The sequence below is a fragment of the Stenomitos frigidus ULC18 genome (assembly GCF_003003795.1).
In the GTDB taxonomy this organism is placed as follows: domain Bacteria; phylum Cyanobacteriota; class Cyanobacteriia; order Leptolyngbyales; family Leptolyngbyaceae; genus Stenomitos; species Stenomitos frigidus_A.
Genome location: NZ_PVWK01000097.1, coordinates 1 through 115,343, shown reverse-complemented (window position 1 = coordinate 115,343; position 115,343 = coordinate 1). Strand labels below are relative to the sequence as shown.

At 50.5% G+C, this 115,343-nt stretch carries 107 protein-coding genes, 1 tRNA gene and 1 pseudogene (1 of these 109 running past the window's edge); 45 read left to right on the top strand and 64 right to left on the bottom strand.

Translation table 11 applies throughout. From position 1 onward, the window contains the following. Positions 1–562: pseudogene (locus tag C7B82_RS17310) on the top strand (IS1/IS1595 family N-terminal zinc-binding domain-containing protein) (it extends 55 nt beyond the left edge of the window). A 751-nt stretch (positions 563–1,313) separates the two neighbouring features. Further along, complete coding sequence (locus C7B82_RS17305; RefSeq protein ID WP_106257523.1) at positions 1,314–5,807, top strand: PAS domain S-box protein; 4,494 nt, start codon at positions 1,314–1,316, stop codon at positions 5,805–5,807. A 111-nt stretch (positions 5,808–5,918) separates the two neighbouring features. Here the strand turns inward: C7B82_RS17305 and C7B82_RS17300 are convergent, their stop codons facing one another. Continuing rightward, positions 5,919–6,356: an ATP-binding protein gene (locus tag C7B82_RS17300; RefSeq protein ID WP_106257560.1), complete on the bottom strand. Its 438-nt coding sequence runs from the start codon at positions 6,354–6,356 to the stop codon at positions 5,919–5,921. A 265-nt stretch (positions 6,357–6,621) separates the two neighbouring features. On the opposite strand from C7B82_RS17300, the gene C7B82_RS17295 reads away from it, so the two are divergent. Further along, positions 6,622–7,776: a PP2C family protein-serine/threonine phosphatase gene (locus C7B82_RS17295; RefSeq protein WP_106257522.1), complete on the top strand. Its 1,155-nt coding sequence runs from the start codon at positions 6,622–6,624 to the stop codon at positions 7,774–7,776. Here the strand turns inward: C7B82_RS17295 and C7B82_RS17290 are convergent. Further along, positions 7,765–8,103 (bottom strand): STAS domain-containing protein, encoded by a 339-nt coding sequence (locus C7B82_RS17290; RefSeq protein WP_219904550.1) that lies wholly within the window; start codon positions 8,101–8,103, stop codon positions 7,765–7,767. The genes C7B82_RS17295 and C7B82_RS17290 overlap by 12 nt on opposite strands. A gap of 630 nt (positions 8,104–8,733) precedes the next feature. Between C7B82_RS17290 and mrdA the strand changes: the two genes are divergently transcribed. From mrdA to C7B82_RS17265, 4 genes are all read left to right on the top strand, one after another. Next, positions 8,734–10,503 carry a penicillin-binding protein 2 gene (gene mrdA / locus C7B82_RS17285; protein WP_106257520.1) on the top strand — a complete coding sequence of 590 codons (1,770 nt, stop codon included), beginning with the start codon at positions 8,734–8,736 and terminating at the stop codon, positions 10,501–10,503. 639 nt (positions 10,504–11,142) lie between these two features. Continuing rightward, the gene (locus C7B82_RS17275; RefSeq protein ID WP_106257518.1) at positions 11,143–11,379 is read left to right on the top strand and encodes a DUF2811 domain-containing protein; all 237 of its coding nucleotides are present in this window, start codon (positions 11,143–11,145) and stop codon (positions 11,377–11,379) included. 114 nt (positions 11,380–11,493) lie between these two features. Beyond that, complete coding sequence (locus C7B82_RS17270; protein ID WP_106257517.1) at positions 11,494–12,285, top strand: RecB family exonuclease; 792 nt, start codon at positions 11,494–11,496, stop codon at positions 12,283–12,285. A gap of 80 nt (positions 12,286–12,365) precedes the next feature. Then, positions 12,366–13,328, top strand: coding sequence for an aldo/keto reductase (locus C7B82_RS17265; protein ID WP_106257516.1), 963 nt, complete (start codon positions 12,366–12,368; stop codon positions 13,326–13,328). Positions 13,329–13,597: 269 nt separating this feature from the next. Here C7B82_RS17265 and C7B82_RS17260 read toward each other — a convergent pair. The 13 genes from C7B82_RS17260 to C7B82_RS17200 form a co-directional block, all read right to left on the bottom strand. After that, positions 13,598–13,682, bottom strand: a tRNA-Ser gene (locus tag C7B82_RS17260). 238 nt (positions 13,683–13,920) lie between these two features. Continuing rightward, positions 13,921–14,622, bottom strand: coding sequence for an ROK family protein (locus C7B82_RS17255; RefSeq protein WP_106257515.1), 702 nt, complete (start codon positions 14,620–14,622; stop codon positions 13,921–13,923). 100 nt (positions 14,623–14,722) lie between these two features. Then, a complete protein-coding gene (locus C7B82_RS17250) occupies positions 14,723–15,301 on the bottom strand; it encodes a coiled-coil domain-containing 22 family protein (RefSeq protein ID WP_106257514.1) in 579 nt (192 codons plus the stop codon). 259 nt (positions 15,302–15,560) lie between these two features. Next, complete coding sequence (locus C7B82_RS17245; protein WP_106257513.1) at positions 15,561–16,208, bottom strand: ParA family protein; 648 nt, start codon at positions 16,206–16,208, stop codon at positions 15,561–15,563. Between the two features lie 37 nt (positions 16,209–16,245). Continuing rightward, positions 16,246–17,709, bottom strand: coding sequence for a glycoside hydrolase family 13 protein (locus C7B82_RS17240; RefSeq protein ID WP_106257512.1), 1,464 nt, complete (start codon positions 17,707–17,709; stop codon positions 16,246–16,248). 74 nt (positions 17,710–17,783) lie between these two features. Then, complete coding sequence (locus tag C7B82_RS17235) at positions 17,784–18,026, bottom strand: excalibur calcium-binding domain-containing protein (RefSeq protein WP_219904549.1); 243 nt, start codon at positions 18,024–18,026, stop codon at positions 17,784–17,786. Between the two features lie 112 nt (positions 18,027–18,138). Continuing rightward, positions 18,139–19,017 carry a methyltransferase domain-containing protein gene (locus tag C7B82_RS17230; protein WP_106257510.1) on the bottom strand — a complete coding sequence of 293 codons (879 nt, stop codon included), beginning with the start codon at positions 19,015–19,017 and terminating at the stop codon, positions 18,139–18,141. Between the two features lie 141 nt (positions 19,018–19,158). Further along, a complete protein-coding gene (locus C7B82_RS35160; RefSeq protein WP_106257509.1) occupies positions 19,159–19,398 on the bottom strand; it encodes a YiiD C-terminal domain-containing protein in 240 nt (79 codons plus the stop codon). A 3-nt stretch (positions 19,399–19,401) separates the two neighbouring features. Next, positions 19,402–20,178: a TIGR03943 family putative permease subunit gene (locus C7B82_RS17220; protein ID WP_106257508.1), complete on the bottom strand. Its 777-nt coding sequence runs from the start codon at positions 20,176–20,178 to the stop codon at positions 19,402–19,404. Between the two features lie 82 nt (positions 20,179–20,260). Next, positions 20,261–21,322, bottom strand: coding sequence for a permease (locus tag C7B82_RS17215; RefSeq protein ID WP_106257507.1), 1,062 nt, complete (start codon positions 21,320–21,322; stop codon positions 20,261–20,263). 106 nt (positions 21,323–21,428) lie between these two features. Then, positions 21,429–22,133 carry a pentapeptide repeat-containing protein gene (locus C7B82_RS17210; protein WP_106257506.1) on the bottom strand — a complete coding sequence of 235 codons (705 nt, stop codon included), beginning with the start codon at positions 22,131–22,133 and terminating at the stop codon, positions 21,429–21,431. Between the two features lie 134 nt (positions 22,134–22,267). Next, positions 22,268–23,716 (bottom strand): DICT sensory domain-containing protein, encoded by a 1,449-nt coding sequence (locus tag C7B82_RS17205; protein WP_106257559.1) that lies wholly within the window; start codon positions 23,714–23,716, stop codon positions 22,268–22,270. Positions 23,717–23,846: 130 nt separating this feature from the next. Next, entirely contained in the window at positions 23,847–25,421 is a 1,575-nt protein-coding gene (locus C7B82_RS17200) for a photosystem II high light acclimation radical SAM protein (RefSeq protein ID WP_106257505.1), read from the bottom strand. Between the two features lie 594 nt (positions 25,422–26,015). Between C7B82_RS17200 and C7B82_RS17195 the strand changes: the two genes are divergently transcribed. After that, positions 26,016–26,375 carry a DUF1830 domain-containing protein gene (locus tag C7B82_RS17195; RefSeq protein WP_106257504.1) on the top strand — a complete coding sequence of 120 codons (360 nt, stop codon included), beginning with the start codon at positions 26,016–26,018 and terminating at the stop codon, positions 26,373–26,375. A 50-nt stretch (positions 26,376–26,425) separates the two neighbouring features. Here C7B82_RS17195 and C7B82_RS17190 read toward each other — a convergent pair whose 3' ends face one another. Next, positions 26,426–27,616, bottom strand: coding sequence for a glycosyltransferase (locus C7B82_RS17190; RefSeq protein WP_106257503.1), 1,191 nt, complete (start codon positions 27,614–27,616; stop codon positions 26,426–26,428). Positions 27,617–27,924: 308 nt separating this feature from the next. Beyond that, positions 27,925–28,683, bottom strand: a complete 759-nt coding sequence (locus C7B82_RS17180; RefSeq protein ID WP_106257501.1) for an ABC transporter ATP-binding protein — start codon at positions 28,681–28,683, stop codon at positions 27,925–27,927. Between the two features lie 1,126 nt (positions 28,684–29,809). Between C7B82_RS17180 and C7B82_RS17175 the strand changes: the two genes are divergently transcribed. Continuing rightward, positions 29,810–30,214, top strand: coding sequence for an AbrB family transcriptional regulator (locus C7B82_RS17175; RefSeq protein WP_106257500.1), 405 nt, complete (start codon positions 29,810–29,812; stop codon positions 30,212–30,214). 624 nt (positions 30,215–30,838) lie between these two features. Beyond that, positions 30,839–31,678 carry a CPBP family intramembrane glutamic endopeptidase gene (locus C7B82_RS17170; RefSeq protein ID WP_106257499.1) on the top strand — a complete coding sequence of 280 codons (840 nt, stop codon included), beginning with the start codon at positions 30,839–30,841 and terminating at the stop codon, positions 31,676–31,678. Positions 31,679–31,704: 26 nt separating this feature from the next. Here C7B82_RS17170 and C7B82_RS17165 read toward each other — a convergent pair whose 3' ends face one another. Continuing rightward, complete coding sequence (locus tag C7B82_RS17165; protein WP_106257498.1) at positions 31,705–32,427, bottom strand: DUF533 domain-containing protein; 723 nt, start codon at positions 32,425–32,427, stop codon at positions 31,705–31,707. 333 nt (positions 32,428–32,760) lie between these two features. Between C7B82_RS17165 and tatA the strand changes: the two genes are divergently transcribed. Continuing rightward, positions 32,761–32,940, top strand: a complete 180-nt coding sequence (gene tatA, locus C7B82_RS17160; protein WP_106257497.1) for a twin-arginine translocase TatA/TatE family subunit — start codon at positions 32,761–32,763, stop codon at positions 32,938–32,940. 119 nt (positions 32,941–33,059) lie between these two features. On the opposite strand, the gene dapB is transcribed toward tatA, so the two are convergent. Both dapB and C7B82_RS17150 read right to left on the bottom strand, forming a co-directional pair. Continuing rightward, positions 33,060–33,887, bottom strand: coding sequence for a 4-hydroxy-tetrahydrodipicolinate reductase (dapB, locus tag C7B82_RS17155; RefSeq protein WP_106257496.1), 828 nt, complete (start codon positions 33,885–33,887; stop codon positions 33,060–33,062). A gap of 207 nt (positions 33,888–34,094) precedes the next feature. Beyond that, a complete protein-coding gene (locus C7B82_RS17150; protein WP_219904548.1) occupies positions 34,095–34,745 on the bottom strand; it encodes a hypothetical protein in 651 nt (216 codons plus the stop codon). A 689-nt stretch (positions 34,746–35,434) separates the two neighbouring features. Between C7B82_RS17150 and C7B82_RS17145 the strand changes: the two genes are divergently transcribed. Then, positions 35,435–36,355, top strand: a complete 921-nt coding sequence (locus C7B82_RS17145) for a M23 family metallopeptidase (protein WP_106257495.1) — start codon at positions 35,435–35,437, stop codon at positions 36,353–36,355. Positions 36,356–36,412: 57 nt separating this feature from the next. On the opposite strand, the gene C7B82_RS17140 is transcribed toward C7B82_RS17145, so the two are convergent. From C7B82_RS17140 to C7B82_RS32445, 16 genes are all read right to left on the bottom strand, one after another. Next, positions 36,413–36,700 carry a response regulator gene (locus tag C7B82_RS17140; protein ID WP_106257494.1) on the bottom strand — a complete coding sequence of 96 codons (288 nt, stop codon included), beginning with the start codon at positions 36,698–36,700 and terminating at the stop codon, positions 36,413–36,415. Positions 36,701–36,934: 234 nt separating this feature from the next. After that, positions 36,935–38,047: an ATP-binding protein gene (locus tag C7B82_RS17135; protein WP_106257493.1), complete on the bottom strand. Its 1,113-nt coding sequence runs from the start codon at positions 38,045–38,047 to the stop codon at positions 36,935–36,937. Between the two features lie 72 nt (positions 38,048–38,119). Further along, entirely contained in the window at positions 38,120–39,913 is a 1,794-nt protein-coding gene (locus C7B82_RS17130) for a hybrid sensor histidine kinase/response regulator (RefSeq protein WP_245939961.1), read from the bottom strand. A 108-nt stretch (positions 39,914–40,021) separates the two neighbouring features. Beyond that, positions 40,022–43,288, bottom strand: coding sequence for a CHASE2 domain-containing protein (locus tag C7B82_RS17125; protein WP_106257491.1), 3,267 nt, complete (start codon positions 43,286–43,288; stop codon positions 40,022–40,024). Next, the gene (locus tag C7B82_RS17120) at positions 43,285–44,148 is read right to left on the bottom strand and encodes a FecR family protein (RefSeq protein ID WP_106257490.1); all 864 of its coding nucleotides are present in this window, start codon (positions 44,146–44,148) and stop codon (positions 43,285–43,287) included. Before C7B82_RS17120 ends, C7B82_RS17125 begins: the two co-directional genes overlap by 4 nt. Positions 44,149–44,160: 12 nt before the next feature. Further along, positions 44,161–48,429 carry a PAS domain S-box protein gene (locus C7B82_RS17115; RefSeq protein WP_106257489.1) on the bottom strand — a complete coding sequence of 1,423 codons (4,269 nt, stop codon included), beginning with the start codon at positions 48,427–48,429 and terminating at the stop codon, positions 44,161–44,163. A 9-nt stretch (positions 48,430–48,438) separates the two neighbouring features. Beyond that, positions 48,439–50,022: an ATP-binding response regulator gene (locus tag C7B82_RS17110; protein WP_106257488.1), complete on the bottom strand. Its 1,584-nt coding sequence runs from the start codon at positions 50,020–50,022 to the stop codon at positions 48,439–48,441. After that, positions 50,019–54,746 carry a response regulator gene (locus tag C7B82_RS17105; protein WP_106257487.1) on the bottom strand — a complete coding sequence of 1,576 codons (4,728 nt, stop codon included), beginning with the start codon at positions 54,744–54,746 and terminating at the stop codon, positions 50,019–50,021. Before C7B82_RS17105 ends, C7B82_RS17110 begins: the two co-directional genes overlap by 4 nt. Positions 54,747–54,859: 113 nt before the next feature. Next, positions 54,860–55,861, bottom strand: a complete 1,002-nt coding sequence (locus C7B82_RS17100) for a putative bifunctional diguanylate cyclase/phosphodiesterase (RefSeq protein ID WP_245939960.1) — start codon at positions 55,859–55,861, stop codon at positions 54,860–54,862. Between the two features lie 119 nt (positions 55,862–55,980). Beyond that, positions 55,981–56,292, bottom strand: coding sequence for a hypothetical protein (locus C7B82_RS17095; RefSeq protein WP_106257486.1), 312 nt, complete (start codon positions 56,290–56,292; stop codon positions 55,981–55,983). A 61-nt stretch (positions 56,293–56,353) separates the two neighbouring features. After that, on the bottom strand, positions 56,354–56,644 hold the full coding sequence (locus tag C7B82_RS17090; RefSeq protein WP_106257557.1) for a hypothetical protein: 291 nt from the start codon (positions 56,642–56,644) through the stop codon (positions 56,354–56,356). A gap of 289 nt (positions 56,645–56,933) precedes the next feature. Further along, on the bottom strand, positions 56,934–57,119 hold the full coding sequence (locus tag C7B82_RS17085) for a sensor histidine kinase (protein ID WP_219904547.1): 186 nt from the start codon (positions 57,117–57,119) through the stop codon (positions 56,934–56,936). Positions 57,120–57,313: 194 nt separating this feature from the next. Beyond that, complete coding sequence (locus C7B82_RS17080) at positions 57,314–57,688, bottom strand: response regulator (RefSeq protein ID WP_106257485.1); 375 nt, start codon at positions 57,686–57,688, stop codon at positions 57,314–57,316. Between the two features lie 467 nt (positions 57,689–58,155). Next, positions 58,156–59,712 carry a response regulator gene (locus C7B82_RS17075; RefSeq protein ID WP_106257484.1) on the bottom strand — a complete coding sequence of 519 codons (1,557 nt, stop codon included), beginning with the start codon at positions 59,710–59,712 and terminating at the stop codon, positions 58,156–58,158. Beyond that, positions 59,690–61,657 (bottom strand): GAF domain-containing sensor histidine kinase, encoded by a 1,968-nt coding sequence (locus tag C7B82_RS17070; protein WP_181357542.1) that lies wholly within the window; start codon positions 61,655–61,657, stop codon positions 59,690–59,692. The genes C7B82_RS17075 and C7B82_RS17070 overlap by 23 nt, the downstream gene beginning before the upstream one ends. Positions 61,658–61,824: 167 nt before the next feature. After that, a complete protein-coding gene (locus tag C7B82_RS32445) occupies positions 61,825–62,001 on the bottom strand; it encodes a hypothetical protein (RefSeq protein ID WP_181357541.1) in 177 nt (58 codons plus the stop codon). A gap of 501 nt (positions 62,002–62,502) precedes the next feature. On the opposite strand from C7B82_RS32445, the gene C7B82_RS17065 reads away from it, so the two are divergent. Beyond that, entirely contained in the window at positions 62,503–62,781 is a 279-nt protein-coding gene (locus C7B82_RS17065; RefSeq protein WP_106257483.1) for a hypothetical protein, read from the top strand. A gap of 116 nt (positions 62,782–62,897) precedes the next feature. Here the strand turns inward: C7B82_RS17065 and recD2 are convergent, their stop codons facing one another. Both recD2 and C7B82_RS17055 read right to left on the bottom strand, forming a co-directional pair. After that, positions 62,898–65,135, bottom strand: a complete 2,238-nt coding sequence (gene recD2, locus C7B82_RS17060) for an SF1B family DNA helicase RecD2 (protein WP_245939959.1) — start codon at positions 65,133–65,135, stop codon at positions 62,898–62,900. Positions 65,136–65,591: 456 nt separating this feature from the next. Then, positions 65,592–65,819 (bottom strand): hypothetical protein, encoded by a 228-nt coding sequence (locus C7B82_RS17055; protein ID WP_106257481.1) that lies wholly within the window; start codon positions 65,817–65,819, stop codon positions 65,592–65,594. 470 nt (positions 65,820–66,289) lie between these two features. Here C7B82_RS17055 and mgtA point away from each other — a divergent pair, with 470 nt between their 5' ends. Together mgtA and C7B82_RS17045 are read left to right on the top strand one after the other, a co-directional pair. After that, positions 66,290–68,809 (top strand): magnesium-translocating P-type ATPase, encoded by a 2,520-nt coding sequence (mgtA, locus tag C7B82_RS17050; RefSeq protein ID WP_106257480.1) that lies wholly within the window; start codon positions 66,290–66,292, stop codon positions 68,807–68,809. Positions 68,810–68,964: 155 nt separating this feature from the next. Further along, on the top strand, positions 68,965–70,359 hold the full coding sequence (locus C7B82_RS17045) for a glycosyltransferase family 2 protein (protein ID WP_245939958.1): 1,395 nt from the start codon (positions 68,965–68,967) through the stop codon (positions 70,357–70,359). A gap of 66 nt (positions 70,360–70,425) precedes the next feature. Here the strand turns inward: C7B82_RS17045 and C7B82_RS17040 are convergent, their stop codons facing one another. The 5 genes from C7B82_RS17040 to C7B82_RS17020 form a co-directional block, all read right to left on the bottom strand. Then, on the bottom strand, positions 70,426–71,031 hold the full coding sequence (locus tag C7B82_RS17040; RefSeq protein WP_106257479.1) for a class I SAM-dependent DNA methyltransferase: 606 nt from the start codon (positions 71,029–71,031) through the stop codon (positions 70,426–70,428). Beyond that, on the bottom strand, positions 71,028–71,771 hold the full coding sequence (locus C7B82_RS17035; protein WP_219904545.1) for a PIG-L deacetylase family protein: 744 nt from the start codon (positions 71,769–71,771) through the stop codon (positions 71,028–71,030). Before C7B82_RS17035 ends, C7B82_RS17040 begins: the two co-directional genes overlap by 4 nt. Beyond that, on the bottom strand, positions 71,764–72,915 hold the full coding sequence (locus tag C7B82_RS17030; RefSeq protein ID WP_245939957.1) for an acyl-CoA dehydrogenase family protein: 1,152 nt from the start codon (positions 72,913–72,915) through the stop codon (positions 71,764–71,766). The genes C7B82_RS17035 and C7B82_RS17030 overlap by 8 nt, the downstream gene beginning before the upstream one ends. 303 nt (positions 72,916–73,218) lie before the next feature. Further along, on the bottom strand, positions 73,219–74,181 hold the full coding sequence (locus tag C7B82_RS17025; RefSeq protein WP_106257476.1) for an aldo/keto reductase: 963 nt from the start codon (positions 74,179–74,181) through the stop codon (positions 73,219–73,221). Positions 74,182–74,232: 51 nt separating this feature from the next. Beyond that, positions 74,233–74,697: a YbhB/YbcL family Raf kinase inhibitor-like protein gene (locus tag C7B82_RS17020; protein WP_106257475.1), complete on the bottom strand. Its 465-nt coding sequence runs from the start codon at positions 74,695–74,697 to the stop codon at positions 74,233–74,235. A 458-nt stretch (positions 74,698–75,155) separates the two neighbouring features. Between C7B82_RS17020 and C7B82_RS17015 the strand changes: the two genes are divergently transcribed. Next, positions 75,156–76,643, top strand: coding sequence for an IctB family putative bicarbonate transporter (locus C7B82_RS17015; RefSeq protein WP_106257474.1), 1,488 nt, complete (start codon positions 75,156–75,158; stop codon positions 76,641–76,643). A gap of 194 nt (positions 76,644–76,837) precedes the next feature. Here C7B82_RS17015 and smpB read toward each other — a convergent pair whose 3' ends face one another. After that, on the bottom strand, positions 76,838–77,305 hold the full coding sequence (gene smpB, locus C7B82_RS17010) for an SsrA-binding protein SmpB (protein WP_106257473.1): 468 nt from the start codon (positions 77,303–77,305) through the stop codon (positions 76,838–76,840). Positions 77,306–77,701: 396 nt separating this feature from the next. Between smpB and C7B82_RS17005 the strand changes: the two genes are divergently transcribed. Further along, on the top strand, positions 77,702–78,550 hold the full coding sequence (locus C7B82_RS17005; RefSeq protein WP_106257472.1) for a M48 family metallopeptidase: 849 nt from the start codon (positions 77,702–77,704) through the stop codon (positions 78,548–78,550). A 178-nt stretch (positions 78,551–78,728) separates the two neighbouring features. On the opposite strand, the gene C7B82_RS33820 is transcribed toward C7B82_RS17005, so the two are convergent. After that, positions 78,729–78,899, bottom strand: coding sequence for a hypothetical protein (locus C7B82_RS33820; RefSeq protein ID WP_181357540.1), 171 nt, complete (start codon positions 78,897–78,899; stop codon positions 78,729–78,731). On the opposite strand from C7B82_RS33820, the gene C7B82_RS33815 reads away from it, so the two are divergent. The 6 genes from C7B82_RS33815 (at position 78,883) to C7B82_RS16975 (ending at position 84,015) form a co-directional block, all read left to right on the top strand. Further along, the gene (locus tag C7B82_RS33815) at positions 78,883–79,149 is read left to right on the top strand and encodes a response regulator transcription factor (protein ID WP_339375237.1); all 267 of its coding nucleotides are present in this window, start codon (positions 78,883–78,885) and stop codon (positions 79,147–79,149) included. The two genes, C7B82_RS33820 and C7B82_RS33815, sit on opposite strands and share 17 nt — an antisense overlap. Before the next feature lie 594 nt (positions 79,150–79,743). Further along, complete coding sequence (locus tag C7B82_RS16995; protein ID WP_106257471.1) at positions 79,744–80,649, top strand: AraC family transcriptional regulator; 906 nt, start codon at positions 79,744–79,746, stop codon at positions 80,647–80,649. A gap of 95 nt (positions 80,650–80,744) precedes the next feature. After that, a complete protein-coding gene (locus tag C7B82_RS16990; protein ID WP_106257470.1) occupies positions 80,745–81,467 on the top strand; it encodes a dienelactone hydrolase family protein in 723 nt (240 codons plus the stop codon). A gap of 220 nt (positions 81,468–81,687) precedes the next feature. Continuing rightward, positions 81,688–82,146, top strand: a complete 459-nt coding sequence (locus C7B82_RS16985) for a methyltransferase family protein (RefSeq protein WP_106257469.1) — start codon at positions 81,688–81,690, stop codon at positions 82,144–82,146. 9 nt (positions 82,147–82,155) lie between these two features. Further along, on the top strand, positions 82,156–82,620 hold the full coding sequence (locus tag C7B82_RS16980) for a MarR family winged helix-turn-helix transcriptional regulator (protein WP_106257468.1): 465 nt from the start codon (positions 82,156–82,158) through the stop codon (positions 82,618–82,620). Between the two features lie 51 nt (positions 82,621–82,671). Beyond that, positions 82,672–84,015 (top strand): SCP2 sterol-binding domain-containing protein, encoded by a 1,344-nt coding sequence (locus C7B82_RS16975; protein WP_106257553.1) that lies wholly within the window; start codon positions 82,672–82,674, stop codon positions 84,013–84,015. A gap of 34 nt (positions 84,016–84,049) precedes the next feature. Here C7B82_RS16975 and C7B82_RS16970 read toward each other — a convergent pair whose 3' ends face one another. The 8 genes from C7B82_RS16970 to gvpA form a co-directional block, all read right to left on the bottom strand. Further along, positions 84,050–84,355 carry a hypothetical protein gene (locus C7B82_RS16970; protein WP_106257467.1) on the bottom strand — a complete coding sequence of 102 codons (306 nt, stop codon included), beginning with the start codon at positions 84,353–84,355 and terminating at the stop codon, positions 84,050–84,052. 114 nt (positions 84,356–84,469) lie between these two features. After that, positions 84,470–84,730: a gas vesicle protein GvpG gene (locus tag C7B82_RS16965; protein WP_106257466.1), complete on the bottom strand. Its 261-nt coding sequence runs from the start codon at positions 84,728–84,730 to the stop codon at positions 84,470–84,472. A gap of 197 nt (positions 84,731–84,927) precedes the next feature. After that, positions 84,928–85,671 carry a gas vesicle protein GvpF gene (gene gvpF, locus C7B82_RS16960; RefSeq protein WP_106257465.1) on the bottom strand — a complete coding sequence of 248 codons (744 nt, stop codon included), beginning with the start codon at positions 85,669–85,671 and terminating at the stop codon, positions 84,928–84,930. Between the two features lie 118 nt (positions 85,672–85,789). Continuing rightward, positions 85,790–86,251 carry a gas vesicle protein K gene (locus tag C7B82_RS16955; protein ID WP_219904542.1) on the bottom strand — a complete coding sequence of 154 codons (462 nt, stop codon included), beginning with the start codon at positions 86,249–86,251 and terminating at the stop codon, positions 85,790–85,792. A 186-nt stretch (positions 86,252–86,437) separates the two neighbouring features. Continuing rightward, positions 86,438–86,812: a gas vesicle protein gene (locus C7B82_RS16950; RefSeq protein ID WP_106257464.1), complete on the bottom strand. Its 375-nt coding sequence runs from the start codon at positions 86,810–86,812 to the stop codon at positions 86,438–86,440. A gap of 3 nt (positions 86,813–86,815) precedes the next feature. Next, positions 86,816–88,288, bottom strand: coding sequence for a gas vesicle protein GvpN (gene gvpN / locus C7B82_RS16945; protein WP_106257463.1), 1,473 nt, complete (start codon positions 88,286–88,288; stop codon positions 86,816–86,818). Positions 88,289–88,424: 136 nt separating this feature from the next. After that, entirely contained in the window at positions 88,425–89,405 is a 981-nt protein-coding gene (locus C7B82_RS16940; RefSeq protein ID WP_106257462.1) for a hypothetical protein, read from the bottom strand. 164 nt (positions 89,406–89,569) lie between these two features. After that, positions 89,570–89,788 (bottom strand): gas vesicle structural protein GvpA, encoded by a 219-nt coding sequence (gene gvpA / locus C7B82_RS16935; protein ID WP_106257461.1) that lies wholly within the window; start codon positions 89,786–89,788, stop codon positions 89,570–89,572. 468 nt (positions 89,789–90,256) lie between these two features. On the opposite strand from gvpA, the gene C7B82_RS32435 reads away from it, so the two are divergent. Next, the gene (locus tag C7B82_RS32435; RefSeq protein WP_181357539.1) at positions 90,257–90,397 is read left to right on the top strand and encodes a hypothetical protein; all 141 of its coding nucleotides are present in this window, start codon (positions 90,257–90,259) and stop codon (positions 90,395–90,397) included. A 242-nt stretch (positions 90,398–90,639) separates the two neighbouring features. Continuing rightward, complete coding sequence (locus tag C7B82_RS16930) at positions 90,640–91,029, top strand: hypothetical protein (protein WP_106257460.1); 390 nt, start codon at positions 90,640–90,642, stop codon at positions 91,027–91,029. A gap of 208 nt (positions 91,030–91,237) precedes the next feature. On the opposite strand, the gene C7B82_RS16925 is transcribed toward C7B82_RS16930, so the two are convergent. From C7B82_RS16925 to C7B82_RS16915, 3 genes are all read right to left on the bottom strand, one after another. Further along, positions 91,238–91,717 carry an RNA recognition motif domain-containing protein gene (locus C7B82_RS16925; protein WP_106257459.1) on the bottom strand — a complete coding sequence of 160 codons (480 nt, stop codon included), beginning with the start codon at positions 91,715–91,717 and terminating at the stop codon, positions 91,238–91,240. Between the two features lie 638 nt (positions 91,718–92,355). Next, complete coding sequence (locus C7B82_RS16920; RefSeq protein WP_106257458.1) at positions 92,356–93,933, bottom strand: anthranilate synthase component I family protein; 1,578 nt, start codon at positions 93,931–93,933, stop codon at positions 92,356–92,358. Positions 93,934–94,041: 108 nt separating this feature from the next. Next, on the bottom strand, positions 94,042–94,353 hold the full coding sequence (locus C7B82_RS16915) for a DUF6464 family protein (protein ID WP_106257457.1): 312 nt from the start codon (positions 94,351–94,353) through the stop codon (positions 94,042–94,044). A 91-nt stretch (positions 94,354–94,444) separates the two neighbouring features. Between C7B82_RS16915 and C7B82_RS16910 the strand changes: the two genes are divergently transcribed. The 4 genes from C7B82_RS16910 (at position 94,445) to C7B82_RS16895 (ending at position 97,215) form a co-directional block, all read left to right on the top strand. After that, positions 94,445–95,047, top strand: a complete 603-nt coding sequence (locus tag C7B82_RS16910; RefSeq protein WP_181357538.1) for a MiaE family protein — start codon at positions 94,445–94,447, stop codon at positions 95,045–95,047. A gap of 211 nt (positions 95,048–95,258) precedes the next feature. Further along, positions 95,259–95,900: a GIY-YIG nuclease family protein gene (locus C7B82_RS16905; RefSeq protein ID WP_106257456.1), complete on the top strand. Its 642-nt coding sequence runs from the start codon at positions 95,259–95,261 to the stop codon at positions 95,898–95,900. 9 nt (positions 95,901–95,909) lie between these two features. Then, positions 95,910–96,404 (top strand): GNAT family N-acetyltransferase, encoded by a 495-nt coding sequence (locus C7B82_RS16900; RefSeq protein ID WP_106257455.1) that lies wholly within the window; start codon positions 95,910–95,912, stop codon positions 96,402–96,404. A 4-nt stretch (positions 96,405–96,408) separates the two neighbouring features. Further along, positions 96,409–97,215 (top strand): YdcF family protein, encoded by an 807-nt coding sequence (locus C7B82_RS16895; RefSeq protein WP_106257454.1) that lies wholly within the window; start codon positions 96,409–96,411, stop codon positions 97,213–97,215. A 181-nt stretch (positions 97,216–97,396) separates the two neighbouring features. Here C7B82_RS16895 and C7B82_RS16890 read toward each other — a convergent pair whose 3' ends face one another. Next, complete coding sequence (locus C7B82_RS16890; RefSeq protein ID WP_245939956.1) at positions 97,397–98,209, bottom strand: hypothetical protein; 813 nt, start codon at positions 98,207–98,209, stop codon at positions 97,397–97,399. Between the two features lie 375 nt (positions 98,210–98,584). Between C7B82_RS16890 and coaD the strand changes: the two genes are divergently transcribed. Further along, positions 98,585–99,157 (top strand): pantetheine-phosphate adenylyltransferase, encoded by a 573-nt coding sequence (gene coaD / locus C7B82_RS16885; protein WP_106257452.1) that lies wholly within the window; start codon positions 98,585–98,587, stop codon positions 99,155–99,157. A 59-nt stretch (positions 99,158–99,216) separates the two neighbouring features. After that, complete coding sequence (locus tag C7B82_RS16880) at positions 99,217–99,777, top strand: hypothetical protein (RefSeq protein ID WP_245939955.1); 561 nt, start codon at positions 99,217–99,219, stop codon at positions 99,775–99,777. Positions 99,778–99,922: 145 nt separating this feature from the next. Here the strand turns inward: C7B82_RS16880 and C7B82_RS16875 are convergent, their stop codons facing one another. Further along, positions 99,923–100,165: a hypothetical protein gene (locus C7B82_RS16875; protein WP_106257451.1), complete on the bottom strand. Its 243-nt coding sequence runs from the start codon at positions 100,163–100,165 to the stop codon at positions 99,923–99,925. Between the two features lie 189 nt (positions 100,166–100,354). Here C7B82_RS16875 and C7B82_RS16870 point away from each other — a divergent pair, with 189 nt between their 5' ends. The 3 genes from C7B82_RS16870 to C7B82_RS16860 are packed head-to-tail and all read left to right on the top strand — an operon-like array spanning position 100,355 to position 102,733. Beyond that, entirely contained in the window at positions 100,355–100,819 is a 465-nt protein-coding gene (locus tag C7B82_RS16870) for a protein tyrosine phosphatase family protein (protein WP_181357537.1), read from the top strand. A gap of 39 nt (positions 100,820–100,858) precedes the next feature. Then, positions 100,859–101,773: a branched-chain amino acid transaminase gene (locus tag C7B82_RS16865; protein ID WP_106257450.1), complete on the top strand. Its 915-nt coding sequence runs from the start codon at positions 100,859–100,861 to the stop codon at positions 101,771–101,773. A 21-nt stretch (positions 101,774–101,794) separates the two neighbouring features. Next, a complete protein-coding gene (locus tag C7B82_RS16860; RefSeq protein WP_245939954.1) occupies positions 101,795–102,733 on the top strand; it encodes a metal-dependent hydrolase in 939 nt (312 codons plus the stop codon). 249 nt (positions 102,734–102,982) lie between these two features. Here the strand turns inward: C7B82_RS16860 and pirA are convergent, their stop codons facing one another. Next, complete coding sequence (gene pirA / locus C7B82_RS32430; RefSeq protein WP_219904558.1) at positions 102,983–103,147, bottom strand: arginine synthesis PII-interacting regulator PirA; 165 nt, start codon at positions 103,145–103,147, stop codon at positions 102,983–102,985. Between the two features lie 434 nt (positions 103,148–103,581). Here pirA and C7B82_RS16855 point away from each other — a divergent pair, with 434 nt between their 5' ends. The 8 genes from C7B82_RS16855 to C7B82_RS16820 all read left to right on the top strand — a co-directional run bounded on the left by C7B82_RS16855 (position 103,582) and on the right by C7B82_RS16820 (position 110,396). Next, positions 103,582–103,896: a hypothetical protein gene (locus C7B82_RS16855; protein ID WP_106257449.1), complete on the top strand. Its 315-nt coding sequence runs from the start codon at positions 103,582–103,584 to the stop codon at positions 103,894–103,896. Between the two features lie 25 nt (positions 103,897–103,921). Next, positions 103,922–104,800 carry an SAM hydrolase/SAM-dependent halogenase family protein gene (locus C7B82_RS16850; protein WP_106257448.1) on the top strand — a complete coding sequence of 293 codons (879 nt, stop codon included), beginning with the start codon at positions 103,922–103,924 and terminating at the stop codon, positions 104,798–104,800. Positions 104,801–104,851: 51 nt separating this feature from the next. Beyond that, positions 104,852–105,511, top strand: a complete 660-nt coding sequence (locus C7B82_RS16845; RefSeq protein ID WP_106257447.1) for a DUF2301 domain-containing membrane protein — start codon at positions 104,852–104,854, stop codon at positions 105,509–105,511. A 74-nt stretch (positions 105,512–105,585) separates the two neighbouring features. After that, positions 105,586–106,656 carry a SpoIID/LytB domain-containing protein gene (locus C7B82_RS16840; RefSeq protein WP_106257446.1) on the top strand — a complete coding sequence of 357 codons (1,071 nt, stop codon included), beginning with the start codon at positions 105,586–105,588 and terminating at the stop codon, positions 106,654–106,656. A 261-nt stretch (positions 106,657–106,917) separates the two neighbouring features. Further along, positions 106,918–107,718: a winged helix-turn-helix domain-containing protein gene (locus tag C7B82_RS16835; RefSeq protein WP_106257445.1), complete on the top strand. Its 801-nt coding sequence runs from the start codon at positions 106,918–106,920 to the stop codon at positions 107,716–107,718. 103 nt (positions 107,719–107,821) lie between these two features. Further along, positions 107,822–109,216 carry a PAS domain-containing sensor histidine kinase gene (locus tag C7B82_RS16830; RefSeq protein ID WP_106257444.1) on the top strand — a complete coding sequence of 465 codons (1,395 nt, stop codon included), beginning with the start codon at positions 107,822–107,824 and terminating at the stop codon, positions 109,214–109,216. A gap of 105 nt (positions 109,217–109,321) precedes the next feature. Next, positions 109,322–109,606 carry a UPF0367 protein family gene (locus C7B82_RS16825; RefSeq protein WP_245939953.1) on the top strand — a complete coding sequence of 95 codons (285 nt, stop codon included), beginning with the start codon at positions 109,322–109,324 and terminating at the stop codon, positions 109,604–109,606. 94 nt (positions 109,607–109,700) lie between these two features. Continuing rightward, positions 109,701–110,396 (top strand): energy-coupling factor ABC transporter ATP-binding protein, encoded by a 696-nt coding sequence (locus C7B82_RS16820; protein WP_106257442.1) that lies wholly within the window; start codon positions 109,701–109,703, stop codon positions 110,394–110,396. 45 nt (positions 110,397–110,441) lie between these two features. Here the strand turns inward: C7B82_RS16820 and C7B82_RS16815 are convergent, their stop codons facing one another. After that, positions 110,442–111,248 carry an ion transporter gene (locus C7B82_RS16815; RefSeq protein WP_106257441.1) on the bottom strand — a complete coding sequence of 269 codons (807 nt, stop codon included), beginning with the start codon at positions 111,246–111,248 and terminating at the stop codon, positions 110,442–110,444. Positions 111,249–111,398: 150 nt separating this feature from the next. Further along, entirely contained in the window at positions 111,399–112,328 is a 930-nt protein-coding gene (locus C7B82_RS16810) for an alpha/beta fold hydrolase (protein ID WP_106257440.1), read from the bottom strand. Here C7B82_RS16810 and C7B82_RS32425 point away from each other — a divergent pair. From C7B82_RS32425 to C7B82_RS35155, 3 genes are all read left to right on the top strand, one after another. Beyond that, on the top strand, positions 112,313–112,489 hold the full coding sequence (locus C7B82_RS32425) for a hypothetical protein (protein ID WP_181357535.1): 177 nt from the start codon (positions 112,313–112,315) through the stop codon (positions 112,487–112,489). The genes C7B82_RS16810 and C7B82_RS32425 overlap by 16 nt on opposite strands. Beyond that, positions 112,486–112,611, top strand: a complete 126-nt coding sequence (locus C7B82_RS34320; protein WP_281258999.1) for a hypothetical protein — start codon at positions 112,486–112,488, stop codon at positions 112,609–112,611. Before C7B82_RS32425 ends, C7B82_RS34320 begins: the two co-directional genes overlap by 4 nt. A 433-nt stretch (positions 112,612–113,044) precedes the next feature. After that, positions 113,045–113,116 (top strand): hypothetical protein, encoded by a 72-nt coding sequence (locus C7B82_RS35155; RefSeq protein WP_339375248.1) that lies wholly within the window; start codon positions 113,045–113,047, stop codon positions 113,114–113,116. 284 nt (positions 113,117–113,400) lie between these two features. Here the strand turns inward: C7B82_RS35155 and C7B82_RS35150 are convergent, their stop codons facing one another. The 3 genes from C7B82_RS35150 to C7B82_RS16790 form a co-directional block, all read right to left on the bottom strand. Then, a complete protein-coding gene (locus C7B82_RS35150; protein WP_245939952.1) occupies positions 113,401–113,760 on the bottom strand; it encodes a hypothetical protein in 360 nt (119 codons plus the stop codon). A gap of 115 nt (positions 113,761–113,875) precedes the next feature. Then, a complete protein-coding gene (locus C7B82_RS16795; RefSeq protein ID WP_106257438.1) occupies positions 113,876–114,847 on the bottom strand; it encodes an Npun_F2552 family protein in 972 nt (323 codons plus the stop codon). A 212-nt stretch (positions 114,848–115,059) separates the two neighbouring features. Then, on the bottom strand, positions 115,060–115,343 hold a 284-nt coding region (locus C7B82_RS16790), incomplete at its 5' end, for a transposase (RefSeq protein ID WP_146141178.1).

Genomic DNA, 115,343 nt, shown 5'->3' with positions numbered 1-115,343 from the left:
ATGGCAGCCAGCGATATTTCTGTCCCCATTGCAAGCAAACGTTCAACAAACGGTTTGACACCTTGTACGACCACCGGTCTGTCACTCTAGAACAAATCCGGCAGGTGCTATAGGCACATAGTGAAGGTAGCTGTCAGCGAGGCATTAGCCGCGTGGACTTGCTCATAACACTGTTGTCAGCCTTGTGCGTACCGCCACTTAGCAGGCACCATTAGTGCATCATGCTCAAGTGCAAGTGGTGCAAACCGAAGATGTGAGCGTATGGCCATTTGTTTCAAAAAACAGCAGCGCTGTCTCCTTGGGGCGTTAGAGCATGGTGATTGTTGGACTGGGGTCAGCCTAGCCAGAAAGGCTTCACCATATTGGCAAAGACAAGACGCAACGCCTGGAGAGAACCAATGGCATTGTCAGGCAACAAACGGTGCGGTGGCACCGCAGACAGAATAAGGTTGGCAAACGATGGGAACAAACCAAAGCCACGACTCGATTAGTCGTCAGTGACTGCAATTGGATCTGGCGACAGAGTCGATTGCAAACAACAGCGGCTCAACGAGCAGGATGAACGTCAAAGCCTCGGACCTGGCATGATCTAATGACTGAGCCCACTATAATTTGATGCACAACCTACAAAAGATCAATGGCCTTAGTCGTGCTGATGATGACGCTCATCATTACCCTCTCGTCGATCAAGTTATTGTTACTGCCGTTTGACTGGCTGAATGCCTTCAGCTTGCCAGCCTGGATCTATTGGCTAGGAACGATAACCCTCTTGTCGTGGTGTCTGGGTGATTAACGGGTTCACCTTATCGTCTGCTGAAAGCATAATCTTGCTGATACGGCGTTCGCTCCACAGTCAATTTTTAAAGCATAGTTAAGTCTCACGATTGATTGGGGCAGACTCTTAACAGCCTCAGCCTGTTAGAGGCAAAGTTCTAGGTGTGGCCTATGAATTTATAAATAAGCAATAGCTGGGTTAGGACATGGTGCAGAGGTGAAATCCTTGGCTGGAGGCAGCTTCACCACATCCGCTTTGATCCAAATGTCCTAAGCTCGGTGGCAACAGCTATAGCTTTGTAAACAAAACTCATTCCTTTGATCGATACACAAAGCTGATCATGCCTGCCTATTGAATTCATACTGAGGTGACTTTTTACTGTTCTGACAAAATTGCTTCAAAGAGACAGACTGCAAGCATGATCGCTAAGTAAAATGGGTCAGAATCAAGGTGATGCATCAATCATTGGGCTGTATATTTCTCTTTAATCACGTTGATGCAGGTGCAACTGAGCGTTTCAGGCAACTTAAGGTAGAGCATGAAGGCAGCCCGACTGGATAAGGAAGCAAAAAGGTTAGAAACTTTATACCAGTATCAGATTCTGGATACAGCTCCCGAAGAAGCATTTGATGATCTGACTCAGTTAGCAGCTCAGATCTGTAGTACGCCCATGGCGATGATGACGCTCGTTGCTGATAACCGTCAATGGATTAAGTCCAGAGTCGGGTTAGTCATTGACGAAGTCGGTCTGCACGTTGGCTTTTGTCCTGTATGCGTTGAGCAACGGGAGATGCTGATCATTCCTGACACAGCAGCCGATGCCCAATTCGCTACAAATGTGGTGGTTACAAGTGAGCCGTATGTCCGTTTCTATATTGCAGCTCCTTTGATTACACCCAATGGATGTGCGATCGGCACCCTTTGTGTAATGGATCGCGTACCCCGCGAACCACAGCAGCAAGAAATCGAGGCACTCCGTCGGCTGAGTCGCCAGGTTGTCAGTCAGTTAGAGTGCCGCCTCAACCTTGGTGCCTTGCTCACTGCTATGGGTGAACGGCAGCAAGTAGAGGTTGCACTGCAACGAAGCGAAGAACGGTTTCGCAGTGCCTTTAACTTTGCCGCGATCGGTATGGCGTTGGTTGGGCTGGATGGTCGCTGTCTCCAAGTCAACCGCTCCATCTGTACAATTTTTGGCTACTCCGAAGCAGAACTGCTCACAAAAAGCTTTCAAGCGCTGACCCATCCCGATGATCTCGATGTTAACGTGGGCTATTTTCAGCAAGCGCTGGCAGGAGAGATTGAATCCTATCAACTGGAAAAGCGCTATCTCCACAAGCGAGGGCATACGGTATGGGCGTTACTGACTGCTTTTCTGCTGCGAGACGCAAACGGAAAGCCACTCCATTTTGTCTCTCAGCTCCAAGATATTACCCAGCGCAAGCTGACTGAGCAAGCACTGCAGCAGAGCGAAGCCCATTTCCGCGATTTAGTGCAAAGTCTTCAAGTTGGCGTTGCTTTACAGGGTGCAGAGGCTGAGATGCTACTGGTTAACCCAGCCGCCCTGACGATGCTGGGGTTGGAGGAAGCCCAAATGATGGGGATGTCATCGTTTGACGAGCGCTGGCATGTCATACATGAGGACGGCTCTCCTTTCTCTGGCGAAACCCATCCAGTACCCCAGGCGATCGCGACTCGCAAGCCTGTGCATAACGTTGTCATGGGTGTTTACCGTCCAAAACATGATGACCAGGTTTGGCTCTTAGTCAACGCAGACCCCCACTTCAACTCTGATGGCGATCTCCAGCATGTCCTTTGCACCTTTAGCGACATTAGTGATCGCAAGCAGGTTGAAGAAGCTCTCCGTAAAACCGAAAGCCGCCAACAAGCTCTGCTCAACGCCATTCCCGACTTGATGCTACGCGTTAACCACGAGGGTGTTTATCTAGATGCCAAAGCGGCAACGCATTTTGATGCCCTCCTCCCGTTCGATGAAATTGTCGGCAAGCGGGAGGGAGATGTGCTGCCACCGGACGTGGTTCAAAAGCGCCAGCATTGCCTCGCCGAAGCGCTCCGTACGGGTGAACTCCAATTTTGTGAATATCAGCTTGCGCTTGCTGATGGCATGCACTACGAAGAAGCTCGCATTGCGGTTAGTGGTGAAAATGAAGCCGTGATTATCGTTCGTGATGTCACTCAGCGCAAGCTGGTAGAGGAAGCGCTAGAAAGTCAAAATCACCGTGCCTACCTGCTGACAGCCATTACTCTCCGCATTCGCCAATCGCTCGATCTAGACGATATTTTAAGTACGACGGTTGCTGAAGTGCGTCAGTTTCTGCAAGCCGATCGCGTCCTGATCCATCGCTTTGAGCCCGACTGGGCTGGCACTGTGGTTGTGGAATCAGTCGATGCCAACTGGTCACCTGCCTTAGGGTCGGTCATTCGGGATACCTGTCTCGGTGAAGGCGATCGGCAAAGGTATCAGTGCGGTAGAACGCAGGCGATCGATAACATTGACCACGCAACTCTCACTGACTGCCATCGCGACCTGCTGACTCAATTTCAAGTCAAAGCGAACTTAGTCGTTCCCATTATTCAAGGGCGTAGTGCAACCGGGAAAGCACAGCTTTGGGGGCTGCTAGTGGCTCATCAATGTTCTGGTCCCAGACATTGGCGTGCTTTTGAAGTGGAATTCCTGACCCAACTGGCGGATCAGGTGGGTATTGCTCTCGCACAAGCGCATTTGCTGGCACGCGAAACCCAACAGCGCGAACAACTTGCACAGCACAACATTGCACTAGAGCAAGCCCGCTGCGAAGCAGAGCAGGCGTCTCAGATGAAAAGTATTTTTCTGGCAACCGTCAGCCACGAAATTCGTACACCCATGAATGGTGTACTGGGCATGACTGGGCTGTTAAAAGACACGCCTCTGAGCCCAGAGCAGCGGGAGTTTGTCGAAACCATTCAGATGAGTGGCGAAACCCTGCTGAACTTGATTAATCAAATCCTGGACTTCTCCAAGCTGGAAGCGGGCGAAATGGAGTTGGAGATGCTCTCTTTTGACCTGAATAGTTGCCTTGAGGAAGTGGCAGATCTTCTGGCACCCGTCGCCCAAGCCAAAAAGCTGGAGCTAGCTACACTGGTCTATCGCAATTTACCGACGCAGCTTCGAGGTGATGCGAATCGGTTGCGCCAAATTCTCACTAATTTGGTGAGTAATGCGATTAAGTTCACCAGCACGGGTGAAGTCGTTGTTCAAGCTTCGCTGATGGCCGAAACGGCTACGACAGCCACCATACTGTTCTCTGTTGCTGACACGGGCATCGGGATCCCTGCTGCTGGGTTAGAGCGTCTATTCAAGCCGTTTTCTCAAGTCGATCCGTCTACAACACGACGTTATGGTGGCACCGGTTTAGGGTTAGCCATTTCACGCCAATTGGTAGAGCTAATGGGCGGCAAAATTGGCGTTGAAAGTACAGTGGGGAAAGGCTCGCGGTTTTGGGTCATGCTGACCTTCGATCGCGCACCAGACCCGCCTGCGACACTAGCCCAAGCGACGATCGCGCTGCCCTTCAATCAACTCAGATTGCTGGTTGTGGATGACAATGCCACCAACCGTAAAATCGTACGCTATCAAGTGTCTACCTGGGGGATGCAGATCGATGAAGCGGCGGATGCTGAGGCTGCACTGCAACTGCTGCGAGAGCGTGCGAACGAGGGCATGCCATACGATCTAGCGATTTTGGATATGCAAATGCCGGTGATGGACGGCGAAATGTTGGGTCGTCAAATTAAGGCCGAGCCGCTGCTGGCAAAGACTAAGTTGATTATGATGACCTCCCTGAGTCACCGAGGCAGTGGTAGCCAGGTTTTAGGGTTGGGCTTTGCTGCTTATTTGGTGAAGCCAGTCAAGCAGTCTCGCTTAATGGACTGCATCATAAATACACTGATAAGTGATCCGTTGATCAGAGCGTCGCTTCCAGCCAGCCCTGCCACGGAACGATCGTCACTCTGTCTTAATGATCAGGCTCAGGAGTCGATCGCTGATAAGAATCTCACTGCGATCGCGCCTGTTAGTGATGTGACCTCGACGGCTTCGACACCAGCACCATCTACCCTCAAGCTTTTGCTGGTCGAGGATAACGCGGTCAATCAGCGTGTAACGTTAAGCCAGCTTAAATATCTGGGCTATATGGCCGATGTTGCCTGTAATGGCGAAGTGGCGCTAACAATGATGAGCCAAACCACTTACGACATTGTGCTCATGGATTGCCAAATGCCTGTACTAGATGGCTACAGCACAACCTGCGAAATCAGGCGTCTCGAAGGAGAACAAGCCTTGGATGGAAAACAGCCAACCATCATCATCGCGCTCACTGCCAATGCCATGAAAGAAGACCGCGAACGCTGTCTTGCTGTAGGAATGGATGATTACCTCAGCAAACCACTGCTGAAGGAGGTGTTAGCTGCCAAATTGACTGATTGGAGTCAGGTGCTGCTTGCACGTAGCCATATAGCGTCAGTCAACCAGGTTATGATGCCACCAGTTCTTGGCACCGCTACGCAAACTAGAGCGGTACAAGGACCCCTTCATGGTTCTACTAGGGTCGCCGCCAATGGGAGAGACAGCACTGAAGCAGATGGCACTGAGCCAAGTACCTTGTTGCAGTCAGCCCACGATGCAAACGTTCGATCGCTACAATTTTCATTCATTGATTGGGATCATCTCCATCAACTCTCAGACGGGAATGCAGCGTTCGAACTTGAGTTACTGCATGTGTTTGTTGCAGATGCCGACGATCACCTCACGGCGCTAGAAAGCGCGATCGCTCGGCGTCATTTTTGTGACCTTGAACATGCTGCTCATCATATTAAAGGCGCAAGCGCTAATGTTGGCTTAACTGCAATGTCTGCGATCGCCGATTACGTTGAACGGCAGGCACGTCAGCACGAACTTCAGGGCGCGGCCGAAAAACTCACTCAACTGCAACAAATACTGAATGAAGTACGCCTCTTTTTAGCAGCCACAAGCTGAATCCGTTTACCATGCAGCATGGGCTCATGCGACGATGCTGCATTGAGAGAGGAAGGTTGTAGGGACGTTTCACCTTTCTTGTCTGCCTCAGAAGACCCTCATAGCATTTATTCAGGTATTACTTGATCCTTTGTCGTAGTATTTGACAATCAGCAAACAATTTCGATGCTCCGTTCGTGTATAGCTCAAGCTATCAGCAAGTTTTCGCATTAGCTGTAAGCCGCGTCCGCCCTCAGCTTCCTGCGCGAATGTTAACGGTAGACGTTCAAGCGTGTGAGCTAAATTAAAGGGATCACCCCAGTCCCAAAGCCGTATTTCGATTTGTGTAGCAAACGTTATGACTTCAATATCAATCAAAAGTTCAACTGGGCGATCTTTATGTGCATGACGTACAGCATTGGTAAACGCCTCTGCCAAAATCAGTTGACATTGCAACCAGTCGCGATCGGAAAGCGGTGGTCCCTTAAACTGATCAAAACATGAAAGCACTTCAGCCAGCGCGTTTAGGTCTGTGTTGACCTGAAGAAAAGCTTTGTGGAGGGGTTGCAAGGGCAAATAATCCTCTAATTTAGCTGCTTGAATATAAGTGGATAGTCGCGACTAATTATAAAAAAGTGGTGCAACCTTTTGACTCCAAGCGGAAGGTTGCACCACTTTCATCCCGAACATCATCTCTAGTTTAATCATGCCCATCGACTGAGAGGCTATTACTCACCGACTGCATTACAGAATTATACGTCTGACGAACCCACTCTCATTTTTTGCCTCCTTGATCCTGGGCAAACTGATTCTTTAACCATTAACGCTGTCTTCTATGCACCAAGTTCTAGTAATTGATGATGATCGAACCATTCAGGTCGTTCTAAGGAAAGTGCTAAGCGATCAGGGCTATGAAGTGGCAGTTGCTAGTGACGGTTTAGAGGGCATCAATCAGGCGCAACAACTCCACCCAGCCCTCATCATTTGTGATTGGCTGATGCCGTTGATGGATGGTTTAGACGTCTGCCGTAGGATCAAAGCAGATCCAGAATTATCAAGCGCTTTCTTTATCTTGCTCACCTCTCGTGATGCGATCGAAGATCGCGTGTATGGGTTAGACAATGGTGCAGACGATATTCTAACGAAACCATTTGAACTGAACGAATTGAAGGCGCGAGTCCGTGCTGGACTCAGGTTGTATCACGCCAGCCAAGACTTAAAGGCTCAGAAACACCTACTAGAGTCAGAGTTTAAAGAGGCCGCAGAGTATGTACGATCGCTATTGCCAAAGCCACTCAGCGGTAGCGTCACGATTGATTCACGCTTTATACCCTCACAGCATCTTGGGGGCGATTGCTTTGACTATTACTGGCTTGATCCCGACTATCTAGCGATTTACTTATTAGACGTTTCTGGGCATGGTTTAGGCGCAGCCTTACCGTCGATCTCAGTTTTAAATATGCTGCGATCGCAGTCTATGGATGGGGTCAATTTCTATCAACCCAGCCATGTTTTAACGGCTCTTAATGAAGCCTTTCAAATGGATAGCCAGAACGATAAATACTTTACGATCTGGTACGGCGTTTACAATCAGGCAAAACGGCAACTTGTCTATTCCAGTGCAGGGCACCCACCGGCGATTCTGCTCAATCACACGACTAAGCAGGGTCTCCAATCTACTCAACTACGAACAACCGGTATGCCGATTGGCATGCTGCCTGATACACGCTTTGTTGATCAACGTTGCGACATCGATCCAACCAGTGTGCTGTATATTTTCAGTGACGGGGTCTATGAAGTTTTCCGAGAAAATAATGAAATTTGGGGCTTCGATGCTTTTATCGCCTTGCTAGTTGATGAACAAGCTACGATCGCTCAGTTCGGGCTAGACTATATTTTGAATTACGTCAAAACGTTAAACACAAAAGTGATTCTGGATGACGACTTGTCGCTGTTGCGCATTAGCTTTTGTGCCGATTCATCGGAGTAAGTGGTGTTCAGGATTTATTGCAATTTGGTGTTGATGAAAAGCTTCTTGATCACTGAAAATATGAAATACTTTTTCCATGCCTGTTAGCTCAAAGACCATTTTGGGCTGTTGCCCAACTGAACAGAAACACAATTTTCCGTCCTTTGTACGAATGGCCTTCAAAAGCACGACCAATTCACCGAGAGCAGAACTATCGATTAATGTCACCGCTTGCATGTCAATCAGCGCAATCTTGCTGCCTGCTTTGATGGCATTGTCAACTTCCAGATGGAGTTTCTTTGCTTGAATACGGTCTAGAATGCCTACAGGCTTAAAAATTTTAATCACAATAGTGATCCCTTTGCTAACAGTAATTCTTCGACGTTTCTAACTATAAAAGTATTTCAGCAAGGTGTAGATTTGACGATTAATACCTTCAGTTGATGGCTATCCTTGCTTCACGGCTGGCTGCCTAACAATGACTAATCATGGATACTTATTTAGCGATGAAGTAAATGATTTGGAGAACGGCTGTAGCCTGTGACATACAAAACAAAAGCGTATGATTGATATGTGTAGAGTGTTTGGGATGAACTCAAGCGACACGGTACGTTCTTGGCATAGCATCGGCTTTTGCAGCATTGTGGCTCTGTATTGCTAGGGTACCCCATGCTCTCTGCACTATCGTTCAGTTGCTGGGGCGTTCAGTTGCTGGGGCGTTCAGTTACTGGGGCTACTCAACAGCTAATCTCTACGCCAATTGAAAGCGATGTCAGACAAGAAGCTTGAATGATCGGTAAAACTCATACAAAATTCATACAAACATGGCGGGTATGTTGAGTCAGTAAGTGGATCTAGCTAGGGTATTCATCTAGATAGTTGCTTGCTACTACTGATGAAAGATGATTTAACTGCCTGTTTTTGCGATTGCCCTTAAGGTCATGATGAGTAGGCTTCTATCGTTGAGCATTGTTAGTGATGGCTAATGGTCTTTCTCTCAATTCAAAAAGCCGTCGTATCCATGTCGCTTTGACGCAGCGATCGCAGCGATCCGTTATTCTTCTGCTGGTACTGACGGGTTTGATTAGCGGTTGTCTTTTGCGGTTGATCCAGCTCCAGCTTGTACAGGGTTCCTATCATCGGCATCTTGTTGATAAGAATCGAATTTCGCTGGTGCCGACGCCTTCTGATCGGGGTAATATCCTCGATCGCAATGGTAAGCTGCTGGCGGCTAATCGACTAGCACGATCGGTGTACCTCTCACCGAGAGAAGAAACCAAAGCCCAGTGGGCAGAAAGTGCAGCCACATTAGGGCACATCCTCAACATGCCGCGCGAAGAGATTCTCGCTAAGCTAGAGCAAGTGGGCTATCGTGCCCCGACCCCCGTGCGTATCAGCCGTGATTTGTCCCTTTCTGCCTTTGTCGCCTTATCAGAAAAACACAATCAGTTTCCGGGTTTAGAAATTCGAGGCGAGTCAAACCGCTACTATCCGAACGGTGACCTGGCATCTCACATTCTGGGCTACATCCGTGAGGCGACAGCCGAGGATTTGAAGCAAAACCCCGACTACCCAATGGGTATGCTAGTGGGTCAGATGGGCATTGAGCGTCTTGCCAACGCAACGCTCCAGGGCGTTTGGGGTGGGCAACTGCTCGAAGTCAATGCTACTGGGCAAGTTGTGCGATCGCTTGGCACGAAGCCGTCTCAGTCTGGTGCGCCGATGCAGCTAACCCTTGATTTAGAGTTGCAGAAAACAGCTGAAAAAGCGCTGGCAAAACGACGCGGAGCCGTTGTCGTGCTGGATGTCAAAACGGGTGAAGTGCTGGCACTGGCAAGTGGACCAACCTTCGACCCCAACTTGTTTACACGTCGCATTTCGCCAGGAGACTGGAAACAGCTACAGAGCCGAAATCAACCGTTTTTGAACCGCGCCTTACAGGGCTATCCGCCTGGTAGCACCTTTAAGGTCGTGACGGCGGCAGCTGGGATCCAGTCAGGCAAGTTTTCTCCTGACTCAACGCTAGCCACCTTTGCAGCGCTCAACCTGGGTGGACACCTGTTTCACGAGCATGGCAGTGGCTATGGCGTCATTGGCTTCCGAGATGCCTTTGCGTACAGTAGCAATACCTTCTTTTATCAAGTTGGGCTTGCTGCAGGGCCAGAGCAGATTTCTAAGTGGGCACATCGGTTGGGCATTGGCACGACGGACAATATGGGTTTGGAAGGTGGCAGTCATGGGTCAGTGCCGACTCCAGCCGAAAAAGAAAAGCTCTATAAAGAACCCTGGTATGGCGGCGATACGGTGAGTATGTCGATCGGTCAAGGTCTGGTACAAGTGACGCCACTGGAAATGGCCGTTATGGTCTCTGCGATCGTGAATGGAGGCAAGCGCGTCAAACCCCATTTACTGCTCACACAAACTGGCATGCCGGAACGGCAACCCACTGCAACAGGCTTAGATCCGGGCACGATCGCGATTATCAAAGCCGGACTGATTGCAGTCGTACAACAGGGAACTGCCAGCCAGCTTAACGATGGCTCCATTCCACTCACGGGTGGCAAAACAGGTACAGCGGAAGTGCCAGGGCAACCTGACAATGCGTTGTTTGTCGGGTTTGGCCCTGCAAGCAACCCGCAGATTGCCGTCGCTGTAGTAGTGGAGAATGGCGGGTTTGGGGCTGTGTCCGCTGTGCCGATCGCTCGTGAGATTTACAAGACCTACTTTAAATCTCATCTAAAGCAGTGAGACGATCGCGAAAAGCATGCCGTTTCAAAAGCGCTAAAAATAATGAGAGCGTTCTCGTTATTCTTGGCGCTTTTGTGTTAGCTGCTGGTCAGACGACCCATAAAAAGCTGCTAACCGATGACTTTTACACTTTTTGCAATTCTTATCATTGCACCCATTTTTCCCCACAAAATCCACATCGTTTCCACAAGTGCGGGGCGTCTTCTCCACACGTAATCCACAAGTTCTCCACAGGATTACTTGAGTTTTCCACAGGCTCCACGCAACAATCGGGCTTTGCCGCCGCGATCGATTCACTGGGGACATTTGGGTACAGAGGTGGAAAAGCGGGTGAACTTCATAATGTTATGTAACAAAAAAGTGCCTCAAACTATGATTCTCTCGTGAACCTTTTGATTGGCTAAAGTTGGGCGTAACATTTCGCAGCATTGACAAGACAGTGAAAGCAACTGCACAATGTGACGACCTGCTTGAAAGCGCGCTGACCAGTTACTGGTAAAAACCCACTCTGTCTTCATTGCGGCGGTGGTGTTGTGTCCAGTCAGGTCTAGCTTTGCGCTGCTTTCTGCTGCCTTAGACGCATGCGCTCTCAGATGTCCACCATTCACCCTGTCCAGTAGAGGGAGAACTAAAATTTCTATGAATAGCACCATTAGCCTGTTAGTTGAAGTTCCTGAAGTTCTGCACGATTCGCTCAAGCATTATTTGGAAATACGCCCTGACTGGGATCAAGACCGAGTGTTTGCGGCTGCCCTGTCGTTGTTTTTACTGCAAAACCGTAGCGCCGATTCCGCTCCCGAAAAGCAGAATCATCGTCAAGCCTCGCGTATTTACCTGGATGCCTTGTTTAAGCGTCCGATCGGGCAAAACAACTGAGTGGTCAAGAGTCAGTCGCTAGTCGTTAGTTGTCAGTAAAGATGAACAACGGACTACGAACGACGGGCTAGACACAATTCATCTTCGTAATGCCTTTCATTCATAGCGAGCAGTATGGCTTACCAAATTTCAGCGACGAAGCTTCAGGCATATAACCGCTGCCCTTATGCCTACTACCTCCGCTATGAGCGAAGGCTAACGACGAATGAGTTTTTTGGCTCAGCCTCGTTGGGTATTGCGCTTCACCAGGCGCTTGCCCAATGCCATCGGGACTGGCATTACGAAGAGCCTCTACCAGATTTACATTGGGTGCATCACTGCTGGCGGCAGCATTCTACAGAATTAAGCGCCAGTCAGGTATCAGAAGGGTTTGAAATTTTAGAGAATTATTACTACCGCTTCATTGCCAGCAAAGTTGCTCTAACGCAGCCGCTGGCAGTGGAGGGTAGAATCCAAGGCTTCTTGCAGGTCGAAAACCTGGAGTTTTTGATTACTGGGCGGTACGATCGCCTTGACTTTATCTCAGATGGCTTAGAGCTTATTGACTACAAGTCCAGCCGCGAAGTGAAGCTGCCAGACGCAACCGAAATTGATGTACAGATTGGGCTGTATTACCTGGCCTTGGAGCAAACTTACCATCAGAGTTTGAAATACCTTAGCCTACTCTTTCTACGCACAGGTGAAAAAGTTCAGTTTGAGGCCACTGTTGAGCACAAGGAGAAGGTGGAAACGATGGTTAGCAATCTCGCAGTGCGATTGCGCTACGATCGCGGCTGGGAGCCACAGCCTGGACGGCAGTGCGATCGCTGCACGTTTGCTCGTTACTGCTCGGCTGTTAGCGCGAATCCGACACCGTTGCCAGAAAGCCGCTCTAAGTCGCAGCTTCAGCTAGCCTTAAACCTGTAAGTGCACTAAATCTGTAGGACGATGCACGTTAGGCATCGTCAGCGTTATCCTATTTTTGAATTATTAGGTTAGCAATCAGTATGGAAACGCGATCACTCGGTACATCAGGCATCCAGATTACGCCCATCATTACGGGCACCTGGCAGGCAGGGAAAAGCCAATGGGTTGGCGTTGAGGATGCTGACACCATCAAAGCGATTCGAGCTGCGTTTGATGCCGGGATCACAACTGTTGATACGGCTGAAGTTTACGGTAGTGGACACTCTGAACGGGTGGTTGCCGAAGCACTGGCGGATGTGCGCGACCAGGTTGTCTACGCAACGAAAGTCTTTTCCAACCACCTCAAATACGATCAGGTGCTTGCTGCCTGCGAAGCGTCCCTCAAAAACCTGAAGACCGATCGCATTGACTTGTACCAGATTCACTGGCCGTCTGGCTCCTTTAAGAGCGACATTGTGCCGATCGAAGAAACCATGCGAGCGCTCAACGATCTAAAGGCGCAAGGAAAAATCCGAGCGATCGGCGTTTCCAACTTTTCCCAGAAACAACTTGAAGCAGCAGCACAGTACGGACGCATTGATAGCCTGCAACCACCTTACTCCTTGTTCTGGCGGTATGTTGAACAGGATGCCGTGCCCTACTGCGTTGAGCACAAGATTTCCATCATTGCCTACTCGCCCCTTGCGCAAGGGCTACTAACAGGCAAATTTGGACCCGATCACACCTTTCCACCGGAAGATAATCGCGCGAAGAATAAGCTGTTTCAAGGCGAGAACTACAAACATGCTCAAACAGCGCTAGAAAAGCTACGCCCGATCGCCGATCGTTACCAAACCAGCCTCGGCAATTTGGCATTGGCATGGCTGGTTGCACAACCGCAGGCAAACGCGATCGTCGGCGTCCGTAACGCCGAACAAGCCGTTGAAAATGCCAAAGCAGGCGCAATCAAGCTCACCGAAGCTGATCGAGCAGAAATTGATCAGATTGGGCGCATCGTCACGGACTCGTTAGATGATAGTCCGTTGATGTGGAACTGGGGCTAGCGATAAGCATGCAGGTCGATCGCCAGCTGGGACAACGCCGGAAGGGAGGAATGCTTGACATGAGGGATACAAAGGACAATTTTCGCCTATTTTATCTGTCCTTTACGAAAAAGCACTACCGAAAATTAGAGTCATTAAACTGACCCCAAACCCTTGCTCTGCGGAGCGATTCTGTGGCTTTTGCACGGAGCTAAATAGTTTGACTGCTAAAACCTGTGCATAGCTTGATCGGGTCTCTTTGGATGAAAAACCGATCGTCTGACTAAAAACGGAGAGGGGGGGATTCGAACCCCCGATCGCTTTCGCGATGCTCGATTTCAAGTCGAGTGCATTCGACCACTCTGCCACCTCTCCGCGAGGTACATCGAGTACGTCGTCTATATTAGCTTGTCTGATGACTCAGTAGTTGATGTCGCTAGAGAAAAGGTCAGAAGGTAAGGAGAGGAGGGGAAGTAGAAGTAGTAGGGGAAGATGAGGAGATGAGGTTTGTACTCAAGCATCAGCAACCAGCAGGCAACACTCTGAACCTCAAAACTCTCCCCTTGCGCGCTATCTATTTCTGCTTCTTCACCCCCTCAGCCCTTCATCCTTCCTACTCCCGCCACAATGCGATGCCACCCAAGAGTCCGGCAATGTTAGGCACGCTCTTGACATTCTGAGGTAGCTGCAAGGTGATGAATTTGGCGTTGCCGCCGCCAAGGTAAAGCCTGTCGTAGTTAAACAAATGCTCTAAAGCTGCGATCGCTTTTGCAAGGCGTTCATTCCACTTTTTCTTGCCGATCGCTTCGAGAGCAGCATTGCCTAGCTGTTCTTCGTAGGTATTGCCTTTCCGAAACTCGTGATGACCTGGTTCCAGGTTGGGAACCAGCTTGCCGTCGAAAAACAGCGCACCACCAAAGCCTGTCCCCAACGTAATGACCAACTCCAAACCTTGGCCAGAAATGGCTCCGAGTCCTTGCATGTCTGCATCATTAATCACTTTCACAGGCTTATCAAGGTGTTGAGAAAGGGCGGTTGCTAGGTCGAAGTCGATCCATTCAGCATCCACATTCGCAGCTGTTTTGGTAATGCCTGCTTTAACGACACCCGGAAAACCAACCGAAACACGATCAAAGGTTTTGCCGTTAGCGAGAGCCACGATCGCGGCAAGCATCGGCTCTGGTTTTGCTGGTTGAGGTGTTTCGACTCGATCGCGTTCCGTGATGGGGTTACCTTTCTCATCCAACACCATCACTTTGATGCCGCTGCCACCAATATCAACGGCAAGCGTTTGAATCTGTCTCTGTTCTGTCATGACAGCTCTCAATACGTTTGAACCAAGCAATTCCTTGGTGTTTGCGTTGTTGCCGTAAAACCTATGATCATCCGTATCGAGACGATCGTCAGGTCAACGCTTAATCAAACCAACCCACATCCCGATTAAAGGTATTCAGCGGGTGCCCAGAGGCTTCAACCGACCCAGAAGTAGTAGGAAGCGGAGCTAACTTCAGTTCCTGCGGCGCGCGTGCGTCTGCCTTTTTAGCGGCACTCGTGTCTTTAGCAGCACTCGTGTCTACTGTCGCTTTTTGGGTCTGCAAGGCTTTCAGTTCTTGAGTGAGTTTAGCGTTGGCGTCTGTCAGGAGGCGCACGTCTTTGCGAGTCTGCTCCAGCTCGGTTTGCAATTGCTCGACCGTTGCTTTTTGAGCATCCAATGTTGACATAAGGTCTTCAATCTTCTGTTGCAAGGCTTCGTCCTGGTTTGATTCGGTAGTTGGTTCGGGAGTTGCGTTTGGTTCGGTAGTCGTTCGTTTGGTCGAACGGGCTTTTGCAGTTGTACTGGCTTTAGTGGGAGCCGATGACGCGATCATTGCTGGTTCAGCGGCTTCTGCATCAGTTTCGTCTACTGACTGTGCAGCCCCTTCTGCAGCCGTTGCATCCTCTGAGGGTTTGTTTGCTTCCTCACGTAATAAATCTGATAGTCGTCTCCGAGCCATGCGTCCTCCGTTCCCAATGCGTCGTACTAATACTTTAATCGATACCTGTTCCGGTAATGCTGTATATAGATTCCTGTTTAAGTATCTCTACAAACCTACTGCTATCTGCAAACGAAACAGCACGGTGATTTTTAAGCTTTTAGCTATCAGTTATCAGCCATCAGCTTTCAGCCTTTTGCCTTCTGTCTTTTGCTCGCTGCCTTGTGCTTCATCTACCTCCCCTGCTCTCTCAGCTCGTCTGCCTTCTGCCCGCTGCTTGCTACTGCTCCCAATCACGCTGAATTTCTTCGGCAACACGACGATAATCTGCTTCGGCTTCACGTGCGTTGTTACCGTTCCACAACCTAATTGGCAGACCCTCTAATGCTGCTCGCTCATGTGCTTTGTAGGCGCGGATAAAGGCACTACAGGCTGGAATACCTAGCTCTTTGAGCGTTGCCTGTGCGTCTAGTGCTTCATTGATGCTGCGAGGATCAACTCGCGTCAGCAATACCCGATGGGCAATGCCTTTGGGCGTAACAGTCACTCTGACCGTCTCAATGAGGGCGGTTAAGTCCATTGGTGCGGGTGGTGTGGGCAGAATCATGTAGTCTGCGACAGGGATGACGGCTGCCAATGCCTCTGAAGCCAGGGCAGGAGGCGTATCAACTACCACCAGATCATAGTCTCCCCCTTGGCGTAGTGCAGCAAGTTGGTCTGGCTGGGTTTCCTGCCTAAGGTCAAAGCCCATCGGTTGATTGCCATGCTCAAACCACCAGGTTGCAGATCCTTGCGGATCGGCATCAACCAGCAGCACACGGTAGGTATCTGCCATTGCAGCCGCTAAGTTGACTGCCGTTGTGGTTTTACCAACGCCTCCTTTGCCATTGAGAACCACGAGGATTTTTCTTGGTGATGACAACGGCATGGGCTAATGGCTCTCTAAAGGGGATGATGATGGCAAGCTAAAGCAGAATGCAACTGCTGCGTGGCGGTAACTCCAGGGTGAACCCGGTTGTTGCTTCGCCCGTATGGAGTGACAATTGCCCAGTGCCAAAGATGATTGTCTCAGGTAATCGCTCGAATGCTGCTGTTTCTAGCGTGAGGCTGGCTTTGCTAGGGGTGCTGCCAACATTCACGGCAACCGTAATCGCTTCTGCTCCTAGAGTACGTGCAAAAAGATAGACCGTGCCCTCTGCGAACAGTACACGATAATCACCTGTACGCAGGGCAGGATGGGCATGACGCAGCGTAATGAGCTTACGGTGATATGCCCAGATTTCGTAGTCCCAATCTGCTTCTAAGGGAAAACCTCGGCGCGAATCGGGGTCGATCGCACCCGGCAATCCCACTTCGTCGCCATAGTAAATGCTGGGTGCACCAGGAAAGGTGAGTAGTAGCAGGGTTGCCAGTTCAATGCTCGCCCGATCGCCCCCTGCAATGGTGATCAAGCGTGCCGTATCGTGGCTTGCCAACAGGTTTAATTGTGTGAGCTGAATCTCCCACGGATAGAGCTCCAGAAGTGCCTGCATCTTTTCACCGTATTCTCTGGCAAACAACGGCGGATAGGGCTGATAGTCACGACCTTGCACCTGCTCCATGTCGACACGATCGCCCGCAGCAAAGGCGATCGTGGGGCCTGCAAAGAGGTAGTTCATCACGCCATCAAATTGAGTGCCGTCGAGCCACTGGCGCGAGTCGCCCCACACTTCACCCACGATGTAAGCTTCAGGGTTAATGGCTTTGACGCGATCGCGAAACTCTTGCCAGAAACCAGGCGTTTGAATCTCAAAGGGCACGTCTAAGCGCCAGCCGTCAATGCCGAACTTAATCCAGTATTCGGCAATCTCCATTAAATACTCCCGCACCTCTGGATTGTCGTGGTTAAACACAGGCAGCGCCCGGTTGCCCACCCAGCCTTCGTAATTTGCCGGAAACTCGCCCGTATACGGTGCCAGTGGCCAGTCGTGGATCTTAAACCAGTTGACCCAGGGCGAATGGGGACCGTTTTCCAGAATGTCGTGAAAGAAGAACAGCCCCCGACTGGCATGGTTAAACACGCCATCCAGAACCACTTTCAAACCCCGTCTGTGCGCTTCCTCTAACAGATCTTTGAAGGCTGGATTGCCACCCAGCATGGGGTCAACCTGGTAGTAGTCATGCGTATGGTAGCGATGGTTGCTAGCAGACTGAAAGATCGGCGTGAAATAGATGGCTGTAATGCCCAAATCTTGCAAATAATCCAGCTTTTCCATCACGCCCCACAGGTCGCCGCCTTTGTAGCCCTGAAGCGTGGGCATGGCGTGCCAGTCTTCCCAAGCAGCATTTTGCAATAAGCGCTTACGGGACTGCTGACTACGGGCGAAGCGATCGGGGAAAATTTGATAGAAAACGGCGTGCTTGACCCAATCTGGTGTCTGAATGTCCATGCAACTCTCTTAGTGCTTCTTTGCTAAGGTAATCGCACTTGTTGATTTAGGGGTCTATCTCTAGTAGAAACGTTTTAACGTCTCGATTCGCAGCCGATACCGTCTTTGTCGCGATCGAAGTGATGAGGATCGGGAGGCAGAACGCGAAAATTTCTGAAAGCAATATCTTTGCAGTTGAGATCTGGCGGCGGAGACGGAAGGCAAACATCAGGATAGGCTGCATCACAGCCAGAGGACGCTGATCCTAACGGGATGGGTAGGGCACATTGGATGAACACGATCGCCAAACCCATCCCAAACGCAAGTAGCCATCGCATCATCAAGTTCCTTATGAGGGCACGTTTTAGAGTGCTCACATGGGTCTGGTGAATTGACAATGCGCTGGCGCAAGTTATCCTCTCTTCATCGATTGATGAAGCATCAGCGAAGTTATTGCCGCGTTGCTGACAGTAACCCAAACCGAACTAACCCACTTTGATAGCCGCGCTGCATGAGACCAAGCGACAGTGCTGCCTGGATAGTCGTCCAGCCGGATGTTAGCAGACCCACGATCGCCTCAAAATTGAAGGCCGAGTCAATCACAACATCCCAGAAAGGCGCAACGGCTGGAGACCAATCGGCAGTACGGATTTGCTGAAAGTTGAGGGTATGCGCGATCGACTCATATTCTGGCAACGACAGCACGTAGGGCAGACAATACACGCGATAGATGTCTGCTAGATGCTTTTGCTCGTCGGCTGTAAGGGGCTCACGATCGATGGGTCGATGACACCATGTCACCATCAAAAACGTGCCACCCGGTTTCAGCACCCGATAGCACTCCTGCATGAACTTCGCTTTGTCAGGCATGTGTTCGCCGCTTTCCAGCGACCAGATGAAGTCAAACGACTGATCGGCAAAGGGCATATTCAGCGCATCGGCAACCTGGAATTGAGCGATCGCGCCTGTCCCTGCATTTCCCGACATGCCTGCATTTCTGGCGCGATCGGTTGCTCGACCTGCCTGCACAGGGCTCAGCGTAATGCCTGTCACATTGGCATTAAATTTCTCCGCAAGATAAAGCGAACTGCCACCAATCCCACAGCCCACATCCAAGATTTGTTTTGGTAAACCCTGCTCTGGCCGATCGATCTGCGCCCATTGCAACAGTTCTTCAATCAGGTCAATTTGCGCCTGCCGCCGATCTTTTTGCTGACGACCATCAGCACCATAGTACCCATGATGCATGTGTTCGCCCCAGATCTGCTCCCACAGACCGGATGAGGCATCGTAAAACCGCTGAATTTGCTGGTTGAGCGTAGAAGTCATGGTGGCGAGAGTAGAGAGTGTGGCTAAGGGATTAGTAAAGCATGAAATAGAAGGCAGGAGGCAGAGGGTAGAAGGTGAGGGAGCCAGAAGTCAGAAGGACAATCACTGATGTCACCAACAACTATCCACTAACAACTGCCTTCATTCAAAACTCAAAACTCTCATCCTGAAGCTTTGCCCACAGGAGCGCCCAACCCGCCAAGATTCCAGGCTCGAAAGACTCCCACCAAAGATCGTCTCTCTGTGATTGATGTTGGGTGCGTACGGAGCCAAGACAGAAATCTGAACATCATCGATTGCCAGAACCGTCATCCCCATATGCTTTGTAATGGGAATATGCTCATGGGCGTATTGAGTGATCACGTTAGGTGCCACGCGCATCGCTTAATAGTCGTAGGGGTTTTTGGGTTCTGGGATGGGTTTTAGCGTTTTGGCGGCGATCGCCAACTGGCGCTTACCGGCCCGTTCTGCTGTCATCATCTGCCCCTCAATTTCGAGCCAGGTGTCTGGCTTATAGGCGTCGCGGCTCTGGGAGAGCTTAACAGGCAAGCTGACGGGATACACATCAGCCGCACAACAGGTAATGACAAAGCGAGAAAGCAACAGGTAATCATTAGGCAAGTCTTGGGGATAAACGACAAAGCCCTGCACTTTTGCCTTTTGCCCTGTATAGGCATCGGGCTCAGGATATACGGCCAGCGTTCGCACCCAATCCACCAGGGTTTTTTCGTCGCTATTGGTGGCAGCCCGAAAGGCTTGTGGTTTCACACGCGTCAAAGTGACGGTATCGTTTACACCTCGATCGATCGCCGTCTGGCTGGCAAAGGCACGGGGCGAAATCAGCAGGCCCAGAATCGCGGTACCCAGCAACAATACGGTACTCCAACCCGGCGGAAACAGCGTCAGATGTCGCTCTGTTACACCACCTCGTACTGATTGCTGTCTTTGCTTGTACAAGAGAGTCGCTTTAATACCACTGACCAAAAGTAGAACGACCCCTGCCACGATCGTCAGCCCCATATAGTTGGGGTGAATCAGCAGATTAAGCTTGCCAGTGAGCCAGTACTTGAGAAATAAGATGCCCCACGCCGCGATCGCCACGACATCCAGCCAGGGCAGAACGGTTTGGAACGAGGGGGAACGGGGGGAGCGGAGGGACATGGGGAGAATGAGGGGGGGGGGAGGGGGGCAAGCAGGGGAAGGTTTGAGTTTTGAGTGTTCAATTAACGCTGACCGCTGACCGCTAACTAATGTACAAATTCACAATCAGCGTAAACAAAAACGTCATCAATGCTGCCAGCGCGAACAGATAGAAAATGGCTCTGGCCTTGAAGATGGATAGCATTAAGCCGATGCCCTTCAAGTCGATCATGGGTCCGAAGACAAGGAATGCTAGCAGCGAACCGCTAGTAAACGTAGAGGCAAAGGACAGCGCGAAAAAAGAATCGACAGTTGAGCAGATAGAGACCACGGCTGCCAGGAGCATCATGGCAAGAATGGAGGTTACAGGACTCTGCCCCAGATTCAGAATGACATCACGAGGAACAAAGACCTGAACGATCGCCGCGATCGCACTACCCAGAACCAATACGCCACCGAGTTCTCGTAGCTCCTGTACTGTATTCTCCAGCAACAACATGAGCTTATGAGACAGGGGTTTTCCGGCTGTGTTTGCCCCCATCATTCTGGCTTGTAGCTCTGCTCCATCAATCTGCAACGGCTGTGGTGAGAATGCCTGCGACGACTGCCCCAGAAAGTATGTCCCGGCTTGCAATAAGGGTGACGTTGAGGTCTTAGACTGACCCCTCTCCCCTCTCCTCTCTCCTCTCTCTGCCTTTACAGGGATGGCTCGTACCACGGCAGGCTGCAACAGCGGACGTAAATCTGCCTGTGCGCTAAAGACCCAGCCAATGATTGTGGCGATCGCCAGCGAAAAGCCAACGCGCATAAACACAATTTCGGGCTGGTCACGGAACGCTGTCCAGGTAGCCCAGAAGACGATCGGGTTAATGGTGGGTGCGGCTAAAAGGAAGCCGATCGCCACGGGCGTCGGTGCGCCCTGCATCAGCAGTCGTCTGGCAACAGGCACATTGCCACATTCGCAAACGGGAAACAAAAACCCAACGCAGCTACCTGTCAGAGCGCCCAAAAAGGGGTTTTTAGGCATCCAGCGCACCAGTTTGCGTTCATCAATAAAAAACAGCAATAGCCCTGAAAACAATATCCCTAGCAGGAGGAAGGGCATGGCTTCCACCAGTAGGCTCAAAAAGAGTGTAAAGGCGCTGTTTAGTTGATTTAAGTTCATCCGTTATGCGCTTGCAGTTTTGCGATTGCAAGGTAATCGCAATCTTCAGGTCATTCTACAGGAACGACTATCCTATCGGTACGACCAAAAATCCCAGCACTGCGATTTATAACGTTGAGCGATGAGACGGCTCCGTTTCAGGCTGCTTTAGAGCAATTTGCAAATCGAGGCGATTGGTTGAGCGATCGAGTAACGTACCGACTAGACAGGCACCCGCTAAGTTCACTCCATCCAGATTAGCCTTCTCCAGCTCAGCACACAGCAGATTGGCTCCAGTCAGGTTGGCTCCAGCCAGATTAGCACCCTGGAGATCGGCCTCCTCAAGATTAGCCTCAGTCAACAAGGCTCCTTGCAAATCTGCCTGATTCAGGTTCGCACCGTGCAAATTAGCACCGCTGAGATTGGCACCACGTAAGTCTGCGCCGCGCAAGTCGACACCCTGTAAATTAACGCCCATCAGATTGGCGCCACTCAGAAATGCGCCCGAGAAGGTTGCCTTGCTGAGGCTTGCCCGCATGAGATTCGCACCCCGTAGATTACTGCCACGCAGATCCGCTTCGGTCAAATCTGCCTGCATCAAGTTCGCTCCCACCAGGCTCGCTCGCACATCAGCGGCAATCAGTTGGCAGCCAACCATGTTGGCACCATCCAACGACGCCCCCGTCAGTTTGGCTCGACTGAGATCGGTGCCAATCAAACGTGCGCCTGCTAGATTGACACCTTGAAGATTTTGCCCAGACAGATCTTCGTCTTCCAGATCAGCACCCAGAAGCTGTTTTACCTTACCAGAGCGAATTGCGTCGATGTTCATTGATAAAGGGATAGAGGGTGTAAGAGAGTTTTGAGTTTTGAGTTTTGAATTGTCAGTGATAAGAGAGTTTTGAGTTTTGAGTTCTCAGTGAGGCATTCGCTTCGATTATTCTTTGGCCTTTAGCTTTCTGTTCTCTATCTTTTGCTTTCCGCCTCACTGGCTGCCTTAAATAGATCATCAGCATAGTGGGAGTCGATCAGCCAGAGTCCAGCCGAGATTTTGGGCACGCTGATAGAGAGGTCTAAGCCTTGTTGAAAACCGCTGACCAGTAACGCTAATGTGTCGACCAACTTTGGGTCCCATCGATCGCCCTGCTGTTGTTGGCAGTCAACCAGCGCTTTGGCCATGCACTCGTCTGCGCCGGGTGGCGTGTGGGAAGCGGGCATTGCAGTGCGGAGTTCCACCAGGCGCTGCTGAAACTCTGCCGCCAGCCCCAAGATTCTCGACTCTAGCGGAATTTCGTCTCCAGCCAGCCCAGCAGGTTGTCCCGACCCATTCCAGCATTCTGTCAAATGTGTGATGATCGTGGCGATCGCCCGCAACCGGGGCATCGTCCGCAACACCTGTGCTCCCGGTACTAAGGGACAACTTGGAGCAGTGGTGAGAGCCTCGTCGTCAGCATAGCGCCCAAAACTACCGGGACTCAATACGGTTTCAGATCGTTGCAGTGGTGCGAGTCGATGCAGTAAACCTGCCAACTTGAGTCGATGCAACTGCCAAACAGGTAGATCCAGCAGTTGTCCGATCGCTTCTGCCAGCGACGCCACTTCAGCCGCCGCCGTGGAGTTGGTCGAATCGGCTTGATCCGTCAACTGCGCCATCCGAAGAAAGGCCTGCACTTCATTGGAAACCAGATTGTTGTCTAGAGGATCGCGATGGAGTCGTTCAGCATCGTGAGCGTGAATCTGTTCGCTGAGTTCAGTTTGCCCTTCTTGCAAATAGTCCACGACCCGCGCCACGATCGGACCAAGGTCATCCCGTTTCTCAGTCTGGGCAGCGACGATCGCCTCCATTTGCGCCGTTAGTTTGGCAGCAAGAGCCGAATCGTAGCGCTGAATATGAGCGATCGATAGTTCTATGGTCTCCTGCACCAGGTTGGCTTCAAACGTCCAGAAGCCGTAAAACTTACGCTCTAAATCTTGGGTCGGTTGCCCTTGCGCCCCATAATCTTCTGGCGAAAGCTCCTGACACAGCACCATTGCCGAATAGGTCGGGGCAAAAATCATCAAGTGCCATTCTTGCGAGACTGGATCACTCGGATCAAGGCTGACCAACTCGACGTTCGCTTTCTGGCTCGTCGGGTGTTCCGCAAACCCTCCATCAGGCGCTGCCATGATGACAATTTGCTGCGATCCTTCCGCCAGGTCAGCGTAGCGATCGGCTTCCTGCAGATACCATTTACCCCGCTGAAACGCAGTGACAACCAGCGGCTGGCTACTGCTAGTGAGGATGCAATCTTCCAGAGCGTGACACAACGCCACCAACGTGTTTTTGTAGTAAACGCCAAAATTGAGCGGTCGTTTGCCAGTGTAACCAGCTTGGTGGCTAATCCCTAGCTCTTGGAGAATAGAACCTTCTAACATTGCAGATGAGACGATTAAGAGAAACGACAGATGATCATCGACGGTAGGCAGTAGTTGGTTGCCTTCTTTTACGAACCATAGCAAGAATCAGTCAAACATCCTGAGCGCGATCGCACAGCATGACACCCGCTTAAGAAGCGGAAAGCGCAAGTGGCTTAGTGGCTGAGACGATCGGAGCCGTCAGCGCCGACTCCAAATCGGCTTTTCCTAGCCGTTGCTCCAAAATGGCCATCACTTCACGACCAAAATCGTTGGGATTTTGTTGCCACGCTTGAAGGCACACTTCACCAAACAGCGAGCCGAGTGGTTCCGGGTTCCAGAGCAGCTTTCGCACTGTCCAGGGAGTAATGTTCATCGGATCATAACCTGGCTTCAAAATTTTCTGGTCAAAGGCATAGGTTTCCAAGTGAGTGTGAGGCTGTAAGCCAATAAAGAAGATTGCTGGCTCCACTTTATCGGCACCAAAGATTTTTTCTAGCTCTCGGTGGTAAGCGATCGTTTGGCGAATTGTGTCGATACGCTCGTCAATCACATTAAAGGAGTAGTTGACGGAAACCACGTCGTTGAACCCAGCAGCTTTCAAATCACGGCAGTTTTCCAGCACTGTTCGCAGATTGTAGCCCATGCGCATTTTGCGCACCAGTTCCTGAGAACCGCTGGTGATGCCGATTTCAAAGTAGTTCATGCCCGTTTTCACCATCAGGTCACACAAGGCAGGCGTGAGATTGTCTGCCCGAATGTAGGCCGCCCAGTGAATGTCCTCCATGCCAGCGTTCAGAACTTTTTGCAAGAGTTCTGCAACATCGTCGATGTACTTACGTGCTGGAATCAACTGGGCATCGGTAAACCAGAAGTTACGCATGCCACGATCGTACAATTGGCGCATCTCTGCGACCACTTCATCAGCAGGGTTGATACGTACCTGCTTACCTTCAATAACGGTGTAAATGCAGTAGCAGCAGTTGTGTGGACACCCGCGCTTCGTTTGCACCCCAACATAGAAATCTTGTGCCTGCAAATAATAGTCAAACTCTGACCAGATTGTTTCGATGTAGCTGTAGTCGCAAGCTGTTTTCTCGATCGGCGTCGGTACCTCATGGATCATGCGATCGCGTGCTGTAGTTTCGCCCACGATATAGCAGCGCTCATCGAGAAAGTTTTTGCCATGCAGCAGCTTTTCCAGCAACGCCTCGCCTTCACCCACAGAGACGATCGTACCTTTGGGCAAGCTGCGGCCAAGCTGTTCATAGAAGACGCTGACCGCACCACCACCCACCACCGATCGTACGGCTGGGTTGTACTTTTGTGCACGTCTCATGCCACGCTTAATCAAACCCAGGTTGCGCCAGAGTTCACCGTAGTACCCTTGGGCGACACGAAGGAGCCCGATCGCGCCCCGCAGCTTCACCAGCGGATTCCGCGCGTAGTAGAACTCAAACGTATGCTGCAGTGGATTGCCACCGCGCCCGCCAACGGGTGCATAAATCTGGATGTCTCGCCAGGAAAAGACCAGCAGGTTTGGCCGAAACTCGTCTATACAAGCATCAAGCGCCGAAGCGTAGTCCAGTGGTGCAACAGTGCCCAGGTCGAAAATACGCTGCTCAGCTTCTGGAAACTGCTTGTGGACGTGGTCAGCTAAATAAACGACCCCGATCGGAAAAATCGGATTGCAAGGGAGACGAACGTAAAGGATCCGGTTAGCCATCACAAGGTATTTTCTGAAACATCAACCGTTAAATCGATCTTCTTTATTTAAGCAAACCCAGATTCAGGATGCGTTGCTATGCGGCGGGGCAAGGGGATTCACTGATGCATGCAGCACCGAATCACTAGCGACCATTAGCGCCATCCTGCTACCACACTGCGAGACCAAAGTGGATAGAGCAACACTCAATGCAACTCCTTGGGCAAGACTCATTGAGCGCGAAGTCTAAGTGGTCTAATTCTGAAAACTATTTTCATATAACTTTACGATACCACTGACTTTCTTTTGCTGCATCGGCATTTTCTCAGCAAAGTACCTAAAAATGAGAAAAACCTCTATTGACAAAGCTGACAAGTAAGCCGCACCGCTAGTCTCAACCGATCGAGAGACCTGACCAGAGTCTAGTTTGAAGCCGTTTATGAGGCGATTGACTGCATGTTATGAAGGCTCAAATACCTCTGCGATGCTTGAGCACTGCGCCTTTAGGTAGAAATTTCGATCAAAGAGGCGGTTGGTAATAGGGTTTACAGCCAACGGGATCGCGGAGTGCTACGTTCAAGTTATTCCTTATAGTTTCGGTGTGGGTCTTCCTCCATGGCTCAAATCTTCGATCCGCTGCCGTCGAGTAGCACCAACCCCATCCTGTGTTGCTATGTCAACGCTACAAGCCGTATTCAGGTTGCTCGCATTACCAACGTTTCTAACTGGTACTTTGAGCGGGTTGTGTTTCCAGGCCAGCGGTTGGTTTTTGAGGCGTTACCAGAAGCCCAGCTAGAAATTCACTGCGGCATGATGGCGAGTGCCATTTTGTCAGATACCATTCCGTGCGATCGCCTTTGCATTCAAGAAGAACTTAGTGCTCCCTTTGACTTGACAGAGGCGACAGAGCGATCAAATGAAGGGACTGATTCAGACAGCGGTAGAACCACAGCACCTGCTACTGCTGCCCCATGACGCTCAAAGAATCAATGAGGGCATCGATCCTTTGAGCGTCATTTAACTGCTCACTCTTTCCTCAGAAGCCTCATTTGCTGAAGGCTATGCCGCAGACTTGCCCCTTCCGGTGATCCTTGCTGTTCATACAGTGCGATCGCCTCTTGAAAAGATTCCAGGCTTTCTGCAACACTTCCTGCTTTTAATAAAGCAACGCCTAGATTTTGGTGCGCTTCGGCATAGGTTGGCTGGAGTTGAATGGCGCGGTTGTAGTGAGCGATCGCATCCTTCAACTGACCCATTGCCTTGAGCGTGAGCCCAAGATTGTAGTAGCCAACAGCAAAACTTGGGTCGATCATGACAGTCGTTTCATAGAGCGTTTTTGCTTTCATCAGTTCGCCCTGATCTTTGAGCAAATTACCCCAGTTGTTATAAGCACCTAGTTTAAGGTGCTGGTGAAGCGGCTGTTCGATCGCTTTTTGGTAGTGCAATGCTGCCTGTGCTGACGCTTGTAGCTGACCGTAGAGACTGCCCAAGTGATAGTGCAATTCATACAGTACGGGTGCCTCGATCGCAGTGTCCAGACCCCGTTGTAGGAGTGCTAAGCCTTGCATTGGATCACCTAGATCGGTGTAAAGGGCACCCAATTTGCTGCAAATGTAAGCATCATCGGGATGCGCCGTCAGGTAGCGTTCCATAATGGTGCGGGCACGATCGACCTTTTGGCGCTGGGCGATCGCGGTAGCCTGATAGCCCGTGTGCTGAATGGCAATGCCTGGTAAGGCCATCACCTGCCAGTGCGGTTCTTGTTCCAAGAGAGCAGTGATGCTGTCATCAATGAGCTCGTGATACGGACGGGTGAAAATGATTGCAGGATGCCTGCGAAACAGTCGCGAAAGCTGAGCCTTAGGATGGTTTGTCCCGAGTTCTTCTCGCAAAAGGGTAATCGCGATCGTCGCTTCTGGTTGCATGGCCTGCTGTAACGCTGGCACGCTTTCTGGTACCAGCACCTCATCAGCATCGAGCACTAAAATCCAGTCACCGTGAGCATACTTGAGCGACTCGTTACGGGCAGCCGCAAAGTCATCACACCACGTAAAGCGATGAACCGTTGCCCCACAGGCTCTGGCGACTGAAACGGTACGATCGCTGGAACCTGTATCAACAATAATGATTTCATCGACGACTCCCGACACGCTAGCCAAACAGCGGCGCAACGTGGCTTCTTCGTCTCGCACAATCATGCAAAGGCTTAATGTCATTGCCTGAGGGTATCCTGTTTCCGATGCCCTCATTCTCCTGTGAACGATCTATAGATGCAACGGCAGCACGCTTAGATTCAGTGACGCAAGGAGGGACGGCTTTTCAAACATCCTCTGAAACTGGACTGCTTGTGAGCTATCAGCTATCAGCTATCAGCTATCAGCTATCAGCTATCAGCTATCAGCTATCAGTGTTTTAGCAATGAGTGTTTTAGCGTCCGTTGCAAAATAACCGGACACGATTGGATCAACGCTCAACTTTTCTCTAATGGCTGACTGCTGACTGCTGACTGCTGACTTGGAGTTGCTCAACTCACCATCTGTTTCAACATCCCGTCCTCAAGCTGAATGACACTGTCAGCAAAATCCATGATGCGCGCATCGTGCGTCACCATCAGCACAGTGCGGTTCTGCTCCTTCGCTAACCGATGGAGGAGTTCAATCACCGCATGTCCATTTTGAGAATCCAGGGCTGCTGTGGGCTCGTCTGCCATAATCAGCTTGGGATCGCCCCCTAGCGCTCGCGCGATCGCCACACGCTGTTTTTGTCCACCCGACAAATCACGTGGTAATTGGTTCGCTTTCTCTGTCAGCCCAACCTGTGCCAGCAAAGAGCGCGCTTGCTTCGCCGCTACGTTTTTCCGTACCCCTTTAACAGTGAGAGCCACCTCAATATTTTCTAAAGCAGTCAACGCTGGAAAGAGGTTGAAGCCTTGAAAGATGAACCCGATGTTCTCCAGGCGGAATCGTGCTAGCTGCGATCGCGACATGCCTGTAATCTCCTGCCCCAGTAGACGAACGCTGCCTTCTGTGGGCGTTAGAATACCCGCCAAGATCGATAGCAACGTGGTTTTGCCCGAGCCAGATGGTCCCATCAAAAGCTGAATCTTGCCACTCTTGAGTTCCAGGTCAACACTCTTGAGTGCTTGATAGCGTTCTGACCTCGACTGAAAGTTCATGCCAACGCCTTTTGCGGCGATTGCTAGAGCCGTTTTAGGTAGAAGCGAAGCGGGAGCAGTGGTGATCGGCTCTGAATAGTCTGCTAGAGACAACTGATATGCAGTCATGAGGTGATGAACGTCATGTACGTAAAGTTAGACGCTGGCAACCGCTAAAAAGTTCAAAGCGGTGTCACACTTTTTATCTGAATGCAGACAATGAATGGTTACTGCTGCAAAACGTTATTACTTTGAGTGATGCTTTGCCGGGTTTCAATCTCATTCCTGCTTGAGTTCTTAACGCTAAGGCATCGAGAATGAGGCACCATTCAGAAAAAGTCTGTTGCAGTAAAGGGCTTCGTAGCGTAATGGCGGGAGCAACGTGTTTCCCGTCATGCTGATCGCTCCACATGGCAGAGCAAGTATCCTGAACGGCACTAAGTATCATCGAATGGAAAGATTAATGCCTAAGGTGATTTGCGAGAAAAAGGGTGCCGCTTGGTAGAGGACAGATTTTGCCAGCGTCTTTGCCTCCAGCCGATCGCTTTGGTATCAAACCTGCTCCTACGGGTCTTTTGTTTGCTACAAAGCTCCTAAAGTCCTACTTGTTTGCAGATTGCCTTTTCCTAGATGATTTTCTGGAGTGCGTTGTGGGGGTGATGAGAAAATGGTTACAAATGTTCTAGAATCCTTTGACCTTCGAGAACCCTCTACTTTGGATAAGCAACCTTGAGATATCCGCCTCGCTTCTTTGAGTGCTCCTCGTTCTCTGAGAAAAAAGATCACGACTGCATCAAAGATCTTCTGAGTGTCATAAGCTTGCTGAAGCATTTCATTCGCCAGGTTTTGAGTCGTGTTTGTATTTGGTTCGATGATCTGACACCCGATCAGTCTATGAACTTCCACAAAGGCGAGATGACAATTGCCAGGGAGTTAGGAACCAAAGGCCAGAATCTTAAACGGGTTTCATGCGTCATCAGCAATTCGTAGAGCATGGTATCGCTACAGTGCCAATGGGCGCGATCGCCAAATGTTGGCGCATAAGAATCAGAGCTGTTTGATTAACTGGGCTATTACCGAAATTCAGTTCAGACCGCCCTGCTTACACGAAAATCGGAAGAATAAAGCAAAAGATTAATAGTAAAACCGTAAAAAAAATATTGTTAGGTTTGATGGATTTAAGGCTATATTTTCTATAGTGCCAGGTTACTGGTTTAACCCTACTTCATCACCCTGGAGTTCTCAGGATAGAGAGATGACTGATACCGCAACGACTCCACTGACTGGAAAAGCATTACTTCAAAAAGTAAAAGAACTTTCACACTTGCCGCGCCGAGAAACAGCCAAGCGCTGCGGGTACTATACAGTAACGAAGAACAGCCAGACTCGCGTTAATTTGACCGACTTTTATGACGCTGTGCTGGGTGCTAGAGGCATTCCATTAAGTCCTGAAGGCTCTAAAGATGGTCGTGGTCGCGAACCAACGTATCGAGTGAGTGTTCACAAAAACGGTCAAATTGTCATTGGTGCTGCTTACACTCAAGCAATGGGCTTGAAACCCGGCGATGAGTTTGAGATTAAGCTTGGCTACAAACATATTCATCTGATTCAGTTAGATCCTGGCAAGGGCGAGAGTAACGGGTCTCATGCCGATGCTTAGGAATGAGAATTAAATAACATCGGTTTTTGTAGGATATGTAAAGCCTAGGGCATAGCTTCGCTAAAGGCGGTGGCCTTAGCTCATTAAGCCTTTGAGTCGGTGCGTTGCACTGTGGTTCTTCTCGTATGCCAGAACGGCTTTACATATCTTGCACAAACGTTCGGTTTTATTAAATCCATGATCCTTAGTTGCTTCTGACGATTTTCTAGGTAAAAATTGCCTCGCTTAGACGAGCGTCGTTAGATTTACTCTGAAACCTAACGATTTGATACTTTTTATGCAGCTCAAAGGCTCTTCTCGCACATGCGTTGGTGGCTAATAGCCCTGGACATTACTCGCGAACGGGCAATCGAGGTTTTTTGGGATTGCATTCTGTCATAAGCTTTCTATACCCGTTGGTATCCTGCTTCAACACTTTTTCTAACTCGGTACGGCGAGGAGCAATCTACCGCTATGACCTCTAGAGTTGGCTCCTCATTTAAGGCGTTCGATCAACGGTGTTGATGATGCACTCTTTGTGGTTTGATCACTATTTCATGCTGATCAAACTCGATCTAGATTTTCTCGAAGCTTCTAGGGTCTCTACGAGAGCTTGGTGATTGTGGCTCTTTGTGCCAGATTCTTATGACTATTTCAGAACGCTTAAATCTTTTAGTAGAGGCGATCTCACACAGCTCGGCGACAGTGAAGGTGCTTGCCTTCTTTTTAATGTGGCTGATCCTGTGGTTGCCCATTGCGATCCCCTTGGCGATCGTCCTTAAATGGCAGCCGCCGAAGCCGCTTGAGATCGGTCAAAAAATCCCTCTCGTTTTGTCGCTCTATGCGTTGGCACCTCTGGTTCTATGGGGCTTCACTCATATCGAAGAGAAGACGTTTGCGACGTATGGATTAACCCTAAACCGCTCAAGTTTAATCTCACTATTATTCGGGCTAGGGTTAGGTGTTTTAGGGGTTGGGCTATTATTTAGCCTCGAACGTTGGGTCGGGTGGATAACCTTGAATCAAGCCAACCAACGTCAGTTTTTTGGGGCTTTGCTCCCTACCTTAGCTATAGGGCTAGTGGTCAGCTTTATTGAAGAATTAGTCTTTCGTGGTTTTCTGCTCAACCAATTACAGCATGACTACTCCACCTGGGTTGCAGCGGCAAGCTCAAGCCTCATTTTTGCGCTACTGCACCTGGTTTGGGAAGGGACTGAAATTTCGCCTCAATTGCCCGGTCTTTGGCTGATGGGGATCGTCTTAGTAATCGCACGTTGGACAGATGGCGGCAGCCTTGGGCTCGCCTGTGGACTTCATGCTGGGTGGGTCTGGGGCATAGCCAGTTTGGATACTGCACAGCTCATCCAATACACCGATAGCGGACCCGAATGGATGACTGGGCTAAAAAAGCAGCCCCTTGCAGGTGGCATGGGGCTGCTTCTCATGGGTGTAACGGGCGTTATGCTTTGGATTATGGGTCGATGAACGAGCTCCAGAAGCCCGAATCTGACCTAGCAGTAGGAAGATATATCTTCGCTACAAGTATCTGCTAAGTAAGAGAGCGCTCGAAAGCGCAAACCGACTAGTTGGTCGTAGAGAGGATTGAGCTTGCAAAGCGGCGGGATATGCGCGATCGTCCGACCAAAGAGGTTAATGTCACGCTCAAAGGGGCACTGAGACGGAATCAACTTACAAAGAAAATGTGCAATTTTCGGATCTTGCACATCCATCTTATCCAGCCAATCACGTACTGGCTGAAGCACTGTTGGGTGCGGCTGCAAGTTAACATAAGACTGCATGGGTCGTTCAATGCTAGACACCAGCATCGGTTGAACCGATTGCGCTGCTTCAGCCTCTGTCTCAGACTCATGTAGGGCTGTGCGTAAGACTTCTAGCACCTCTGTTTTGAGTCCCAAGGCTTGACAGTAGCGAAAGAGTAATTCGTCTTCGCAGAACGAGTAAACGCCGTCAGCAATGGCTACCATTACAGCCATTCTCATGAAGTTTTCGGCTTGAGCAGGGTCTTGTCCAAGTGCCTCTGCAAGTTCAGCGGGTGAAACAGGATCTAATGCTTTCGAGGTGTCTGCGGCAGTTAGTTCCTGGTTGATGAGTGAAGTAATCAGATGTTGCTCCTCAGGATCGAAATGTCCATCAGCCCAAGCGATTGTTAAAAGCCCACGTAGCCAGACGGAGATCTGCTGGCTGGTATAGGAAGATTGAAGCGTGCTAGTCATGCTCGTATAGTAATGCGACTAGATTCCGCATTGATTCTAGCTCGTTTTTTGCTGAGAGTAACTGTAGTCTAGATGACTAAACGCCTGAAACACGCTCTCTCAGCCTTGATTGAATGTAGCTTCTGCTGAATGGCTTTTGGGCGCTATGACGCTATACAAACGATCAAGATGTTCCTACGTAGGGACTGTGCTTAACTCTACACGTTAGAACCTTACGCGTTAGAACCGTTCTCTACCCGTCTATAGTGATGAGGGGACGGAAGATTTAACGCTTACAGTCCAAAGTCCCTTGTCTAACCGGATTGTCCAACGTTGAGCTTATAGGAGACAGGTATGTTTGGTCTTGGCTGGCCCGAAGTTGTCATTATTCTCATTGCGGCAGTTCTCATCTTTGGCCCTAAAAAGATTCCAGAACTGGGCAGTACACTCGGTAAAACGCTTCGAGGCTTCAAAGAGGGAGTGACTCAGGCAGATGCAGAGCAAGATGAACAAGAGGAAGACTACCGTAGCTAAGTTTTCTAGCAAATCAGCGATCGGTAGGGTCCAGGTTGAATAACAAGGTTAGCGGCTACATGTCAAGATTCTGACAAAACCTGCCCTACCCAACGATCAATTCTTTCTCGGAAATCACCTTAAAGCAGCTTCTCTAAACCATAGACTAATGTTTTGAGGGGAATAATTTTGCGAATGGCTAGCAGCACTCCTGGCATGTAGCAGGCGCGATCGCTCGTGTCGTGTCGTAGCGTGTAAACTTGCCCAGCAGCGCCAAAAATCACTTCCTGATGGGCGATGAGGCCAGGAAGTCGGATACTGTGAATCCGAATATCGGCATCCCCTAGGCTGCCGCGTGCGCCCGGCAGCTTCTCGGTTTCCTGCACGCTGGGCGGGTTAAACGTTTTGCCAAATTCTGCTAGCATTTGAGCGGTTTGCAGAGCGGTACCACTTGGTGCATCGGCCTTCTGGTTGTGATGAAGCTCAATGATTTCGACATGATCAAAGTGCTGAGAAGCCTGGATTGCGGCTTGCTGCAATAGCACCATGCCAATCGAAAAGTTTGGGATGATCAAACAACCAGTGCTGGCTTTGTCCGCGAACTCTGCTAAATCGTGTAGTTGCTCAGGGCTCAAGCCTGTCGTACCCACAACGGGGCGGATGCCATAGGCGATCGCCGAGCGAATGTTGTTGTACACCGAATTGGGATGGGTAAAGTCCACCATCACGCCAAGCTGCTTTTCTTGAGCCAGCATGGCCAGCATGGGCTCAAACTGGTCAGTCACAGGCACCTCAAGCGGTCCACAACCAGCCAATTCACCAATATCTTGTCCTTGAAACTCAGGGCTGCGATCGACGGCACCGATCAATATAATGTCGTTTGTTTGGGCGATCGCTTTCACCACTTCGCGACCCATTTTGCCCGCCGCACCATTGACTAAAACCGGGATGGGAAGCTGACTGGTCATAGTTTCATTCGCAGACGTGGGTTAACTTAGGTATTCTAAACTGGGATGGTCTTAAGAAGAAGCAAGGGGTGAACCGACTCGGGAAGCCCCCTTGTGTAGGGGGCTTTAGGGTTCCCCCCTACACAAGGGGGGAACGGGGGGAACAGGATCTCCAGCTTCAACTACGTCAGTCCAGCTTTGATTAATCGCCGAAAACGGAACCGTGACCTAGCGCTGAGGGCTATACCATTGGGTCAGGTTGCTCACAGCACCAGAGCGGCGTTGTGAGTTGAGCAATTGTACAGCCGTTTGATTGTTGCTGTCGTTGATTTTCACTTGAGCATCAATCCCATACCGCGCCGTAACATTGTCATCGTGAGCGATATCTCTAGCGGCAGCAGCGCCCACAAACGCATCGCAGTTCTTACCAGTAACAACGGTGGACGAATCCCGGTTAAAGGCATTGGCACGGCTAGAAGCGCTGGATTGGCTAGACGCACTGGCTTGAGCGTAGCGGTTGGAATTGCTTGCAGAGCTGCTGTTGCTGCCTTTTGAGCTACCGCTGCCGCTGGCACCAATCCCCAGGAAACTGAAGCCGCCGCCACCACCAGCGCTATGGGTGCTGTTGCTGGACTGAGAGTTGGAGCTAGCGCCCGATGCCGAGTTGCTGTTGGCAGCAGCATTGCGGGTAGAGGAACTGGACGAGCCGTTGTTGTTTTGGGTGTTGCTGCCCAGACCCACATCACTGCACAACGCTCTGGGGTCTTTAGCCAGCGTGTCGCCATTAATCCAGGACTGTTGTTCGCCAGCAAACGCAGGCAGAACAGAGGTAAACAGGGTGGTAGCGGCGATCAGAGAGCTAACGAGTTTGCGGTTCATCATTCTTTCTCCTTGTTGATGGTGTTGGGTTGTGAACCCTTACATCAACTAGATAGGAATGGGGGTTGAAGTTTATGCAGTCCTTGATGACAATGGGGCAAAATTTTTCTCACTGATACGAGTCACAGCGATTTTCAGTAGAGTGGGCAGTGCCCACAATTTTTCAAAAAGCCTCGCTGCAAAGTCTGTGGGCATTGCCCACTCTACTACAAGTTAGATGCTTGCTCGGGGCGCATGGCCGTCCTTACTCAAACACGCTTTTGTGAGCCGCGTTACTTGGGACAGACGGCTGAATCTATGCAGGCCTTCAGTATCACTGGTGCCAAGTAAGCACTGTTCTCTACAGCTACGGGCAAGTTTAGTCCCGGACTAAACCCACCACCAAGGCACTTGAGCGACCACTTTGAAGTTTTGCTAAAAGCAAAAGCGGACTTTACTTGTCTGTTATGATACTTTGTGAATATTCTTTTAAGGCAGAAGCAAATCAGCCGGGTGAATCATCACACCGATTAACGCGTGTATGTGCGATCGCAATCATCAGCCTTCGTCGCAGCACTGTTGCCTTTCACTGAGAGGCCAGCAGCAAGCACCACGCGGTTACTTAATTTCATCGCTCAAGCGTCTGTGCGCTTGCTTCTACAGCCCTATCTGCTCCTGAAAACCGGTCCGCATCTACCATCAGCATCTCAATGAGCTACCGCTTTCTCAGTGTTGGAGTTCCTCGTCGGTACAGTGTCCCCAGCCTTCCGTCGTTCAGTGATTCCAATCCAATCCCCACATGGGGTGTAGAATCACCCGCCAATGATTGGATCGCCAGTGACTCCAATCCAATCTCTGTTTGGGGCACAGAGGCGATCGCTGCCAACGTTTCTGGCATGGAGAAACTCAGGCAACTCTGTAGTCTGAATCTGGCCGATTTAAGCCAGTCCAACTTACCAGACTCCTTAGCACTAGAACGTGATCAGTCCCGCATCAACCCCTTTGTCCAGTGCCTTACCTTTGTCTGCGTGGGTCTATCGCTGTGCCTGAGTGCGCATACCGCCTCCGATTCAACGCTGGGTCACACGTTGAATTTAGCCACCTCGATCGTCGGTAAAAGTGAGGCTGCAACGACAGCTAACAGCTCTCACTTGTCCCAGTTGCAGTCACACGCATCGATCGCGACAACCTCTGGAGCCGCTAGCGCGCAGAAACAAGCCAAGGTGACAGTCCACGATCGTGCGGCCCTGGGGTTCGTCCAACCGGTCGAAGGGTTCCCCCTGACCAGCGGCTTTGGCAATCGCGTTCATCCCTTGTTTGGAGACACGCGTTTCCATCAGGGCATTGATTTAGGTACACCCAATGGCACGCCTGTGAAGACCGCCAAGCAAGGAGTGGTTATCTTTGCTGACTGGGATGGTGGCTATGGCAAAACCATCATCATTCAACATGAGGCTGCATACGAAACCCTCTATGCTCATCTAGATGAATTGCTGGTGAGTGTGGGCGATCGAGTCGCTCAGGGAGACATCATTGGGCTGTCTGGGAGCACAGGCTATGTCACAGGCCCACATCTGCATTTTGAAATCCGAGTGAATCTAGTGGCCCACAATCCGCTGGATTATTTTTAGCGATCGTCTCACGTAGGGCACACAGCTTTACACCCTACAGAGGAAAGCTGCAAGCTCTTAAACGGCTTTACTTAAAAGCTGTTGAATACTGCTAGCCAGTTGCTTGAGCTTCACTGGCTTCGTCAGATAATCATTTGCGCCTGCATCCAGGCAGCGATCGCGATCGCCTGTCATCGCGAGAGCGGTGAGCGCGATCATCGGCACTTCACCCAGGCCAGGCAAGCGGCGAATTTGTCTCATTGCTTCTAGGCCATTGATGACTGGCATTTGGATATCCATCAAAATCAGATCGGGTTGGTGAGTGGTGGCAAGGTCGATAGCTACTTGCCCATGCTTCGGTAACAGTAGACGATAGCCTTTGGCTTAGAGATAACTTTAATTATTCCTTTCAGCCCTGAATAAGTTGCTCAGCCCCCTTAATTCTTAATCAACAACCCCACAGCGAACGTAGAAGTCTGTTGGTTACTCTCAAATCGAGCCTGCAGTCTAACATCCTCATCACCAAGCGGCAAGAATACTTCTAGCAGCGATAAACGTCGATCGCGATTGTCCATCCATCTGGATCTATGCCTACGTTTTTTATGCCAGGGCTAGTGTGAAATAAAAGGTAGTTCCCATCTCTAGCTGAGAGGTGACCCAAATGCGACCACCATGATTCTCAACAATCTTTTTACACGTCGCTAACCCAATGCCAGTGCCAGGATACTTTTTTGCCGACTGAGTGCGCTGGAAGATTTCAAACACGCGTTCAATATTGTGAGAGTCAATGCCAATACCATTGTCATGAACTCCAAAGAGCCATTGATTTTCTTGTTTGGCGACTGAGATTTCAACTTGTGGCGTGGTATCTGGGCGCGTGAACTTGATTGCATTGCTGATGAGGTTTTGTAACAGTTGCACCAGTTGAGTTTCTGACCCCATCACCGTCGGGAGCACGTCACAAACCAGCGCCACCTGCTTTTCTGCGATCGCCATCTGCAAATTTTCTAGCACCTGCTTAAGCACAAAATTGCAGTCAATTGGTTGCAACTCTTGAACCTGATTGCTCACCTTTGAGTACATGAGCAAATCTTGAATCAGATGCTGCATTCGGCTTCCCGTATCATGAATCCGACTGAGATAGTCCAAGGCGACGTCATCTAAATAATGTTGATACTTTAGTTGAATGAGTCGCACAAAGCCTGTAATGCTCTGCAGAGGCTGTTGCAAATCGTGGGATACGACGTAGGCAAATTGTTCCAATTCTCGATTGGAGCGAGCCAATTCCTGATTCTGCTCCATCAGCTGTTGCTGTAATTTTTGAATCCGTAATTGGTGCTCGATTCGAGCTAACACTTCCATTTCTTGAAACGGTTTGGTCACATAATCAACACCACCCACCGCAAACGCTCTCACCTTGTCCAGAGCATCATCCAAGGCACTAATAAAAATGACCGGAACTTCACACGTTGTTGGATCATCTTTTAAATATTGACAGACTGTATAACCATCCATTTCAGGCATTTTAATATCAAGCAAAATTAAATTGGGTGGGTCTGCCCGGACAGAGGCGATCGCTCGTTGTCCGCTCAACGCTTTGCGCACTTCAAAGCCCTGATTGGTTAGCATGGCGGATAAGACCCGTAGATTATCTGGCGTGTCATCCACCAGTAAAATATCGCCTCTAAGGTCATCCGCTGAATACTTTTTCATCTCAAGTGCCTCCAAAAATCTAAAAATTTATTAACTGGTATCTATAGCAAGTTTGAACGTGCGGACGTTTGCTTAATTTAGGGAATGCCTTTCCTTGGTATGGTGCACCAGGTCAATCACTTTATCAAACCGAAAATCCTTCACCCAGGCGGTTAAACTCGTTGTTAGAGGAGCACCGTCTGCCGGAATTTGGGTTGCCAACTCAAAAACATCCTGGTCAGAGCCTTTAATAGCAGCCTGGTATAGCTGATCAACCCACTCCAGCGGCATCTGAGCTAGATAGACCATGAGTGCCTGGTCGATACTCTCTTCAATGGTTTGAGTGCTGGCGACTAATTTCAACCGTAAGTCGCGATCGAAGCGATTGATAGCTGAAGGTTCCTGATGCATCCCGATTTTGGCAATCTCAAGCAGGTCGTTGATTAAGGACAACAGATAATTACCATTGCGTTGCGTAATGCTTAAACGCTCTTGGTGCTCTGGTGTGAGTGAGGTGTCGTGTTGCAAGACTTGAGCCACGCCCAAGATAGCGTTGAGGGGTGTTCGCAATTCGTGACTCATGGCCTCCAGAAATTCACTTTTGGCACGGTTTGCGGCTTCGGCTGCGTTCTTAGCCTCAAAAAGCTCGGCTGTTAGCTGTGCCACTCGATCGTCCAGTTCGGTAAAAGAGGCTTTTAGTTGAGCAGCCATTTGGTTGAAGGACTGGGACAGGTCTTCTAGTTCCCTAATGCCCTGCGCCACAGCCGTTTGATCGAGGTCGCCACGAGCAAGCTGCTGGCTGACCTTAACTAAATGCTGAAGCCAGCGGCTAATCCAGTGCGAAGTCATAAGCCCTAAGAGGATGGCGAATATGAGAGAAAGCAGACATAACAGAACAGTGGTGCGAGTATTGGCATTAATTTGCTCCATAAAATCGGCTTCTGGAACCACCACCACCACTAGCCAATCCAAGCCATTAGGATCATGCCAGGGGGTTACCTGCACGAATTGCTGTTGCCCAGCCATGCGAAAGCTCAGTGCATGAATGGCTTGAATTTTAGTCAGATCGCCAAAGTGGCTGATCAGGTAATCAGCCGATGCTTTGATCAATGGGTTACGGCTTTCCGAAGCAGGCATTCGTTGGGCTTTGCCCTTATGAAGCAGAAACGGTGCCTCTGACGCAGAACTGGCTACGAGCAAGCCGTTACGCTCAACAATAAAAACTTCCCCTGTTGGGCTAGCCTGCTGGTTTTGTAAGAATTCATTGAATTCTGAAAGGATCAGATCAACGCCGACAACCCCCAGCAATTGCTTTTGCCGATTGTAGATCGGATAACTGGATGAAATCGACATTACATCTGGCTTGTCATCCCATTGATAAATAGCACTCCAAAGCGGTTTTCGAGCGTTTACAGCATCGGCATACCAGCCTTCTAAAGTAACTGAGGGCTGGTCAGAAACAGTCCGTTCTAACTTAAGGCGCTTTCCTTGTGCATCGGCTTTGTAAATGGACATCTGAGAAAGAGCCGGTTTACGGGTTTCATTGATCAGAAGCGTGCCGTCAGTTAAGCGTTCCACGCCAATAAACTCCCCTTGAGGATTGGCAAAATTGATGTAGCCGACGTTAAATGTTTGCATTTGTCGGTAAAAGGTCTGCCCCATGCGATCGAAGTCCTGTAAGCTCAGCGTGCCGATGTTGATGGCATCCAAATTAAGCTGATTAATTTGGTTGGGAATAGTCAATTGTTCCTCAAGGTGATGGGTGACTTGCGCACTCGTTTGGTTGCGTAATTGCATTGCCAGATCGTTAACGGCTTTCTGCCCATTGCGGAGCGAAAACCAACCAGTCAATCCCACGGCGGCAAAGATTTGTAGTACAAATGGCACTACCAGAACCAGATGTAGTGGCACGCCACGAAAGCCTTTAGAGCGTTGAGACTGAGGATGAAGAAAGCGCATATCACATGAATTGAACGACCAATCTGAAACGAAGCCTCATGGCAAAAGCGACTGCGTTAAGTTGATAATTTCATCAAATTGAAAGTTATCGGCCCAGTCTGTTAAAACGTGAGCTAGAGGCGCATGGCGTTCAGGAATCTGCTCAATCAATTGCAGGATCAGACGATCCGATCCTCTGATCGCAGACTGGTGAAGTTGCTCAGCCCATGCAGGCGGCATTTGCACAAGATGAAGATGCAGATTGGGCGTTGTGACTGTGGCTGTGGTATCGTCGCTCCCGGTATCCTCCTGATGCTTGGACGCTTCGTAGAGATAGCGTACCCCCAAATGCTCTGCCAGTTTAGCTAGTAGCATATTTTCCTGAATGGGTTTGCGTAAAAAATCATCACACCCGATCGCAACCGCAGCCGCTTCAGTCTCTTCAAAGACGCTAGCAGTGAGGGCAATGATTTTGGTGGGAAGTGAGAGTGGTGAGACAAGAAGCGGGGAGGTGGAGGAGACAGGATCACCCCTATGTCCCTGTGTCTCTGGATCTCCCCGATCGCCCGATCGTTGTGTTTCTCTGTCGTGCTCGATCGCTCGAATCTTCTGCGTTGCTTCAGTGCCATCTATCACTGGCATTCGGATATCCATCAAAATCAGGTCTGGCTGCCACTGCTCCCAAACGGTGATGCCTTCGCTGCCATTTCTGGCTTCACGCACCTCAAAGCCAAGCGGCACCAATAATTTGACCAAAAACTGGCTGTTTTCCCACTGGTCTTCAACAATCAGAATGCGATAGGTGCATTGGTCAGGGGCAAGGGTAATGACGCGATCGCGGTTCAAGGGCGTGGCAATGGTGATGGCATCGCCATGAGCCACCCGGATATGAAACGTGAAAATACTTCCCTGGGCGATCGTGCTGCACACCATAACGTCCCCGCCCATCAGGTTAATGAACGTTCGACTAATGGTGAGCCCCAGGCCGCTGCCCTCGTTGGCTTGCTGACCCGCTTTCGCTTGAGCAAAGGGTTGAAAGAGATGCTTCAGTTCTTCTTGTGTGATGCCCGGCCCAGTGTCTTCGATTTCGAAAACGAGGGAGTAGGCCGTAGGGAGTGCGGGAGAGCTTTGAGTGGCCGCCCTTCCGGCTCCTTCTAACGTCATCGACTCCCGCGTCGTTTGTGGAGCCAACGACTTTAACTCCTGACTTCTGGCTCCTGGTTCCTGGCTCCTGACGCGCAGCGTTACCCTTCCTGCTTCTGTAAACTTGATGGCATTGCCAATCAGATTCAGCAATACTTGGCGCAATTTGCCTTCATCGGTAGTGATGTATCGAGGTAACGCAGATGTGCGCTCAAAGGTTAGGAGCAGGCGCTTAGCACTGGCTCTGCTGCGCAGCATGGCTTCTAAATCATCCAGAAGATGAGGCAGATCAAATGTCGTTTCGTTTAACCGCACTCGGCCTGCTTCGATTTTAGACATTTCCAACACATCATTGATTAAGCCCAATAAATGCTGTCCACTACGGTTAATGATCTCCAGATGTTTCTGATGTTCCAGGCTCATTGATGCGTCATGGTTCATGACCTGGGTAAAGCCAAGAATGACATTGAGTGGCGTTCGCAGTTCATGACTCATGTTTGTCAGAAAAGCGCTTTTAGCACGGTTAGCCTCTTCACTTCGTGTGGCTTCGCTAATCGCTGTTTCTTTTGCCCGTTGCAGTTCAGTTTCTGTTTGTTTGTGCTCAGTAATATCTTCTAACAGCAGTAAAAAGCCATCTAATTTGCTGGTTTGATGTGTGTCTGTAGTCAAGGTGCGGTAGGCCAGGGGTTGCAAAATGAGATGAAACCAGCGATCGCCCTGTTGCAAATGGCTGTGTTTGACGGCTTCTCCTGCTTTCAGGTCTTTCAGGCTGATCTGCCATTGCTGTGGGCTGAGCCAATGAGGGATCAGTTGCTCGTTCAGGTCGCTACCCACCGTGATCTGAAGAACTCTGGCAGCAACCGGGTTGCAAAACCAAACAATGCTATCCAGATCAGCTGCCAGCAGGCCGATCGATAACGTCTGGGCGATCGTGGCTTGCGTGGCTTGAGCACGCCCCAACTGCTCTGCCAGAGCTGCTAGTTGGGCTACCCGCGACACGGCATCTTTGGGCTGGGGTAGCTTCTGTTTTTGTACCGGAATCAACGGATGATCGGTTTCTGAAGCATTGATCATCAGGTCTTTGCGGTAGTGCTTCCAGAGATGAGCCAGCTGTTGGCGCAGCAAATAGTCTTCTCGCAGGCGATCGCTGAGGGCAAACGATACCGCTGTTGTGACAAAGAGCGCCATGGGAGGCACGATCGGCAGCAAATAGTTAGCACGAAACAGCAGCAAACTTAGCAAGCCCCAACCAAAGCACAGTCCGGTAATGACTGCCAATTGTTGACGCGTGTTCCAGGTTGACAGCAGCCAACTCAAACTGGGTGCACTCAACAAAAGCAGTAGCCATAAGCCGTTTCCTTGCAATGGCTGCAGTGCGTTTTGGCGCAGCAGGTTTTGCACCACGGTGGCATGGAGATACACGCTGCCAGTCGGTGGGCTCCGATCGAAGGGTGTCACCAGCGGATCAAGCCCAGCAGCTGTGACTCCTACCAAAACAATTTTGTTACGAAAGGCTTGGACAGGAATGTTGCCCTGAACAACATCCACAAAGGAATAGGACTTTAACTGCGAGGCAGGGCTGACCCAATTGACCCAAAAGGGTTGGTCTAACTTGGGTAGCGATACAGGGTTTTGTACCAGGCTGTATGCCTGCACGGCGGCCACTCCAAGCGCTAGTTGCCCATTTACCTGCACATCCACCTGCCGGACTAAGCCATCGGCCTCTTCTCGTTTCAAAACATGTCCGGTGGCAATGGCTGCTGTCGCCAGTTCGGGAACAGGCAATAGCGGTGCTCCCGTTTTATCCCAGGCCTGCGCTAAGACAACATGCCCCTGTTGCATCATTGCTTGTGCCAAGGAGGCATCTTCAGCACTAGGTTCTGACCAGAGTAAATCAATAACAACGACACTCGATTCTGCAGACGAAAGCGTGTTGAGCAGTTGGGTATAGTAGCGCCGCGACCAGGGAAAGCGACCCAATTGTTTCAAACTGGCATCATCGATCGCCACTAATACGACCCGATCATCCCAAGGCATGGAGCCGCGTGCTTGAAATAAGTGGCGGTAAGCGATCTGCTCTAACGACTGAAAAGTGCCCAGCTTCAAAAGAAGAGCGATCGCGGCAGCGGTCAGCCCCCCTGGAAGAAAACGCCAGCAATGTTGGACTAGAGACTGCTTCATAATCGAATAGACAGTTCGTGAACCTGTCGCCGTCCCAAGGGTGTAAGCACCGTCACTTGAAGTGTCTGCACAGAAGCGGCCGGAAGCAAAAGACTAAAGCGTCCATGCCGGTCAGTCGCTTGGGGTGTATCGCCAACGAAAACACTATTCACCGCATCGACCTGTCCCTGAATGCGAAGGCTTCGAAGGCTCGCTTTAATTTGTCGTTCCACCTTGTAGTTCAACGTCGTGTCATCCCGAAGCGGCACAGCAGGAGAAGGGGTTTCGCCTGGAAGCGTCAGGTTCTGAAAGCCAGCGGGCACTAAAACCGTTTTGCCTTGAGCAGTGGTCGCCACGCCGCCGCTCAACGTTGCCAACCCGGTTTTGCCGTTGGGCTGTACACTCATGCCAAAGACCGTGCCGCGAACGGCACTCACCCCCGCAGGCGTTTGGATCTTCAGGTAAGACCCTCTGTGATTAAACCGCCGCAGCTGTAGACGAACCTGTCCATACGGCACCTCAAGCGCCGTCATCCGTCCATTATCCGAGGCGATTCCTAGCGATCGCACCTTGAGCTTTGTGTTTTCTGTCACCTGGATAAAACCAATACCTGTATCGACCTCCAAGGTGGTGCCTGAACGCTTTCCAGTAGTAACCCCGTCGCCAACGGCTTGCAAGCGATCGCCCTGCTTTACGGTGCGCGAGTTTCCCTGCTGCTGATAGGTCACCTGCCCCCAATTTTGTCGTATTGCCAACCAGCGATTAATCCGCACAGTCACTGGACGGGGGAGGGCTTCTGCAAGCTCGAAAAGCACCAGCAGCAAGAGAGTAGCCGTAGTGATTAGTAGAACGTGACGTGGCAAAAATAGATTTAGCTGCATTTTGCGGAGTGTTTATCGCTGAATTGGCGTGGTCAGTTCGACGATCGCTTCAAAATGGAAGTTGTTAACTAATGCCTGCAGTGCCTGAACCAGCCTTACATGCGTACTTGGCAATTGCTCAATCAACTTCAACATTTGGCGATCTTTGCCCAAAATGGCTGCCTTATGCAACGCCATAATCCAATCATCAGGCATGTCATCAAAGGATGAAGCATCTAAGACTGCACCGCTGTCAAAGGCACCAGGCAAGGATGAATAGGCACCTTGGGCCTCCATCCCAACGGTATCTTTGGTTTCGTAGAGATATTGCACACCCAAATGCTGCGCTAACTTAGCAAAAACCACCTCTTCGCGAAACGGTTTACTAATAAAGTCATCACATCCCATCGCCAAAATCGCAGAGCGTTCCTCGTCAAAGGCACTGCTAGTTACAGCAATGATTTTTGTCAAGGGCTCATCATAAATCGCAGCGGCATCTCCAGCCGATCGCTTCACCAATGACTCTTTCGCGCGGATCTGCTGAGTTGCCTCATACCCATTCAGCACCGGCATGCGCATGTCCATCAAAATCACATGAGGGTGCCAGTGTTCCCAGAGAAGGACGCCTTCCTGTCCATTATTCGCAACCAGCACATCAAAGCCCGCAGGTTTCAGCAGTTTTTCTAAAATCTGTTGGTTCTCCCAGAGGTCTTCGACAATCAGCACGCGATAGGGGGGGCAATCGGGGGCTAACCCAATCACTCGTTGTGCTAAGTAGGGTGCCGATGGCGGCGCTCCTTGAGCCGGACAAACCTGAATAGCAAAGCAAAAATGGCTGCCTTGACCCACCACACTCTCAACGCTAATCGTTCCCCCCATCAACTGAACAAACTTCTGGCTAATGGCTAACCCTAAGCCTGTGCCCTCAGAAGACTGCTGCCCCGTGAGGGTTTGCACAAAAGGAGTGAACAAGCGTTGCAATTCGCTGGGTGCAAGGCCAGGTCCGGTATCTTCGACCGCAAAGAAGAGATGAGAGGATGAGGGGTTCTCGCCGACGCTCTCCCGCTCTCCGATACTCGCAGGCTCCCGCTCGACGCCTACTCGCAGTGTCACACTACCTTTCTGCGTAAACTTAATCGCGTTATCTAACAGATTGAGTAAAACCTGACGCAGTTTTCCTTCATCAGTGGTGATGTATTGCGGGAGGTTGTGGGAGCGATCAAACCGAAGCAGTATGTGCTTGTCACTGGCTTTGAGATGGAGCATCTCGTAAAGAGTATCCAGCAGGTGATAGAGATCGAAGCAAGTAGCGTAGAGTTTGAGCCTGCCGGCTTCAATCTTAGACATCTCTAGCACATCGTTGATGAGTGACAGTAAATGCTGTCCGCTGCGATTGATGATATTGACATACTCCCGGTTTTCGAGGCTGAGCAGCCGATCGTGGCTCATGATCTGAGTGAACCCTAAGATGGCATTGAGTGGAGTCCGCAACTCATGACTCATGTTTGCCAAAAAGTTGCTTTTGGCGCGATTGGCTGACTCAGCCGCATCTCTGGCTTTCTCAAGCTCGATCGACTGCTGTTGGGTTTGGGCAAGCAAAGCTGATGAAAGATCTTCTGCTTGTTGACGTTCTAACTCGGCTCCGGCTCTTGCGGCAAAAATGCGCAGAATTTGCTCAAAAATTTGATTTTGAGGTAAAGGCTTGCTATTCATTACTGATATATGCCCGATGACATTTCCCAGTGAGTCATTTAATGGGATGCCGAAATAGCTTTCTACGCCCAGGTCTACCAGATAGTGATCCTGTGGAAAATGCGTCTGAATTGAATCTTGGTAGTAAACAACCGCTCCGGCTAAAACTTGTTCGCAGGGAGTTCCAGCCAGATCATAGGCAAAATTTTCACCCAACTCATGCCCTTGCCAAAAAGCAAGCGTCTGTGCTTTGCTTTTTCCTGGTTTGGTTAACTCGGCGATAGAGGCATAGGAAACTTGCAACACTTCAGCCAAGTGATACACGAGGGAATGGAAAAAATCATGCCCTATTTGAGCTGAGGTGCCCTCAACAATTAATCGCAGAGCTTGCTCCATTTGCTTGCGATCGGTGATATCGGTAGCCACTCCAAGCACTAACGTAGAGAGACCATCGATCGACGTAATCGGCTTTTTAATCGTCTGGAAGCATTGACTTACACCGGCTGCAGACGTCACTGTTTCTTCAATGAGCTTGGGTTGGCGCGTGCTGATGACTTCACGATCGTCTTGCAGAAAATGCTCAACTTCAGCCTGGTCAGGGTTGAAATCAGCATCATTTTTGCCGATCAGGTCTTCAACGGTTGTGCCATAAATTTCTGCTACTGCCTGGTTGGCTAACACAAAGTTGCCGTTCCAATCCTTGGCGAAAATAAGATTGGGTGGCGTATCAATCACGTAGCGGAGAAATTCTTGCTGCCGTATCAGAGTTTCTTCGATCCGTTTACGATCGCTAATGTTGGTATCAACCGTTGTGACAATCCAACAATTTGCAGCGGCATCCCATTGGGGCGTATAAATTTCAGAAATCCAATGAATCGTGCCATCACTGTGATAAAACCGATATTCCACCACACCGGAGCGCCCAGCAAAAATGTCTTCAACGAGTTGTGCTTGATATTGCTTGAGATCATCTGAAACCACTTGTGATGCCCAGAACTTGGGGTCGGCGACAAATCGTTCCAGAGGGAAGCCAAAGATTCTCTCATACCCAACCGAGCGATATTCCACCTCCCAGGTATGGGTGCCAAACACTCGAATGGAAGCGATCGCGGCATTGGCGCTATTCAGCACATGACTGAGCTTGGCTTCAGACTGTTTTAAGGCTAATTCCAACTGTTTGCGATCGCTGATATCAGTACTGCCCCCTAAAAGCCTCACTGGGGTTCCAGATTCGTCCCAGACTCCGATCGCTCGATCGAAAATCCATTTGTAAGTACCATCTTTGCAGCGAAGCCGATACTCGTGAGCCAACTGCGGGATCTCTCGCCTGAGATAGGCCTCTTTTGTAGCGATAACGCGATCACGATCATAAGGGTGTATGCGATCGCGCCATTGGCTGGTGGTATCCGAAAATTCATCCTTCGAGTATCCCAGTATTTGCTTAAACTGCTCAGAGTAAAAAACATTCTCGGTTGTTAGATCGATATCGAAGATGCCGTCATTGCTTGCCTGAACAACTAATTGCCAGCGCTCCTCTGCTTGCCGAAGATGAAGCAATGCGGCTTGTCGTTCACGAATCTCTTGCTGCAAAATCAGGTTTTGTTGCTCGATCGCTTGCCGTTGCTGTTGCTCCTGCTCCAGCAGATCGATCTGGGCTAAGACCATGCCAACTTGAGCCGCGATCGCTTCGATTAATTGCACTTCTCGCTGTGTCCAGTGTCGAAAGCGATCGCACTGATGTAACGTCAGGATGCCATTCGGTTGTCCTTGATATGAGGTTCGCACTGCCAGCGTTGATTTTAAACCGAGGCGCTGACACAGTGGCTCCATGGGCTGTAGCAACGCATTGGCATAGACATTGGGGGAAGCAATGGCATGATCCTGTGCCAGGATCTGAAGCACATAAGGATTTTCGGTCAGCAGAAGCTCATCGATCGGCATCGGAGACTCTAAGGCAGCATACTCAGCGGCAACAGCCAGTCGGAAGGTTGGTGCGGTTGTGTAGGTTAAAAGATGGCACTGACTGATGCCAAAGACCTGCCCAAGCTGAGTCACCGTTGTCTCAAAAATCCGTTGAGAACCGCACTGTGCGTGAATTGCGTCCGTCAGTTTTTGAAACAAATGCGTATGTTTCAATTGCCTTCGCAGCGCTATTTCCGCCTCTTGGTGACTGATTTCAAGCGACTGGCGATTGCCAATCTCTTTGTGACTGTCCTGCGCTCTCAGACTAAGTGCCTGTAACAAACTGCTGGTGGTAATAAGACCCGTCGGTTGCCCTTGATCATTCACAATCGGTAAGGCACAAAGTTGCTGCTGCTCAAACAGAGCCACGATCGCATCAATCCCTTGGAGATCCGCTTCGTTCAATGCCAGGCACTGAGCGGTTACGACGGCTGATAGAGGTCGGGTAGACACGTCCGCACTAGATGCCATGAGCTGCACAACATCTCGCTCGTTAAACAAGCCAATCAATCGAGACGACGCTGCGTCAACTACCAGAAGGCAAGAGTCGTTTGCTTGGTTCAGTACCACGATCGCCTCCTGCACAAACGCATGCGCTGCGATCGTGGGAGGGTGACGTTTGATGGCACTGTCGAGCAAAGTAGTCATGGCGTTAAATCACGGGGTTCGTTCCAAAAGTTGCTGGGTAATTGTCACAATCCGATCGAATTGAAAATTTTGGTTCCAATCGGTGAGTGCTCTGGCAAGAGGCTCATGGGCTGGTGGAAGCCGCTGGATCAGCCGGGAAATTTGGTGGTCAAACCCTTTGATCGCCGCTTGATGAAGGTGTGCTAGCCAATCGGCAGGCATCGCCATTCGCATTGCTTCCAGCAGCCATGCTTCGGTATCGTTGAGCGACGGCTCAGCAAGAGCCTGAATGGGGAAAGCAGTAGCACGATCGCCCGCTTGAACCGAGGGTTGCATCAAATCGAACTCAACTGGGTGCACAAGAATATAAAACCGCACCATCGTTTTTTGTCCAGGCGTACTGGCGATCGTGATATCTCCACCCATCACTTGTATAAACTGACGGCTGCCAAACAACCCTAACCCCAGTCCTCGCTTAGAACGTTGCCCCGTCTCGGTCTGTGAGAACATCTGAAATAAATGGTTGATTTCGTGGAAAGCAATCCCTGTTCCAGTGTCTTCGATCTCAAAAATCAGGGGAATAGACAGATTAGAAGAGGCGATAGAGCTCTGGGGAGAGAGGGTTTCATTGCTTCTCTCACTGTCCTGCTGCCGCGTCCTCTCACCCTCAACCTTCACTCGCAGCGATACGGTTCCCCGTTGTGTAAACTGAATGGCGTTTTCTAGCAGGTTCATTAACACCTGGCGGAGCTTGTTTTCATCGGCATGAATGTGTTGAGGTACGGCTGGAGCACATTCAATCAGCAGCTCCAATCCTTTCTCAGTTGCCTTTTGCTCCAAAATTGAGGCCATCATCTTGAGTAAGTGATGCAAATCAAAATCCCGCTGATGCAGTGAAATGTTACTGGCTTCAGCGCTAGTCACTGCCAGAAGATGATTGAGCAATTTAAGCAGGTGTTGTCCACTCTGACTAATGCTGGCTAAATAATCCTGATGCTCCGCAGAGAGGGAGGACTGGCTCATCATCAGTTCAGCAAAACCCAGGATGGCATTCAAGGGGGTGCGTAGTTCATGGCTCATGGTTGCCAGAAATTTGCTTTTCACCTCATTCGCGGCTTCTGCCGCTTCTACGGCATCTTGCAGCGCTCCCATCGTTTGCTTATGTTCTTTAATCTCTTGCTGTAAGCGTTGGTTGCGCTCAGTCAGTTGCTGCTGTAGTTGTTGAATCGTTAGTTGGTTGGCAATTCGAGCTAAAACTTCTTCAGTCTGAAACGGTTTGGTGATGTAATCAACGCCGCCGATCGCAAAGGCTTTTACCTTACCCTCGACATCATCCGCTGCACTTAAAAAAATAATGGGAATGTGTTTTGTTGCAGCATTGGCTTTTAAGTGCTGACAAACTTCATACCCATTCATAATGGGCATGCGAATATCGAGCAAAATGAGATCAGGTAGACAATTGTCGATGCTAACCAAGGCTGTCTCGCCATTAGTGGCACAGCGAACCCTATAACCACGTTTGGTTAAGGTCATTGACATGGCACGCAGATTGTCTGGTGAATCATCAACAACCAGAATGGTTCCTTTAATGATGTCTGTTGAGTCGAGATTCATCTGAGCTCAGGCTGAGTAAGGGTGAGGAGTTGATCGAACTGAAAGTTGCGAACCCATTTGGTGAGCGTATTTGCCAGTGAGGTGTGGGTTTCGGGAATTTGCTCGATCAATTCTAGTAGTTGTCGATCCGAGCCCAAGATGGCCGCTTGATGCACCTGTTGTTTCCACTCATCAGGCATGATACTTAGAGATGAGGGCTGTACCTGGCTTTCCCGTTGTAGGGAGATGTAGGGTTGCGACTGCCCTTGAGGATAGGACTCAGGGGTGTCGTATGCTTGAGTCGCCTTTCTACTAATATTCGTGGCCGATCCATCTCTACTCTCGTCACCGTCCTCGTAGACATACCGCACGTCCAAATGGTTTGCAATTTTTTCCAAAATCACTTCTTCTCGAAACGGCTTGCGAACAAAATCATTACACCCCGCTGCCAAAACTTTTGCCCGCTCTTCTTCAAAAGCGCTCGCAGTGAGAGCAATAATGATTGTGCTCTGTAAAGGTGTGTCCGGCGACGTCTCTACAGACCGAATGCGCTTAGTGGCTTCAAAGCCATTCAACACAGGCATGCGCATGTCCATCCAGATGAGGTGTGGTTGCCAGGTTTGCCAGCACGCGATCGCCGCTTCTCCATTGACTGCTTCTTGCACCTCAAAGCCCAGCGATTGCAGCAGGCGAACGAGCAGTTGACGGCTCTCCGGGTGATCGTCTACGACCAGAATCCGGCACGGAGCCTGCCCAGGAGCCAGAGCGATCGCCCTGCGCAGGGGCTGTCGAACCCGAACATCATGCGGTTGAGCCAACTGCACCTGAATACCGAACTGAATCCTGGTTCCCTGATTCAGGGCGCTGTCAATGGTAATGTCTCCCCCCATTAACTGCACAAACTTTCGGCTAATCGGTAAGCCCAGTCCCGTGCCTTCATGGCTTTGCCCATTGCTTGACTGTACAAACGGCTCAAATAAACGTTCCCATTCCTGTGAGGCAATACCTGGTCCGGTATCTTCGACCTCGAAGAGTAGGGAGTGAGGAGTGGGGAACGAGGAGTGGGGAAGAGCGTTTTGAGTTGTCTCTTGATTCCTGACGCGCAGTGTCACCTCTCCCTGTTGCGTAAACTTAATCGCATTACCCAATAGATTAATGAGCACCTGGCATAGTTTGCCTTCGTCTGTTTGGATGTAGCGAGGAATCGAGGAGTCGCAGTCGAAGATCAGCTCTAGCCCTTTGGATTCGGCTTTCAATTGCAGCATTTCTTCCAGATTTTGCAGCAGATCGTATAGATCAAAAGAACTGGGGTGCAATAAAACCTGTCCTGCCTCAATCTTGGACATTTCCAAAACATCATTAATCAGGTTAAGCAAATGTTCGCCGCTACGGCTAATAATTTGCAGGTATTCATGAGCCGTCTGAGTCAGTGAACTGTCTCGTACCATCAGTTGTGTAAACCCTAAGATGGCGTTGAGTGGAGTGCGCAATTCGTGACTCATGTTGGCTAAAAACTCACTCTTGGTGCGGTTAGCATCTGCGCTTTGCGCCGCTTCTCTCAGTGCCGCTTCTTTTGCCTTTTGTAAAACTTCCTCTGCTTCTTTGCGCTCCTGGATATCTTCAATAATGCCAATGAAATATTGGGGTTCACCGCTGATATCACGCATTAAGGACGCTGTCAAATGCACCCATTGCAACTGACCACTCTTACAGACATAGCGCTTTTCTAGAGAGAAGGTTTGAACGTCTCCTGCCAAGGCTCGACGAATACTGATTAAGCTTTGGTGCCAGTCATCTGGGTGAGTAAGCTCCTGAAAGGTCTTACCGACTAATTCAGATTGTGTGTACCCCAACAGATCACAAAGTCCTTTATTGACTCGGATGATTTGACCAGACATATTTGCCAGACCAATCCCAACGGCTGCCTGTTCAAAGATGGCACGAAAGCGTTCTTCGCTTTCTCGCAGTGCATTTTCGGTTTGCTTACGTTGTGTGACATCCCGAATGACCATTAACGCTTCGTCTTCTCCGCTGGCCGAGATGCGCACTTCCTCGTAAACGGTGTTGCCGACGTCCTCAAACTGATGTTCGTAAACCTGAGTTTTACCGGTTGCTAGAGCTGCCTGGATAAACTGCATTTGCTGCTGAGCGAGCTCAGTCGGCAGTGTTTCAAAAATGGTTTTATGCAAGCGATTGCAATGACCAAACACATCTTTGAAGTTTTTGGGCGGAATATAGTCCAGGTGATAGCCGTCTCGATTCACGCGCAGCAACAGATCGGGAATGGCATCCAAAAACGCCCGATTTTGAGCCTCACTTTGTTGCAGTGCCCCTTCAACACGCTTGCGCTCTGTAATATCGCGTGCGACCAGAATGACCGCTTTCTCTGATAGCGGGGAAATGCGTGCTGACAGGCACACCTCTCGCTGCTGAATGGAGACGTTGTACTCCAGTTCTATCGTCTGGTTCGTTGCCAGACTGGTGCGAATGCCATTAAGGATCAGATCCGCGATCGCAGGCGGGAAGGTTTCGTGCAGCGTTTTACCAACCATTTCACCGGCTGGCTTCACCAGGTTGGGGCTGGTTGGGGCGATTTTGAGGCAGCGTCCATTCGCATTCCTGGCAACCACGACATCGGTCATGGCTCTAAAGACTGCTTGCAGTTCGGCTTCGGCTTGTTTCTGAGCCAAAATAATGCCTAGTTGGGCTGCTACGGCTGAAACAAGTTGGGTCAGCCGCTCATCCTGTGGTGAGGACTGCGCAATAAAGAAGACCAGGATTGCCACCACGCTTGGTTGAGATGTGTCAGCAGAAGTCTGGAACGGCTCCGCTTGCTTGAGGTGACTAGCTACACCGCGATCGCCCGCCACCATGATGGGAACACCAAAATGGACATTCAACCCAAACGTATTGGAGGACAACCGTCGATCATTAGAGTGGGTAGACGTGGGCGAATCTCTGAGAAAACGTTCAATATCCGGCATCCATTCTGCTTTCTGGCTTTGCCAGATACGTCCTGCACTGCCCTGACCCGACTGCAACGTTGTTCTCGCAATCTTCTGGCGAAATTGTTCGACGAGCGCGATCGCTGCGGGCGTTTTATGATTCCGATTGCAATGCCAGATCGGACTACATTCCAAAACAGAGCCATCTGCATTGGGGAGCCAGACTTCGCCATAAATCCAACCCGTTGCGGCACAGAGAGTCCGTAAAGCGATTTCAAGCGCCTGGTTAAAGTCAGAGGCCGCCGCAATCTGTTGGGTTAGAGTCAGGAGCAGACGCACTTCTTGCTCTGCCTGTCGTTGCGTTGCTTCGATTTCTTGAACGCGGATAAACTTGCCAATGCTTTGAGCCATCAGCTCAATGATTTCTCTCTCATGCTGCTCAAAACCGTGGGGTCTCGGCTGCGTCGAGAAGAAACAGAGCGTCCCAAACAGCTCTCCTTCCACAAAAATGGGAGTGCCCAGATAGGATTCCAGCTTTAACGCTTCATAGAGGGGATGACAGCGCATCTCCTCTATCTCGCCCACATGATGAAAGGAGACCGTTGACCGTCGTTCGATCACCTTGCCACAATAGGCCTCTTGTAAATTAATGGTCAGATTAGGAACTAGCTGCTCAAAGTCTGACTGGATGGCAAGGAACGTGTAGGTCTCCTCCTGAATGCGACCGATCGCCCCCGCCGAAAAATCCAAGACGGTGCAACCGGTTTGAATGTAGTCAGCAAAGAGCGCCTCAAGACTGTCAAAGTCAGTCATGTTGAGGCGGTGCAGCTCTTTGAGGCTAGCGCTAAAATCAGCGAGTGCTTTCGTCTTGAGACGCAGTTCGATCTCGGTTGCTTTGCTAGCAGTAATGTCGCGATACTGCCACAAATGCCCCTGATAGACCTGGTCTTGAATGATGGGGATGTAGTCTCGTTCAACGACGCGATCGTCTGCCAGCCAAATTTCTTCAGCAACAACGATCTGCTGTTCCTGTAGGATTTGTTGGATGCGCGCTGGAAACACCTCAGGTTCAGCAAAGAGTGCTTTCACTTGCTCGGCCGACTCAGAACAGTCCGTACCAATCAACTGCTGGGGCGGTACTGGAATGCCAAACAGATCACAAAACGGCTGATTTGCCAGCACGATCCGGCGCGACTCATCTTCAACCAGCACCCCAGCCTGGAGGTTGCTCATAAGCGCTGATAGGCGGGTATTGGCATGGTGGAGATCGGTTCGTTCTCGGTCCAGCGATCGTTCTGCCTGCTCACGCTCAAACAGGGCACGATCGCGTTCACCAATCTCTCGCTGAAGCTGTTGATTTTGTTCGACTAATTGCTGCTTCTGTTGTTGCGTTTCCCTCTGCAGCCACACCCTTTGCAACTGATGCTCAACCCGCACCAGAAGCTCTTGTGGCTGAAACGGCTTGGTGATGAAGTCTGACCCGCCCACTGAAAAGGCTTTGATTTTATCGGGCATGTCTTCCAAAGCACTCTGGAAGATCACGGGAATGTGGCGAGTTTTTTCATCGGCTTTGAGCCGTTGGCAGACCTCATACCCATCCATTTCCGGCATTATAATGTCGAGCAAAATGAGGTCAGGCAGGTTGACCGCAATCAGCTGTAAGGCGGTTGGGCCATCTGCAGCCACATTGACGCTATACCCGTGCTTCACTAGCCGTCTGGCTAAGACCTCTAAGTTAACCGGGTTATCATCGACGATGAGAATGTAGCCAGTGGCTGTGCTAACCTGCTCAGTAGTCATCTTCAGTCCGGTTTTCACTAACCGCTATGGCTATTTTGCCCCGATCCTAAGCCCTTCTTCGTGCGATTGGGCGAAAATTTATGTATTACACGTACTACATTTAACTGTAATCTTTAACTATAGTGAGAAGCTGTAATCAGCGCCGTTGCCGCCTGGCTATTAAGCGGTTTAGAAAAATGGTAGCCTTGCATTTTAGTACATCCTACTGCCTCTAAGGCTGCCTGATCCTCGGCAGTTTCTACACCTTCTGCAATCACATCTAAGCCTAGTTTGGCTGCTAAAAGCACGATCGTTTCGCTAATATCCCATTGTTGACTTTGTACGAAGGAGCGATCGATTTTTAGCACATCGATCGGCAGATCTTGCAGTCGTCCCAGAGAGGAATAGCCAGTGCCAAAATCATCAACATACAGTTGAATGCCCATGTCTCTGAGTTGTGAGAGTGCAAAGATCGCCTCCTGCTGATTTTCGATGAGCATACTTTCAGTAATCTCTAGCTTCAAACTGCTAGGCCTCACCTGAGTCTTTTCAAGAATCTGCTGCACCTCTTGCACTAAATTGGGTTGCAGGAGCTGTAGAGCAGAGAGGTTCACACTCATTGTGAGAGAGGGATGAGCAGAAAACTGCTGCTGCCAGGTGTAAAGTTGGCGGCAAGCTTGTTCCAGAATCCAGAGCCCCAGTGGATGGATGCATTGATTTTTTTCTGCCAATGCAATAAAGATGTCAGGCGAAATGACCCCTTTACTGGGATGGTACCACCGGGCTAGTGCCTCGAACCCAATAATACTGTTGTTGTCTACAGAGACGATGGATTGATAAGCAAGCTGAAATTCTTGGCGATCGAGTGCTCCGTAGAGTGCATTCTCCAGCTGTAACTGCTCAATGTTCCCTTCTGCCAGCAGCGTCATGGGGAGCAGTGGTTGATCTTCCATGGCGTTTGCCAGACGCGTCAGGCGGTTGACATTGTTGATGGCGATCGCGAGTACTCGCTGCCCCTCGTCTGATAAACATCCTAATTGACCAGTATGCAGAAGACCCAGCGCTCCCTGAATTGACGTCAATGGGGTGCGTAATTCATGGCAGATAGAGAGTGCCGTGTTCCCTAGTAAACTCATTGAATAGGGTCTCCCTACGCTACATTGATTAGGGTCTTCAGCCATGATCATCATTTAAGTCCTGGTAGAAGCTGAGCAGATCTGCGGTCGGTGAAAGAAGCCAAACTCACTTGAGCCCCTCAATCAGACTCTAACCTTCTGAAAGCTAGAAGCCGAAAAATTTGTTGCTCTAACTTCGTTAATTCATGTACGTAGTTGGCATATAAAGATGTTTGAGCATGAATACTCTTATGAAGATAGACCAGGCTTTCAAGCCGTTGGATCACACTAGAAATCTCGGTCACTGACGGGTAAAGGCTTTGTAACACTTCATCGATATTTGAGAGCGCGTCAGTGGGCACTGCTTTTGAAGCAGCCGTGCCTTTGACATCCCCTTGAAAGCGACAGAGTAGTTTACGGATGTAATAACAAGTGGTTGGAGAAAGCCTCATCTCGACCTCATAAAGACGGTTTAATTGGATTAGTGGGTTAGTGGCTGGCAGTAAGTCGTCTTTAGCTGAGCGCTTTCGCTTTGTTCAGCAGTTGATTGCCATGTGTAGCGTGACTGAGCGATCGTAAGCTGAGCCAGATCGTGTAGTGGGTTTTGGAGACCGTCATACAGACAGAGACGCCCTTTTGTGCTTGCTCAGAGGCAATATCATACGCTTTCAGTCGTTCGGTTTTGGAGTAAGACTGGAAGTGAGCGTAGAGGTCGTTATTGTAACGGATTCCCTGTTGAATCCCCTCCTGCCAATACTTGAATGGCCGCACCTGGCTTTCGTTGATCACTAGAGGAAGCGTCATCTCTACAGAATCTTGGTTTAGGGGTAGTGCTCGATGAGGGGCTAGTTGTGTCAACATTCATTGTTCAGGATGGCTGGTGGTCATCGCTCTAGCACTGGTTTTTCAGTCTGAAATTGAGCTTAGCTCCAGTAAGGGTTGTCGCTTCGATCGTCTGCAAACTGTAAGAACAGGTTAAACGCTACAAGCACTACCCTCAAAACATGAGCTGTCAACCATCTGTATGCTTACCACTATATCTAAGAGTCTAGAGAAAAAATGTGACATTTGCGTGGCAACCGCCATCAGAGTGCTAGGACTCTTCCTGACGAATCGGGATTTCAATGACAAATTTCGTGCCCTGCCCCGGCGTGGAATCGCACTGCAAGTTGCCACCATGCTTTTCGGCCACAACCTGGTAGCTGATAGACAAGCCCAACCCGGTCCCTTTGCCAATCGGCTTTGTCGTAAAGAAGGGATCAAAGAGTCGCGATCGCACAGACTCAAGATACCGTTACGATCAAGCGAGGTGAAGCGGCGCCAGAAGATTGGGTCTGAAGTTGTTCCTAAGGAACGCAGATTTAATAAAGTGGAATTCTTTCTGTAGGGACGTTCCACGGAACGTCCCTACTACAGAAGGGAAATGGTTCAGATCAATTAATCCACGATCCTAAGCGACCAGTAGATTGCAGTTTACCATTCCAGGGCAGTGATAATTTGGTCACCTAATACACCTGGATCAAAGGGTTTGGTGAGCACAGCTTTGGCTCCAAGTTCAGCGTACTGCTGCTTGGTGGCAATGTTTCCAGTAGCCGTGAGCATAACGACGGGGATGAGTCGGGTTGCCGGATTGTCTTTGAGCGCTTTCAGAGTCATGAGTCCATTCACTTCGGGCATGACGACATCGAGGAGAATGGCATCGGGTTGCTTTTCGGCTGCGATCGCCACTCCTTCCTCACCCGACGATGCCGTCAGCACCTGCCACTGTTTAGTGATTTGCAGGCTCACTTTGGCGATTTCGCAGATATCTGCCTCATCATCAATCACCAAAATTCGTTTCGTACCCATACTGAATCGGCTCACCGCAAAGTAAACATCGCAGCAAAAGCTCAAGCCTCTGATACCTAATCAAGTGTTCCCTTGCTGACATGAGAGAACACAATAACGCACTTTTGTCATCATACGACAGATTGATCTAAGGCGTAGAGGCTAGAGCAATAGTTCGTTGCAAGAGACTAAGGCGGCCGCAGAACTTGCCGATGGCTGAAAGGGTTTACAGTCCTAAGCGATCGTGGTCAGGGTTGTATCACAGTAACCCTACGAGTTAGGACGGAGTGCAGGCATTCCCATAGCCTAAGCTCTGTGGCGACAGCTATATGACTGGTGAGAGCGGCGCTGTTTGACAACCCCGTTGAAGGCGATCGCCAAGAAAATTTTTACCGTTAGGTACGGGCAGTTTTTGCCAGAGTCTTGTCATCTAGCCGTTAACCTTTGATCAAACCTGCCCCTCAGGGTCTTTTGTTTACTAGAAAGCTCTAAGAGGTTGGTCTCCGCCAATGCTGCAGCAACCGATTCCGTTCCAGACGGTTGAAGATGCGGGTAACGACTTCCGGCTCGGTAAAGGGTTTGGCAACATAGTCATCTGCCCCAGCGCTGTAAAGTTGGAGGATGATCTCCGGATCTCGATGGGCAGTCAGAAACAAAATCGGCAACCCGTTCCAGGCATTGCCGTTGCGAATCACCCGGCATACTTCAATGCCATTGATGTGAGGCATATCTATATCCAGGATCAGCAGATCGGGGTTTTCGCGTTCCAGGGCATCCCACAGGCTTAAGGGATTACTGAGAGTGATGGGACAGATCCCCCAACGGGGCAAGCATTGCTGTAAGGTTGCCAGTACGAGTGCATCGTCATCCACCACCAGCACTTTAATTTCGGACGATCGCGACGGCTTTGGCTCTTGCTCCGTTTGTGGAGTTTCTGTAGTAAGCGGTGTCGACGACGGATCGGGAGTTGTCCTAAAATCTACATTCTCTTCGCTTAAAGCGGTGAGTAAATCGTTCTTTGAAGGTTGGGGCGGGTGCTCCAATTCTCGATACAACGCCACGACGAGGGCTTGTAGTGGGTCAACCGCTGCACCGTCCGTCGCTGTCTCAAGCCAGTGCTCGATTGCTTGCCCCAACCGGGAACCCTCTGGGAAGCCAAACATACCTAAAGAACCGGCCAGTTTGTGAGCATCGCCGATGGCTGTCTGCCGCAGTTGATCCGACAGATCGCCTGTGCTCCAAGCCACGATCGCCTGATCCAGGCTCTTCATGCGTTCCAGCATGGGCGGCTTGAACTGATCCCAGAGGGCGATCGCGGCTGCTCGCGCCTCGTCAGCCACTGAAGGTGCAATTGTTGGTGAAGGTGCTACTTCGACAGGAGCACTGAGGCGATAACCCATCCCGTAAACTGTATCAATCACATCCGCGGCTCCTACGGCTTTTAGTTTCTGTCGTAATCGTTTAATGTGAGTTCTAATCGTTTCTTCGCCCGGTGCATTTTCAAAGCCCCACAAATGCTCCAGAATAATGCTGCTGCTAAAAACCCGTTGGGGATTGCGGAGGAAGAGTTCTAACAGGCCATATTCTTTCGGCGATAGTGTCAGCGATTGTCCTTGATAGGTCACTTCACAGGCACCCGGATTTAAGCATAGATGGCCCCATTCCAGGAGTGATGTAACCGATGGGCTCTGACGACGTAACAACGCTCGAATGCGGGCAGAGAGCTCTTCCGTAGTGCAGGGCTTGACTAGATAGTCGTCGGCACCAGCATCCAAACCCATGACTTTATCGGAGCTATCGCCTTTTGCCGTGAGCAACAAAATGGGGCTATGGCATTGATGCCGCCGTAATTTTTGACAGAGGCGAACGCCATCTAGTTTAGGTAGACTAATATCCAACACAATCAGGTCATAAGTAGCAGCCTGACTGTAATCCCACCCTGCTTCGCCATCCGTTGCCACATCAACCGCATAGTGCTGCGAGGTCAAAAAGCTGGTCAGCGCTTGAGTCAAAAGCTCATCATCATCCACCAACAAGATTCTCATAGGACCCGAGATTCCCGCACGTTATTCTTGCTCTATCATGCCCTGATAATTCAAAATGCTTCTTTGCGACGGGATGAGACGTAAGGGGTTTAGGCTCTGGCTGCAAGATGGGGATTTCAATCACAAATTCGGTTCCTTGCCCTGCCTTTGAGTAACACTGTAGTTGTCCATCATGCTTTTCCACCACGATTTTGTAGCTAATAGACAGCCCTAGCCCGCTGCCTTTACCAACTGGCTTAGTAGTGAAGAACGGATCAAAAATCCTGGAGCGGATGTGCTCTGGAATGCCGGAACCATTATCGATTATGCGGATGGCAATCGCCTTATGAGGCAAGACTTCAGTGCTAATGGTGATAGTGGGCACGTACTGTAGCGTGCTTTCGCTTGGCAGCGTGTTGTAGTGTGCTTCCAGAGATTCGATCGCCGAGCGTTCGTCTAAGGCCTCGATCGCATTATTCAAAACATTCATAAACACCTGATTCAACTGTCCGGCATAGCATTCAACCATAGGCAAGTTGTTGTACTCTCGAACAATTTCAATGCCAGGTTGCCCTGCCTTCGGCTTCAAGCGATTGCCTAAAATAACCAGGGTATTGTCAATGCCTTTATGCAAATCGACGGCTTTCATTTCGGCTTCATCTAGCCGCGAGAAGTTTCGCAGTGACAGGACAATTTCTCGAATGCGCTCCGTGCCGCTCTGCATTGAGTTCAGCAGCTTTGGTAGATCCTGCCTGAGAAATTCCAGGTCAATTTCCTCAATAAAGGCCTGAGTGGCTGGGTTGGGAACGGGTATTTGAGCGTGGTAAAGGTCTATCAGTTTAAGCAGATCGTACGCATACTGCGCGGCTGGATTAAGGTTGCCATGAATGAAACTGATTGGATTGTTGATTTCGTGGGCAATGCCTGCAACAAGCTGACCCAGCCCAGACATTTTCTCGGCTTGAATCATCTGCGTTTGAGTGTGCCGCAGAGCTGCTTCCATACGCTCGCGATCGATTTCAGCCCGCTTGCGATCGCTGATGTCATGCATGGCAACAACCGCGCCCAGTTTGTTTCCAGCAGTGTCAAAAAACGCCCGTCCACTGGTCAGTAGAGTCCGGGTTTTGCCCAGCTTTGGCACAATGACCATTTCGGTTTCATGAACGATCTCTCCCTGAAACGCACGCACTAAGGGCGTATCTTGCGGTTGCATCGGCGTCTTACCATCATCCAGATACAAGTCAAAGTGGTCAGCCCACTGTTCGGTCGGCATCGGGACTTCAGGCAAGCCATAAAAATCGCAGGTCGCGCGATTAACCAGCATCAGATCACCTTTTTCGTCGCAGGCAACAATGCCCTCAGTCAAGTGGTCCAGAATCGCTTTGAGAAAGCCTCGCTCTTTTTCCAAATGCGTCTGCACCTGTTGAAGAGTTGCTTCACTGCGCTTGTGTTCGGCTATTTCCTGCATGAGCTTTTGATGGCTCAACCGCAACTCAAGCTGGCTCACAACCTGACGACTAAGGGCAGACAGTGCACTGGTCTGCTCAGGAGAAAGGGCGCGGGGTTGAGAGTCAATGACGCAGAGCGTCCCCAGTGCCAGACCATCTGCGGTGATTAGAGGGGCACCTGCATAAAAGCGAATGTGAGGTGCCCCCGTAACCAGAGGGTTGTCGGCAAAGCGAGCATCTTCTCTAGCATCCGGCACAACCAAGATCGAGGGTTGCAAGATCGCGTGGGCACAAAAGGCCAGGTCACGCGGGGTTTCACTAGCTGCTAGCCCAACCGTTGCTTTGAACCACTGCCGATCGGTATCAACCAAACTCACTACGGAAATCGGCGTTTGACAAATGTGGGAGGCTAATTGAACAATGTCATCGTAAGCCGTTTCTGATTGGGTATCAAGGATGTTGTAGCTGAGCAGTTTGGAGATTCTTTGCTCCTCATTCTCTGGAAGGGGGGCTTTCATGGATGACCTCAGGAAGGTAGCTTTTATTGTCATCTCTGGGAACTTCATTGAGAGCTTTATCTCATTGAGAGATTTAGAGATATTCCAGAGTCTAATGAGGAAATGTGACAAGCTTGTGGCAGAGGAAAGCAATTGACTGTTCTTTACAGCAACTACAAAATCCGCTGCTAGCTCTGACAAACGCTCATACTAAAACAGTGCTCAAAGCAAATCTGGGGAGGGAAGACAGCCGTGTGTGTATCCGGCTGGTCATCTACCACTAGCGGCAGGTCGGCTGCGAGACCAATGACGGGACGTTTGTTGACAGCAGGCGCATCAATGGCTTGAGGTGGACGAAGTGGCATACAGAAAACTCCAGTATCTTCGACCTCGAAGCGTGGGGATTAGGAAGTGAGGAGTGGGGAAGAGAAGTTTGAGTTTGAGACGTTCGCCTAACGTCATAAAGTTCGTCCACGCACATGAAAAAGCATCAGAGCCAGACCGTAGGCTGTAAGCTCTTACAGCGGTTCAAATTTCGCGAAGGTCTGGAGCTTATTTTAACTATTTGCTAAAAAATCTCCTAGATGTCATAGAATTCCAACGCTATAATCGACCACTTTCCAGTTTTTTGCGCTTTCCGGCTTAGACTTTAGACAACAGCTAGCTTTTTAATCAATTGTTTTTTACAACAGTTGAGCCCACAGTGATCAGTGCCTTACTCCCAGAAAGGACGCATCTTGCCACGCGGTTCTGACGTTGTCGGTCGAACAGAACCTTAGTCAGAACGGCCCAGCGAATCAAATTCACAGTCAACCTCTAGAGTCTAGACTGCCTTTCTGTTCCACACTTACTTGTGAACTCACCCGATGGATAACCATCCCGCTTCTCAGACTGATGCGATCGACAACCTACCGCGTGAAATTAGAGTTGAACAACTCCGTGATCTGGTAGACACTTTACATTTTGCAGATGAAATTTCTAGTAAAGGCTATTTGATTACCAGTTCTGAATTAGCAGACCTCATGGATATTAACGCCAGTGCCGTGACCAGTCGCGGTGACAACTGGGTCTGGCGTAATTGGGTTGTTTCTCGCGTGCGGCGGGAAGGTAACCAAATTCTCTGGCAGTTGGAGAGGGTTGATTGATGGCAAGGATGAAGAGTGGGGGACACGTCTTGGCTGGCTGCTGGTCGGTACGTTAACTTGTCGTTGCGGAAGCCACTGTGTCAACTCTATATCAAGGATATCAAGGTGCAAAACAGTCATGGCTGCTTTTGTAGTCGTTGGTCTAGCAATGTGTAGCGCTGCTGATCTTTGACCTGCCGGATGGCCAACGCGATCGCCTTTTGGGGACCCACGACAATTGCCAACTGCTTCGCCCGTGTTAACCCGGTGTAGATCAGGTTGCGCGACAGCATCAGATAATGCTGCATGTAGATGGGTAGAATCACCACCGGATACTCGCTGCCCTGGCTTTTATGGATGGTGATGGCCCACGCTAAGGCAATTTCGTTGAGGTCGGCATAGTCGTAGCTGACCAGTCGTTCGGTAAATTGTACGGTCACGTCTTGCTCTTCAACCTCGATCGCCGTAATGACACCCAAATCGCCGTTGAAGACTTCTCGATCGTAATCGTTCACCTTTTGGATCACGCGATCGCCGACTCGCAGAATCATGCCGCCACGCACAAGCTCCGCCTTTGCAGGGCTGGGTGGATTGATCAACTGTTGCAGCACGGTGTTGAGATTGCGCGTACCGACCTCGCCTCTGGTCATGGGGCACAGCACTTGCACGGCTTGAGACACATTGAAGCCCAGGCTAGGAATTAACGCCGTGATTAAGTCCTGAATGGCCTGCACGCCAGCAACTGGCTCCGGTGCGCCTAGCCACAGGCAATCAGACTGCGGTTGGTCAGACACGGCTTCCAACTGGGGAAACTGTCCCTGATTGATGCGATGGGCATTGCTGACAATCTGGCTGGCTTGGGCTTGGCGAAAGACTTGCGTTAGCCGCACGACGGGTATTTGCCCTGAAGCAATCAAATCTTGCAGGACGGCTCCTGGTCCCACGCTGGGTAATTGATCCGTATCGCCCACTAATAACAGCTGCGTATCAAGAGCAGTGGCTTTCAACAGCGAGTTTGCCAGAAAGAGATCCAGCATTGACGCTTCATCCACAACGATCGCCTGAGCTGGAATGGGATTGTCCACATCGCGCTTGAACTTCATCGTCTTGGGTTCAAACTCCAGCAGTCGGTGAATCGTTTTTGCTTCCTGTCCAGCCATTTCACTGAGTCGTTGCGCTGCCCGTCCCGTTGGCGATGCCAGGGCGATCGACTTGCCCATCGCTTTCCAGAGTGCCACGATTGTGCGGGTGGTAAAGGTCTTGCCACAGCCTGGGCCACCAGTGAGAATGAGGACTCGGTGACTGGCTGCCATCTCAACCGCTTGGCGCTGCTGCAAGGAAAGCGGCATGCCCGTTTTTGCCATAAAGCGATCGATCCAGCGCTGCACCCGCGTCAAATCCACTTCGATCGGCTGTTTCAGGAGCTGTTGCAATTGATCGGCTAGCTTTTGCTCGGCTCCAAAAAAGGGAGGTGCATAGTAACCAAACTGCTCTAAGCCATCAAGGGGCGTGTCGGTTTTGACTAGCGTGTGATCCAACACCATCTGCTCAATCAAACGCAGCACTTGTTCCGCATCGGGTCGATGATTGTCAATGGCGAGCCGTTTAGTCACGCGTCCGACCAGTTCATCTTGCGGCAAGAAGCAGTGCCCTTCTTCCGAGGCTTCACCCAGCACGTGGAGTAGGCCGCTACGGTAACGAAACTCCGAACCGGGCGCAATACCCAGATTGCGGGCGATCGCATCGGCAGTGACAAACCCAATGCCATAGACATCCGTTGCCAGTTGGTAGGGATTGTGGGTGACGGTGGCGATCGCGGCATCGCCATACTGCTTGTAGATCTTGACGGCATAAGTCGTCGAAACGCCGTGACTTTGGAGAAACAGCATCACGTCTTTGATTGCCTTCTGCGTTACCCAGGCCGTCTGGATCAGCTTGACACGCTTTTGGGCAATGCCGGGGACTTCACTCAGGCGATCGATCTGGTGTTCAATAATTTCCAGCGTTTCTAGCCCAAAGTGAGCGACGATGCGTTTAGCAGTCACGGGACCAACGCCCTTAATCAACCCACTGCCGAGGTATTTTTCAAGACCCGTAAGCGTGGCAGGCTTCGTTTCCCGGTATTGCGTCACCTGAAACTGAGCACCAAATTTAGGATGATCTTTCCAGATGCCGTGCAGTTGCAGCGTTTGCCCTGCCTGAATGTTGGCAAAACTACCAACGATCGTGACCAGTTCGCTGGTGCGGGGCGCTTTGAAGCGTGCGATCGTATAACCCGACTCTTCGGAATGATAGGTGAGCCGCTCGACCACACCTTGCATAGACTCTACAGGAGGAGCCTGATACGTCCCTGGTTCTTGGTGCGGCGGGTTCAACTCAGTTGCTCTGACTGCTTAGGACATTCGTATTATAGATTGGCAGCTTTGGTTGCAGACCTCCGAGCCTTTGAAAACCCTGGAGGTCTTGGGTGCCAGCTTAAAAAGTGATAATCGCTCGTATCGGAAGGTTTAGCAATTTTGCTATTAGAACAAATGTTAGCAAACGTTAGAAAATGATCTTAAGGGCAGTGCGTCGCTATAGTTCTCGCAAAAAATACTAGTTTGAAACTAGATTGGTAGTAATATCAATCCTTTTTGAAGATGCAGAGTGGCAAGGCTTTCTGTTGGTTTCAAACAGGTTCTTAAAGCAGTTTCGTTTGAATAAGCCACAGTAACTGAGTGTGAGCGTCTCGCTCACGTGCGCGAGCAAGATGTAAGTGCAAAGCACTCGCTCCGCGTTTCTTTTATGCCGCAAGGCTTTACGCACTGTGGCTAACCCATCTGAGAATCGCTTTAAAGCAGCTTCGTTTCAATCTGGAGGCTCCCGGCATAGACCGAACCATCAAAGCCATCAATACTTTTTTGATAAGGAAACAGCTGGGCGGAACCATATTTGTCATCGGCTTTCACTTTGCCGTGGTCAAACTCAAAAATACGGTACTTGAGGCCTTCGACTTCGAGGTAATACTCATTTTTCTGCGTGTGAAGTGTGCCTGTGCGGCGGTCTAAGCTCATGAGCATGGGATCTCCTGGTAGGGTTTCTGCCCTCCGTCCACTCTACTCTGCTTTCGGCAGCCTGCCCCAACGCTCAAGCTTAAGAGTGGCAGCCACCATTCGACAGGCCATAGGAGCCACGTTATTGTTACCGTAGCAAGCACTCGAAACGAACTCACGGCAATAGCGCTAAAGCTTCAAATTTTTTGCCCTGCGAGCGTGTCAAGGCTTGTAACCATTTGACCCCATTCATACCCATTAGAAACAGCCATACCAATGGTTCATAACATTGATGCTCATGATCAAATCACTGGCAAAGAATTCTGTAGGACTTACGCATTTGCCCCCAAACCCCCAATTCTGGGGGCTTTAATAAGCTCAGTTCCCCCAATCTTGGGGGCTAAGGGGCGAACTTCGACAGCTTTTGTGCGTAAGTCCTGTTCTGCAGTGAATTCACCAGGTGTCCGAAATTAAAGCGTTTAAGAAGAGCTAAATTTATGTCTCACGTTCTCCCCCCTTTTTGGCATTTGCCCACTGAACAGGCGTTACAGCAGCTCAAGAGTAGTCGCCAGGGCTTGACTCGTCAGGAAGCGCAGCACCGCCTCATTGAGTACGGTGCCAATAGCCTGAAGCGGCAACGCAAGTCAAACGTACTCATTCTCTTGCTGAATCAGTTTAAGAGTCCAATTATTTTGATCTTAGTGGCAGCGGCGCTTCTCTCCAGTTTCCTGGGCGATGTCATCGACACGGTGATTATTCTGACGATCGTCCTCATTAGTGGACTCCTCGGCTTTTGGCAAGAACAGGGAGCCAGTGATGCCGTCGCGAAGCTACTGGGGTTAGTGCAAGTGAAAGCCACCGTTTTGAGAGACGGGCAAGCGCAAGATATTCCCAATGAGGACGTAGTGCCCGGTGACATTGTACTGCTGGCTGCTGGTGATAGCATTCCTGGCGACTGCCTGGTTTTAGAGTCGAAAGATCTGTCGGTGAATGAAGCCGCCCTGACGGGAGAAACCTATCCCGCTGACAAGTTCAGTGGCGTACTGCCTGCTGAAACCGGACTCAGCCAGCGCACCAATACCCTCTATACGGGCACGAATGTGATCAGTGGTAGCGCGCAAGCGATCGTGGTGCAAACTGGCAAGCAGACTGAATTTGGCAAAGTGTCAGAGCGCTTGAAACTAAGACCACCCGAAACCGAATTTGAAACTGGGCTGAGCAAATTTGGCTACTTTCTAATGGAAGTCACGTTGCTGCTGGTGGTGCTGATTTTTGTCGCCAACGTCTACTTGCACCGTCCTGTGCTGGAATCCTTTCTCTTCTCCCTGGCGCTGGCGGTGGGACTAACACCCCAACTGCTACCTGCGATCGTTAGCGTGAACCTGGCTCGCGGAGCCAAACAAATGGCGACCAAACAGGTGATTGTAAAACGACTGCCCGCGATCGAAAACTTTGGCAGCATGAACGTGTTTTGTACCGATAAAACAGGCACGTTAACAGAAGGGGAAGTAAAAATTCATGGTGCAATGTCTGTAGATGGGAAGGAGAGCGATCGCGTTCTGTTTCATGCCTATTTGAATGCTGCCTCTGAATCGGGTTATGTCAATCCGATCGATGCTGCCATTCGTGCGCACCAGACCTTTGATATCTCTGGCTATCAAAAGCGGGATGAAGTGCCCTACGATTTCAACCGCAAACGACTCAGCATTCTGTTTACCAAAGACAACACACATTTAATGGTCACGAAAGGCGCGCTAAAGGCTATTCTCGATGTTTGCTCAACGGTCGAGATGGGCGCGGGCGAGCTGATCGACATTGCAGATCAACGAGATCAGCTTCAGCAACGAGCCGATGCTTTAGGCCGCGAGGGTTTTCGCGTGTTGGGTGTGGCTTACCGCAGCTTCAACCGCGATTCTTGCAGCCGAGATGATGAAACAAACATGACGTTTTTGGGCTATCTCGCTCTCTTCGATCCACCTAAAGCCGGGATTGCGGGGACGCTCAAAGACTTGGAACAGCTTGGCGTAACGACAAAAATGATCACGGGCGATAGTCGTGCGGTTGCCATCAGTATCATTCAGCAGGTGGGGCTACCAACACCCAAGGTTTTGACCGGTGTCGACCTGCAAAAGCTTAGTGATGAAGCGCTCATGCATCGAGTCGGGGAAACCAATGTTTTTGCTGAAGTAGAGCCCAATCAAAAAGAGCGGATCATCATCGCGCTGAAAAAAGCGGGGAATGTAGTGGGTTATCTAGGCGACGGCATTAACGATGCCTCAGCGCTCCATGCAGCGGATGTCGGCATTTCGGTTGAGAGTGCGGTGGCGGTGGCTAAGGAAGCAGCCGATATTGTGTTGCTGCAAAAAGACCTCAATGTCTTGGTCGAAGGTGTGAAGGAAGGACGGGTCACGTTTGCCAACACGCTCAAATACGTGTTTATGGCAACGAGTGCTAATTTCGGCAATATGTTTAGCATGGCAGGCATTTCGCTGGTGCTGCCCTTTTTGCCCCTGCTGCCCAGCCAAATTTTGATCACAAACTTGTTGACTGATTTTCCCGAAATGACGATCGCGACCGATCGCGTCGATCGAGAACTGGTCAATCAACCCCGCCGCATGAACATCACGTTTATCCGCAACTTTATGTTGGTGTTTGGGTTACTCAGTTCAGTGTTTGATTACCTTACCTTTGGCGCACTCCTGCTACTGCTACACGCCAACCCAGCGCAATTTAGAACGGGATGGTTTATGGAATCAGTCATTTCGGCTTCCATGATTGTGCTGGTCATTCGGACGCGGCAATCCATCTTCAAAAGCAAGCCCGGTAAACATTTACTGATGGCAACGATCGCGATCGTCATCGTCACACTCTTGCTTCCCTATAGCCCGCTTGCCAGTCTATTGGGCTTCCAACCTTTGCCAATCGAATTTCTCTTGGTCTTAGCTGCCATTGTCGGGCTTTATATTCTCACTGCCGAAACCGTTAAACGAATCTTCTATCAGCACGTGCAGTCCTAACAATAGCTTCGCTTCACAGCCAAAACGGCTGAATCACCAGGAGGTACAATTCGCGCCCTCATAGCAAGACAAGCGAAACCGAACGACTTTAGTTCTGTGAATCGTTAAAGGGTTCTATCAGTGGATAGATACTGCTTCCAACACAACCTTTCACAATGGTTGTGTTGGAAGCATTCAAACACTCAAATGATGATGCTTACTGCTATCAATCAGTCTTTGGCAATGGAACAGTGGGCATTTTGACGACTGCTTGCGCTCAAGCAATGGTTGGTTTATCAGCGCGATCATTGCACTCCGTTCGATCGCATCCCTTAGTTCAAGCGCTTCCTCTACCGCAGTGCGAAGTCTGCGTTATTGTGCCCGTCCGGAATGAAGCTGAGCACTTGGGACGAATGCTAACTGCTTTAAGGGATCAACGTGATTTGGCGGGGAGCCCTCTCGATCCGGCTCGGTACGAGGTGATTTTACTGGCGAACAATTGCAGCGATCACTCAGCCGCGATCGCCCACCGTTTCGCAGTTCAACATCCAAGCTTGGTGCTACATGTGGTGGAAAGTACGTTTTCTGCCTCAAAAGCGAATATTGGCTGGGTGCGAAAACTGTTGATGGATGAAGCGTTTCACCGCCTCAACTCACTCGGACGCCATAAAGGTATTATTGCTTCAACGGATGGGGACACACAGGTTGCGCCGGATTGGATCGCAGCGACACAGCATGAAATTGCTTGCGGTGTCGATGCGGTTGGAGGACGCATTATTACCGATCGGGGCGATCGTGCGGCGCTTGGTTCGTATGTGAGAGCCTGTCATTTACGAGAAGTGGGGTATCGTTGTTTAGTCGCTGAATTGGAAGCGTATCTCGATCCCGATCCATTTGATGGGTTACCGCGACACTTTCAACACTATGGTGCGAGTTTGGCGGTGACTGCAGAGATGTATCAACAAGCAGGAGGGCTACCACCCGTGAGAACGTCAGAGGATGTAGCGCTGTATCGTGCGTTGGTACGAGTGAATGCCCGTTTTCGCCATAGTCCCCTCGTACGGGTGACCACGTCGGCTCGACCCATTGGACGGGCCCAGGGTGGTTTGGCAAATCAATTAAGCGCCTGGGCTGTAAGGGGAGAGCAGCAACAACCGTTTTTAGTCGAGCCAGCCGGTGCGATCGCCGCTCGTTTGCACGCACGCCATGCCTTGCGATCGCTCTGGCAACGCTTTTGCAACGGCTATCCATCAACGCTTCAAGAGATGGCACTACCTGCGAGCTGGTTAGAGGTTGATTGTGATTGGCTCAGTGATGTCTTCACCCAGCAAGCTTCCTTTGGCGCACTGTTTGAACAGATTGAACACCAACAGGCACAAGAAAAAAGGTGGCAACAGCGGTGGCCGCTGGTCAACATTGAGCAAGCGATTGACGATTTACGTCTTCTTCTAGAACCCTTACGCAGACGGCAGCCATCCTTACAAGGCAAGCGAAAGCCTTTACCAAAGCCTGTCTTCAAGAACCAGCAGGTGTCTCGCTTGTGTCATACTCTCTCGCCAAAGGGGCGGTAACCAGACGTTGAAACACTTACGCTTCCACTTCAAGGTAACAAGTTGGCAGGCTGTAAATTGGGAGTATTAGGCACTTGCATCGACACGTTCAAATAAATCAAGTCGATATGTCTCCGCTCGATCGCCCCCCAAATGCTTGATTTGCGATGATGGCAACGCCAAAAACGCTTCGTGAACGTCATCCCCACTTAAGGGATTTTCATAATAATCCGCATAGGGCGTCCAATGCACCAGCAGCAAATGTCCTCCCGGCTCAAGATGGTCTAGCATCAGTTTCTGTGCTTTGAGGAGATCATCCCAACACCAGTAATAACCGACCTCTGAAAGTACTGTGAGGTCAAACGATTCCTCTGGATAGGCTTGTGGCACCTGCATCAATTGAAAGCGGACATTTGGCAGAGCCTGACAACGAGCGATCGCCTGCTGCTGAGCCCTTTCTGACACATCCACTGAAAGCAGCGAGTGGCATCGCTCAGCCAATTTTGCTGTCAAGACGCCGATCGAACCCCCAATTTCCAACGCTGAACGATAGCGTGCGTTCGGTAAAGCTGCCAGTGTGGCGGCATATTTCTTGTCTTCATAGCTGCTGGTTTCAAACTGCCAGGGATCAGAATCGGCGCTGTAGAGTGCGTCAAAGTAGTCGGGCGTCAGGGATTGTTGTGATAAATTCATGGCATCTCCTCCAAATACACTTCCCAGGGACGAGCAAAGTTAGCCAACATCTCTGGTGTTAACTGAAACCCATCTGGATCGTCATCAATCAAGTTTGTGGTCTGGGAACGGTAAGCCGCGATCGCCGCCTGCTTTGTCTCCAGCATCGATCGAATATCCAGTCGCCATCCCATCACTTGCGTGAAGTTGGCAAGCGCCCCCTGTTGTTCTGGGTCCCAATCCCAAATGGGATATTCAATCATGCGAGGTGCCTCGTTGAAATCAGCCAGCGCTGCACGCATCAACGTCCAGGTGGCTCGATGATCAGGATGTGGATCAGCACGCCAAGGCAAAAAGATGGTGGCAGGTTGCAGCGGTTCTAACCAAGTGCGGCAACGTGCCACCACCTCTTGCCTACCAGGTGATGTAGAAGTGGGAATGGAACCATCTTGCAAACGCAAAAATGTGACGGCTGCTTCACTGACACCCAAGATAGACATGGCTTCTAACGTTTCTGCTTCCCGCAATGCCTGCAAACGGGGCGTCGGATACTTGAGCGAACGAGGATGGGACATCGTGCCATCACTCATGACTAAAATCTGCACTGGATACCCTAAAGTTCGCAGCAGCGCGATCGCGCCACCACAGCCCAATGTTTCATCATCAGGATGGGGCGCAACCACTAAGACAGAACCAGTAATGGTCTGCACCGATCGCAAGGGCAACGCTGCAGCATTCAATAGAGGCATCTGACTAACCATCGGCAGCATCAAACCACAGTGAATGGGCAGGATGAGATTGAGCCAAAGCATACTGCCCAACAGTGGCAAGGGCTGCATCAAATACAGGTTGGCGCAAATAGAGAGTCAAATCCCGGATAATGCGTTCCATCGGATAAGGGGGCAGCAAGCCACGAGTGCCCACTGATCGCTCACAGAGCTGCATGACATCCATACAAATTTGCTCGATCGTCGTTCGCACCATGTTGGCATAGGCAACGAGCTGGTCTGCCTGGTCAGGCGGTTGATTGGGATCACCAGCAAAAAGGGGGGCATATGCTTTCACAAAAGCGGCCGCGCTGCGTAACCAGAGATTCCCGCTTTCGATCGCGATCGCCATACGTCCCAAGCGTTCTTGCTGATAGGGGTCAGTCGTTCGGTTTAAATCACGCAGGTACTGTCGCGTGGCGTCAAACAACGCTTCTGCCCCTCCTAGCTGGACGGCTGCAAAGCGGATGACTCCGGTGGTTAACCACGGTTGTCGAAAATAGTCACCCGGTTTGCCAATTAAGGCACTTGCTTCCAACTCAACCCCGCTGAAATTCACTTTAAAGCTAGCAGTTGCTTTCATTCCCGACGGTTGCCACCAGCTCGGATCGCTCACTGTCGCGACTGCCTCCATTGGCACAACACACATCTGCCAGGGGCCATCCAACAACGGGCCATTGACAAACGGGCGATCGACAAAGCCAGACCCCGAGCAAAAGGTCTTAGAGCCTTCTAAGCGATACCGACCGTTCTCAAGAGGAGACATATTAACGCCATCCTCCGCTTCGGCATTCCACACGCCAAAGATTTTGTGGCGATCACGAGCGTCCTCGGCATAACGTTCAATCTGTTCTCTCGTGCCAAAGGTTTGGATGAGCTGCAGCGCATTAACATGCCCTTCGTAAAGGCGACCCACCGCCAAGTTACCGCGTCCCATCTGCTTTAGCAGCATCAGCATTGCACCAGTGACATTGGCATCAATACCCAAGCCAAGTCCGCCAAACTCTGGTTTCAAAGGCGCTGCCAATAAACCGGCGTCAGCCAGCAGCGCAAATTCTTTGACTGGAAAAGCGCCATTGTGGTCGATCGCAGCTGCATTCGCGGCACAAAAACCAGCAATTTCAGCCCCTCGAACCAAAACGTCGGTAACGGATAACTCGCTCTGTTGGCAGGCCGAAGATAGCGAAGCATGAGCCGTAAGGGGAACCACTTTACTTAAGCTTGTTTGAAATGACTAAAGCGATCGTGCATTAAAAGCATACACAAAGACATCCACCTTCTGGCAGGATTGAGCACAAGGGTAGCACTTGCTTGCAACGGCATCCGAAAAAGCAGACAGAACAAGCGTCTTGCTCACTTTTTCCTTGATGGTTTGATGCAATCAGCTCTCGATGGGTTCTCACTTACTTAAATGTCAACACACTTTACGCTGACATTAACTTTACGCTGACATCAATTGTTGAAGGCGTTGAGGCTCCTCTCCAAGCCAGGTCGGATGTTGAGCAGTGCCATCAAAAATAGATGAGGTTTTAAATGGTTCAAATTCACCGCGTGCGCCCGCTGCTGCCGTTTTGGCTAATAAGGCTTGCACCTGTTCATCGGTCATCGGTTCGAAGGTTCGTACGGCTTCAAACGCTTGCTCAAGAATCTCTAGACTGTCTATACCCGTAATCACAACTGAGGTCGGCAAATTTAGCGCATAGTGAAGGCATTCGATCGGCGTTACCGTTTTGGAGCGTAGGAGAATGCCATTGGCCAGACTTTTCATGCCCAAAATGCCAATCTTGCGTTTGACCAGTTCTGGTACAACGAGCTTGGCGAAGCTGCGGTAATGTGCATCCATCACATTCAGGGGCATTTGAGCCGTCGCAAATTTAAAGCCATGTTGGTCTGCGACTTCCAGCATATGCAGATGCACAGAGGGATCTTTATGCCCAGTAAAGCCGATGTAACGTAGCTTGCCTGCTGCGTGTGCGTCTAAGAGAGCCGCATGAGCACCTTCTTCATCAAAGATGCGATGGGGATCTTCAAACCGCAAGACTTCGTGATACTGCACCAGGTCAATGCAATCGACTTGCAAACGGCGTAGCGATTCATCGAGCTGCTTAGCAGCCTCCTGTTTCGATCGCCCATCGATTTTTGTCATCAGGAACACTTTGTCTCGATAACCATCGCGGAGGGCTTTCCCCATGCGAAGTTCGCTCACCCCATCGTTGTAATCCCAACAGTTGTCCATGAAGGTGATGCCCCGATCGATTGCCGTGTGCACAAGCCGGATTGCCAATGGCTCGTCTACATGCTTTATGCTGAGGTGCCATCCCCCTAGCCCGATCGCCGATACTTTTTCTCCAGTACTGCCGAGATCCCGATAGATCATTTCTGTACTCAATTTGTTGTCTACCATTCTTTTCTCTGTAACGTTCTTGTTCAAGGCATTTTGCTAAAACCGATCGGGTTAACGCTCATAAAGACCAACCAGCCGCGCCTGTTCAATCACATGGTCAGCGATCGCATCTAGAAGCTGTTCACGTTGCAGATCGGGCTTGAGGTCAAGTGCTGCATCTAGGGCATACAGCCAGAAATAGTAGTGATGGGGGCCATGACCAGGGGGTGGTGCTGGCCCGGTATACCCTGGCTGCTGGCTGCTGTTCAAGCCTTCAGTAAACTTGCTGCCACTCCCTTCCGCAATTTGGTTGACGGTTGACGGAATGTTATATAGCAACCAATGGGTAAATCCTTGTGGCAGGGGTGCATCTGGGTCATGGCAGATCAGCGCCAGTTGTTGAGTTGCGGGTGGTAGCCCAGTCCACTCCAGTAAAGGTGATCGGTTCTCGCCGTCGCTGGTATAGCGCTGTGGAATCAGTTGCAGGGAAGTGAATGCGGGGCTGTGGATCTGTAGATCCTTGATATTCATCGCCATTGAACCTTTCCTTTAGGACAGTAGGCTGCATCAGCATGAGAAGGCTGCATCACTATGAGAAAGCGCAGCAGCAAACGCTCGCAGTTGCCTGCGGTAGCGCTGTCTCTAGATGAGCAAGATTGAGGTCGATCGCCAAAAAGTTCAAACCTCAAGGCACTACATGCTTGAGTACTCATCGCTCAAGTTACAGAGTGTCCTTCGTTTTTTCGTCTAACTTTAGGAAGGTACATTGCGTCTCTGGCTCAGCAGGCAAGGCTCAACGCGTATTCCTTTGACTGCACAATATTTGATTGCACAATGCATGCAAGGCGACAGTCGCTAATCGCAAAGGGGTGTATTTCTCCTGTTCTTCTGCTTGAACTCAAAGCTCGAACGATCGCCTTTGGAGACGCTTTACGAACAAAACCCAACCTTGTCACCTAAAATAGCCAGAGACTGTCTCAATGATTGGCACACGTATGAACTCTATCTGGCAAAACCTGACGTTATCGACGCTGTCGTTTCAGCAGTGGCGTAGCGCCAGTTACCTGCATCGCTTTCTGAGCCCGCTACGGCGCTGGCGGCAGAGTAGCTTTATGCTGCGGTGGGGCGATTTGCTAGGAGCTGTGTTGGTGAGCCTGGTCTTTGCGATCGCCCCGTTTGTCTCAGACGATAAAAGTTCCCTTGCGGTCTTACTCACCGCTTGTGCTGGCTTTTGGGTGCTGCTAACGGTGTCGGATGGTGACACAGGGAATGATCGGCATACAGCAAACGAGCTCCAAACAGAACTGCTATCGCCACAGGGGTTTTGGCAGACGCTTGCTAACCCCGGTCGATCGTCTCCACTGGCGACACCAATTCATTTTCTGGTGGTGCTGTATTGGGGTGTTTCAGCCGCAGCAACCGCTTTATCGCCGGTCAAGCGAGCCGCGTTGACAGGGTTTAGCAAACTCACACTCTACCTGATTTTGTTCGCACTGATGGCACGGGTATTGCGATCGCCGCGTGTCCGTTCTTGGGTCATTGGCATCTACCTGCATGCAGCGCTGCTAGTGAGTAGTTACGGCATTCAGCAGAAAATCTCTGGGGTTGCTGCACTTGCCACCTGGGTTGATCCAACGTCGCCTTCTGCGAAAGAACCACGCGTTTATAGCTATTTAGGCAACCCAAATCTGTTGGCGGCTTATTTGCTGCCCGCGATCGCGCTCAGTCTGGTTGCCGTTTTCGCCTGGCGACGATGGGGACCCAAACTCCTCGCCGCTACCATGTTGGTCGTCAACGCTACCTGCCTGTATTACACGGGTAGTCGAGGCGGCTGGATTGGGTTCGCTGTTATGGCGTTCGTGCTCTTAGCGTTGCTGTTCCATTGGTGGAATGTGTCGTTGCCGCGCTTCTGGCGCACGTTAGCGCTACCTACTGGTTTGGGACTCATTGCGGCCGTGATTGTGCTAGCTGTTTTGGTTGTAGAGCCACTCCGCGATCGAGTGAGTAGCATCTTTGTGGGACGTAACGACAGTAGCAACAACTTTCGCATCAACGTTTGGGGGGCAGTGGTTGAGATGATCAAAGACCGCCCCATTTTGGGTATTGGCCCTGGTAACGTTGCGTTCAATAGCATTTATCCACGCTACCAGCGACCACGCTTTAGTGCCCTTAGTGCTTATTCCATTCCACTCGAAATTGCGGTCGAAACTGGCATTATTGGGCTTACCTGCTTTGCCTGGCTTTTGCTGGTCACCCTTAATTTGGGTTGGAGTAGACTTCAACAGCTACGAGCAGTGAGAAATCAGGACGGTTTCTGGCTCATTGGCGCGATCGCGACCTTGCTGGGCTTACTCAGTCACGGTTTTGTGGATACCGTCTGGTATCGTCCCCAGGTCAATACTCTCTGGTGGCTAATGATTGCCCTAATTGCCAGCTACTATACGTTGCCTGCCGAGACGCAGACAGCGTTGGAGGACGTCTAGCGCTCAGTGTCGCTGCACAGCCCCCTTACAGCCATTTTCGTTTGCATAAGCCACATCAACTGAGTGTGAGCGTTTCGCTCACGCCTGCGAACAAGCTGTAAGTGCAAAGCACTCGCTCCACGTTTCTTGTATGCCGCAAGGCTTTACGCACTGTGGCTGACCCCTTTGCAAACGGCTGTAAGGCAGATGATCCTCTAAAAATTCTTCATTGCACGCTGCATACTGCGTTGATCCTCGCGTTTCTTAATGTCTTCGCGCTTATCGTGCAGCTTCTTACCCCGCACCAAGGCCAGATCAACCTTGACCCAGCCGCGCTTCATATACATTTTGAGCGGCACCAGCGTTAGTCCCTGCTGTTCCACTTTGCCGATGAGCTTGCGGATCTCTTCTCGGTGCAGCAGAAGCTTGCGGGTACGGGTGGGTTCGTGGTTGAAGGTCTGGCTAGTCGTCTGATGGGGTGAAATTTGCACATTCAGCAGCATCACTTCGCCATTGCGGATGAGTGCAAAGCCGTCTCGCAGGTTCACTTTGCCCGCACGAATGGATTTGACCTCCGTACCCATCAGCTCAATGCCGGCTTCGTAGGTCTCCAGAATTTCGTAAAGGTAGCGAGCCTGGCGGTTGTCGCTGACAATTTTATAGCTAGTACTGTTATCGCCCATACCTTTCACTCTAGCGCCTCAAGCCGTTGTCTGCTAACCATCTGCGGAACAAAAACAGATTCTTAGGGGTCATAAAGTTCACGATCGCCTGATCCCTATGGTTGCCTAACAGCCTACTGTTTTAGTTTCAGCATTGATCCTTTCTACCGTAGCAGCCAGTTCCCGATCGTTTACTTTTGTGCGATCGATGTCTCACTCATTGCCAAACGACCAGCCAAATGACCAGCCTGGGAATGCTTCAAGCATCTTGGCGATCGATTTTACCCTCCATGATCCCACTCTGTGGTTTATTGTCCTTAGAAGCGCTATCTGTAACGCTCTGACAGAAAGAACAACCGCCTTGAAGCACCGCCAACCCGTTTCGTTCTCTCCCCCTTTCTCCTCTCACCATTAGCCATGCTGAAGCTATCGACATCGTTCTTGCGCCGCTCTCGCCGTTGGGTCTACCCCCTGCTATCGGTTGCCATTGCAGTCGGTGTGTGGGTTGGTCAACCGCTGCTTGGACAAGCCATTTCATTAGGCGACATCATCCGCATCATTCCTAGTGGTGTTCAGGTCATTCAGCTTGCCAGCCTTTCTGACAAACAGGAAGTGGCCATTGGTAAGCAGATGAACGATCAAACGATTACCCGTCAATTTCGGCTTTATCGCGGTGCTGACCTGAACCAGTATGTGAATCAAATTGGCCAACGCTTAGCAGCACAGAGCGGACGGACACAAATTCCTTATACGTATCAAATTGTGGAGGACAAAAGCGTCAATGCGTTTGCAACGATGGGCGGTTTTGTTTACGTGACCACCGGGCTGATGAAGACAGCTGACAATGAAGCTCAGCTTGCTAGCGTGATTGCGCACGAGACGGGGCACATTGTCCGGCGGCATCTAGTGAATCAGCTCAAGGAAGAAGCCACGTTGCAGGGCATTGCTACACTGGCTAAAGTCAACAGCAACACGATCGTCAACATTGCCACTACGTTGGCACTCAGCCGCCCTCATAGCCGCAACGCTGAGTTTGAGGCTGATCAGGCAGGCATTAATATGCTGGGACGAGCGGGCTATGCTCAGTCTGCGGCACCAGCGTTTATGAGCAAGCTGCTGAATCAAGCGTCAACACCGACGTTTTTGAGTACCCACCCAGCCACGGCTGACCGTGTGGCTCGACTGAAGCAATCAATCAACCCTTCGATGGCAAACGGAGCTGGGTTGGATAATGCAGCGTATAAGGCACGGATACGATCGTTGTAGCTGTCGTCATAGCGCTTAGAACCATAGAGCTTCGAAGATGGGGCTCAAGGCGGCGTGGGGGCGTAAGTCCCCACGTCGATCAACTGAACGAGTTGAAGTTGGCTTTGCCTTGTTTATCCAACTCCGTCATTTGTTTAAACCAGATGGTCACGCGTTGGCTGGCTGAACGGTGCCTCCACTACAGCCGTACCAATGTTGAAACCAGCAGTAAAGGCAGAGCTGTTTCACCACCACGACGGATATCTAGCGTGGAGGCGTCTAGCTCAAATGGTTCTGAGCCGATCAGATCGAGATTTGGGAAGAGATTGTTGACATCCAATCGATCGAGAAAGGTGTTGATTTGGGGCAAGAAGCCATTCACTCTGACCCCGCGCGAACGGGAAGTGCTGGGTTTAATTGCGGTTGGCGCCAATAACAAGGAAATTGCCGAGATCCTTTACATCGCTGAACGCACAGTTAAAAACCATGTCACTGGCATTTTGAGCCGATTGAATTTGCGCGATCGCACTCAGGCAGCAGTTTTTGCCAACTCAGCCCTTCCGGGTGACTGGTGGCAGGAGCAAACAGCTGTCTTACGCAAGCATCGAGGTCACGCTTGATAAAAGCTTGCTCCGCTAGAGAGTGCCATTGTGCCTGCTGGTCAAGCGATGCACGCTCTGTTTCCACCTCCTTGCAACGCTCTGCTCTCCAAACGGTTGGGCTTGCTCATCCATCAGTTTGTGGCTCTATTACAAGAATGTTCACACCTAGATTGAGATGATTTTTCAGCGATCGTGGTGGATAAAGGGGTAAAGACTCTACCTCAAGGAAGACGTGATTGCAGTCACTACAAACAGAACCGCCAACACAAAGCGGCCAACACAACGCAGAGGTAGTAATTCAACCTATCCCATCGTCCGCTCAGGAAGATGTGGACAATATAAAAGGCTACCACCAGTAGTTTGATGCACCAATTGAGCTTGCTGCGCTCTCTTCCTCGCCAAAGCCAAAAGAGAAAAGCCAGGGGAAGGATCACATGAGTCAGGGTTAATAATCCGATGAGAAGCATTGTGCTACCTTGATGCTGGACGATCGTTCTATCGTTTACTCAAGCAAATCAAGCTGTGCCTCTATCAGAATCAGGACGATCGCAAACGTCTATCCCAAAGATTTATCATGAGTTAGAGACAGAGCCTGCAATTTGTAGCAAATCAATGTTGAACTCAAAGGCGATCGAGTTGGATTACCGCCAAGCCAACGCAGCCAATGCCCTGTTGCCCAACCCCTCTGTTTTAGCAAGCTCAAATTGGCACCCGATCCACCTGGAGGTTTTTCAGGAGCCAAAATTTGAGATTGCTGAGCATCAACATACAATGCACGTCATTGCCTGTGGTTTGCCTGATCTTAACGAAGACAGCCAGGCTGCAACAGGGGAACGGTGGTTGGATGGCAAACTTGAGCGAGAACGGCGGCGAGCGGGAGATCTTGCCATTATTCCTGCTGGGATTCCCCATCGCTGTAATTGGCAGACCTCCGTTCAATTTATGATTCTGGCGATCGAGCCTGCACTGCTCCAACAAGTAGGTCAGGATTTGGTGAATCCCGATCGCATTGAACTCATGCCTCAGTTTATGAATGAGTCGGACGCACTCATTCAAGGCATCTTTTCAACCTTAAGAGAGGAATTAGAGTGCGACCAAATCGGGGGCGCTTTGCTGATTGACAGCCTCAAAACAACCTTGGCCATTCACCTGTTACGAAACTATTGCACTACGCAGCCGAAGCCATCCAATCAGGCTGATGGCTTATCTCAAGCGAGACTGCAACGAGTAACGGAGTACATTCATGACTCTCTGCATCAGGATTTAAAGCTGGTTGAATTGAGCGCGATCGCTCAACTCAGTCCCTATCATTTTCTCCGTCTGTTCAAGCAACGGATGGGCATTACACCGCATCAATACATCCTGCAACGTCGGCTTGAAAAGGCAACATCGCTGCTAAGGCACAGTGAGCTGAGCATTGCAGCGATTGCAGTGCAAACCGGTTTTTCTGACCAAAGTCACTTGACGCGATGCTTCAAACGGACGGTGGGTGTTACTCCCAAACAATTGCAAGCCTGACCGCAAGAATTGACTAAAATGCCGCAATTTTCTTCTAGAGTTCCGACCAGCCAGCTTTGTAAGCTGTGAGCAACAGGTTTTTCTGGAGCGAACAGATGCAAATCAAACAAACTGAAGTGTTGATCACCACACCCGATGGACAGATGCCTGCCGTGCTTCTGATACCCAATACGCCCGATCGCAAACCCGCTATCCTGTTGCTGATGGAGGCATTTGGCTTAACATCATACCTTCGAGCTGTAGCCACTCGGATTGCTCACGAAGGCTATGTAGTACTCACCCCAGATTTATACTATCGCGAGTTGCCGAATCACACATTTGGCTATGACGCGGTGGAGCAGGCAATGGCGGCAATGTGGCGACTGGATTTCGGCCAGCCAATGGAGAACGACCTTCAAGCCGCATTAACGTATGTAAAGTCGCACCCAGACGTGAAGCCCAATCTAGTCGGCGTCACAGGATTCTGTCTGGGTGGCGGCTTGACCTTTTTCACAGCTTGTAAGTTTTCTGATGAAATTGCAGCAGTGGCTTCCTTTTATGGCATGGTTCTAGATGAGTGGATCGATGCTGTGAAAGACATTACAGTACCCATCTATTTATTTTTTGGGGGACGCGATCCATTCATTCCAGGCGATCGCATCCAACAAATTAAGGCGCGCTTCCAAGAACTCAGCAAAGACCCTAGCCTGAAAGTTTACCCTGAAGCAGGACACGGGTTTTTCTGTCACGAACGCTCTGATTACAACCAGCACGCAGCCAAAGACGCTTGGCATGAACTAACGCAGTTCTTTCAGCAGCACCTCCAGGCTGCTTCTTGATCAAGAGCGGTTTTGAGTATGAGTCGGTGCGGCTTCACCGATATAGCCCGATTGAGTTTGCGATGACCACCCGCTATCTCAATCGATAGATTCCAGGGCGAGCAACGGTTGTAGAGGTTGGGGTGGGTGTCGGGCACAACGATGGTTTGGTTTGACAAAACCAACAATTATATGTATATACATATAATATACGGCCAACTTAACTGTGGAGGCTAACTGTATGAGCGGACTCGAAACCAAAATCCCCCCACCCCTTGTTGCTGTCCTCTTTGGGCTGGGTATGTGGGCACTTGCCACCGTTTTTCCGGTGGTTGCTAGCAGCAGTGTTCGTATCGTCTCAGCGGCAGTCGTTGCGATCGCTGCTGCCGTCTTCGCGCTGTCAGGTATCGTTTCCTTCAGGCAGGCAAAGACAACCATCAACCCGGTCAATCCAGAAAAGGCGTCGTCTCTTGTCTGCTCTGGTATTTACGGGGTCTCCCGCAACCCAATGTACGTTGGCTTAGCCCTTTTACTGGTTGCGTGGGCGGTCTATCTGTCTTCTCTGTGGTCACTGGTCGGCGTGTTCGGTTTCATCCTCTATGTAAATAGGTTCCAAATCACACCAGAGGAACGGACACTAACGACATTATTTGGCGATCAGTTTTTGAGTTACCAGGCAAAGGTGCGTCGGTGGCTATAGGGCACGGCAATGACGATAAACAAGCAAGTTTCTCAAGCTAATGCTGGCGTGAGCCAAGTTCCTGTAACCTGCATGGGGCTGCATATTCGTCGAGCGTCACGCATTATCACGCAAGTGTATGATGCAGCCTTGCGTCCGGTGGAGTTGGTGGTCAACCAGTTTACGCTGTTGGTATCGCTTCATTTGTTTGAGTCTGTGCCCATCACGCAGTTGGCTCAAGCGTTATTTGTTGATCAAACCACCTTGACTCGAAATCTGAAGCTGCTAGAGAAACGGGGGTTGGTCGCGATCGAGCCTGGTGCCGATCGCCGCGTCCGCTTGGCATCACTGACACCCAAGGGGCATGAGATCATGATGCAAGCCTTCCCCCTGTGGGAACAAGCCCAAAGCAATGTGCAGCAGCAGTTTGGGCAACAGAAGTCACAAACGTTACTGTCGCTACTGGCGGATTTGACCGCGATCAACCCGTCTTAATGGTTCCCTTAAAGATGTCGATCCATACAGTTTCCCATGCAGGAGGACTTCATGCCGAAATTTGATGACCATCCGACCGTGAAATGGTGGCGTGAGCAGGCGGCTGTGAGCGATCGTACCGTGAAGACGATGCCACTGAATGTCGATGCACTCCGTCAGCTTTGCCTGGATGCAGGTGCTGATGATGTGGGCTTTGTAGAGCTTGACCGACCGACGATCGCCGATCAGTATACGGACATTGTGGGAGCGTTCCCATCGACGAAAACATTGCTTAGTTTTGTTTGTCGCATGAACCGAGAAAATGTTCGTGCGCCAGCACGTTCCATCGCCAATCTCGAGTTTCATGCCGCCAATGATGACACAAATGAGACGGCACGAGCGATCGTCCAACGGTTGGATGACATTGGTGTGAGAGCCTTAAACCCTGCTGCTGGCTTTCCGATGGAGATGGATCGCTTTCCGGGCAAAACCTGGGTGGTATCGCATAAACCGATCGCTGTAGCCGCTGGGCTGGGGCACATGGGCATTCATCGCAATGTGATTCATCCCAAGTTTGGTAATTTCATCTTGTTAGGAACCGTGTTAGTGGACGCAGTTGTGACGGAGTATACGTATCCGATCGACTACAATCCTTGTCTGGAATGCCGTTTATGTGTTTCTGCCTGTCCTGTAGGCGCCATTGCACCCGATGGGCACTTTAACTTTTCTGCCTGCTATACCCACAACTACCGTGAGTTTATGAGTGGCTTTACCGATTGGGCAGAAGCGATCGCCGATAGCAATGAGGCGCTGGCTTATCGCCGCAAGGTAAACGATTCCGAGTCTGCTTCGATGTGGCAAAGCTTGTCCTTCAAGGCAAATTATAAAGCGGCGTACTGCATGGCTGCTTGTCCTGCGGGGGAGGATGTCATTGGTCCATTTTTGGCCAATCGCAAAGAGTTTGTGCAGACAGTAGTTAAGCCGTTGCGAGAAAAACTAGAACCAATTTATGTCGTGCCAGGGTCGGATGCGGAAACCTATGTGACGAAATACTTTCCCCATAAAACGGTGAGGCGGGTGAGTAGTGGCATTCATCCACGATCACTTCAGGGCTTTTTGTTTGGCTTGCCGTTGCTCTTTCAACGCGAACAGGCCAAAGGATTGAATGCCACCTATCAGTTCACTTTTACGGGGTCAGAACGCCGCAAAGTAACCGTGACGATTCAGGATCAGACGGTTCAGATAGAGGATGGTCACAACGGTACCGCTAATCTCAAAATTACGGCAGACAGTGAAACCTGGTTACGCTTTCTGGCGAAAGAATACAACCTGATCTGGGCCTTACTACAACGCAAGATTCGCATCAACGGGTCGCCAAAACTCCTGCAAGCCTTTGGCAAATGTTTTCCCAGTTGATTTTTTGCTGGTGCTGCCAAAATGAAGCACTCGCTTATTTTGAGAGAAATTCAATTCTTGGGATCAGAGGATCTTGAACAACCCCAACGCCTGTAAAACTCCATCGTTTCAGCAAGTTGTCGATCTGTGTACCAGGGATTGATTCTACCGTGAAGCGATCGGCCATGCCTGAAGCATGAGTATTGAGGTAACTTAAAGCGTCAAAATGCTCGCGAAATAAGAGCAAAAAGCTGGGGCTAGAGCGCTGTTCGTCCTTTGCTTTTTCATCCCCATGAGGATGCGCCACTAAATAGCTGCCATCGGCTCTCGATCGGATGAGATAATAGCTTTGAGAAAACATAGTGTTAATCTGTCCTGAGCCAACCGTTTGACAGAGGCTTGAGCGCCATCATAATGACACTATCCTATCCGACCTTGCTCACACTGATAGTTCCTTCAGGTTAAAACCAGTGAGCTAGTCCATTTCAGCGACTGCTTCTAAGGCCGCTTCGGCACGTTTACGATCTTCCAGCGCCTGAATTGCCACCAACAGCTCTTCTTCTTGGACTTCAAACTCGTTTTCAGGAATGTCACCCATATCAAACGCAAGTTGGAGTGCTAAAAGTCGCTTGCTAAGATTTTCTGTAGCATCAAGCTCGGTGTCAGCGCGTTGTTGGATTTGCTCAGCAATCCAACCGAGACCAGTGACGGGGGCGAAGAGGAGTTTGAAGAGCATGGGGATGGGGGATGAAAGGCTAAAGGATGAAGGATAAAAGTTGAGTTTTGAGTAGCGCTAGCTCCGAAGGAGCCACTTTGTGTTTCTTGTATGCCGAAGGCTTTACGCGCCGACAAGCTAGAGAGTTTTGAGTTGATTGGGCGGTCAGCGATTAGCAGTGACCCGTCAGCTTTCTTCTACCCAGTGACCACTAACCACTAATCCAGCCGATCAAGTTGAGCAAAGTTAAACGGTGCGGTGAAGTTGTTGTAGCGAATCTTCAGCCGACCGTCGAACTGATGATCGAGGGCCTCTACGTAGGCACTGAAGTCGGGTTCTGCTTGCCAGGGGATGAGATAAGCCGCGTTGTAAATCATGGCTTCAGTGAGTGTATCGTTCTCAACGCGATCGCCCGACAGTGCATTAAGAGTGTCGCGAAAAGTTTGAATGATGGCTTGCTTGCGGCTTTCCAGAGCACGTTCGATCGCCTGTCCAATCGCGACCACTTCATCCATCCCCAGGGTGCGTCCTTCCAGACTGTCTCGCTTTTCCTTGAGGCTCTGGTTTTCTTCCAGTAGCATTAGCAGTTCGCGATCGGCTTCCCAGAAGACTTTCACTCCAACTTCGCGCTGCCCGTCGAGTTTGGTGAACAATTTTTCCAGACCTTGATTGTAGGGGGTGATCAGCTGCTGAGTCACAGTCTCCCAATTTTCTATCACCAGCCCAAACTGTAGTGGTAAGAGCGTCCGGTAGCCCACTTCCATTGCCTGCTCCAAAACTTTTTCGTGCCCTAACAGATTACGCCGACTTGCCAGGTAGTGCTCCTGCTGCGCTTCGGAGTATAGAAAGGTAAAACCGTCAATTACCTGCGTGTGTACAGGTTGCTTATCTAAGCCTTCAAGGTGCAACGCTTGAGGTCCAGGAGCAGGAAAAATGCCGTAAAGGTAAAATCTGTCTGTCATAAGGGGCAACGGGTGGAGGTGGGGGATGAGACGAGTTTGCTAATGCGATCGCGTTGCGTTCGATCAGCGTCCACCTTTATAGTGCCCCTTCCCAGCGTGCGCTCTAACGCTCAACCGTTTAAATTGGTTTTGCTGTGAGTACTAATTGCAGTTTGGCGTGAATCAGGTCAATGTTTGCCAACCCTAACTCGACGTTGCCTTGTAGCACAATCCCTTTATTTAAGAGGCGATCGAGGAGTTCCAAAATCGTTGGGCTGGCAGAATTTTCACCGGGATAGTAGCCGCCTGCTTTCGGCAGCAAGGTGCCAATTTCACCCAGATCAACATTTAGATCAGCAGGGTCGATTTCAAAAATGTTGCAAATCTCGACCACCTGTTCTTCGAGTTTGCGGAGGCTTTCAGCAGCGCGATCGAGGTCATCATCACTCAATTCACCTGTTTCCATGCGTCGGATCACCTGTGCCTCCATCAGTTGGCGCACCAGCTCAACGACCGTAAGCAAAAGCGGTGCCAAGCCAGCATCTTTACTGGCTTTTGGTGAAACTGAAAGAGCTTGAATCGGAAGATCAGAAGCAGTCACTCGGTTTGCCAGGTATGTTGCCTGTCTCTATCTTCGTTGATTTTTCGATCAACGATGCCTTGGGAGAGTTTTGAGTTGTGGCAGATTTGAGTTTTGAGTTTTGAGTTTTGAATTCCAAGAAAGGTGTGAGGTGTGAAGTGAGAGGTGTGAAGAGGGTTTAGCCTTTAGCCTTTCATCCCTCATCCCTCATCCCTCAGCAGCGTTTAGCCGCAGCGTTTTCAGCTCAGTTTCCAGACTTTCTACCCGTTGTAGCAACTGATGATTTGCTTCGATCAACCCTTGAGATTGGGTGCTGAAGTGGGGATTGTTTTCCCACCAGTTGATGCCCATTTCCTTCGCTTTATCAACCGACGCAATGAGTAAACGGATGCGGATATTCAGGAGTTCAGTGGTGGCAACGGAAACGGAAATATCGCCAGCGATGACAATGCCTTTGTCTAACACACGCTCCAAAACGTCTGCCAGCGATGAGCCTGAGGTAGAGGTCGTAATCGATCGCGCCGAGTCTTTGGTAGAGAGAGGCGTAGTAGGATAGCTTTTCGTAGGAATAGCAGCAGTCATCGTTTAACCCTCCGTGCAAAGATAAAGCCGATCGCGCAGCATCACGCTGCCCTTGTCTTGGAGGAAGCGCAAAATGTCAACGGTACGAAACCGATCAAGTTCTAAAGCGTGCTCAATTTGAGACAGCCGCGCCCCATTCACTTGCTTGAGGTAAGCGATGATTGCCTGCTCATAAGAGGTCACCTCCTCTTGCATGACCGCATCTACAGAAAGTGGCGACATTGAGGCTGTGGGTAGAGCGATTTCTGTGGTTAGAGTAAGCGGCGCAACTACCGTTTCTACCAGTGCCACATCCTCTGCCAGTGCTGCCAACGCCTGAGTGATCGCCTCTGCTTGCGGGATCGGCGCAATCACTTCCTCAGCCAGTGCGACTTCCTCAGCCAGTGCGACTTCTTCAGCCAGTGCGACTTCTTCAGCCAATGCGACTTCTTCAGCCAATGCGACTTCCTCTACCAGTGCTACCAGCGCTTCAGTGATTGCTTCTGCTTGCGCGATCGTGGCTTCGGGTTTTGCCACATCGGCACTTACCATAGCCATAACGCAGGCTGCTTGACTTGGCTCTGACTCGTTCAGTGCTGCTTCAAACAAGCCAAGACTGATCGCTTCATTGAGCAACTCCCACAAGATTTTGGTTGTTTCTGCTACGGGCAGGCTTGATCGGGAGAGCAATATATCAAAGCAAAGATCACGGAAATCAGCGTTTCCGGGCGTTGCGAGAATCTCATGGTCATGGCAAACCTTCCCTAGCATTAAGCAAGAACGCAAACCAGAAGACTTTTCGTTCCCCGTTCTTACCCGAAATTCTTTGACGAGTCGCACGATGAGTAAAGCACTCGCGCGATCAATCTCTGTTTTTTGCACCAAAATTTCTTGCTGCGTCAGTTCATCTGGTTCAGGTATGTTAATCGTGACCAGACGATCCATCAGTGCATCTTGCGTTGCATGTACACCGCAATATTCTTCTGGGTTAGAGGTAAAAATAGCGCGGAAATGGGGACTCACGCGAACATACTCGCTACGGCTGTTACTGGGTGGTAGCACCAGCAGCTTTTCTTCCAGCGCCGATAGGAGAACGTTGTTGACCTCTGGGCGCGATCGGTTGAATTCGTCATACACCAGCGTAAAGCCGTCGCGACAGGCAAGTGTAAGGCGAGAATCAGCCCAGTTTTGCCGCAGTTCGTCCTCAACTTTGACGACGCTGTGGATATAGTTATCGACCACTCGCTTGCGCGTGTAGCCTGACTGGTTGCCAATGAGGTCAGAGGTTTTGAACTCATCGTCACCAAAAATCAGCATCAGGGGACGAGCCAGCATATCTGCCAAATGCAGTGCTAGCGTGGTCTTGCCTGTACCAGCAGGTCCGCGCAAATGAACAGAATAACCAGATTGTAAATAGCGGAGGGCACGATTTGCCACTCGTTCAATGGCAGGCGTGCTAACAAAACGGCGGGGGCTAGCTCGAAGGACAGTCGTCACAGTTAAACCTCTCAATGGGGGAAGGTGTGAGGGTGTCGGGTGTCAGGAATGAAGAGTGGGAGATCGAAGAGCGGAGCACAATCGTTACCGTCTGTTCTTTGTCCACTACACCCTACGCCCCACTCCCTACACCCTTTTATGTATGGGCAAGGTGCGTTTGACACAAGTAGATACGATCGCGCTGGGTGATTAACCCTTTTTTGATCAGCGATCGTAGCGCATCAACCGCTTGAAAACGGGTAAGACCAAGTGTTGATTCAATCTCTGTCAGCCGTGCTCCCTGAGCTTGATGAATGTGTCCATACACATTCTTTTCGTGAGCGATCGTGTCGTGCGGCGATGCTTTCACTGCTTTGACAGGTGGGACGACTGCTACTGAGCTGCCGTGCTGGAAGGCTCCCACCGTTGTTGTGACAGCTACTGTGCCATTTGGCAATACAGAAACGCGACCAATAGGCTTCGTACCATTCTGAGAAGCAACAGGCGTTTCGGCGCTAGGCGCATCATTGCCCCCCCAAACGGTGCTGTGCAGGTCTTGAGAAAACCGTCGCAACTCTGTCCGAAAGACAGCCAAACGCTGAAATAGTGCTTGCGTCTCGGCTTCGCGCTTGGCTCGACTCTGAATCAGTGCTTGACTTAACTGTATGGCTCGCTGCTGACGGACGGCTTCGAGTTCAATTAAGTAACTCTGAACATCGGAGCGTAGATCGTCAACAAAGGTCACTAGTTCTTGTTCTAACTGTTGTGCGGCTACACCTCGTTCTGCCTGCGCCGTTGCTAGAAACGTTGCGGTTTGCTGTCGCAGTACTTGCACAAAGATTGCAAGTTCCTGAGCCAGTTGAGTTGCCTGTGCCTGTCGGCGATCGCCTGCAGCCGTTAGAAATGCCAGTGTCTCCCCATGCAGCCGTTGGCAATACTGCTGTAGCTCGGTGCGATGTGCCGTACTTTCACTCACGAGCGCTTCACGAAAGACATTGAGTTCGTGGCGTAGTTGGACTGCCTTGATCTGGCGTGTTTGCCTAGTCGCTGACAACGACTCAGAAACTGTCTGCTGCCGTTGTGTTACTTCTTGCTGGCGCTGCTGTCTCTGCTGCTGCCAAGAATCCTTCAAAGACATTGTTAAAACTCCTTCCCATCATGCAAGGGAATGATTGACTAACAATTAAGCTGGGAAACCGAAAGGGTTCCCCAGCATCCAATAAACCTTTTGCAATGTGCTGGGATCGTGCTGGAGCGTTGGTTGCTGAGTTAGCAAGCAATGTTAGCAAAAGGTTGAGTCAACTAAGCAGCAGGAACAGCAGCTTGAGCGGTTAAACCAACTGCTTCGGCATACTTCAAGTAGGTTTCGACAGATGCGATCACAATACGAGCTTCGATCGACAGCAGTTCGATACCCACTAAAGACACGCGAACCCAAGCATCAATGACAATCCCTTTGTCCAAAATGCGATCGACCACTTCAGCCAAGCTAGAGGAGGAATTTACTTTTTCAACAGCCATGATTTTTACCTTTAACGGATAGATGTAACTTGGTACGCCTCACCTCTCCCGTAGGATGGTTTGATTTGGTTTTGGCTTCCGTTTCCAGGATAAGCAGCGAGTTTGCAGACACCACCGTCGCAATCACTGAACCTCAAACCGAACTTTTTTGCCTTATTCGCGAAATTACTGAGCGATCGCGCTCCCAAGATGGGAACAGGTGAAGCCTTAAAAAATATTGCGAATAATTACAGACTGCTGTAGAAATGACAGAAACTTTTAAAGCAGTCATTTTTGTGTATTCAACTGCGAAGATTTTTTTTAACAGTTTGGTTTTTCTAATCAAACCCTTAAGAATACGTTGTCATTACTGCGATTGTGGCTAAAATTTGAGGGTGCCAATGCCTTCACCGAAGCATTAGCTGGCGTTATCGCCTTCATTCTGTATTGCTTCTGCTTTAGTACTGAAATCAAGGAAGGTGTAACCCCATGTCAGACCTGAATCGCGGCATCATGAAGTTCGACGGCGCTGATAATCCAAAATCGATCGCCATTTCTGCTGTTATTGTCTTAGGAAGCATTTCTGCGCTGATCGTTTGGGCATTGCAATCGGCTTACGCACTGGGTTAAGTCAGACGCGTAGTTCAAAAATATTCAGCCTTTATAGAATGGTTTAATGCATGGAAAGCCGCTCTGTAGAGGCTGTTTTTGCTTCCGTCCCCTAGTCCTTCAAGCGTCGCAAGACTAATAGCGGCTCCCCCCTAGTTCTGCCTACTAGACACTGATAATCTGTGTAATGGCTCATCTTACGGTCATACTGCCGCAAGTAGCCACAGACACGATCACTCAGAGCGAGACAGAACATAAATCCCATGCAGCTTGAATTTGTTCCCGTGGAAGAGTTCTATTTTGCCCTCACGCTGGCAGTGCGAACTCTAGATGACTTACCAACAGAAGGCTTAGCACAGCAGGTAGAAAAGCGACTCAAACAAGAATTTGGTCAGCCTTCAACCGTTGCGGCTGCCAACCAGAATACTTATAATTACGTGTTTCGAGTGAAAGAGGTTGACAATAGCCCTGCTGATCAGCTCATTCTATCGATCGCTGATTGGCAGGGTAATTTGCGCTTAAGTAGCGATTACGGTTGGATGCTTGATGCAGAGCGCAAACCGGTTCGGACTGACAAGTTTAACCAACGCTCAGAATTTTCCCAAACAGTGCGCTCTCACTTGCAAGACTGGTTGCAGGTTTCTCTGGCTTGATTAAACCGCGATCGCAGGATGTCAATGCGCCACTGTGCCTGACCGTCGTGGGTTGGGCTTTGGGAACCATGCAACATTGGGCGTCCTGATGAAAAACAGAAGAGGCGAATTGCTTAAATGAACCCGTTTGCGGACTGCCGCAGACCTTCATTCAAACACTTCGCCTCAAGGTTTGTTTTGATCTTGATGTTAAGCGCGTCACCACAACTTAAGTATTTGTGGTTTGAGCAGCCAATAGTTGCTTCAGCTTTTCCAACTCTTGTGCCCAGCGAGGGTCTGGCTGCACGCTATCAGAGTCAGTTTGAGTCCCACCTGTACGGCGCGACTTATTGTTGCCACCACTGTTGTTGCTAGCACCTTTACGGCGTGCGCCGCCAGAGGTGCTTCCAGCAGGTACAGGGGCACTGGTAGTAGGCGAATCTTCGTCGGCTTTATCCTTGGCTCGTGGCTGTGCCCGTTCTACTTTCAGAGCATTCTCTTTAAGCTGATAGCCATTGAATTTCTCAATGATTTCATCCGCTTGTTCTTCACTCTTAACAGTGACAAACCCAAAACCACGGCACTTATTTGTTTTACGATCAGTAATAATTTTGATTGAGATCGAATCACCTTCGTCAGTGAAAATAGCCTCTAATTCTTGGCGACTCAGGTCTTCAGGCAAATTACCGACATAGAGACGAATGGACATGGGAACGATACCTCTAAACTGTGATTCAGATAGACATGCGTGAGCGCACCAACCAGATGCTGCATTAAATCAGAGTGGCAAAACCGGGCTCTGAGAACAGCCAAACCTTTTTCCTAAAATCAACTCGACAAAACGGCGTACCCATCGGGCCATTTCCATTCACCGCCCCACGTCTGATGGCAATTACACCGGACGGCGAGGAGCCTGGAGTTACATGATGATTGCACAAATTCTTGGTCATCACCGCAGGGTCAAGGATGAGCAAATTGCTTCGATGTCAATATGCGAGAACATGTATGCCATCCACTAAGGTATCACGGTGGGTAAGACGCAGGTAGAGTTACGAAAGATTTCTGACCTAAGCAGTATTTCTCGAAGCAATTACTTCACATTTCTACCGTTTGAGCCCCAATGAAATTTATCGAGAAGGATCTATCAATGATCGAGTAGAACCAAGGATGCCTCAAGAGTGGACGCAGCAGGCCTAAAAGCGATGTGAAGAGCGCACGATCTTGGTCGAATGCTGTGAACCGCCTGGCGCAAAAATGCTTAGTACCACGGGTGTCATGCAAAGAAATGTAACATTTATGATAGCACGATGCAAGCTCAAACGTAGTGTGCCATCGAGAAATTCTGCTCTATTTCAAGCATCGGATTGCTTCTAACATGCCTCTCGCTTTATTAAGAGTCTCTTCATATTCTGTTTCAGGCTGCGAGTCAGCGACCAATCCCGCACCCGCTTGGACACTGACACTGTGCTTGTCGCCGCCCTGAGAGCGAACAACCATCGTACGTATAGCGATCGCAGTATTCAACTGTCCTTCGAAGTCATAGTAGCCATAAGCGCCAGAATAGGGCCCTCGACGACAGGGCTCCAGGCTGTGAATGATCTCCATCGCTCGAATCTTGGGTGCCCCACTGACAGTGCCCGCAGGGAAACATGCTTTCAGCAGATCCCAGGCAGTTTTGCTAGGCGCAAGTTTGCCCACCACGTTACTCACGATGTGCATGACATGCGAGTAGCGCTCGATCACCATCAGTTCATCGACGCTGACCGTACCGTTGACGCAGACCCGTCCTAAATCGTTCCGACCGAGGTCAACTAGCATCACGTGTTCAGCCACTTCCTTGGGGTCTTGTAGCAGTTCGGCTGCAAGGGCTGCATCTTCCTGGAAGGTTTTGCCACGCTGACGGGTGCCTGCGATCGGTCGGACAGTGGCAATCAGTGGCTCAGTCGGGTCAGGTGAAAGTTCCGCTTTGACCATCACTTCCGGGCTGGAGCCAATAATTTGCCAGTCGCCAAAGTGAAAGTACGCCATGTACGGCGACGGGTTAACCAGCCGTAGCGATCGGTAAAGCGCAAAAGGATCGCCACTGTATTCTGCTGAAAGCCGTTGCGATATTACGACCTGGAAAATATCACCCGCTTGAATATGCGCTTTGGCCTTTTCGACATTGGCGCAATATTGTTCTTTAGTGGTGTTGCTGGTGTAAAGAGGAGAGGGGAGAGGGGGGAGGGGAGAGGAGTTTTGATTGCTGACTGCTGACTGCTGACCTCTTGCTCCTGGCGATGTCCATTCCAGCAGCACGGCCTGTTCTGATAGCGGTGATTGCAGTTTGTTGACCAGTTGAGCCACGCGATCGCAAGCTTGCTGGTAAGCAACTTCAGGCTGAATGTTGGGATCACGTAAGTCAGCATAGGCGATCGCCCAAATTTTGCGCTTGACCTGGTCAAAAATCAGCAGATTGTCTACCTGCATCCATAAACCGTCCGGTAGATCGGCCTCAGTTGCTGCATAAACAGGCACACGCGGTTCAATCCAATGAATGAGCTCGTAGCCCCAAAAGCCGAATAACCCCCCAATACCGGGCGGCAATTGCGGTAGCTTGACAGGTTGATAGGGCTGTAGGCAGCTAGCAAGCGCCATGAAGGGATCACCTTCAAAAACTTGCACTGAACCATCACGATGCGTTTGGGTGGTGCGATCACCTTTTGCTTCCAAAATCCAAAGTGGATCGCAGCCCAGCAAACTGTAGCGACCCAACTGTTCACCCCCTTCGATCGACTCCAGCAAAAAGCTATACGGCTGCCCCGCACAGACGCGATACCAGGCCGACACAGGGGTATCCAAATCAGCAACCCATTCCTGGTAGACCGGAACGAAGTTACCCTGGTTGGCGAGCTGAGAGAATTCGGTGAAGCTAGGGAAAACCATGAGGGGCAGAGGGGATAGATGAGGATGGGAGATGAAAGGAGGAAACGATTAGGGTTGGGCTACTGACTACCAACGCTTGACCACGTGGCATTGAACGATTGACACGCTCTAGTCAAACTCGATCGATTCATAATGCAGGCATTGCTTACAGGGTCCCGAAGGATTGATGGCGCAACGGATGTGGGCAGAGCGGGCGTTGAAGCGACAAGTGATGTCGCCGATCAGGTAACCGACGCCTTCAACATAGTGATGATCGGCAGAAAGGGGAGAACCGTAGAAGCGACCCAAGCGGCGAGAGGCTGACGCGTTCATCGCTGAGCGCAATCGCGTTCTCAAGTGCGCTTCTGCTTTACGCATCAACACCCACGAAAGCATTGCTGGAATCAGCCCGATCGCAATGATAAAGAGCGCCTTTAACATATTTTACCCGTCGGTGGTTGACCGCAATCTGTTAGTGCTAACCTGCTGTCTTGGTAGACTGTGTGGATGCACTCATAAACTCAACTTGTAGATGGTGATTTCGGCAAACCTGACAACAATCAAGTTTTTACAACAATCGACCTCTCAACAATGGCTTGAGCAAGCGTTAGCCCATCTCGATACCATTTTGCTGGATCACTCCCATTGCGAGCGCAAAGCAGCAGGCGTCGCAATCAATTTGATGTTTCGCTATCCATCGCATGCAAAGTTAGTGCGATCGTTGACCGCTATTGCTCAAGAAGAACTGGAGCACTTTGAACAGGTTAACCAAATTTTGGAACAACGGGGCATTCCACTGGCACCACTTGCCTCTCCTCCCTATGGTGCCGGACTGAGCAAACAGATTCGTGCGAAGGAACCCGATCGCTTATTGGATTCATTGCTGGTGTGCGGTTTGATCGAAGCTCGCAGCCACGAACGGCTCGGACTGCTGGGTGCTCACTGCCCAGAGCCTGCATTGGCAAAATTTTACCGAGGGCTGATGGCGTCGGAGGCGAGGCATTACGGCGTTTATTGGGTACTCGCAACGACTTTTTTCGATCGTTCTCTAGTGGCTCAACGCTTAGAGGCATTAGCAGCGATTGAAAGCCAACTATTGACTAATCTCTATTCTGAGCCCAGGATGCATAGCTAAGAACCATTCATGAGAGTCGTTAATGGGACTGGACTGACGCATTTACCCCAACGCCCCAATGCTGCTGGCTTTAAGGCTGACGGCTGACGGCTGACGGCTGACCGCTCCACTAAACACTGCTAGCCAAAAGATTGAGTTTTGTACCTAAAGGCTCTAGAACGACGATAGACCGAGATAGTCATAGAAGCCCTCTCACTCAGGAGTAAAGCGAGTGGAAACTGAAAACACTGCGATCGAGCATCAAAATGTCCCTGAAAGCCATCAAGGGCTACACGGGTTTCTCTACAGTTCTGAGGATGAGCACACGGCGGCCGTCACCAATGCCTCCAGTTTGGAGACAGCGGCTCAGGTGCTGCCCCTGGAAGAGTGGTGCAACCTGGCTGGTAACGCCAAAGTGGTCGGTGTCTATGCTGTTTCGGGGCGCGATCGCCGCACTCACTATGTTGGCTATTCCCGCAACGTGGCGCTGTCGCTCAAGGGGCATGTAGCTCAGCTAGGTAACGACACGTGCGCGTTTGTTCAAGTACAAACTTTCAAGGTTCCCAAGCGTGAAGCGATGGAGCAGCAGCGAGATGCCTGGATTGCCCAACTAGGCTACAGGCCCTCTGGAAATGCCGAAGCCAGTGAACTGTGGGCAAGCACGGTAGGTGAAGCGGCGATCGCGGCAATGTCGCCAACCGAACGACAAGCCTATGAAGAAAAGAAACTTAAATTACGCAAGGCAATGGCGGACACAGAGTTGTCTCGTGTTCCTAACAATGAAAGCGACGCTGTGCGGCAGCAGAACCTAGAAGCAGCGGTCAAAAACGACGACTGGAGTGCGGTCATTCAAGCACAAACCCAGCAAACCTGATTGCTAGCAATGCGAAGGCTGTACCGAGACTTTTTAATTCGAGACTGGACAGCGGACGATCGCACGGCTGCTGCTGCAATCATTCGCTCTGTCCTGGCAGAGTACGGGTTGGGTTGGGAGCCAGAGGGAGCCGATCGTGATGTGCTGCAAGTCGAAGCGTGCTATCAAGCAGTTGGCGGGGAATTCTGGCTCATCGAACAACAAGGTAAACTGCTGGGGACGGGAGCCTATTACCCCATCCAGCGAGGACAAAAGGCTGTTGAGATTCGCAAAATGTATTTGCTGCCAGAAGCGAGAGGTCAGGGTTTAGGCCGCTTTTTGCTAGAAGCGTTAGAGGCCACGATCGCCGTCCGCCACTTCGAGCAAATCTGGATTGAAACCGCCAGCGTTTTAGCTGAGGCGGTCAAGCTCTATGAAAGCAGTGGCTATGAGCCTGCAACAGGGATAGAGACGGAACGGTGTGATCGCGTTTATCTCAAAGTTCTTACATCAAGACGACTATGAAGCCGTGAACATTTACCTTTTGCCGTTTACCGTTTACCTGCAAATAGACTCAATTCGTCTCTCCTGGCTCTGGCTTGAGTGGTTTAGTGACCCGCTACGGGTCGTACTTCCGCTTCTGTTTCTGATTAGCCTGCCCTGGCTGTTTCGTTCAAGGCGCTGGTTGCGTCGGGTGAGAAGGTATGCGATCGCCCTGCTCATCAGCTACCTGATTCTGATCTCACCGCCCTTTGTCGCGCTAGCAATGGCTGGCATTGGCAGTCCGCTACCATCTGATCCTGGTACAAAGGTGGATGTGATCGTCATTTTGGGTCGTGGACGTGAACAAAGTCCAGCTCGTGTGGAAGTTGGTGCTCAGCTTTGGCGAGAGCAACGCGCACCCGTCATTTTTGCCAGCGGCATTGTTGATGCACCCGAACTGGTTGCCATGCTGCGTCACAAAAACATTTTGGCTCAGGCAGTTAGCGGTGAAAGCTGCTCTAAGACGACCTGGGAGAATGCAGTGTTTACAAAAGCCTTACTGCAGCCTCAAGGTGTGAAGCAAATTCTCTTGGTAACCGATGTGCCGCACCTCTGGCGATCGCTCCTTATCTTTGAGCAAGCTGGCTTTCAAGTCATTCCCTATGCCAGTCCACTCGCCACTGAGATGACCAGTCCCCAGCGCGCCATGCTCCTCCTCCGCGAGTATTTTTTTCTCGCCACCTATCCCGTAACACTTGGGCAAGAGCATCAAACACTGGAACAACCGCTGGCAGGTGTCATTGAACAAATTGCCAGTCGAAAATGTCGCACTGAGCGTTCAGTTCCGTCATAAACGCGTTGCACTGATGTTTACTTAGGTAAGCCTGTTGCCATTGGTGATCAGTGTTGGGATGTCGATGTGTAAGGTGGGCGAAGAAACCTCGATCGAGCAATTGATGGCTCAGGCTGATACCTTGATGTATGCTCACAAGCAAAGTAACCGCTTGGTTGCAAAGTAGGCACAGACTCACACTTTACGGTGTTCCAGTCACGGTTGCCCAGAGGTATTTCTTAAACGAACCCGCATCCATCGTCAGCCGTAGCTGCTTTGACCAGGTGTAGATATCAAATGTAACGGGGTCACCCTGTACCGAAATGTTACCCAGTAGCGCAATCCAATGACTGGGAAACGGTAACATAGGGGGGTTATTACCCAACATGCCTTCGGCTGTGATCAGTGCAAACGCCACTCCACCAGCCTGGAGCGCTGCCGCCGCATCTTGCATTGCACTGATATCATTCATCAGATAGGCGTGGTCATAAGCAACATGGCGATAACCAAGAATTTCCTGCACCCAGCCTTTCATTTCCCAAGATTTGGTCATACCAGCTAAATTACGCACGATATCAGGCGCATTTGGCTCCACTGGGAAAATAATCGATTCGACATCACGCAGCGTTGCCAGTACCATCCAGTCTGCCTGCCCCATTTGCAAATTGCCACGGCTGTCTTGTCGCAACCGATCGGACGAAGCAAGATAGTGGCTGCTGCCTTGAAAGCCGCCGATAAGAAATAGACTCTGACACATCTCGACATAGCGCAGAGGCTGTTTTTGCAGCAGCGTAAAGAGAACCGCCGCCGGACCGCAAAACGGTTGACCACCCTGATTAACCTGAAAGGGATCTTGCACCCGTGCTCGCATGTCAGCAATGACCATCGCTTTGTCCAGGAAGGCCCACGCACTGGGAGCGCTGGATTGTTCAAACGCCGCGATCGCCGCCATCGCCGCCTCAACCTTGTTTGGATCGGGAGCGTATGTCCCTGTTAAAACGTCTCGAGTAATCACTGTCTACCCCTTAATATTTGCAACAGTTTTCACTAACAACACCACTTTCATGCTCTATTCCCTACGTTCCACAGCCGCCTCTTAATGGAAATGTTAAAGATCAACACGAGAAGTCATAGGCTTACTCTGAGACTCTGCAAGCGTATGCTTCATCACCAAGTAGATATTTTTCACGTAGATATTTTTTGATGAAATCATATTAATCTGGTAAAGTAGGAAGATTTCCAAAGTGGGATTATTCATACTGTATCCACAGCTACTGAGCCTTGTTGACTCTTCAAGTCAATGTTCATTCGATGGAGCTCGCTGACCAGTACTCGGTTTAGTCTGAGGCATTTCCTTTTATAATCGCCTCAGTAGCGTTGGTCACTGTCCGTGCTTGCGATTTACCCTGGTAGCTTTGATCCTATTACTTTAGGGCACCTCGACATTATTGAGCGAGGCTGTAAACTCTTTGACCAGGTCATCGTGGCAGTTTTGCGTAACCCAAACAAAACGCCATTGTTTACAGTGCCAGAACGGATCGAACAGATCCGTCGATCCACTCCACACCTGTCCAATCTTGAAGTTGATAGCTTTGATGGCTTAACGATCAACTACGCCAAGATGCGACACGCGACCGCTTTGCTTCGAGGCTTGCGAGTTCTTTCTGACTTTGAGATGGAACTGCAAATGGCTCATACTAATAAAACCCTTTCTGCTCAGATTGAAACCGTTTTTTTGGCCACGTCGAATGAATACAGTTTTTTAAGCAGCAGTCTCGTGAAGGAAATCGCCAGATTTGGCGGTGCGATCGATCATCTTGTTCCAAAACATGTCGCTGTAGATATTTACCAATGCTTCGCCAAGATTCCTCCAGCATCAGCCCAGACCACGGATTTAGTGCCAACGCAGGAGCCGCCCAAAACGGAACCACTCGCGGAGAGTCTCCCCGAGCGGGAAGCGTAGACATCCAGCGAGAGTTAAATCGGCTGGAGGAAATAATTCTCGACAGCCCACGCGTGCCCATGACGCGCTGGACGTGGGTGGATGAAGAGCAGTTATTAGAGCAGCTTGATTTAGTGCGGCTGAGCCTACCCGAAGCCTTTCATGAAGCGGATGCGCTCGTCCGTCAAAAAGATGAGCTTTTTCTGCAGGCTGAGCAATACGCTCAGGAAATCGTCGAAAATGCTGAACGACAGGCTGCCCAAATTTTGAATGAAATGGGGATTTTGCGCCAGGCAGAGATTGAAGCGCAGCAAATCAGGCAGCAGGCACAACAGGAGTGCGAGGCCGCAGAAGCCCAAACGATCGCTGAAATCGAACGGATGCGCCGTCAGGCTCAGCAAGAATTGGAAGAAATGCAGCGGTTAGCGATCGCAGAATGTGAAGAAATTCAGGCTGGTGCAGACGAATACGCTGATCGGGTGCTTCAAGAAATGGAGCGACAGCTCAGCGAAATGATGCGGGTGGTTCGCAATGGCCGTCAGCAACTCCAACCAGAAGCACCGCCTCGCGCTCGAGAGGCAAATACGAGTCATACAGCGACGCGATCACCAGGGGCAAAGAGCGATCGCGCCAAGAACTAAGGAGCTTTCCAAGCAAAAAGTTACCGTTGGGATAGGGGCAGGTTTTGCCAGAGTCTTGGCCTCTAACCGTTAACATTGTGCTCAAAGCTTCTCGTATGGGCCTTTTGTTTGCTAGAAATCTCCTAAGCAAACCTTTTGCCCCACTCTAGCCTGCTCGTTTCGCTTGCCAGGCTGCACCCAAGGCAGCCCCGACCCCTGCAACTAAGCCCACGCTCATGCCTTCGATCGTTCTTGTAAGCGGGCTTTTTGTGAGGCATTGAGCGGATGGTGCTGCCTCTTGCAAGCAGCTATTGCTATCGGCCCAACTTGCGGTACCGCCCAAAACGACTCCAGCTGCGCTACACGCGAGAATCAACGTTAAAACTGATCGATTCTTTTTTCTACCCATAGATGGATGCCAAACGCTTCCTGAATGATTAAGTAAACTTCAATCTAATGTACCCACCCCTCCTGGAATGTCAACAGGCTTCTCACAATCTTGATGCGAACAAAAAGCTTTTGTAAGAAGATTTAAAAACGTCTTGGTGTGTAGCGATGGAGGCCGCTTTCGGACTGCTTTAATGAACACAAATCAACTATGGCTAAAACCGCGATCGCCCAAATCTATAATTTTCTCCAGCTAGAAGATGACATTGCCACGGCAGGTCAACCCACTGAGGCGCAGTTTGCCGCTATCCAGGCGGCAGGCTACCATGTGGTGATCAATTTGGCACCACCAAGTTCGACTAATGCTCTACCCAATGAGCAGGCTTTAGTCGAAGCACAGGGGATGACGTACGTCCACATCCCAGTGCTTTGGGAAGAGCCAACATTAGCGGATGTGCAGCAGTTCTTTGGCATCCTGCAAGCCTATGCAGAGACGCCAGTTTTTATTCACTGCGCAAAAAACATGCGGGTTTCGGCGTTTATGTATCTCTATCGGCGGCTGTGTGAAGGAGTTGATGAGACGGTTGCCAAGCGAGCTTTACATGCTATGTGGGTACCCAACGATCGCTGGCAGACGTTCATTGAGCAGGTCGTGCAGTACTATCAACAGCACTAGCTTTTTCAACCACTCACGTTTCAATCACTACGCAGACTCATGGATACTTTTCTTCCGATCGCCTACGTTCATGATCAATTTATGCCCTTCACAGAGGCCAAGATTTCGATTGCGACGCATGCGTTGCACTATGGCACTGGGGCGATCGGTGGCTTACGCGGCATTCCCGACCCGCAGAACGCAAACCAAGTACTGCTCTTTCGACTGGAGCGTCATTGCCATCGTCTAAGCCAAAGCGCTCGCTTTCTGCATTACGATCTGCCCAGCAGTACGATCAAGCAGGTGATTGTCGATTTTATTCAAAAAAACCGTCCGACGCGTCCATTCTATATTCGCCCCCTCGTCTATACATCCGGACTTGGCATTGCGCCCAGGCTGCACCAGGTGGAAAAGAGTCTCCTGGTCTACGGTCTGGCAATGGACGATTATTTGTCGCCGACGGGTGTGAGTTGCCGCATTAGCTCCTGGCAGCGTCAGGCTGATAACAGCATGCCGCTACGTGGGAAGATTACGGCTGCGTATATCGCTTCTGCGCTTGCCAAAACAGAGGCGGCGGAGTCAGGGTTTGATGAAGCCATTATGCTCAACACACAGGGAAAAGTTAGCGAAGCCTCCGGGATGAATATTTTCATCGTTCGCAACGGGCAATTGATTACGCCTGGGTTTGATCAAGACATTCTGGAAGGCATTACACGAGACAGCGTCCTGACGCTTGCCAAAGCTATGGGTATTCCCACGATCGAGCGTCCAGTGGATAAATCAGAACTGTACATTGCTGACGAGGTTTTTCTGACAGGCACCGCTGCAAAGGTTGCACCCGTGAAACGTGTTGAAAACTACACCCTGCCTGCTGACCGTCCCATCACCGAACGGCTGCGCACAACGCTGATTGCCATTACCGAGAAGCGCGAACCACAGTACCAGGATTGGGTGGACACGATCGCGTTTAACTAGCGACAACGACGACCGCGTTCAGTGGTAAAGTCTCTCTGGAGCAAGGTCTGGCTGTACAACGGCAGTCATGTGATCGATGCTGCGATCGTCAACGTAAAGGATATCAACATGAATCAATGGAACTGGGTGCGGCAGCATGCGCTCAAGATGGGCCTTGCACTCGCGGCGCTTATGCTGACTGCCGTGATCTTTGGGCTGCATAGCGTTAGTAACGCTCAAGCAGGCAACACGCAGCTGTTGTGGTACGGGCAATCGGCGTTTAAGCTCACAACCCCTTCTGGTAAAGTATTACTGATTGACCCCTGGCTTGAAAATCCTCTCAACCCCAACGGCAAAGCCGATCTAGCAGCCCTGAAGCAGGTCGATTTCATCCTGGTCACGCACGGTCACTCTGATCATGTTGGCAATGCTGTAGAAATCGCCAAGAAAACAAACGCGAAGCTGGTCAGTACCTATGATTTAGGACAAGCAATGGTTGCCTTCAGCGGTTATCCCAAAAATCTAGTCCCCTTTGAGACTCAGGGCAATTTTGGTGGTGAACTCACTTTGGTCAACGGTGAAGTGAAGGTTGCGTTCATTCCAGCCGTTCACAGTTCTTCGGTTGCCTCTGATGGTAGTCCTGCTGTCTTTGCAGGCAATCCTGGCGGCTTCTTGATTAGTGTCAAAAACGGTCCTGTCATTTATCACACGGGTGACACCGACCTGTTTTCGGATATGGCGCTCATTCCTCAGTTTAGGCAAGTGAGCGTAATGCTTGCCTGCATTGGCGACCAGTTTACAATGGGTCCTCAACGGGCAGCCGAAGCGGTCAAGTTGGTTAATCCAACGACGGTCATACCAATGCATTATGGCGTCTTCAACCTACCAGGCACACCGCAGGCGTTTTCTCAAGCCTTGCGGCAGCAGGGTGTCAAAAGCCAGTTTCGCACGATGAAGGTGGGTGAAGTCCTGAAACTTTGAGGAGAGGCGTCGCGAGACTAACGCAAGCAGGTCGAGGCGATCGCCCTCGCCGCTCAAGTGATGGGTAATGGTCCTGAATGGCTCAGGACTGATGCAGAAACGATCCAGTTCCGTCAGTCCCGTCACTTAAAAAAGCCAGGATCGATTGATTTAATCGATCCTGGCTTTTCTAACCAGATCTGGTGGAGGAATGGCTTAAGCTCTGCCTTCTCTGCAGCAAATCTACCATCTAGGCTGCGATCGTATCGCTTAGCCAATGTAATTTGCTTCTGCTTCTAGCAAACGGATCAACGCTTCATCACCTTTAGCTCTGGCAGCTTCTAGGCGACGTTGCAAGTTCTTTTGCATATTGGCGCGATGCGTTTGAGATGCCTGTGCTGTACTTTCCTGACGGATTCTGTTCATGTTAGACATTAGTTCAAAAGGAAATGTGATACTGGACGTCGGAATCAATTCTAACACTTACAAGGTGAAACTGTAGTTTACGATACGGAATTTAACTTTTTGCGACTTAGGCAAGTGCGATCGCATTTTTCAACATTAGTGATTCATCGCTTTTATTGGTTTAAAGTCTACATTTCATAACATTTGGTAGCTCACTTTTTAGCGTCAGCCTAAAAAAATGAGAAGGTCTTTGCACAGCGTCCGGAAGGGCACCATCTATGCGTGAAATCGAACTACTGATAGAGGTAAAACAGCGCCAATAGGGGCATTGTTGAAGTAAGGTTTTTGTCACAATTGTTGTCGGCGCAACCCGGTGCATCGAGCGATCGTTAAAAAAGTGTTTGATAAACCATGAATGGTAGCGAACGATGAAAAATACTCATCCGACCGTTCGAAACGTTGACATGTCTGCTGCGATTACGGCCCAACCCATCAATATTTATCTGGGATGGGAAATCTTTCTGAGTCGTGTTTTTAGAGAGCGAACTGATAAAGGCTTGTGGCTTCATTGGTCGCATCCAATTGACCAGAAGCGTGAGGGTGCCCTCCGCTATGGTTACTTCCTTGGCTCCGAGCAAACTATGGAAGAAGCGCTAAATGCTGTCTACCAATCGATTGAGGCGATTATTGAACTAGAATCGATGGAGCAGGTGCGGTCTTTTGAGCAGCCCAGCGATCGCGCAGAGCCTGTGTGGCAAGTCCTGTCAGTCAACGCGTAAGGTAGCACATGGCGCAAGGCAAGGTATGGAGCAGCGCGGTCTTCTCACACTCCTCAGCGATTTTGGCTTGAGCGATGGCTACGTTGGCATCATGAAAGGGGCCATCGCGCGGGTCAACGCAACTCTAACCGTCATCGATTTGACCCATCAGATTCCCCCACAGAATATTGCTCTAGCGAGTTTTACTCTGATGACTGCCTATGCTTACTTTCCGCCAGGCACGGTGCATGTTGCCGTGGTTGATCCGGGGGTGGGCAGTACTCGACGAGCGATCGCCGTTGCTGTCGGTGAGGATGCGGCTCATCCCACTGCCTACTTGGTTGGTCCCGATAATGGACTCTTCAGTGGTGTCCTTGCGGCTCACACCGTCATAACAGCTATTGCACTGACTCAGCCGCAGTACTGGTGCACACCAAAGCCGAGTGCCACCTTTCACGGACGCGATATTTTTGCACCAGTGGGGGCTCATCTTGCTAGCGGCGTACCGCTCAATCAACTCGGTCAGCGCGTTGCACCCGAAACGCTCGTTACCCTTGATCTTCCCCCGTGCTACCTGTATGAAGAACCCGTTGAGTTGCCTCAAGCTGATGCTGTGCTCAAACAAGACACGGCAGCGATCGCCCCTCACGGTTACAAAATCGAAGGCTATGTTCAAGCGATCGACCACTTTGGCAATTTAATTACTAATATTCCAGGTGTGCAGGTGTTTGGTAACCAGTGGTCAGTATTGATCGACCACACAACGCTTCCGGGCAAGGAGACCTACAGTGATAGCCAACCTGGAGACTTGCTGGCGCTCGTTGGCAGCCACGGATGGATTGAAATTGCCGTTAATGGCAGTAGCGCTCAGGCTAGACTCAATTTAGGTTGGAGTGATTCGGTTTGTGTAGTAGTCAGTGGTTAGTGGTCGGTTATTTATAGTTAGAGCACACTCAAAACTCGTCACATTTTAGCGATGACACAACTAGAGACAGAGATTTACCAAGGGCAGTTTGGAGAGTTCACAATTACCCCGGACGACCTCCGAGGCGTTGTCATTTATCGTGCTGGTTTGATGACTGCTGCACTGTGTTTTGCGATCGGGGTCGTGCTAGTACTCTGGCAACCGGAGAATCCCGCGATCTTGCCCTGGCTGACGCTGCTGTATACGGGGTTCTGTTTAGCGCTGGGCGTCAGTTTGCTGATGATTCATATCTATATGGTTGCGCTACATCGGGCGTTACAAACGTTTTGGGCTATTGGCGCAATCGCAGCGTTTGCGATCGGCCATTTCCACCCCGAACCCTTTGCGCTCACCGTTTACAACCAACCGCTGAACATTTTAGGCATTGGGTTTACCTTCGCAGCGTTGACTGGTATTTTCTTCAAAGAAGGGGTTTGCTTCAATCGTTTAGAAACAAAACTGCTCACACCCTTGGTGCCGCTATTGTTGTTAGGGCACATGTTCGGTTTACTGCCGTTAGGCCTAGAGCAGGGTTTACTTGCTCTCTGGGCGGCACTATTCCTGGTTTTTGCAGTACGTAAAGCCATTCAGCCCTTGCCACCCGATATCGGCGATAAGAGTGTGTTTGTGTATCTGGAGCAGCAACGGTCGGCCAAAACAGAGGCGTCGTAATGGTGTGCTGGACGATGTCGTCTCTTGTGACGAAGGTGTTATGACGGTGTGGAAGGAGAAGGGAGCGATCGCGCATGAAGCCTAACGATCAGCCCAAAACAACGCGACTGCGATGGATGAAGCCTGTTTTCTGGGTTTCGATCCCGCTCATAGGAGTGCTCTCACTGTTGGGCATTGCCTTAAGTCGGCAGCAGGCACAGCTCTCTAGTCAAGCGCCAAGTCCATCTCTCACGGCGTCTCCCCTACAGACGATCGCACCGTCCCCATTGGTAACGCCCAGTCAACCATCACAGACAACGAAAAAGCCGACTCCTAAGCCGTCCCTTAAACCGGTTGACCCCACTGCCTTAACCGAACAACAAAAAGCCATTAATCGACAATCGAAAGCAGCTTTCGGAGCGCTGGGATCGTCGGTCGATGCGTTGATTGAAATGCATGTGGCGATCGCAGAAGGACAGCCCGTTGTGAGCGTTGGTGCACCAACGGGTGCCCTTTTGCTCGATCAAAAAGGGCAAAAACTGCATCAACTGCCGCCTGGTAGCGTTTATAGCGCTCAGCCTGATGGATCAGGCATGCGCTTCGGTGAATGGCAATTACCAGAAGTCGTTTGGTTAGAAATCCCACCTGGTAGAGTATTTCAATTGGGCAACCGCACCTACCGTGGCCGTCTCCTGTTGGTGGTGAACAACGGCAAGCTTTGGGCGGTCAACTACATTAATATGAGACAGTACCTTTACAGCGTCGTTGCCAGTGAAGTGTCCCCCAGTTGGAAAATGGAAGCCTTGAAGGCTCAAGCTGTTGCAGCCCGCTCCTACGCACTGACCTACTACTTCAAGCCTGTCAGCCCTTTGTTTCATATGGGCGCGACGGAGTATTACCAGGTCTACAGCGGGATTCAGCGCGAAGCGGCCACGACGAGCGAGGCAGTTGATGCGACCGCAGGCGAGTTTGTCAGCTACCGTGGTGGCATTGTTGAATCATTATATGCGGCCTCTGATGACATTGTGGCTGAGGCGTTTCAAGGGAAGGGCATGAGCCAGCTAGGTGCTCTAGCTTTAGCCGAGCAAGGCTACTCCTATAAGCAAATTTTGAGTAACTACTATCCAAAGACTGGCGTGGCGCGGATTGAAGAGGATAAAGATTAAGGAGAAGTGGGGCGTAAGGAATCAGGAGTAAGAGCGAATATGAGTGAGTCCTAACTTTTACTCCTTGGCTTCGTTGAATCACCTATAGCTAACAACAACCAACCAACAACACGTTTAGCCTCATTCTTCCCAAAAGTGGCATTGCTTTCAGCTCTTACATACTACAGATTCTGTTAGCAGTATCAATGCTTACAATCCTCCTACAAGTGGTAGAATCACTCTGAATTGACAGACGGTACCTGGAGTCACAGGAAAAGCATTATGCCACTTACGCTATCGCCAGAGAAAAAAAAGCATCAGCCTACTATTAAGCTGGGGCGGGTTCTGGTCGTTGAAGATGAAGGGTTGATCTCAGAGACTATTGCGCTAGCGTTAACGGATGAAGGCTATGACGTAATTCGGGCGGAAGATGGTCGTATGGCACTGGATGTCATTCACCAGCTGAAGGAGCAGGAGTCGAGCGGAAAATTGGGGATGACCTTGGCGTTGCCACATCAACTGCGCGGTCGATCGCTTGACCTGATTATCCTGGACTTGATGCTGCCTTACATCAATGGGCTTGACCTCTGTCGGTTGATTCGGCGGGAGGGCATTAGTGTCCCTATTTTGATGTTGAGTGCTAAAGGTAGTGAGACCGATCGCGTCGTGGGCTTAGAAGTTGGCGCAGACGATTACCTCACCAAGCCGTTTGGTATTCGTGAGCTCGTGGCTCGCTGTCGTGCTTTGTTGCGCCGCCATAATCAGTTTCAAGTCCAGCCAGAGCAACCATCCTTAAAGTTCCAGGATATTGCTCTTTACCCTCAGGAATGCCGGATTACAGTGCGCGGTGAGGCAGTCAATTTCTCACCAAAAGAGTTCAAGATTTTAGAGCTGTTCATGAGCTACCCCCGGCGGGTTTGGTCGCGAGAGCAGTTATTAGAGCGTATTTGGGGCCCAGACTTCATTGGTGACAGCAAGACAGTGGATGTGCATATTCGCTGGTTGCGTGAGAAGCTTGAAGTTGACCCCAGTAGCCCAACCTATCTCGTCACCGTGCGTGGGTTTGGTTATCGTTTCGGCTAAAGCGTTATGAGTCGTCAGCAACAAGTCTAGAATAGCGATATATCCTAGCGGTGTTCGGTTATGGCTACGCTATCTGAATCTGGCGGAGGACTGAACGCTAAACGTGACATTTTTGTGGTTTCTTTTCGGGCTCGCGATCGGGTTGGCTTTTCTGGGTTGGTATCACCTCCATCTCACGCGCAAGCTTAAACGTCTCATTTATTCGCTTCAGCCAGATGTGTTGCGCTGGCCGTTGTCTTCGACCTCTCGTCTAATGCGGGCGATCGCGGCTCACGTCACCAGTCATGAAGCTTTAACCACTGATCTTGAGACCTGGCGGCAACTTTGTCATGCTGCTCCGATCGGGGTGCTGCAAGTGGACGACGAAAACCAACTGCTCTGGTGTAACGATCAAGCGGGTCAATTGCTCAGTATTCAGCCACCCCATTTGGCTAATCGTCGCCTGTTGCTAGAGCTAGTGCGATCCTACGAACTAGATCAACTGATTGAACAGACTCGGATACTCCAAAAGTCTTGTCAGAGCAATTGGACGTTTCATCCTGTTTGTGCCGATCCATCGCAGCTATCGCGCCAGTTGTCTCGCCCACTCCGTGCACACAGCATTCTGCTGGGAGATGGTTGCGTAGGCGTGTTTTTAGAAAGCCGTCAAGAAACCGTTTTGCTAGCACAGCAGCGCGATCGCTGGATCTCTGACGTCGCCCATGAACTGAAAACGCCCTTAACGTCGGTTCGTCTGGTTGCTGAAACGCTGCAAATGCGATTGGAACCACCGCTGCGCGACTGGATCGATCGGCTCTTGAATGAAACGATTCGCTTGAGCAGTTTAGTGCAAGACCTTTTAGACTTAAGCCAGTTAGAAGCCAACCCCAACCCCAACTTAAAGCTGAAAACGGTTGATGTGACGAAGCTCATTCAATCTGCCTGGTTTAGCCTGGAGCTGCTGGCGCGTAAAAAGCAGCTTCAACTTGATTATGTCGGCCCCGATCGCCTACTCATGCAGCTTGATGAGTCGCGGATGCATCGCGTCCTGCTTAATTTGTTCGACAACGCCATTAAATACAGCCCTTCTCAGCAAGCAGTGCGCGTGCGTGTCAGTCTTGTCACCGACAATAGCCAAACCCAGGAGCAGCTAGTACAAGTAGAGATTATTGATGCGGGGCCAGGTTTTCCGACCGATGCCTTGCCTTACGTGTTCGATCGCTTCTACCGTGCCGATCCATCGCGTAGCCGTAGCAATGCCAGCCTGGAAGTATCACGAGTTTACTCGGCTGGTAAAAGTAATCTGGCAGTCAGTAATACCTTTGCTGATGACACTCAAGCGGCCAGTGAAACGCCAGCAGTGCCAACCAGTAGCGGCAGTGGGCTGGGTTTGGCGATCGTCCGCCAAATTGTCGAAGCCCATCAGGGCTGGGTGCAGGCAAACAACCATCCGGAAACGCAAGGCGGTTGGCTGCAGGTTTTTCTACCGTGGCAGTCTGTGGATGACACAGCTACTTGACTGAACGATCCGCTTAAACGCCTTCAGCAACTTCAATCCAGCGATCGCGCCACAATCACTCAACCAAGAGCGCTGCGATTTGCGATACTAGAGCTTGGTTCTGTGATGCACGCAAACATGTTTATTATCGATATTACGCTCAAGAATACGCCCCTTTCCCTGTCTGTACAGCGCAAGTCCGAAGAAGATGCTGAAGCGACCTATCAAAAAATCTTGCAGGTGCTTCGTTCTGGTAGCAACGAACTGCTAGAGCTGTCGTGTGAGAAGCAGCCTGGGAAAAAAATTGGTATCCTTGGCACCGAAATTTCGGCTGTGCAAATTTCTGACAAGTCTGGCACAGCAGCGGCGTCTGGTCGTCCCCCTGGTTTCTTTTCAGTAAGTACTGGTTGAGTGACCGTGCTTCAGCAGCGCAATCTGTTCAACTGTGTTCTGATGAGCAGGGTAAACCCAGCAGCGTGACCATCGCTGCAACAGTCAATGATCTTTGGAGGATAGCAACATCGAACCCGCGATCGTCCCGCCTGCTATTCAAGTGCAAGACTTATGCTTTCGCTGGTACAAAGGCGAAACGGTTCTGGACTCGTGTAGCCTGGAGGTGCCTCAAGGTGAATTTTGGATGCTTTTGGGCACCAATGGCAGCGGCAAGTCAACGCTGTTGAAACTGCTGGCGAACCTTTTGCATCCTCAAGCAGGTTCCATTCAGATCAGTCCACACGTTGGCTTTGTCTTCCAAAATCCGGATCATCAGCTCGTGATGCCTACGGTCGGTGCCGATGTTGCCTTTGGGTTGGTCGCAGAAAAGCTGACGTACGCTCAAGTCCGACGACGGGTAGAAGAAGCGCTGGACGCAGTGAATCTGCTGCCGTTGATCCGGCGACCCATCTACGCCCTCAGTGGAGGCCAAAAACAGCGAGTGGCGATCGCGGGTGCGATCGCCCGTCACTGCGACATCTTACTGCTAGACGAACCGACTGCACTCCTCGATCCCGACAGTCAGCTTGAGTTGGTTGCACAGGTGCAGCGCCTGGTCAAAAGTCGTGGCTTAACCGCTCTTTGGGTGACGCATCGCCTCAATGAACTGGACTATTGCGACGGCGCTTTTTTATTAGAACAGGGCAAAGTGGTCGATCGAGGTGATCCACAACGGCTGAAGGAACGCCTGATGCAGCTGCCAGTTTAGCCATCGTAGGGTCGTACGATCGCCCTATTCGAGCAGTAAAGTGTCTTAGCGCTCCAACGTATCAACCGGAAGCGCGATCGCTTCCAGCTTGGTGCCGCAGTGTTTACAGAATTGGGCATCGGCATCGTGTAGCGCCATTTGGCAAGTCGTACAGCTTGTTTGTACCTGATTAGCCGTTTTCACCAACTGTTTCACTAAATCTCCTAATTGCCAGGGAATGAGCGCGATACCCGTCAGAATCATGAGCACGGTTAACAGACGACCCGCTTCCGATCGAGGCGTCACATCACCGAAGCCAACTGTTGTCATGGTGGCCACAGAGAAGTAAACAGCATCAAGAAAGGTGCCAAACGCCTGGGGGTTGGTAGGATGTTCGACCTGATAAATCAGCCCAGAATAGACAAAAACAATAATAAATAGCGTCAATAAAATACGAGTGAAAATCGCGCTGTCCTGCGTTGTCACGTAGCCAAAAATCGTTTTGCCTTCAATAAATCGAATCAGGCGCAGGATTCTAAACCAGCGAAAAACGCGCATAAAACTAAGATTCAGAATGCCAATCAAGAATGGCAAAATAGCAAGCAAATCAATTAAGGAAAAGAGATTAAAGACAAAGCGAACTTTATTTTCAGCACACCATAGACGCAGCAAATACTCAATCGCGAAAATGATGAGAATACCCTTGTCGATCGCCTCCAATGGGGGCCTTATACCATCCGAAAGCGGATACGTCTGCGCTACAAAAATGGCTGACGATAGTAGGACTAAACCGGTAAGACCTAAATTGACTGCCTTGCCGATCGGCGTTTCAATATCTTCCAGATAGAAGCTAATTGTTTTTTGTAACGTCATAGAATCAATTAATCGTTGCTTTTAATCAAGCGGTTAATCGTAGAGGCTGTCTTATAGATAAGGCTTGTATCCCAAACCTGTAAGGGCGAAGCATGCGAACAACAATTTTTCGCGAGTTTGAGCGCTGACTGACCGAATGCTTCGCCCCTACTAAGCGTTGTGTGATGGTGCCCCAATCCACGTCTGCAAAAGCGAATTTACTAATGCTGGTGCTTCATCTTGAGGGCAGTGACCAACGCCTTCGAGGGGAATAAACTGCTGCACCTGAGGGTAATCAGCGAACGCTTTGCCAAGAGCGATCGGCTCCCACGGATCAGCATCACCCCATAAGATCATGGCAGGGCACGGCAATTGCTCCAGCAAATCTTCCGGTAGTGGGCCTTGCGAGTAGCCCGTGAAGGCAATAAACACAGCCGCTGCACCCACATCTGTAGCAGGAGCCATAAGCAGGTTTACCAGTTCATCGGTCACAGCCGTCTGGTCGCGATAGGCTTTCAGCAGAATCTTTCGCACCGTCGCTGGTTTCGCCAGTTGGTTGAAAAACGTCTGTCCTAACCACACATTTTTGAGCAGTCGCTGCAACAGTGGTGTACCCAGGCGCTTAAACCACGGCTGCGTGGCGCGACGCCGATCGTGCAGCAGGCGGAGCGAACAATTGATCAAAGCAACCGATCGCCCAATCTCTGGATGATCCACAACTGCTTGCATCACTGCAATGCAGCCCACCGAGTTGCCGACGAGAAAGGCGGGCTCTCGTACCACCTCCTGACAAAAATCTGCGATTTGCTGCCCCCACGTTTCAAAGGTGTACTCGACTTGCTCACCCGGTTGCAGCGGCCCCGGTGTAGGCTTAGCCGAACCACCAAACCCAATCAAATCCAGAGCATACACGCGACAGCTTTCTGCTAGCACAGGGATGTTTTTGCGCCAGTGCCCCAGCGAAGCCCCAAAGCCGTGTACCAGCACAACCGCTGGCCCTTGCGTACCTTGAGTCTGGTAAGTAATGGGAAACCCCTGCCACAGCCAGGTTTGCGTTGCTGTTGTGGCGCTGGCGGAGGGAAGCGATGAAGAAACAGACATGGGATGCGATGGCTAGTTTGCTTACTACTATTCTGGCAAACTTTGCTTTACAAAATTTGATGATCTTGCGAACGGCACACCGTTGCTTGCAGGCACAGCGGCTGTCGGCCACTGAAGCCTTTCAGTCTGCTGTGGTTGACTGCTCTATAGAACCCATTTGAGATCTCAGGAAGGGGCTGCAAGCCGCTTCAGCATTAACCTGACAAAGCAGAGTTTAACGATCGCCCGCGAACTGAACGATCGCATGAGCGAAGGCATTGGCAGGGTGAGTCCATCACGCTAGGCAATCTGGGGTTAATCTACGACACGTTGGGCGACTCTAGCAAAGCCCTAACCTACAGCAGTTTTCAGATCAGTAAGCCACAGTCTTGTGAAGTGGGGTGTGGGGTATGGGGTGTGGTTAATCCAAATGAAAATGGCTGTATCAGCAAAAAAGGTTGACTCTGACACACGCCATGAAGGATCGTGAGGGCAAGGCGTACGCCTGACTTAACCTGGGTAAGGTGTATGCGGCACAACGAAAGCTGAAGCCAGCGATCGCCTCCTACGAACAAAGTCTCAGCATTGCCAGAGCGATTCGCGATCGGTCATTCTGGCTGGCGTACCGAGCGTGATTGTCACCCTCTGGAGCATTCCCGATGCGCCGACCGCCTCCTTAATGACGGATTTTTACCGCACCGCTGCAATCCGGCACGGCCCAGGCGTTACGACAGGCAATGCTGACGACCCTCCAACAAGATCCCAACCCCATTGACTGGGCTGCTTTCACCCTTGTTGGAGAACCTTGAGCACTGGTCAAAAATAATGGCGAACGGTGGGATGAGCGATCGGCTTTTCTCTGACCATGTGATGCAGGGTTAACGCTAACGCCATAACTGACGGCTACCGCTCCGAACAGGGGTCTGCTCGTGGGTTCGCAACCCGTTCAGACGGCTCTTTTGAATGAAAAGGTGACGCGATCGCGGCAAAGGCAACGGTTGTCCACAAAGCAGCGATTGCTGGGAAAACAGCGAGCGAACGTCTTTTGGCAAAAACGCAATCGGTACTCGGTAGGCTGGACTACTTACATGAGCTACTTAAAAATCATTGTGCGGCTATTTGCCAGATCGCGAATCAGCGGCACCCGCGAGGCGATGTAGTGACTGAACGCCGTGGTTTCATCGTGGTCGAGCAATTGCTGGGCTTTGAGTTGCTTGAGCAACCATTGCACCAAACCGTTGTCGTCCAAATTGAGCAGCGTTTGAGACTGGCTTGTTTCCACAATGAACCAAAGTTGACGCAGCGTTGATGGGGACATACAACTCTTCTTCCAAAGATGGGGTAGGAGTGAGCCATCCAGAATCACTTCTGGACTGCTTCCTTCTACGCTCACAATAGCGAACCGACCGGAACTGGCAACGGGATTACATAAGACAACACAAGAGTTACACATCGCTTCATCATCCGATGCATAACTTGACGTCTTACTCATTTAAGCGGTGGCTCATTTAAGCGGTGGCTCATTTAAGCGGTGGCTCATTTAAGCGGTGGCTCATTTAAGCGGTGGCTCAGCGGCCTACATAAGCCTGCATCGGTTCTTTGATGAATCGGATGTAAAGATGCCGAAACGTCGATTTGAGAACACGAGGCATACCGAAGTCGATCGGTATGAGGTGTTCAGGCAGTTTCCAATCCGCGACTCGTAGCGCGTGAGGATGCAGCAAGGGAAAGTGGATGGCTTCTAGCGTTGAACAAAGCCCCAACCGTTGAGAAGCCGCTACCGTAGGCACCGTCGCTGGATCAACGTTGAGAATATCGACGATCGCGCGATCGAGCGCAAAGACATTGTTTGAGGCTGCCAGCAGATTAAGACGACGTGGCTCACCGCCGCTGGGCCCATTTCCTTCGTGACCAATAATACCATCCAGGATTGTCAGATCGGGGTCGATCGCCCGTGCGGTTTCTGCCAGCATTTCACCAAAGCGGTTGCAGTCTTTACCGGCTTCCATGTGCCACCAGGCTTTCATCTTGCCAGGAACGCAGCCAAACAGATTTTTGACCCCCATCGTCAAGGTGAGCTGCATATGCGATTTGACCTTCGGCAAGTTGATCACCACATCGGCCTCGATCGCCTCTTTACTGAGCAAGAGATGGTTGAAAGCAGCGCTGACCGTTTCGTAACGTTTGCCATGAAACTCGACGATCGGTAAATTGAGCGCCTCGGTCAGCGGTAAATAGCCGTTCGCTTTGGCAACACCCTTCGCACTCCCAAACGCGGGGCCATCGCCTAAAAACGGCTTGCCACCCACTTCCTGCACCATTTGCGCCACACAGTAAACCATTTCTGGACGGGTGACGCACTCTTTACCGGGACGCCCACCCGTCAACAAGTTTGGCTTGAGCAAGACACGATCGCCCGGTTTCACAAACGCTGCCATGCCGCCCAAGGGTTCCAGTAAGGCGTCTAGCGCTTGACGAAGCTGGGTGCGATCGTACGATTGAGCCCGAAGCAAACTAACCGATGGCTGCACAGTTTTCATATGTCTCTTAGGAGCGTGGATTAAATAACATCGGTCATCCTCACGGTAAGGGCTTAGCCTTCGGCAGGGTTGCCTTCGGCTACGGTAAGCGCTTTTACCCGAATGCCAAGCCCCTACAAAATTGTCGGCTTTATTAAATTCTCATTCCTTAATATCGTAATTGTCTTAGAGAAGGCAGAGGGCAGAAGCGATTATCTTAAATGTCAAGTTCATCAGGCAGGTTGAGCAGCAGGTTTCACGGTCAGTTGCTGTGGCGGTTGCCAGTCTGTGCCGTGTTTTAGCATGGCATTGAGAATGATGAGTAGTTTGTGCATACAGGCTACCAACGCCACCTTGGTGGGTTTGCCGCGCTGGAGCAATTGGGCATAGAAGTCTCGCAGCACGGGATTATGGCGCACGGCAACCAGCGTCGCCATGTAAACCATCTGGCGCACAGCCGCACGACCGCCGTAGATAATACGCTTGCCCTGCATCTGGCCACTGTCGCGATTGAGTG

Excerpts from the sequence above, each read along its gene's own strand:
- C7B82_RS17305 (WP_106257523.1), top strand. The coding sequence starts at position 1,314 with ATGAAGGCAGCCCGACTGGATAAGGAAGCAAAAAGGTTAGAAACTTTA.
- C7B82_RS17295 (WP_106257522.1), top strand. The coding sequence starts at position 6,622 with ATGCACCAAGTTCTAGTAATTGATGATGATCGAACCATTCAGGTCGTT.
- mrdA (WP_106257520.1), top strand. The coding sequence starts at position 8,734 with ATGGCTAATGGTCTTTCTCTCAATTCAAAAAGCCGTCGTATCCATGTC.
- C7B82_RS17275 (WP_106257518.1), top strand. The coding sequence starts at position 11,143 with ATGAATAGCACCATTAGCCTGTTAGTTGAAGTTCCTGAAGTTCTGCAC.
- C7B82_RS17270 (WP_106257517.1), top strand. The coding sequence starts at position 11,494 with ATGGCTTACCAAATTTCAGCGACGAAGCTTCAGGCATATAACCGCTGC.
- C7B82_RS17265 (WP_106257516.1), top strand. The coding sequence starts at position 12,366 with ATGGAAACGCGATCACTCGGTACATCAGGCATCCAGATTACGCCCATC.
- C7B82_RS17255 (WP_106257515.1), bottom strand. The coding sequence starts at position 14,622 with ATGACAGAACAGAGACAGATTCAAACGCTTGCCGTTGATATTGGTGGC.
- C7B82_RS17250 (WP_106257514.1), bottom strand. The coding sequence starts at position 15,301 with ATGGCTCGGAGACGACTATCAGATTTATTACGTGAGGAAGCAAACAAA.
- C7B82_RS17245 (WP_106257513.1), bottom strand. The coding sequence starts at position 16,208 with ATGCCGTTGTCATCACCAAGAAAAATCCTCGTGGTTCTCAATGGCAAA.
- C7B82_RS17240 (WP_106257512.1), bottom strand. The coding sequence starts at position 17,709 with ATGGACATTCAGACACCAGATTGGGTCAAGCACGCCGTTTTCTATCAA.
- C7B82_RS17235 (WP_219904549.1), bottom strand. The coding sequence starts at position 18,026 with ATGCGATGGCTACTTGCGTTTGGGATGGGTTTGGCGATCGTGTTCATC.
- C7B82_RS17230 (WP_106257510.1), bottom strand. The coding sequence starts at position 19,017 with ATGACTTCTACGCTCAACCAGCAAATTCAGCGGTTTTACGATGCCTCA.
- C7B82_RS35160 (WP_106257509.1), bottom strand. The coding sequence starts at position 19,398 with ATGCGCGTGGCACCTAACGTGATCACTCAATACGCCCATGAGCATATT.
- C7B82_RS17220 (WP_106257508.1), bottom strand. The coding sequence starts at position 20,178 with ATGTCCCTCCGCTCCCCCCGTTCCCCCTCGTTCCAAACCGTTCTGCCC.
- C7B82_RS17215 (WP_106257507.1), bottom strand. The coding sequence starts at position 21,322 with ATGAACTTAAATCAACTAAACAGCGCCTTTACACTCTTTTTGAGCCTA.
- C7B82_RS17210 (WP_106257506.1), bottom strand. The coding sequence starts at position 22,133 with ATGAACATCGACGCAATTCGCTCTGGTAAGGTAAAACAGCTTCTGGGT.
- C7B82_RS17205 (WP_106257559.1), bottom strand. The coding sequence starts at position 23,716 with ATGTTAGAAGGTTCTATTCTCCAAGAGCTAGGGATTAGCCACCAAGCT.
- C7B82_RS17200 (WP_106257505.1), bottom strand. The coding sequence starts at position 25,421 with ATGGCTAACCGGATCCTTTACGTTCGTCTCCCTTGCAATCCGATTTTT.
- C7B82_RS17195 (WP_106257504.1), top strand. The coding sequence starts at position 26,016 with ATGGCTCAAATCTTCGATCCGCTGCCGTCGAGTAGCACCAACCCCATC.
- C7B82_RS17190 (WP_106257503.1), bottom strand. The coding sequence starts at position 27,616 with ATGACATTAAGCCTTTGCATGATTGTGCGAGACGAAGAAGCCACGTTG.
- C7B82_RS17180 (WP_106257501.1), bottom strand. The coding sequence starts at position 28,683 with ATGACTGCATATCAGTTGTCTCTAGCAGACTATTCAGAGCCGATCACC.
- C7B82_RS17175 (WP_106257500.1), top strand. The coding sequence starts at position 29,810 with ATGACTGATACCGCAACGACTCCACTGACTGGAAAAGCATTACTTCAA.
- C7B82_RS17170 (WP_106257499.1), top strand. The coding sequence starts at position 30,839 with ATGACTATTTCAGAACGCTTAAATCTTTTAGTAGAGGCGATCTCACAC.
- C7B82_RS17165 (WP_106257498.1), bottom strand. The coding sequence starts at position 32,427 with ATGACTAGCACGCTTCAATCTTCCTATACCAGCCAGCAGATCTCCGTC.
- tatA (WP_106257497.1), top strand. The coding sequence starts at position 32,761 with ATGTTTGGTCTTGGCTGGCCCGAAGTTGTCATTATTCTCATTGCGGCA.
- dapB (WP_106257496.1), bottom strand. The coding sequence starts at position 33,887 with ATGACCAGTCAGCTTCCCATCCCGGTTTTAGTCAATGGTGCGGCGGGC.
- C7B82_RS17150 (WP_219904548.1), bottom strand. The coding sequence starts at position 34,745 with ATGAACCGCAAACTCGTTAGCTCTCTGATCGCCGCTACCACCCTGTTT.
- C7B82_RS17145 (WP_106257495.1), top strand. The coding sequence starts at position 35,435 with ATGAGCTACCGCTTTCTCAGTGTTGGAGTTCCTCGTCGGTACAGTGTC.
- C7B82_RS17135 (WP_106257493.1), bottom strand. The coding sequence starts at position 38,047 with ATGAAAAAGTATTCAGCGGATGACCTTAGAGGCGATATTTTACTGGTG.
- C7B82_RS17125 (WP_106257491.1), bottom strand. The coding sequence starts at position 43,288 with ATGAAGCAGTCTCTAGTCCAACATTGCTGGCGTTTTCTTCCAGGGGGG.
- C7B82_RS17120 (WP_106257490.1), bottom strand. The coding sequence starts at position 44,148 with ATGCAGCTAAATCTATTTTTGCCACGTCACGTTCTACTAATCACTACG.
- C7B82_RS17115 (WP_106257489.1), bottom strand. The coding sequence starts at position 48,429 with ATGACTACTTTGCTCGACAGTGCCATCAAACGTCACCCTCCCACGATC.
- C7B82_RS17110 (WP_106257488.1), bottom strand. The coding sequence starts at position 50,022 with ATGAATCTCGACTCAACAGACATCATTAAAGGAACCATTCTGGTTGTT.
- C7B82_RS17105 (WP_106257487.1), bottom strand. The coding sequence starts at position 54,746 with ATGACTACTGAGCAGGTTAGCACAGCCACTGGCTACATTCTCATCGTC.
- C7B82_RS17100 (WP_245939960.1), bottom strand. The coding sequence starts at position 55,861 with ATGAGTTTACTAGGGAACACGGCACTCTCTATCTGCCATGAATTACGC.
- C7B82_RS17095 (WP_106257486.1), bottom strand. The coding sequence starts at position 56,292 with ATGAGGCTTTCTCCAACCACTTGTTATTACATCCGTAAACTACTCTGT.
- C7B82_RS17090 (WP_106257557.1), bottom strand. The coding sequence starts at position 56,644 with ATGACGCTTCCTCTAGTGATCAACGAAAGCCAGGTGCGGCCATTCAAG.
- C7B82_RS17080 (WP_106257485.1), bottom strand. The coding sequence starts at position 57,688 with ATGGGTACGAAACGAATTTTGGTGATTGATGATGAGGCAGATATCTGC.
- C7B82_RS17075 (WP_106257484.1), bottom strand. The coding sequence starts at position 59,712 with ATGAGAATCTTGTTGGTGGATGATGATGAGCTTTTGACTCAAGCGCTG.
- C7B82_RS17070 (WP_181357542.1), bottom strand. The coding sequence starts at position 61,657 with ATGAAAGCCCCCCTTCCAGAGAATGAGGAGCAAAGAATCTCCAAACTG.
- C7B82_RS32445 (WP_181357541.1), bottom strand. The coding sequence starts at position 62,001 with ATGCCACTTCGTCCACCTCAAGCCATTGATGCGCCTGCTGTCAACAAA.
- C7B82_RS17065 (WP_106257483.1), top strand. The coding sequence starts at position 62,503 with ATGGATAACCATCCCGCTTCTCAGACTGATGCGATCGACAACCTACCG.
- C7B82_RS17055 (WP_106257481.1), bottom strand. The coding sequence starts at position 65,819 with ATGCTCATGAGCTTAGACCGCCGCACAGGCACACTTCACACGCAGAAA.
- mgtA (WP_106257480.1), top strand. The coding sequence starts at position 66,290 with ATGTCTCACGTTCTCCCCCCTTTTTGGCATTTGCCCACTGAACAGGCG.
- C7B82_RS17045 (WP_245939958.1), top strand. The coding sequence starts at position 68,965 with ATGGTTGTGTTGGAAGCATTCAAACACTCAAATGATGATGCTTACTGC.
- C7B82_RS17040 (WP_106257479.1), bottom strand. The coding sequence starts at position 71,031 with ATGAATTTATCACAACAATCCCTGACGCCCGACTACTTTGACGCACTC.
- C7B82_RS17035 (WP_219904545.1), bottom strand. The coding sequence starts at position 71,771 with ATGGTTAGTCAGATGCCTCTATTGAATGCTGCAGCGTTGCCCTTGCGA.
- C7B82_RS17025 (WP_106257476.1), bottom strand. The coding sequence starts at position 74,181 with ATGGTAGACAACAAATTGAGTACAGAAATGATCTATCGGGATCTCGGC.
- C7B82_RS17020 (WP_106257475.1), bottom strand. The coding sequence starts at position 74,697 with ATGGCGATGAATATCAAGGATCTACAGATCCACAGCCCCGCATTCACT.
- C7B82_RS17015 (WP_106257474.1), top strand. The coding sequence starts at position 75,156 with ATGAACTCTATCTGGCAAAACCTGACGTTATCGACGCTGTCGTTTCAG.
- smpB (WP_106257473.1), bottom strand. The coding sequence starts at position 77,305 with ATGGGCGATAACAGTACTAGCTATAAAATTGTCAGCGACAACCGCCAG.
- C7B82_RS17005 (WP_106257472.1), top strand. The coding sequence starts at position 77,702 with ATGCTGAAGCTATCGACATCGTTCTTGCGCCGCTCTCGCCGTTGGGTC.
- C7B82_RS16995 (WP_106257471.1), top strand. The coding sequence starts at position 79,744 with ATGTTGAACTCAAAGGCGATCGAGTTGGATTACCGCCAAGCCAACGCA.
- C7B82_RS16990 (WP_106257470.1), top strand. The coding sequence starts at position 80,745 with ATGCAAATCAAACAAACTGAAGTGTTGATCACCACACCCGATGGACAG.
- C7B82_RS16985 (WP_106257469.1), top strand. The coding sequence starts at position 81,688 with ATGAGCGGACTCGAAACCAAAATCCCCCCACCCCTTGTTGCTGTCCTC.
- C7B82_RS16980 (WP_106257468.1), top strand. The coding sequence starts at position 82,156 with ATGACGATAAACAAGCAAGTTTCTCAAGCTAATGCTGGCGTGAGCCAA.
- C7B82_RS16975 (WP_106257553.1), top strand. The coding sequence starts at position 82,672 with ATGCCGAAATTTGATGACCATCCGACCGTGAAATGGTGGCGTGAGCAG.
- C7B82_RS16970 (WP_106257467.1), bottom strand. The coding sequence starts at position 84,355 with ATGTTTTCTCAAAGCTATTATCTCATCCGATCGAGAGCCGATGGCAGC.
- C7B82_RS16965 (WP_106257466.1), bottom strand. The coding sequence starts at position 84,730 with ATGCTCTTCAAACTCCTCTTCGCCCCCGTCACTGGTCTCGGTTGGATT.
- gvpF (WP_106257465.1), bottom strand. The coding sequence starts at position 85,671 with ATGACAGACAGATTTTACCTTTACGGCATTTTTCCTGCTCCTGGACCT.
- C7B82_RS16950 (WP_106257464.1), bottom strand. The coding sequence starts at position 86,812 with ATGACTGCTGCTATTCCTACGAAAAGCTATCCTACTACGCCTCTCTCT.
- C7B82_RS16940 (WP_106257462.1), bottom strand. The coding sequence starts at position 89,405 with ATGTCTTTGAAGGATTCTTGGCAGCAGCAGAGACAGCAGCGCCAGCAA.
- gvpA (WP_106257461.1), bottom strand. The coding sequence starts at position 89,788 with ATGGCTGTTGAAAAAGTAAATTCCTCCTCTAGCTTGGCTGAAGTGGTC.
- C7B82_RS32435 (WP_181357539.1), top strand. The coding sequence starts at position 90,257 with ATGTCAGACCTGAATCGCGGCATCATGAAGTTCGACGGCGCTGATAAT.
- C7B82_RS16930 (WP_106257460.1), top strand. The coding sequence starts at position 90,640 with ATGCAGCTTGAATTTGTTCCCGTGGAAGAGTTCTATTTTGCCCTCACG.
- C7B82_RS16925 (WP_106257459.1), bottom strand. The coding sequence starts at position 91,717 with ATGTCCATTCGTCTCTATGTCGGTAATTTGCCTGAAGACCTGAGTCGC.
- C7B82_RS16920 (WP_106257458.1), bottom strand. The coding sequence starts at position 93,933 with ATGGTTTTCCCTAGCTTCACCGAATTCTCTCAGCTCGCCAACCAGGGT.
- C7B82_RS16915 (WP_106257457.1), bottom strand. The coding sequence starts at position 94,353 with ATGTTAAAGGCGCTCTTTATCATTGCGATCGGGCTGATTCCAGCAATG.
- C7B82_RS16910 (WP_181357538.1), top strand. The coding sequence starts at position 94,445 with ATGGTGATTTCGGCAAACCTGACAACAATCAAGTTTTTACAACAATCG.
- C7B82_RS16900 (WP_106257455.1), top strand. The coding sequence starts at position 95,910 with ATGCGAAGGCTGTACCGAGACTTTTTAATTCGAGACTGGACAGCGGAC.
- C7B82_RS16880 (WP_245939955.1), top strand. The coding sequence starts at position 99,217 with ATGACGCGCTGGACGTGGGTGGATGAAGAGCAGTTATTAGAGCAGCTT.
- C7B82_RS16875 (WP_106257451.1), bottom strand. The coding sequence starts at position 100,165 with ATGGGTAGAAAAAAGAATCGATCAGTTTTAACGTTGATTCTCGCGTGT.
- C7B82_RS16870 (WP_181357537.1), top strand. The coding sequence starts at position 100,355 with ATGGCTAAAACCGCGATCGCCCAAATCTATAATTTTCTCCAGCTAGAA.
- C7B82_RS16865 (WP_106257450.1), top strand. The coding sequence starts at position 100,859 with ATGGATACTTTTCTTCCGATCGCCTACGTTCATGATCAATTTATGCCC.
- pirA (WP_219904558.1), bottom strand. The coding sequence starts at position 103,147 with ATGTCTAACATGAACAGAATCCGTCAGGAAAGTACAGCACAGGCATCT.
- C7B82_RS16855 (WP_106257449.1), top strand. The coding sequence starts at position 103,582 with ATGTCTGCTGCGATTACGGCCCAACCCATCAATATTTATCTGGGATGG.
- C7B82_RS16850 (WP_106257448.1), top strand. The coding sequence starts at position 103,922 with ATGGAGCAGCGCGGTCTTCTCACACTCCTCAGCGATTTTGGCTTGAGC.
- C7B82_RS16845 (WP_106257447.1), top strand. The coding sequence starts at position 104,852 with ATGACACAACTAGAGACAGAGATTTACCAAGGGCAGTTTGGAGAGTTC.
- C7B82_RS16840 (WP_106257446.1), top strand. The coding sequence starts at position 105,586 with ATGAAGCCTAACGATCAGCCCAAAACAACGCGACTGCGATGGATGAAG.
- C7B82_RS16835 (WP_106257445.1), top strand. The coding sequence starts at position 106,918 with ATGCCACTTACGCTATCGCCAGAGAAAAAAAAGCATCAGCCTACTATT.
- C7B82_RS16825 (WP_245939953.1), top strand. The coding sequence starts at position 109,322 with ATGCACGCAAACATGTTTATTATCGATATTACGCTCAAGAATACGCCC.
- C7B82_RS16815 (WP_106257441.1), bottom strand. The coding sequence starts at position 111,248 with ATGACGTTACAAAAAACAATTAGCTTCTATCTGGAAGATATTGAAACG.
- C7B82_RS32425 (WP_181357535.1), top strand. The coding sequence starts at position 112,313 with ATGAAGAAACAGACATGGGATGCGATGGCTAGTTTGCTTACTACTATT.
- C7B82_RS16810 (WP_106257440.1), bottom strand. The coding sequence starts at position 112,328 with ATGTCTGTTTCTTCATCGCTTCCCTCCGCCAGCGCCACAACAGCAACG.
- C7B82_RS35150 (WP_245939952.1), bottom strand. The coding sequence starts at position 113,760 with ATGTGTAACTCTTGTGTTGTCTTATGTAATCCCGTTGCCAGTTCCGGT.
- C7B82_RS16795 (WP_106257438.1), bottom strand. The coding sequence starts at position 114,847 with ATGAAAACTGTGCAGCCATCGGTTAGTTTGCTTCGGGCTCAATCGTAC.